This is a genomic window from Streptomyces sp. 7N604, assembly GCF_052245475.1.
Classification (GTDB): domain Bacteria; phylum Actinomycetota; class Actinomycetes; order Streptomycetales; family Streptomycetaceae; genus Streptomyces.
Genome location: NZ_JBQQBX010000036.1, coordinates 1 through 92,332 on the forward strand (window position 1 = coordinate 1; position 92,332 = coordinate 92,332).

The following is a 92,332-nucleotide window of genomic DNA, read 5'->3' on the forward strand; positions in this document are numbered from 1 at the left end:
TTCGGTGGTCATTGCGTTAGGGAAACGCCCGGTTACATTCCGAACCCGGAAGCTAAGCCTTTCAGCGCCGATGGTACTGCAGGGGGGACCCTGTGGGAGAGTAGGACGCCGCCGAACAAACATTGAGCCTCAACCCCCGGACATGGTCCGGGGGTTGAGGCATTTTTGCGTTCAGCTATGCAATACGGTCCAGGTCCGCCGCTGTGACCAGTCCCTCGAGTGGCTCGCCCCGTACGAAACGCTCGGTCTCCGCGACCGCGTACGCGCCGAGTCGCCGTACCTCGTTGCCCTGGGCGCCCGCGACGTGCGGGGTGACCAGGGCATTGCGCAGCGACAGCAACGGGTGGTCGGCCGACAGGGGTTCGGGCCAGGTGACGTCCAGATAGGCATTCAGCCGGCCTGCGGCGCACTCGCGCGTCAGAGCGTCCGTGTCGATGAGCGCGCCACGCGCGGTGTTGACCACGGTGGCCCCGTCGGGCAGGAGCGCGAGCCGACGGGCGTCCAGCAGGTGCCGGGTCTCCGGGAGCTCGGGCGCGTGGAGGCTGAGGACGCTGCTGCGGCGGCACAGGTCGTCCAGCGGTGCGAGCTCGGTGCCGAGGGCCGCGGCCTGCTGCTCCGTAATGTACGGATCGGCGAGGAGGACGCGGTAGTCGGCGTCGGACGCGGTGAGGCGGGCGATGACGCGGCGGCCTGTGCGGGAGGCCCCGACGATGCCGACCGTACGGCCGTCGGTGCCCTCGCGCTCGGCGAAGTGCGGCCAGCCGTCGGCGTATTGGGCCGCGCCCTGCAGGGCCTGCTTGGCGGCCAGCACGATGGTGGCGTACGTGAATTCGGCGACCGGGCCCGCGTTGGCGTCGGCGGCCGAGGAGACGGTGATGCCGTGCTGCCAGACCGCCGGGGTGATGTGCCCCTTCACCGAGCCCGCCGCGTGGATGACCGCGCGCAGACGGGGCGCCGCGTCGAGGATCTCCTCCGTCAGCGGCGGGCAGCCCCAGCCCGTGATGAGGATCTCGGCGTCGGCGAGTGCTGTCGCCGCAGCGCCGCCGGGGGAGCCGGAGCGAGCGGCTGCGCAGGCGCCTCCGTCGGCGCCGGAGAGGCCCGTCAGCGCCTCGGGCTCGATGTCAGGTGCCAGGTCGACGGTCTCGGACAGCCGGTCCCGCAGTTGCTCGGGGAGTACGGCCTCCGCGGCTTCGCGGGTCATGCAGATCACCGCGCTCGGACGGTCGGCCACGGCACACCCTTCCTTCCCTGAAGGCGCCGGGAACGGCTCGTACGTGCAGTAAGCGTTTACCCGAACCTGCCGGGTCGGCATCGTCCACTGTTCCCAGAGAGCTCCAGATCACATTGCGCGCCGTACGGGGACCGGTGCGAGCATCGAGACATGGGGTACGAGATACGGACCGTCCGCGCCGATGACTGGGCCGAGCTGAGGAAACTGCGGCTGGCCGCGCTGAGCGACCCCGTTGCGCGCGTCGCGTTCGTCGACACGTACGAGAAGAGCAGCGCGCAGTCCGAGGACTTCTGGCGCGGACGGGCCACGCCGATCGCCGAGGGCGGGGCCGCCACGAATGTGATCGCGGCCGACGAGGACGACGGCATGTGGGTCGCGATGCTCGCATTGCTCGACGAGACGGGCCAGTGCGCACCGGCTGCCGGCACGCCCGGGGTGATCGGCGAGGATGGGGCAACTCCGCCGCAGATTCATGTGGTGAGCGTGTACGTACGCCCTGAGCACCGCGGTACGGGCGTGGCCGAGCAGCTGTTCCGTACGGCCATCGACTGGACCTGGGGGAACACCAAGGCGGAGCGCATCCGCCTGTGGGTGCACGGCGACAACCCCCGTGCCGAGGCCTTCTACCGCAGGCTCGGCTTCGCCAGGACCGGCGAGACGATGGCCTTTCCGCCGGTGCCGGAGGAGACGGAGTACGAGATGGTGCTGGCGCGGTCGTGAGATGGGCGAGCTGGTGCGCCGGCGGCTTTGGGCCCGGCGGGCCCGGCGGCCCGGCGAGGCCCGCGCGCTTCAGCTCCAGGCGTCCCCGGCCAGGCTGCGGTGCGGCCAGCGCGCCCGCGCCTGCTCCTCGGAGCGGAGAATCGCGAGCGTCAGGAGGCCCTGGGCGGCGCCTCCTGCGAGCAGCTCGGGGAGTTGGGGGAGCGGCGCCACTGCGGCGACGTCGTCGAGGACGAGCGTGAGTGGTGGGTCGAGCCGGCCGGCGGATGACCGTGCGGCCATGCGGCGGCCGTGCTCGACCACGCTCGAGACGAGTGCGGTCAGCAGGGGCATCGCACCCGGGTGGGTCCGGGGATCCTCGATCGCTTCACCCACCACGTAAAGCGTTCCCCCCTCGGCGACGAAAGATTCCAGGGCCAGGGCGTCGGCGCGGGCCGGGTTGCAGGCGTTCCTGATGTGGATCGAGGAGAGCGCCGAGAGGGCGCGGGCGGTCAGCTGCTGGGCGACTTCGCGGCGCTCGGGGTGGGCGGTGAGGGTGCTCTCGAGCTCGCCCGCCGATCCGTGGGCGGCCTTGGGGTGCGTACGGAGGATGCGTACGGCGTCGTGCGCGGCGCTGCCGGACGCCCAGCGGTGCACCTGGCGGAACGGCTGCCCCCCGACGGCGGCGGCGTGCAGCCAGCAGCGCAGCAGCGTCTCCGCGGCGTCAGCCATCGCCGAGTCGAGGGCGTGCGCGGGCCGTACGGGGGCGAGCAGGGCGGCGGCGCGGGCAGCGGCGGCGTCGCGGGACTCGCAGCCGGCGGACGGGGACCAGCGGAGGCGGGCGGGGGTGTCGATGAGGTGGCTCGGGTCGTAGACGTGGACGGGGCCGAGCTTGGCTCGGGCGTCCTTGGTCTCGGCCCAGAGGGCGGGGTCGGACGTCGTGACGAGTACGGGGCCTTCGGCGGAACGGATCGCTTGCAGCGCGAGTTCCCTGCGGGGCGCGCTTCCCGTCCCGGTGAAGTGAACCCTGGCGGGGGGCTGCTGCCCGGGCCCGGCGGGCCGCCCCACGGCCACGGGTGCGGCGTCGGCTTCGCCGACGGACGCGTACGCGTGTGGATGGCGCGTGGCGCCGCCGTCGGTCGGTGCCGGTCCGCCTGAGGCGATGCCCGCGGTGGGGAAGGCCGTGCCTGCGCTCGGGTAGCCCGTGGCTGCGTCGGGCGACTCGCCGTGGGCCGTGAATCCGGGATGCTGGTCGGCCGATGGCGCGGGGCCGTCGACGTGGGCCGGGTCGGCGCCGGGGTGGGGGTGTGCGTTCCTCTGTCCGTTTCTCGGCGGGGAGGCCTCGGAGGGGGCTCCGTGGGCGGCGAGCGCGGAGGGCGTGGAGTGCGCAGGGAACGGCGCAGGGGATGCTTCTACGGGGCCCTGTGCCGCCTCTAGGGCACCGGACGGGCGCGAGGGCGCCGGGGCGGCCTCCGTGCTGCCCTCCGGGCGGGCCGTCCCCGCCTCAGAGGCGCCGTCGTGCCGCGCAGCCTCCGCCTCCGGGGCGCCGTCGTGCACGGCCGTCCCTGCCCCCTTGGCGTCTTCGTGCCGAGCCGCACCCCTCTCCCCCGCGCCCCTCAGCCCCGCCGCGCGCCACCGCGTCACCGCGCCGATCGCGAAGACCGCGAGGACGAAGAGCACCATCAGTTCGCCGATGAAGATGCCCCAGAACAACCCGTATCCCGACAGCTGGCTCGCCGGGGTCCCGGGCCAGGCCGAGGCCAAGTCGTGGGGTTGGGCGGCCAGGTGGCGCATGGCCACCGGGGTGTGGGTGAAGTGGACACCCTTCGGCCACGCGCCGTGGGCGAGGAGACCCGCCAGGCCCGTAGCCGTCCACACGAGCAGTGTCAGACCGAGCAGGAAGGCGAGTACGCCGACGAGCAGGCCGTCCGGGATGCCGCGCTCCGAGCCTCCCGGCCCTTCCGCCCCTCCCTGCCCGCGCGGTCTCGCTCCGGGTGCCGTCATGATGCCGCCATCTCGTCACGCCACCGTGGACTCGTCCGCGAGCTGTTCCCGTCGCTGCTGCTCCATCGCCTCCGCCGCGCGCGCCTCCGCTTCCGCCTCCGCCGCGCGCTCGACGGCCAGCGCCTCCTCGTCCGCGGAGGTCACCGGACGGTTCGCGCCCGGCCGGTGCACGCCCGGCCGGTTGGCCACCGGCTGCACGCCCGCCCCGCTTTCCTCCGCCTCCAGCGCGGCCGACTCCGTCATCGCCCGGTCGGTGTAGACGAGGGGTCGCTCGGCCTCCGTCACCAGGTGCTTGACGACCTGGACGTTTCCGTTCACGTCCCACACCGCGATACCGGGTGTCAGCGTCGGAATGATCTCGACCGCCCAGCGCGGGAGGCCAAGCACCCGCCCCGTCGCCCGTGCCTCATCGGCCTTCTGCGCGTAAATCGTCCGCGTCGACGCCATCTTCAGGATCGCCGCCGCCTCCCTCGCCGCCGCGCCGTCCACCACATCGCTCAAGTGGTGAACGACCGCCACGAAGCTCAGGCCCAGCCGCCGCCCGAACTTCAGCAGCCGCTGGAACAGCTGTGCCACGAAGGGCGAGTTGATGATGTGCCAGGCCTCCTCGACGAGGAAGATCCGCTTCTTCCTGTCCGGCCTGATCCAGGTGTGCTCCAGCCACACTCCCACGATCGCCATCAGGATCGGCATCGCGATCGAGTTGCGGTCGATGTGGGACAGGTCGAAGACGATCAGCGGGGCGTCCAGGTCGATGCCGACCGTCGTCGGCCCGTCGAACATGCCCCGCAGGTCACCGTCCACCAGCCGGTCCAGCACCAGCGCGACGTCCAGGCCCCAGGCCCGTACGTCGTCCAGGTCCACGTTCATCGCCTCCGCCGACTCCGGCTCCGGGTGGCGGAGTTGCTCGACGATGTCGGTGAGGACCGGCTGCCGGTCGGTGATCGTCTCGTTGACGTACGCATGCGCGACCTTGAGCGCGAAGCCGGCGCGCTCGTCGAGCCCGTGCCCCATCGCGACCTCGATGATCGTACGGAGCAGGGCCAGCTGGCCGGTCGTCGTGATCGAGGGGTCCAGCGGGTTGAGCCGGATCCCGCCGTCCAGGGCGGCCATCGGGTCGAGCCGGATCGGCGTTATGCCGAGCTCCTGGGCGATGAGGTTCCACTCGCCCACGCCGTCCTCGCCCTGCGCGTCCAGCACTACCACCTGCCGGTCGCGGAAGCGCAACTGCCGTAGGACGTACGTCTTCTCGAGCGCGGACTTGCCGTTGCCGGACTCGCCGAGGACCAGCCAGTGGGGGGCCGGGAGCTGCTGGCCGTAGAGCCGGAACGGGTCGTAGATGTAGCCCTTGCCGCTGTAGACCTCGCGCCCGATGATCACGCCGGAGTCGCCGAGGCCCGGTGCGGCCGTGGGCAGGTAGACGGCCTGCGCCTGGCCCGTGGACGTACGGACCGGCAGCCGGGTCGTCTCCACCTTCCCGAAGAGGAAGCTGGTGAACGCCTCGGTGACGGCGGTCAGCGGATCAGGCACAGCGGGGCTCCTACCGTTGAGTTCCCGTCGGGACAGCGTCGGATTGGCGTCGCATCAGCGTCGGATGCCGGTCGCGAACGGCAGCGTGTTCACGAACGCCCGGTGGTGTTCGCGGTCGCACCACTCCAGCTTCAGATACGACTTGCCCGCCGAGGCGCGGATCGTCCGCTTGTCACGCGCCAGGGCCTCGGGCGAGCGCGACGACACCGTGATGTACCCGACCAGGTTCACCCCGGCCGCGCCGCTCGCCAGGTCCTCCCCGCGCTGGTCAAGACGCCCGTGGTGCGCGATGTCGCGCGGGTCCACGGTCCGGTTCATCTTGGCCGCGCGGCTGGCCTCCGCCTCGTCGTTCGTCTTCTCCGTCAGCATCCGCTCGATGGCCACCTCGGTGGGCTCCAGGTCCATGCAGACCGCGACCGTACGGATCACGTCGGGTGTGTGGACGAGCAGCGGGGCGAGGAAGTTGACCCCGACCGGGGTCATCGGCCACTCCTTCACCCAGGCCGTGGCATGGCACCACGGGGCGCGGGTGGTCGACTCGCGCGTCTTCGCCTGCAGATACGTCGGCTCCATCGCGTCGAGCTCGGCTGGCCAGGCATTGCGCTGCGTCATCGCCTGGATGTGGTCGATGGGGTGGTCCGGGTCGTACATCGAGTGGATGAGGGAGGCGAGCCGCCCCTGCCCGAGGGGCTGCCTGACCCGGATGTCGGCCTCGGTGAGCCGCGCGCAGATGTCGGTCAGCTCGCGCGCCATGACCACGGCCAGGCCCGCGTCCTTGTCGAGCTTGCCGCGCCCCTGCCGGGTGGCGCGGGCCATCGCGTCCGCCTCCGCGGCCAGTTCGCGCGTGAAGTGCATGCAGGCGACCAGGTACGCGCGGTGCTGCTCGGAGGAGGTCGACACCATGGACTGGAGCTGGTCGTACGAGTCCTGGAGCCAGCCCGGTGCCCTCGGGTCGCCGCGCCGCTCCACGTCCTTCGCGTGCGCGTCGGGGTCGGCGGGCAGCGTACGGGCCAGCATCTGCAGCCGCGTCACGAAGCCGTCGCCGTTGGCCACATGCTTCAGCAGCGTCCCGAACCGGTCGACCAGCGCCTCCTGGTCCTCGCTGTCGCGCAGCCCGACGCCGGGGCCCTCGATCTCGATCGCAGCGGTGACCGTGCGCCGGTCGGCGTGCAGCAGTACGGCGATCTCGTCGGGCCCGAAGGGCGCCGCGAGCCAGCCGATCCGCCCGATGCCGGGCGGCGGGCCGACCTCGATCTCCCGCCCGTCGATGCGCGTGCCGGCCTCGGGCGCGGCGGAGCGGTAGGCGGCGCCCCGCTTGACGGTCCGCTTGTAGGTGCGGTTGATCTCGAACCACTTGTAGAACGTGCGGTGCTTGTACGGCACGTAGACGGCCGCCAGCGCCAGCATCGGGAAGCCCGTGAGCGTGCCGATGCGCAGCGGCAGGACAGGGATGAGCAGCCCGCCCATCATGCCGAGGAACGCGCCCACGATGATCAGCGCGATCTCGCCGGTCTCCCGGTTCTTGCCGATGACCGCGTTCGGCCGGGCCCGGCCGATGAGGTACGTGCGGCGGGGGGCGATCGGGTGGGACATGGGATGGGACATCTGGTGGGACTGCGTCGTCAACGCCCTTCACCTCCGGTGCGGTTGTCGGTGCGGGCTCGGCTGTCCGTACGGGGCGTGGGTACCGCGCCGCTGCGGCCGCCGGGGTGGGCGCCAGGACTCGCGGCGGGCCTGGGAGCGGCCGCCGGGCCGCGGCTGCTGTGCGCCGCCACGCCGCCGGTCACGGGGTTGGCGGGCTGCGGCGCCGAACGGGCGGAGCCGTCGTCCGCGCCGCCTCCGCCTCCGCTGCCGCGGCTGCTGTGGGTCTTGATGCCCTGCTTGACGAGCGCGGCGGGCGACGAGATGACGGCGGCGGCCGCGGCTCCGTCGGTGGCCGCCTTGCGACTGCTGCGGGCGCCGGCGATCTCGTCGCCGAAGCCGGGGACGAAGCGGTAGATCATCGCGCTGGCGAAGATGGCGAGCAGGATGATCGCGAGCCCGGAGACGACGGCGGAGAAGGAGTCCGGACCGTCCTCGGACGCGGACAGCGCCCCGGCGATACCGAGGACGATGATGATCACCGGCTTGACGAGGATCACAGCGATCATGATCCCCGCCCAGCGGCGCACATGCCCCCACATGTTCTTGTCGACCAGCCCCGCGTACACGACGGTCCCGAGCAGCGCCCCGACGTAGAGCAGCGCGGCTCGGATCACCAGCTCCATCCACAGCACGCCCGCGGCGAGGACGGAGACGAGGCTGACGACGATCAGCATGATCGGCCCGCCCCCGATGTCCTCGCCCTTCTTGAGGGCTTCGGAGAACGACCCGAAGAAGGCGTCGGTGCTGGCGGATGTGCCCGCCGCGATCACTTCCGTGATGCCGTCGGTCGCCGAGACGACCGTGTAGAGGATCAGCGGGGTGAATGCCGATGCGAGAACCGTCAGCCAGAGGAACCCGATGGCCTCGGTGATGGCTTCGGTGAACGGGACACCGCGGATGGCTCGCTTGGCGACGGCCAGCAGCCAGAGGAGGAGCGTGAGGACGGTGGACGCGGCGAAGACGACGGCGTACTGGCGGAGGAAGGCGGTGTTGGTGAAGTCGACGTTGGCTGTGCTGTCGACGGCCTTGGACAGCTTCCCGACGATCCACGCGGCTGCGTCGGCGCAGCCGCGGGCGAGGGAGGAGAGGGGGTCGAGGGGGTTGTTGTCGTTGAGGCCGTCGGCGTCGGGGCTGCGCGGAGCGCGGTCACCTTGCTCGCAGTAGTCCCTGGCAGGGCCTTGGATCAGAGCGCAGGGGTCGTTGCTCTCGTTCGGACTCGGAGTCGGCGTCGGAGCGGCGAACGCACGACTGCTCGCCAAGAGCAGGCTGGTCTGCACGCCCGCGGCGACGGACGCCAGAGCGACCAGCCGACGGCGACGGCTACCGGGCATAAGTGAACCCTCCATACCCCTCGACCGCCTCCGCGATCTCATCGGCGCCGGATGCCGTGGTGTCGCTGCGGACGGGGGCCGGGCCGCTCTTCTGCGAGTGCGACTCGACCTTCCAGTCGTTGCCCGTCCACGCGAGATTGAAGGTGATGGTGAACCAGTCGTCGGATACGGGCTTGGTGGAGCCCTCGCCTGCCAGCCCGAAGAGGCTCGTTGACCAGACCTCGACGGACGCGGATTCTTCCGAGTACTTCGTCACCTTGGTGCCGACGGGGATCGTCCTGTTCACGAAGGTCATGCCCTTGGGAGCGGAGCCGTCGGCGTTGAGACCCACGCTCTTTGCCAGGTCCCGGCCGTACGCCTTGTCCATGTCCCGCTGCATCGCATCGCGTCCTGACGGTGTCGCGATCGCGGCAACGATCTCGTGTCTCCGCTCCGTGCTGAACATCCCGTCACCCCCCAGCGCCACCGCGTAGTTCGCCGCCGCGCTCTGCGCCCCCTGCTCCGTCCGTGGGAAGCCCGACGCGATCCCCGCGTCCGAGCCCGAGACCGGTCTCTCGCCCGTCGGGGCCGTCGGCTGCGCCTTCGACCCTTTGCTGCTCGAACCTGCGCCGGAGGCGTCCCCGTCACCGCTGTTGTCGCGGTTCGCGAACGCGATGGCGGCGATCAGCAGAACCACAACACCCACGACGGTGATCATGCTCTTCGAGGGCCGGGCCGCGCCCCGAGCGCGCCGCACGTCCCCGTACGCCTCGCCGTCGGGCAAGCGGGTACGGGTCTGACGGCCGCGCGGGGCCGAGCCGGTGCCCATGTGCTCGCGCTCGTCGTAATCATGGCCGCCGATGCTCATACCGCGCCCGTCCCCTGCCCCTCTGCTGCTCAACCACAGTCGATCGTCCGTGCATTGTCTCCTTAAGACGACGTTAGCGGTGCGACCGGCCGTGCGGGCGAACTGCGAACCGGGGATTGCATTATGAGACACCTCGCCTGTAGCGCCGGTGTCGCAGTGGACGTTCGGAAGCGGTTACGCCCTCCGCCGGCACGCGGGGGATGGCGCCGTGCGGCCGGCCGGCGGCCCGCGTTGATCAACGACCGTCGGTGAGGGCCAGGTTCCCGGCCTTGATACGGCTGAGGAGCGCCCGTATGGCCGGACGGGACGCCGTGAGTATCGCAGCGGGCTCGTCGCTCTCCCGGAGGTGGAGCGTGCCGTCGGGAGCGGCGGCGAGCTCAACGCAGTTGGTGTTGGGGTCGCCGCTGCTGAAGGATGACTTCTGCCAGATCAGTTCCGCCATGGAGTTCCCTCTCTCACAGTACGTACAGCAGATGCTGCAAGAGGCTAAGCGAATCTCGCGTCTCGTAGGACGTTCGTTCGGACTCCGGAACCACTGGGGGCAGCGCCAGTGTTGCGAGGCGGTCGAAGATGTCCGCGTACCGAGTGAGGTGTTCCGGGTCGTCCAGGAAGACCGAACCGGCGTCGTGCTCCAGGTAGATCGTGCTGAGTGCGGGATCTGCCGCACCGAAGATGACGAACGGAGTTCCGACTGCGGGAAGTGTCCCGGACTTGAACGGCACGATCTGGACAGTGATGTGGGGCAACCGAGCCACGTCGATGAGGTGAACAATCTGGCGGCGCATGATCGCGGTGTCGACGAAGTGCATCTGGAACGCCGCTTCATGAATGATCGCGTGGTAGGTCGGGGCAGAGCCGTGGGTCAGCACCTCCTGCCGCTGGAGCCGGAACTCCAGCCCGCGGTCTACAAACTTGGCCGTACTGTTTGGGAAGGCAGCTGTGATGAGGGCCTTGAGATACTCCGGGGTCTGAAGCAGACCCGGCAGGTGCAGGGGCTCGAAACCGCTGAGATGGGTGGCCATTGACTCCATCTCGGCCAGATCACGCGCACCGGCAGTGGTGTCCCGCCTGTGCTGGTGCCACCAACCGCGAGGGGCCTCGCTCCAAGTGACCAGAGCCTCGGTGAAGGTTTTGGATTCACAGCCGTAGGCAGTCAGGAGCGCTCGCAGCTTGTCCTCGGGGATCGCTGTGCGTCCCGACTCGATGTGGCCGAGGTGGGCGCCGCTCAAGCCCGCGTACGCACCCGCCTCGGCTGCTGTCATGCGCGTAGCGTCACGCAGTCGGCGCAGCTCAATGCCTAGTCGGCGCTGTCTCTGTGTCGGGCTGGTGCGAAGTCCCATGGTGCTCTCCTAGCAGCCGCGACGCACAGGCTGTGACGGGAACGGCTGTGGCTCACTCGATAGTGGCAAGTGGCCCTCTTTGTACGTGAATTAGAAACCTGAGCGCCTATCTTCAGAACCACACCAACCCCGGGTCGGCGTAAGCCGGAAGCGCACCGTGCCCTCCCCTCGTCGGGAGCCGACGGCATCGCCACCGCTGCGGGCCGGGGCTTTCATAGACCCGTACCGCCCGGAGTAGGCCATGTGCCCAAGCCCCGTCCCTGTCCCCGACTTCTCGCTCACCTTCCCGCCGGACCCCGCGTGGGTCCGTACCTGCCGGGAGACCGTGCGTACGTCCACGCTGACCCTCAAGCAGCCCACCGCCCTCACCGAACTCGCCGTCCTGCTCACATCCGAGAGCGTCACCAACGCGATCAACGCCTGTACCGGCTCCGGCTGCCCGTATCCCATCACCCTCTACGGCGAGTGGCTGGCCACAGGCCCCCTCCGTATCCACGTCAGGGATGCCGCACCGGGCGTACCCGCAGCTCACAGCCTCACCGAGCACTCCGAACACGGCCGCGGGATGTACCTCATCGCGGAGCTCGCAAGCCGACACGGGATCTGCCTGGACGGGCCGGGGCCCGGCAAGTCCTTCTGGTTCCAGCTGGAGGAGGGCGTCCTGTGACAGGGGGCGCGACGTGGTGGTCGTGGCGGCGGAACGTCGTACGGCTGGGGCCGGGCCGGTTACGCGCTGCCGCAGAGCTGCTCAGGAAAGCCACCGGGCTGCGCGTGGAGGTCCTGCCGGCCGCCCCGTCCCGGTGCGGCAAGCACGTGGGCATCGTGCGAGTGCTTGGGGCCGCGATCGGGTCGCGGCTGCCCGCGGGGCTGATCGCCGCAGAGGGCGTCTCCGTCCGTATGCCGGACGACCCGGACGATTACGTGACGCCCGACCTCACCGTCTGCCCCTCCCGTTTCCTCGACTCGGACGAGAGCCTGATCCATCCCCAGGATGTGGAACTCGCGGTCGAGCTGGTCGCACAGCCCGCCGACGCGCAGGAAATCACCGCCAGGATCGGCCAGTACGCCACCGCCGCGGTACGAACCCTGCTGCTCATCGACCCCGGCGAGGGCGTATGGGCCCAATACACGCGGCCCCGAGCCACCACGTACCAGCAGGCCCTGCACGGCGACTACGGCGACCAGATCCCGCTTCCCGACCCCTTCGGCTTTCCCGTCGCCACCAGCCCGCTCCCGCGCTACGGAGCCCCCGCCGGCCGCCGCGCGGTCCCGAGAGCCGGTCGGGCGCATCCAACAGGCCGGGTGCGGGTGCGACGGTTATCCACAGGGGTCGCGGGTTTGTGGAAGACCCGCTGTGCTTGAGGCATGAACGGCAACCGCGTTGGGTGCCAGCAGCGGCTGGGGAAGGGCGTCTGGGTCGGCGGGGATGGCTCACCGGAGTCGGGCAAGTTCTACGGTTCTACGGGCTCTCCGGCCCGTCGTCGACGAAGTGGTCGAACTCGTCGTTCTGTACGCCCAGAACGAATGCCTTCCACTTGGCCACTGTCGTCGTCACGATGTTGTCCGGGTCGTCGGTGCTCCGGATGTGGACGAGATCGCCATCCCCGGTCGCGACCTCGATGGACTCGCCTTCCGGGCTGTCCGAGGCCCGGACCCACTCGAGACCGTTCCCATCGCCCATGAGGCCACCCTACGGCGCATGGCCGGGGGCCGGTCCCGGGGGCTAGACCGCCATCCCGTAGACGATGGTGAACAGCGTGCCGAGCGAGCCGATGATGAAGACGCCGGTCAGGCCCGCGACGATGAGGCCCTTGCCCTGTTCCGCGCTGAACGTGTCGCGCAGCGCCGTGGCCCCGATGCGCTGCTTGGCCGCGCCCCAGACGGCGAGGCCGAGGCAGAGCAGGATCGCGACCGCCATCACGACCTCGATCATGACGCGCGCCTCGTTCCCGAGGCTCCCGAACGGCCCCCAGTCCGGGGCGATGCCGCCGATGATGGTGTTGATGTCGCCCTTTTCGGCTGCCAGGAACATGTTCTAACTCACCGGCCCCTGTTGACTAGTTGTACGTGCCCCTGCCACAGGGCACGGGTCGGCCTCCATCTTCCTCTAGCTTCACCGACGATGGCGCCTGGGGGGTCGACTTGGCGGCAAAATTTGGCGGAATCCGTGCCATCACTGGGCTCGGTCCGTGCCCCTGGCTGGGGCCGGCTGGGCGCAGGGCGGCCCCGGTGCGCGCCCGGGACGTCGTCGTGTCAGCCCTCCCGCCTATAGTGACCTCCCGTATCGGGTGTATTGCATCGCGTAATGGTCGGCTGTGGGCGACAGGGGGAGGGCCAAAGGGATGACCGACACCAGGCAGGAGCTGCGGCCTCCTGCATGCATCCGTACGCGGGAGGGCAGTGCCCAGTACGGTGGAATCACCGCAGGGCAGGAGCCGGGACACGTCGCCGACTCCGCCCGGGCCGCTCCCGAGCCACCGACGCCGCAGGGAAGAAGGGGACGAGCCGTGAACATGCCCGCCATGCGTCCCCGCCCCGGCAATCTGCGCGATGTCGCCCAGCAAGTCGAAGAGTCGACCGGGCTGCGTGTCGAGGTCTTGGGAGGAAGCCTCGTGATGTCCCCTACCCCGCGCGGCAAGCACGCGGGTGTCATTTACCAGCTGGAGGAGGCGATCAGGCCCGCCCTGCCCGCGACTCTGGTGGCGGCCGAGGTGGCCTCGATCGAGATGCCCGACGACCCCGATGATTACTCGACGCCCGACCTCACTGTGTGTCCGGCGGACTTTCTGGGGTCCGATGACTGGCTCATCGATCCCCGTGACGTCGAGCTCGCTGTCGAGGTGATCTCCAAGTCCGAGAAAGCCAGGGGGATTGCCGACAAGAAGGACTGGTACGCCCTCGCGGGAGTCAAGTCCCTTCTGGTTGTTGATCCTCGCCATGGCACGTGGGCGCTCCACACGCGGCCCAAAGAGGGCGTGTACCGGGGGGCGTTGCACGGCGAATACGGGGAGGAGATCCCGCTTCCGGCGCCGCTCTCCTTCGATGTCGCGACCGACCGCTTCCCGCTCTATGGGCCGAATCGCAACGCGACGGCTGCGGCGCCGGACAGCTGAACGTCGTCTGCCCGGCAGGCGGCAGATCAGCCGCCAACTGCGGGCAGATTCAGCGACTCCGACTGATCGTCGCCCCGAACCACGCTTCTCGACGGCCCGTCCATACTCATCTCGGGTATTCGTGAGGGGATTCCGAGTCGAGCAACTGCTGCAAATCCAGTACGAGGATCAGCGAGTAGCGTCCCAGGGAAGCAAGATTCCTGAAGATGTGTCGCGCAAGGTCTTCTTGCCGCGCCATATCCGAATCGAAGTCTCGGACGGTGAACAGCGAATCGTACCGCTCGAAGTGGATGCCGTAGGCTTCCTCATACTCGTGCGAGAACTCGACCTCGACTGCCGCGTGGCCGAGGTTCACGGCGTAATCGATGAATTCGGAGTCCACCGGCTTCAGGTTCACGCCGCACGCGGACGAGATGTCGGCGACGAGCTGCTCCCGGGGGTGACCAGGGTGGATGAAGACGTAGTGATATTCGCTCACGGATACCTCTAGGGCCAATGGATGTGGAAGCCGTCGCCGATGATCCTGATGGAGTTCATCCTGCCAGCTGGATTGTTCCGCAGGAACTTCCCCATCCCCTCGCGCGCTCCGCTCTCGCTGAGGCCGCTGCCTCGCGCGTCGATGATGGCATCTCGCGCCTGCTTCTTTGCCGTGTTGAGTGTGTTCTTGATGGCATTGGGTGCAGCACCGGGCTGGAGGGTCTTGAACTCGGTGGGTACGCCGTCCACGAGGGCATCAGGGGTCCTCTGCCCCTCAACGGTAGACTCCTTGAGTGCCTTGACGTTCTTGCCTTCCGCCTGAAGGGATTCGGCTATCTTGCGTTCCTTGGGACTGAACGCCTTCTCGGACTCGTCGATAGCTCCCTTCCCTTGTCCAGGACTCCCTTCCTGAGGCTTGGCCTCGGTCGGCCGCTCTCTTTCTCCACCGTGGACGCCGCCGTCAGCTCCGGCGGCCATGAGGACGATGCCGGCCGTGCCGAGGGCGGCCGCATTGACCACCGCCTCGGTGGTGATGGCGCCCGCCACCACCCCGCCGCCCGCCAAGGCGAGGCCGCCAGGCGGGATGAGGGCGAACAGGGCAAGCAGGAGCAGGACGAAGCCGAGGTAGAGGAGGAACTCATCCAGCGCGGCCAGGAGATGGGCCTGCTTGGTGAGGACCTCTTCGTCTGCGGGCGTGCCCTTCAGGCGGAGGGTCAGCAGCAGAGTTCCCGTCGTGGCCGAGCCCAGGGCGGTCCAGAGGCGGAAGCGGATCGTCGCCAGTGTCTCGCCGACCGGAAGGGCCGCAGTGGTGCGCCAGGCGCGCAGCAGGACGTACAACTGCCAGGCGATCCAGGCCAGTCCCGCGATCCCGAGACCGACCATGAGGGTGGGGCCGCTGCCGGTGGAGAAGAACTCCTGGATCCCCTTGGTGGACGGGAAGGAGCCCAGGCCCAGGAAGACAACGGATGGGAGCGCGAGCAGCAGCGGGATGAGCATGAGCCAGCGGCGGGCTCGGCCGCGGGCGGCGCGGGCGGCCTTGAGTTGGGCGCGTATTCGGGCCGAGTTCCAGGCGTCCGCGTGGTTGCTCGCGTTCATCCGCGCCGCGATCGCCGCCACCGCATGGTGCAGCGGTTCCAGCTGGTTCGGTGGGGTCCGGGCCGCGGCGGCGTAGAACAGGGAGCGGCGGAGCTGGGCGAAGCGCACAGCGATCAGGGCCGTCCACGGAATGCACCAGCTGCCGAAGCCCGCCAGCGCCGTCAGACCCGCCTTCCCGGCCTGCTCGTCGCTCAGCAGCACCCCGGGAACGGCCGTCTTCGCGCGGTGGAGTTGGAGGAAGTCCACGGCCATTGCGGCCAGCATGCAGATCAGCGGGGCCGCTCCCACCAGGTCGTCGCCCACTCCCGACAACCACTGTGCCCAGCCGGGCGGGTCCGCCTTCGGGCGCCCGGTGTAGTTGGTCAGGGTGTGGTGGCCGATCGCGAACGCCAGCGGCGCCACGGCCGCAAGCTTCGCCCAACCGCGGCCGCGCAGCAGCAGCCCCGCACCCAGCGCACCCACAGCGCCCCACGCCAAGTGGAGGTTGGTGCTCAGAGTGCCGCCGGGATGCCCAAGTTCGACCACCCCGATAGAGGCCGGAAGCCAGGTGGAGAGCACCTGGCCCCAGTCGGGGATATAGCCCGCGACCAGGCTGATGCCGCCCGGCAGCATCCAGCCCCCGCCCGGGTAAGGGGTCGCCCGCTCGGCATCCAGAGCGTGCTGCAGCAAGACCTCCAGCAGCCCGAACCCGGCGCCAAGACCTGCGCCGAGCACCACGTAGTCCGCCAGCCCCAACTGGTAGCGGATCTTCAGATTCCAGCCGACCAGCAACAGCGGCACGATCTTCGCCAGTTCCTCGACCACCGGAGCGACCGTGTAGCTCGAGGCCTGCACCACGTCCGCGAGCGGGTCACCGCTCCACGCCGCCATGCCCCGCGTGTAGCCCCACTCCACCAGCACCGTGGCGACACCGCTGCCGTAGACGCCGAGCACGATGGTCAACAGCACCGTGGACAGCCGCACCGACCGCGCCGGCCACGCCAGCACCGCCAACTGCAGAACCCCGTAGACCGCCGCGGTCACCATGATGAACGCCACGCCAAGTCCCCCCGCTGGCCTACGTTTACGGTGCGCTTACGCTACTGCACGGTTTTGTCGCTTCCGAAACCCAGTTTGAACGGCTCCCCCGACCTCGAGCCCGACCCCGGCCCCCACACCGGCCCTGGACCTCTCCCCATCGTTCGCCGGTGCGTCGACGTGATTTCGGCCAAACCGTCGGGCACCCCGAGACCAAACACCCCCCGATGGGAGAGGGTTGGAGGGTGCGGAAATTCTGGGTTGCCGGTGGAGTCGGCATCGGGCTGTGTCTCTGCTTTCTCGCGCTCCTCGTCGTCGGCACGTACACCGCCGCGGCGGGCATCGCCAGCGGTACGGGCCGGGGGGCCGGGCTGGCCAAGGGGGCGGTGCCGGCCGCGTACCAGCCGCTCGTGCAGAAGTGGGGCACTCTCTGCGACTCCATCAGCCCCGCACTGCTCGCGGCGCAGCTGTACCAGGAGAGCGGCTGGAACCCGAGGGCCCAGAGCCACGCCGAGGCCCAGGGGATCGCGCAGTTCATCCCCGGCACCTGGGCGACCCACGGCATCGACGGGGACGGGGACGGTGACCGGGACGTCTGGGACCCGGCGGACGCCATCCCGTCCGCGGCCTCGTACGACTGTGAGCTCGCGCGGTACGTGAAGGACGTCCCCGGCGACCGCACGGCCAACATGCTGGCCGCCTACAACGCGGGCGCGTACCGCGTGATCCGCGCCGGCGGTGTCCCGGCGATCCGCGAGACGCAGAACTACGTCAAGATCATCACGACCCTCGCCAAGAGCTTCGAGGCGCCGACGGGCAGGGTCCCGGCGTCGCGGCAGGCCGCGGGGGCGATCTACTACGCGCAGAAGAAGCTCGGCACGCCGTACTTGTGGGGCGGCGACGGCACGGCGGCGGACGGCGGACGGTTCGACTGCTCGGGCCTGACGAAGGCGGCGTACGAGACGGTGGGGATCGAGCTGCCGCGAGTCGCCAACGATCAGTACAACGCCGGGTCCCACCCGGCCAGGGACGAGCTGATGCCGGGCGATCTGGTCTTCTTCTCGGACGACCTGACCGACTCGCGGGCGATCCGGCACGTCGGCCTCTACGTCGGCGGCGGCTACATGATCAATGCGCCGTACACGGGCGCCGTGATCCGTTTCGACAAGATCGATACGCCGGACTACTTCGGCGCGACCCGGGTCACCGAGGACGGTGCGGAGGCGCTGCCAACCGCCGACGCCTCCTAGCGCGAGTCGCCGCCACGCGGCCCTGAGCTGCGACGATGAGTCACTCTTGGATAACGTCCTGGTGATCGTTCGGTGGAGAGCGGAACGCCGCGGGAAGCGTCGGCGTTCCCTGGACTGGGGACGCAGCACCTCAACCGCCCGGGGGTCAGCAGCAGGCACGTACGAACACAGAGACAAGGGGCCGCGGCAGATGGCTGGAGTCGAGTCGACCGGGTCGAACCCCGACGTTTCCCTGCTCTACGACATCAACGGGTTCGCCGCCGACGCGCCACGCTGGTTCGACCGGGTCATGGAGTGGACGGGCGAGTACGGGATCATGGCCGGGCTGGTGCTGCTCATGGTCTGGTGCTGGTGGGCCGTCAGAGAGCGGGAGGATGCGCCGACCACCGTCGCCGGGCTGATCTGGGCGCCGCTCGCGGCCGGTCTCGCCCTGCTCGTCAACGTTCCGATCCGCGGCTTCGTCGAGCGCCCCAGACCCTTCGTCGACCACAGGGGGCTCGAGGTCCTCGTCGCCGGAAAGACCGATTTCTCCTTTGTCAGCGACCACGCGACGATGGCGATGGCCCTCGGCGTCGGAGTCTTCGTCGCCAACCGGAAGTTCGGGCTCGCCGGGATCGCGCTCGCCCTGCTGGAGGGCTTCTGCCGCGTCTATATGGGCGTGCACTACCCGACGGACGTCATCGGCGGATTCGCGCTCGGCACGGCGGTCGCCCTGCTGCTCGCCCCGGCGGCGATGGCGCTCCTCACGCCACTGACGCACGCCGTCGTGGACTCGCGGCGCGGGGGGTGGCTCGTACGGGGCGCGGGCGGCGTACCGGGCATGGGCGTACGGGACCCGCAGGCGCGGGAAGTCGCGGCTGCGGGCGGCGCTGACGGAGGGTCGGGCACTGGGGCGGCGGGGGCACCTCCGGCGGAGCGAGAGGGAGGCTCGGGCGGTTCGCCGGGCTCGGGCGGTTCGCCGGGCTCGGGCGAGCCGGGCGGCTCCGGCGGCTCCGGCGGCGACAAGGACCTCGCCGCTTAGGGCGTGTCCGGTGGATCGTGGCGCCCGCGGGCGGAGGTCGCTGCGGGCCCCTGCGGGGAAAGGCCCGCCGGGCCGCGACGCCCCTCACAGAGCCTGCGGGAAGTCGAAGACGCGCTCCGGGTCGTACTGCCGCTTCAGGCGCGTGAGACGGTGCGCGGCAGGCCCGTAGTACGCGCGCCGCCAGTCCTTCAGGGCCGGGTCCGTGTAGTTCTGGTAGGCCGCGCCGGAGGCGTGGCGGCGCATCGCCCGGTGCAGGTCGTTCAGCCACGCGGTCGCCGCCGAGCCGCTCCGCCCCGCCCGCCAGGCCGCCAAGTACTGGGCCAGCACGCGCGAGCGGCGGTGCACGAACGCCGTCGCCGTCGGCGCGACCCGGTTGATCGCCCCGCCCAGCGCCGTAAGCACGATCGTGCCGGAACCGGACCCGAGCTCGGGCCCAGCCCCAGCCTCAGGGCCCGGGCCGCTGCCGCCCGCCCTGCCGTAGCGCTCGACCCGGTCGATGAGGATCCGGATGCCCTCGGGGCCGAGCGGGCGGTCGTAGAAGTCCGAGCGCGAGGCGTACGTCTTGCGGACGAGGGAGCCCACTGGGCGGCGGCCCGGGGTGCTGCCGGGCAGATGGCACTGGTCGGCGGTGTACGACGCGCAGCCCGCGTACGCGTCCATCGCCTCCGGGTACGTGCTGCCGCGCAGCGAGACGGACGACGCGGAGGCGCCGACCCGGTCGGCCAGCCGGTCCACGGCGTTCTGCAGATCCCGGTACGCGCCGAGCGAGAAGGCGGAGACCGCGACCCGGGGCGACCCGCCCGCGACCGCCGCGAGGTGTACGGCCGACCAGATCTCGTCCGGCTGCTCCGGACCCCACTCCTGCCAGGCGCGGACGACGTCGGCGGCCTTGCCCCACGGCCAGTTCAGGCGCGCGGCGACGACGGCAGGCGGCCGGTGCGTACGGAAGCGGAGCTCGGTGACGACGCCGAAGTTGCCGTTGCCCGCGCCCCGCAGGGCCCAGAAGAGGTCGCGGTGGTCGGCCGCGTCGCAGCGCAGGGTGCGGCCGTCCGCCGTGACGAGGGTGGCGGCGAGCAGGCTGTCGCAGGTGAGCCCGTACGCGCGGGACACGACGCCATGGCCGCCGCCCAGGGTGAGCCCTGAAATGCCGACGGTGGGGCAGGTGCCGCCGGGGACGGTGACGCCGCGGGCGCCGAGGCGGGTGTAGATGTCGATGAGCTTGGCGCCGGCGCCGATGACGGCCTCCGCGCGGCCGGTGACGGCGACGCGGTCGAGCCGGGAGACGTCGATGACCAGGCGCCCGGTGCCGCTGGACCAACCGGCGTAGGAGTGGCCGCCGTTGCGGATGGCGACGGGGACGGCGTGGCGGCGGGCGAAGGCCAGGCACTCGGCGATGTCGGCGGTGCCGGAGACGTACGCGACGGCGGCGGGGCGCAGGTGGTCGAAGCGGGTGTTGTAGAGCCTGCGGGCGGAGGTGTAGTCGACGTCGCCGGGCCTGACGAGGCCGCCGCCGAGGCCGCGGGCGAGGGCGGACCAGTCGCCGGCGCGGGGGGCGTCGGCGGGCGTGCCGTGGCGGCCGGGGCGGTCGGAGCGCGGGCCGCGGGTGCGGCTGTGGTCGCGGTTGCCGTCGCGGGCACGGGAAGAGGCGGCCGCCTGGCCGGAGTCGCCGCTGCATCCGGCGAGCCAGGCCGCGGTGGCCGCGAATCCGGTCCCCGCCTGCAGAAGCGTGCGCCTGTCCATCCGAACCTCCAAACGACATCTGACGCACGGCCAGACCATGCTCGATGGACGTAGGTTCCCCCGCTCAGGGCGGCGATTTGCGGCACATCCGCAAGAACGGAATTCGTGTCATCACAGCTCGCGCGCGCAGGCCCAAAGCGGTTGAAGGACAGGCCAGTTCGGAATTGGCCCTCGCCCTGAGCCGAGCGTGGCACGGCCGGGCTCACCGGCTGACCGCATGCCCGGTGATCACGGTCGGCCCGGTTTCCTGTGGTGACGAGCTCGGCCTCACCCTCTCGTACGAGTCATACGAGGTGAGCGTGACCGGCAGGGGTCGGGGTCCGGCTCGGCAAGGGGGGCCGCGGTCGGGCGCCGTCCCCTCAGCGCTCCAGGTGCGCCGCCGCGTCCTCCCGCGCCTTGGCGCGGGCGCGGCGGGCCGGGCCGGTCCAGCCGCAGTTGCAGCGGGCGATACAGAAGGCACCCTGCTCGACAGTGCGCGTGCAGTGGCCCTCGCCGGGCTCGCTCGGTACTTCGGAGGCTTTCGGACGCACCAGTCCACCGTACCGGCCGTGACGGGCACCCCCGCCCGGTCGTTAAGCGGAACGAGCTTCGGGCCGGGGTCGCTCCGGCTGGTCTTTCAGGGGGTTCGCGGGCGATGGCGATGGTGGTGCAGCGGCACGGACGGAAAGGCGGCGCCGTTGCCGCCGCCGTGGGCAGCCTGGCAGTGGGCCTGCTGGCCACCGGCTGTTCCGGGATGGGGGCCGCGGCCGACGAGCGCGGCAGCGTCGACGACGCGACCGCCGCGGCCGTCGTGCACCGGGCCGCAGACGTCCTGGAACGCTTCGGCAGCTCCCGGGCGCGTACGTCCATGGAGACGGCGACCGGCGGCACCCGGGTCACCATCCGTGGCCAGGGCGCGTTCGACTACACCAGACGGATCGGCCGGCTCGTCGTCGTGCTGCCGAAGGACGCCGCGGGCGCGCCGGAGCACCAGCCGGTGACCGAACTCCTCGCCCCCGGCGCCCTGTATATGAAGGACCGCGGCGCGGGCGTGCCGCCCGACAAGTGGGTGCGGGTGGACACGACCGGCCTCGCCGACGGGAACCTGGTCACGGGCGGGGCGACCGACCCGCTGTCCGCGGCGGAACTGCTGCGCGGGGCGCGGGACGTGAGGTACGCGGGCGAGGCGAAGGCCCCGGAGGACGGGGTGACCGTCCGGCACTACCGGGGGACGACGGACATCGGGCGCGCTGCCCGGGCCGCCTCGCCGCACGCGCGCGGGGCACTCACGGCCGCCGCGAAGGGCTTCTCGAAGGACGCCGTACCGTTCGATGCGTATCTCGACGAGCAGGGGCGCCTGCGGAAGGTCCGCCATCGCTTCACCTTCTCCAACGGCAGCGACGCGACGGCGACCGAGGTCGTGTCGACGACCGTGCTGTACGGGTTCGGGAGCGGCGTGAACGTCGACCTGCCGCCGGAGCGCGACATCTACGCAGGCAAGATCGCCGTCCCGGAGTCATAGCGGACAGCCGGGACAACGGGCCCCAACGGGCCCGTGGAAATGGTCCGTCCGTGCCATGCGCGCACTGTGGCCGGTTCCCTACGCTGGGCTCTACACGCACAGCGGTATTCAACGCAAGAGGCAGCACGTAAGGAAACGCAGTCAGGCGCTGCAGACGGCGCTCGCGACGAGGAGGTGACGCACGTGCCTGTGCCCAGCGGCTCCGCGGTCCAGGACCACGTGGCCCTCGCAGAGATCGAGCTGTGCGGCGAGTTGATGATCGCGGCGTCGGCCGCGGACGGGGAACGGCTCAGCCCGGCCCGTATCGACGAAGTGCTCAGGGTCACGGCGGACCGCGCCGAGGAGCACGGCTAGGTGGACGCCCGGGGCGCCGGGGACTCGGGGAACATCGAGGGCGGCTGACTGGCTGGAAATCGCCGCATCAGGTGCGCAGCAGGCGGGCGATCGCGGCTGTGGCCTCCGCCACCTTCGCGTCGATCTCCTCGCCGCCCTCGACGGCCCCCTGAGCGGAGCTCTCCATGGCTGCACTCGCGACGCAGTGCCGCAGGTGCTCCTCCAGCAGCTGCAGGGCGAAGGACTGCAGTGCCTTCGTACTGGCCGAAACCTGCGTGAGTATGTCGATGCAGTAGACGTCCTCGTCGACCATCCGCTGGAGGCCGCGGATCTGGCCCTCGATCCGGCGCAGCCGCTTGAGGTGCTGGTCCTTGTCCTTGGTGTAGCCGTGCGGCCCGGTGCCCGTGGCGGGCCCGGAATCCGGGTTGTGGCAGGTCGCGGCCTCAGTGGTCGTCATGGGGTCCTCCGTCGTCCGCGGGCCGTGTGAGCCGTGCAACCGGGGTGAGCCGTGAAAAAGGAGTTACGCGCGTTTAGATACCCCTAGCGGGTATATCGTACCGAATTTCACGGTGCGTCCGGGGCCTGTGCCGGAGCACCCTGTCCGATGGGCGACACTGAAGGACAGCCGGTTAGCCGTGGCCGGATGATGCGCCTAGCATCACCCTGACCGAATCCGATGCATACCGAGGAACCCACGTGCGCTTTCGTCTGACCCCCAGGGAGACGAGCTTCTACGACATGTTCGCCGCGTCCGCGGACAACATCGTCACAGGCTCCAAGCTCCTCATGGAACTGCTCGGAGCGGACGCCTCTGCCCGGGCCGAGATTGCCGACCGGATGCGGGCAGCGGAGCACGCGGGGGACGACGCCACTCACGCGATCTTCCACCAGCTCAACTCCTCCTTCATCACGCCGTTCGACCGCGAGGACATCTACTCCCTGGCCTCGTCCCTGGACGACATCATGGACTTCATGGAGGAGGCCGTCGACCTGGTCGTCCTCTACAAGGTCGAGGAGCTGCCGAAGGGCGTGGACCAGCTGATCGAGGTCCTGGCGCGGGCGGCGGAGCTGACCGCCGAGGCCATGCCGCACCTGCGGACGATGGAGAACCTCACCGAGTACTGGATCGAGGTCAACCGGCTCGAGAACCAGGCCGACCAGATCCACCGCAAGCTCCTCGCGCACCTCTTCAACGGCAAGTACGACGCCATGGAGGTGCTCAAGCTCAAGCAGATCGTGGATGTGCTCGAGGAGGCGGCGGACGCCTTCGAGCACGTCGCGAACACGGTCGAGACCATCGCGGTCAAGGAGTCCTGAGCCCCGGCCATGGACACCTTCGCGCTTGTCGTGACCATCGGGGTCGCGCTCTTCTTCACGTACACCAACGGCTTCCACGACTCCGCGAACGCCATCGCGACCTCGGTCTCCACGCGGGCGCTGACCCCGCGGGCCGCGCTCGTCATGGCCGCGGTCATGAACCTCGCCGGCGCCTTCCTGGGCAGCGGGGTCGCCAAAACGGTCAGTGAAGGGCTGATCGAGACGCCGACCGGCCGGTCGGGGATGGGGATCCTGTTCGCCGCCCTCGTGGGGGCGATCGTCTGGAACCTGGTCACCTGGTACTTCGGCCTGCCGTCGTCTTCCAGCCACGCGCTCTTCGGCGGCATGGTAGGCGCGGCGCTCGCGGGCGGCACGGAGGTCATCTGGACGGGCGTGCTCGAGAAGGTCGTCATCCCGATGTTCGTCTCGCCCGTCGTGGGCCTGGGCCTCGGCTACCTGGTCATGCTCGCGATCATGTGGATCTTCCGCAGCGCCAACCCGCACAAGGCCAAGCGCGGCTTCCGCATAGCCCAGACCGTCTCGGCGGCGGGCATGGCGCTCGGCCATGGTCTGCAGGATGCCCAGAAGACGATGGGCATCGTGGTGATGGCCCTGGTCATCGCGGATGTGGAGGGTGCGGGCGACCCGATCCCGGTGTGGGTGAAGATCGCGTGTGCGGTGATGCTGTCGCTCGGGACGTACGCGGGCGGGTGGCGGATCATGCGGACGCTGGGGCGGCGGATCATCGAGCTGGACCCCCCGCAGGGGTTCGCCGCCGAGACGACGGCGGCGTCGGTGATGTACACGGCGTCGTTCATGTTCGGCGCGCCGATCTCGACGACGCATGTCATCACGTCGGCGATCATGGGCGTCGGCGCGACGAAGCGGGTGAACGCGGTGCGGTGGGGTGTCGCGAAGAACATCGTCGCGGGCTGGTTCATCACGATGCCCGCGGCGGCGGCGGTCGCCGCCCTGAGCTACTGGATCGTCAACCTGGCCTTCGGCTAACGACCTCTCCCCCACCCTCCCGCCCTTGCCAGGGGACTCCGCTCCCCGGCCCCGCACCACGTCGCGCTTCGCGCAACCGGCGCGAGGACACCCGCCGCGACGGCGGGCAACCCGGCGGTGGGGACCGGCGGTGCCGAGCCGCGAAAAACATTCTCAGCCCGTGGGTATCCGCCGCGACGCAGGAATCCAGCCGCGACGGCAGCCGCGACCAACCCCCGCCCGCCGCAGGCAAAGCGTGGACCCGCCCCCGGGAGCCAGGGGCGGGCCCTTCGTCTTGCGGTGGCACCGCCATGCAGCACCGCAGGACGCCTTTGCCACGCGGCGCGAAAGCCGCATGATGTCTCGCGTCAGCCGTGCCGGGCAGGGCCCGTCCCTTCGCGGAGCGGCCCGCCCGGCGAGGGCATGGTCAGCCGAAGCGGCCGGAGATGTAGTCCTCCGTCGCCTGCACGGACGGGTTGGAGAAGATCCGCTCGGTCTCGTCGATCTCGATGAGCTTGCCGGGCTGGCCCACCGCGGACAGGTTGAAGAAGGCCGTACGGTCCGAGACGCGCGCCGCCTGCTGCATGTTGTGCGTCACGATGACGATCGTGAAGCGCTCCTTCAGGTCGCCGATCAGGTCCTCGATGGCGAGGGTCGAGATCGGGTCGAGCGCGGAGCACGGCTCGTCCATGAGCAGGACCTGCGGCTCGACCGCTATCGCGCGGGCGATGCACAGCCGCTGCTGCTGGCCGCCGGAGAGGCCGGAGCCGGGCTTGTTCAGCCGGTCCTTGACCTCGTTCCAGAGGTTGGCGCCCTTCAGCGACTTCTCGACGATGCTGTCGAGCTCGCGCTTCTTGTACGAGCCGTTGAGCCGCAGACCCGCCGCCACGTTGTCGTAGATCGACATCGTCGGGAACGGGTTCGGCCGCTGGAAGACCATGCCGACCGTGCGGCGCACGGCGACGGGGTCGACGCCGGAGCCGTAGAGGTTCTCGTCGTCCAGCATCACCTTGCCCTCGACTCGGCCGCCGGGGGTGACCTCGTGCATCCGGTTCAGGGTGCGGAGGAAGGTGGACTTGCCGCAGCCGGACGGGCCGATGAAGGCCGTCACGGAGCGGGGCTCGACGGTCATCGAGATGTCCTCGATGGCCTTGTGATTGCCGTAGTACGCGGTGAGGCCGCTGACGTCGATGCGCTTGGCCATGTGAATCACTTCTCTTCTACGTGGCCGCGGTCAGCGACCGGTCTTCGGGGCCTTCCAGCGGGCGATGCCGCGGGCCACCAGGTTGAGGATCATGACGAACGCGATGAGGACGAGCGCCGCCGCCCATGCACGGTCGAAGGACTGCTCGGTGCCGAGCTTGTACTGCTCGTAGACGTACAGCGGGAGCGACGACTGCGCCCCGTTGAACGGATCGTTGTTGATGAACACGTTGCCGAACACCAGGAGCAGGACCGGGGCGGTCTCACCGGCGATGCGCGCCACGGCGAGCATGACACCCGTGGTGATACCGCCGATCGCGGTCGGCAGGACCACCTTGAGAATGGTGCGCCACTTCGGCACGCCCAGGGCGAGGGAGGCCTCACGCAGCTCGTTCGGGACGAGCTTGAGCATCTCCTCGGTGGAGCGCACGACGATCGGCATCATCAGGATCGCCAGGGCCAGGGCGCCGGCGAAGCCGGAGAAGCCCATCTGGAAGGTCAGCACCCAGGTGGACAGGATGAACAGACCCGCGACGATCGACGGGATGCCCGTCATGACGTCGACGAAGAAGGTGACGGCCTTGGCCAGCTTCCCGCGCCCGTACTCGACCAGGTAGATCGCCGTGAACAGGCCGATCGGGGCGGCGATCAGGGTCGCGATCCCGACCTGCTCCAGGGTGCCGATGATGGCGTGGTAGACGCCGCCGCCCAGGTCGGTGCTGCCGAGCCCGGCCATGGAGTGGCTGAGGAAGGCACTGTCCAGGACCTTCGCGCCGCGCGCGATGGTGACCCAGGAGAGCGAGACCAGCGGGACGATGGCCAGGATGAAGCAGACCCAGACGAGGCTGGTGGCCACGCGGTCCTTGGCCTGCCGCTTGCCCTCGACGCTGCTGGTGATCACGTACGAGCCGAGGACGAACAGCAGCGCGGAGATCAGGCCCCACTGGACCTTGCTGTGCCAGCCGGCCCCGATGCCGATGCCGACGCCCGCGGCGATCGAGCCCATGGCGATGGCGAACGGGGCCCAGCGCGGCATGCGCCGGTGAGCGAGGCTGGCCGGGCTCGGGGCGCCGGCGACCGGGGGCTTGTCGATGACGGCGTTGCTCATGCGTTGGCCCCCGAGTACTCCTTGCGGCGGGCGATGATCAGGCGGGCCGCGCCGTTGACCAGCAGCGTGATGACGAAGAGCACCAGACCGGAGGCGATCAGCGCGTCACGGCCGTACTCGTTCGCCTCGCTGAACTTCGCGGCGATGTTCTGGGCGAACGTGCCGCCGCCCGGGTCCAGCAGATGGCCGGAGAAGAGGAAGCTCGGGGAGAGCACGGTGGCCACGGCCATCGTCTCGCCGAGCGCCCGGCCGAGGCCGAGCATCGAGGCGCTGATGATGCCGGAGCGGCCGAAGGGCAGCACCGACATGCGGATGACCTCCCAGCGCGTGGCGCCGAGGGCCAGGGCCGCCTCCTCGTGCATCTTCGGCACCTGGAGGAAGACCTCGCGGGTGACGTTGGTGATGATCGGCAGGATCATCACGGCGAGCAGGATGCCGACGGTGAAGAGCGAGCGGGCCGGGCCCGCGCCCTCCTTGTCGAAGATGTACGTCCAGCCCAGGAACTCGTTCAGCCAGCTGTTCAGGCCGCCGAGGTACGGAACGAGGACGAGCGCGCCCCAGAGGCCGTAGATGATGCTGGGGACGGCGGCGAGCAGGTCGATGACGTACGCCAGCGGCGTGGCCAGCCTGCGCGGCGCGTAGTGGGAGACGAACAGCGCGATGCCGACCGCGATGGGGACGGCGATGACCATGGCGATGATCGAGCTCACGACCGTGCCGTGGGCCAGGATCGCGATGCCGAACTCCGGCGGGCTCCCCGCCGGGTTCCACTCGAAGGCGGTGAGGAAGTTCGCCTGGTCCTTCGAGATGGCCAGATATGCGCGGTAGGTGAGGAAAACCGCGATGGCCGCCATGATCACCAGCAGCAGGATGCCGGACCCGCGGGAGAGGCTGAGGAAGACCTTGTCTCCGGGGCGGTTCGCCTTGCCCTTGGGGACGGACGGTGATGGTGGTGGCGGTGCGGTTGCGGTGGAGGTTGTATCCATGATTGCTCCGGTCTGATGGGGTCTTGTCCCCTTGTGAGGGGCCCCTGGCGGCGGTGCACCGGATGGTGGTGACCTCGGACGGACGGCCCCGCCCTGCTATGGCTGGGCGGGGCCGGACGCCGGGGTCAGGAGAGAGTCGGGATGGTCTCGCGGACCTTGGCGGCGATCTCGGCGGGGAGCGGCGCGTAGCCCTCCTCGGTCAGGATCTTCTGGCCGTCCTCGCTGGAGGTGTAGGTGAAGAAGGACTTCACCGCATCGAGGGTTTCTGCCTTGTTGCCCTTGTCGCAGGCGATCTCGTAGGTGACCAGGATGATCGGGTAGGCACCCTCGGCCTTGGTCTTGTAGTCGAGCTCGAGGGCGAGGTCCTTGTCCTTGCCGACGACCTTGGCGGCCGCGATGGCCTTGGAGGCGTTCTCGGAGGTGGCCTCGACGGGCTGGGCAGCGCCGGTGTCGACCTTCACGGTGCTGATGTCCTGCGAGGTGGCGTACGACAGCTCGAAGTAGCCGATGGAGCCGTCGGTCTGCTTGACCTGCGAGGCGACACCCGAGGAGCCGTTGGCGGACTGGCCGCCCTTGGCCGGCCAGGACTTCTCGTCCTCGTACTTCCAGTCACTCGCGGCGGAACCGCCCAGGTACTTGCCCAGGTTCTGGGTCGTACCGGACTCGTCGGAGCGGTGGAAGGCCTGGATCTCGGTGGCCGGCAGCTTGGCGTCCGGGTTCAGCTTCTTGATCGCCGGGTCGTTCCACTTCTTGATCTTCGAGTCGAAGATCTTGGCGATCGTCGGGGCGTCGAGGACCAGGTCGTCCACGCCGGCGACGTTGTAGCCGATGGCGATCGGACCGCCGAGCATCGGGAGGTTGATGCCCTGGCCGCCCTTGCAGATCTTCTTGGACTCGGTGACCTCCTCCGGCTTCAGCGCGGAGTCGGAGCCCGCGAAGGCGGTCGAGCCCTGGAGGAACTCGGTGATGCCACCGCCGGAGCCGATGTCCTTGTAGTTGATCTGCGTTTCCTTGCAGGCCGAGGTGTAGTTCTGGATCCAGGCGTCAATGGCGTTCTTCTGTGCCGAGGAGCCGGAGGCCAGCAGCTGCCCCTCGCCGTCACACTTGATGTTGCCGGCGGCCGCCGTGTCGGCCTTGCCGCCTTCCTTGGTGTTGTCGTCCGAGCCGCAGGCGGTGAGGACGAGTGCACCGGACACTGCGACCGCGCCGACGGTCAGGGCGCGGAGACCGCGGCCGTTCTTACGCTGAAGCTTCACCTTCGAAGGTTCCTTCCTGGGCCCGCCGGCGGACGGCGAAGCAGACGAGGGTTTGTTTCTGCTATCCACCGGCGGCGTGCGCCCACCGGTACGGCTGAAATTAGGCAGATCAGGTGAAGCGATCGACGGGTGCAAGTGAACGCAAGGTGAACCTCGACCGTCGGTGCGGCGACACGGCGTGTCCGAAAGCAGCTGTATGCCTCTTCTGGATTATGGAGAGGCATGGCACCATCCGCGCCTGGATAGGAACTAGCCAGTAACCAGTGACCAGGTGGGGCGACGTGGGAGGCGGCCGGTGAATCGGCAGGGGGGCAGGGGCGTGAGCAGGGGGATACGGGTCATGACGGCGACGGCGCTGGTATGCGCCGTGAGTGCGCTGATCGTGCCAGGAGCGGCAGGAGTGGCGTACGCGGCACCCCTCGAGCCGAGGCCGAAGCCCGGAGCGGACCGGAGCCTGGAGGAGGTCCGCAAGGAGATCGACGGGCTGTACCGGAAGGCCGAGGCCGCCACGGACGCGTACAACGCGGCCCGCAGCGCCTCCGAGAAGCAGTCACGGCAGATCGTCCGGATCGCCAAGGACATCGTCGAGGCGCAGAAGAGGATGGACCGCCTGAAGAACCAGGCGGGCGCCCTGGCCCGCGCCCAGTACCGGGCCGGCAGCCTCCCCGACGAGGCGCAGCTCCTGCTGAAGAACGAGCCCGAGGACTTCTTCCGCGGCGCCGACCTGGCCCGCAAGGGCCAGCAGGCCACCAAGGGTCTGATGACCGCCCTGGCCCGCACCCAGCGCGACCTGGACGGTTACGCGAGGTCGGCGAACGAGCAGTGGCGGAAGCTCGAGGAGAACCGCAAGAAGAAGGCCGCCGCGAAGAAGGAGATCAAGGACCGGCTCGCGGACGCGAAGAAGGTGGAGAGCCGGCTCGCGAAGGAGGAGCTGGAGCGGCTGCGCGAGCTGGAGGACGAGGCCGCCCGCAAGGCGCAGGCCAGGTGGCTCGGCTCCGGAGTGCTGGACGAGATCGGCGGCAGGGCCTCGAAACAGGGCAAGAAGGCCATCGCGTTCGCGACGAAGCAGATCGGCAAGGACTACGTGTGGGGGGCCGAGGGCCCGGACACGTACGACTGCTCGGGGCTGACCTCACAGGCGTGGCTGGCCGCGGGCCGGGCCATTCCGCGGACCTCGCAGGAGCAGTGGAGGCAGCTGCCCCGGGTGGACATCGAGGACATGCGTCCCGGCGACCTGATCATCTATCACGACGACGCGAGCCATGTGGGGATGTACGTCGGGGATGGCGCGATCGTGCACGCTCCTCGGCCGGGGCGGCAGGTGACTCTCGCGGGTGCGGGGTCGATGCGGATCCTGGGAGTCGTACGTCCCGACAAGTAGCGCCCGTTGGCGCCGTGAGAGGTCATCGGGGCAGCCGCGAGGGTACGTGACGGGCTGTCAATGCGCTTGCTGCAAGCCCTTCCACACCTCCGCGAAGGCGTCGTAGGCCTCCTGCCCGAAGAGTACGAAACGCGCCTCCGTGACTGTCCTGGTGTCCGTGTCGCGGACGGTGGTGAGGGCGATGCGCGCGGCGTCGCGGAGCGGCCAGCGGTAGACGCCCGTCGAGATGGCGGGGAATGCGACCGTGCGTGCGCCCAGCTCGTCGGCGACGCGCAGGGACTCGCGGTAGCAGGAGGCGAGCGTGGCGGAGCGGTCCTCGGTGTCCGACCAGACCGGGCCCACGGTGTGGATCACCCAGCCGGCGGGCAGCCGTCCGGCCGTCGTGGCCACCGCCTGGCCCGCCGGGAGTCCGCCGCCGTACTGCGCTGCGCGCAGCGCCCTGCACTCCTCCAGGATCTCGGGCCCGCCCCTGCGGTGAATGGCGCCGTCGACGCCGCCCCCGCCGAGCAGCGAGGAGTTCGCGGCGTTCACCACGGCATCGACCGACTGGTCCGTGATGTCGCCCAAGGTCAGCGTGATGTTCGTCATTCCCCGATTGTCTCGCTTCCGGCCAAAAGCCCAGTACGGAGCGGCATATGACTCTGGCGGTTCGCCGTACGCCATTCCACTCCGGTGCGCCGGACCGCTATGGTCGCCTGTCAGCGGCCTGCCGCCAGGCGGTCGCTGTGCCCTCGGGGGGAGGGAAGGAAGCAGATCAATGCCCGTACCAGTACCGCAGCAGGGGGAGGCCCTGGCTGCGGGAGGTGCTTCGGCTGATGTCCCGGCGCGTGCCGGGACTGCGCGGCCGGTGGTGCCGCAGCAAGCCGGTCCGGTGGACGGCACCGCGCCGGACGGCACATCCATAGCCGGGCCCGGGCCCGCGCCCGCCGGTGAGGCGGCGAACGGCCCCGGGCTGACGCTGCTGGTGATCGAGGACCACCCGGCCATCCCTCTCAACCTCCCGCAGATGCTGGACTCCGAGGGCAAGCGGGTCCGCGTCCGCACGGCCCGCAACCTCACCGAGGCGGAGCGCCTGCTCACCGACGACGTGCACTGCATCCTGCTCGACCTCGCCCTGGAGGTCCCCGGCAAGGAGGGGACGGGCGAGGGTGACGAGCTCGACACGCTCCGGCATGTGCTGCGGCTGGCGCCCAGCCACGCCGTGCTCGCGCTGACCGCCGAGGCGGACGCGGAGCGGGGCGCCGAGGCCGTACGGGTCGGGGCCCAGGACTACCTCTTCCGCAACGAGCTGGACGGCCAGCTGCTGAACCGGGCCATCCGCTATGCCGTCGAGCGCAAGCGCGCCGACGTGGCGCACCGCCAGCTAACAGAATCGGTTCTGCGCAGCCAGGAGAACTCCCGGCTGGAACGCGGTCTGCTGCCCAGGCCGCTGCTGGACGGCTCCGAGCTGCGGTTCGCCGCCCGCTACCGTCCCGGCCGGAGCCGGGCGCTGCTGGGCGGCGACTTCTACGACACGGTGCGCACGCCGGACGGCACGGTGCACGCGATGATCGGCGACGTGTGCGGGCACGGCCCCGACGAGGCCGCCCTCGGCGTCGAGCTGCGGATCGCCTGGCGTGCGCTGACCTTCGCCGGGCTGTGCGGCGACCAGCTGCTCGGCACGCTGCAGAAGGTGCTGGAGAACGAGCGCTCCGACGAGGAGATCTTCGCCACGCTGTGCACCGTCGACATCGCGCCGGACGGCGGGCGGGCCGGGCTGTGCCTGGCCGGTCACCCCGCGCCGCTGGTGATGCGACCGGGGCACGGGCCGCAGCTGCTGCCGTACGAGGACGGGGGCCCGGCGCTCGGGCTGCTGCCGCGCGCCCGCTGGCCGCGGCTCCAGGTGGAGCTGGGCCGCGACTGGAGCCTGATGATGTACACCGACGGCCTGATCGAGGGCCGGATCGGGAAGGGCACCCAGCGGCTGGGCCAGGAGGGCATGGTCGAGATGGTCGGTCGGCAGCTGGCCGCGGGACTGCGCGGCGAGGGGTTGCTGGACGCGGCTCTGGCGGAGGCGCGCTCGCTCAACGGCGGGGAGCTGAACGACGACGTGGCGGTGCTGCTGCTCGACCGCGGGCAGGGGTGAACGGGCAGGGATGAGGCGGTGTAGCGGGGCCGTACGCACCGGCCCGGCCGCCTGAGCCGCTGCTAACGACCGCCGTTGAAGGGGCCGTAGGGACCGTCGGAGCTGCTGCCGCGGCGCCGGCCGCCCCGGCCGCCGCCGGAGATCGCCTTGACCGCGGGCCGGACGTCGACCACGTAGACGATGGCCGCGATCAGCCCGATGATCACGAGGAAGAACAGCCCGACCGGGATCAGGTTCACCACGACCGCGAGGCCGAGGATGATCAGCCAGAACGGCTTGGTCTGCTTGTCCGCGGCGCGGTAGGCGTCCTCGCGCCGGAATGCGGCATCGCCGAAGGCGAAGACCGTGAAGAGCAGAATGCCCAGGTAGACCCAGCTCAGTAGGTCGTGAAACCCCTGCACCAACACGCCGTACACCACCTAGAGAGTCTGTGAGCCGACCGGGCGAGCGTTGTCCCGCCCGCGCCCACCGTACCCGTGGGGGCACCTCCCATGCACGAAGTGCTATGGGGGAGGGCCGGGCACGCTTCCGCGTGCCCGGCCCGTCCGTAGGGTCCCGATGCCACCGGGTCACTCGCCCGGCTTGGTGGCCGGCTTCTTGGCGGCGGTGGCCTTGCGGGCCGGGGCCTTCTTCGCCGCGGCGGGCTTGGGTGCCTCGGCCTTGGCCGGCTCGGCCTTCTTCGCCGGCGCCTGGGCCGCGGCGGGCTCCGGCTCGGGCTCGACGGCGACCGCGATCTCGGCGATCTCCTCGGCGGTCTCGCCGCGCCAGGTCTTCACGGCGCGCTGCCCGCGCTCGGCCAGCTCGTCGTAGGTCTCACGGGCCTTGACCGCGTACTCCGCCGCCTTGCCGACGCCCTGGAGCGCGAAGTCCTGGGCCTGCTCGCGGAGCTTCTTCAGGTCGGTGTCGAGGGTGCCGATGACCTCGGTCACCTTCGTCTGGACGGCGGCCTGGGCGTCCTTGGCCTGCTTGGTCACCCGCTCCTGTACGACCTTGGGGTCGGTGGACCGCACGGCGGCGATGCGCTCGGGAGCCTCGGCGCGGAACTTCTCGATCAGCGCCGGCACCTCCTTGAGCTTCTCGGCCGCGAGGTCGGTCGCGCCGGCCGCGGCGTAGAGGGGAGTGGGGTTGGTCAGGGTCTTGCGCAGGTCTTCGGTGATGGCCATGGTGATGGGCTCTCCCGGATCATTTCGAGGGTTGGCTGGCTTCGTGGTCCGGCTTGTCGCGCTTGTCGGCATCCGGCTGTGCGCTGTCCGGCTTGTCGGTGTCCGGCACGAGCCCGTTCTCCTTGCGGAAGGACTCGTAGATCTGCAGCAGCACCTGCTTCTGCCGCTCGTTGATCGTCGGGTCGGTGAGTATCGCGCTCTGCACCTCGACTCCCTCCCGGTCCCGCTCGTCGAGGATCCCGGCCTGCACGTACAGCGTCTCGGCGGAGATGCGCAGGGCCTTGGCCAGCTGCTGCAGGATCTCCGCGCTCGGCTTCCGCAGACCGCGCTCGATCTGGCTGAGATACGGGTTGGACACTCCGGCGGCGTCCGCGAGCTGGCGCAGGGACAGCTGCGCACTGCGCCGCTGCTCCCGCAGGAACTCGCCCAGATTGCCGACGTTGAGTGAAGCCATGCCTCGATCCTGCCTCCGCTTGCTAACTTTTGCAAGCACCCGCTTGCAAAAGTGTCGTAACCAACATGTTGCGGGGGCGTGAGGCGCTGCGGCGTCGTGGCGACCTCAGCGTCACCGAGGTCTGCTTCGCGGTCGGCGGCTCGTCGCTGGGCACCCTCAGCAGTCGCTTCACCGAGCGGGTCGGCGTGCCGCCCAGCGTCTGTCGGCGCCCCGCGGCGCGCGCGACGGCGGGGATGCCGTCCTGCGTCGCGAAACACGTGACCAGACCGATCAGAAATCGAGAAGCGCCGGTCACCGAGCCGCGGCTAGCGTGACCGCCATGGACATCACCAGTCACGCGAGCTCCCTCCCGCACGAGGACCCGGGTGCATCCCTGGCCTTCTAGCGCGACCGCCCGGAGGGGTGGTCCCGGTGGTCCTCCTTCCTTGGGGGAGGCGGCCGCCTGGTGGCCACCGTCACCGACCCCGATGGCAACGTCCGCGGGCTGCTTCAGGACCGGTGAGTGCCGCCCCCCGCTCCCGCGCGAGGTGAACGAGCTGCCCGATCGCGAGCTGATGCGCGACGGACGTTGGCTGTGGTCCGACGCCTCAGGGGGCACGCCGCGTGGCGGGGGCCCAGAGGCTCCACGGGCCGAAGCGAAGGAGAACCAGACGTACGCTCGAAGCCGGTCGGATCGGGCCAGGCGACGCCGACGGAGACCGCGAAGGCGGCCCCGCGTAACAGATGGAGACACGATGAGCATGGCCACGAGGGCGGACGACACACAGTCGCCTGCGCTGCACGTTGCCGACAGCCACGATCTGATCCGTGTGCACGGCGCGCGCGTGAACAATCTCAAGGACGTCAGCATCGAGATCCCGAAGCGGCGGCTGACCGTGTTCACCGGCGTCTCCGGCTCCGGCAAGAGCTCGCTGGTGTTCGACACGATCGCCGCGGAGTCGCAGCGGATGATCAACGAGACCTACAGCGCCTTCGTGCAGGGGTTCATGCCGACCCGTGCGCGGCCCGAGGTCGACGTACTCGAAGGGCTGACGACCGCGATCATCGTCGACCAGCAGCGGTTGGGTGCCGACCCCCGCTCCACGGTCGGCACCGCCACCGACGCCAACGCGATGCTGCGCATCCTCTTCAGCCGGCTCGGGCAGCCGCACATCGGCTCGCCCAACGCGTTCTCCTTCAACGTCCCCTCGGTCCGAGCGAGCGGTGCGATCACGATCGAACGCGGTGACCGCAAGACCGTGAAAGCGACCTACACCCGCACCGGCGGCATGTGTACGCGCTGCGAAGGCCGGGGCACGGTCTCCGACATCGACCTCACCCAGCTCTTCGACGACTCCAAGTCGCTCGCCGAGGGCGCGATCACCATCCCCGGCTACAAGGTGGACAGCTGGTGGACAGTGGGGATCTTCATCGAGTCGGGCTTCCTCGACCCGAACAAGCCGATCCGCAAGTACACCAAGAAGGAGCTGCAGGACTTCCTCCACAAGGAGCCGACCAAGGTGAAGGTCAACGGCGTCAACCTCACCTACGAGGGGCTGATCCCGAAGATCCAGAAGTCGATGCTCTCCAAGGACCGGGAGGCACTGCAGCCGCATATCCGGGCGTTCGTGGACCGGGCGGTCACCTTCACCGCTTGCCCCGAGTGCGACGGCACCCGGCTCAGCGAGGCGGCCCGGTCGTCGCGGATCGGCGGGATCAACATCGCGGATGCGTGCGCGATGCAGATCAGCGACCTGGCCGAATGGGTCCGCGGCCTCGACGAGCCGTCGGTGACGCCGCTGCTCTCCGCGCTGCAGCAGACTCTCGACTCGTTCGTGGAGATCGGCCTTGGCTACCTCTCGCTGGAGCGGCCGTCGGGCACGCTGTCGGGCGGCGAGGCGCAGCGCGTCAAGATGATCCGCCACCTCGGCTCCTCGCTCACCGATGTCACCTACGTCTTCGACGAGCCCACGATCGGCCTGCACCCCCATGACATCCAGCGGATGAACGACCTGCTGCTGCGGCTGCGGGACAAGGGCAACACGGTGCTCGTCGTGGAGCACAAGCCGCAGACGATCGCGATCGCCGACCACGTCGTCGACCTCGGCCCCGGCGCCGGTACGGGCGGGGGCACCGTCTGCTTCGAGGGCACTGTCGAGGGGCTGCGGGCCGGCGGCACCGTCACCGGCCGCCATCTCGACGACCGGGCCGCCCTCAAGGAGACGGTGCGGACGCCCACCGGCCGGCTTCCGATCCGTGGCGCCACGTCCCACAACCTGCGGGATGTCGACGTCGACATCCCGCTCGGGGTGCTGTGCGTCGTCACCGGCGTCGCCGGCTCCGGCAAGAGCTCGCTGATCCACGGCTCGATCCCGCCCGGCGCGGGTGTGGTGTCGGTCGACCAGGGGGCGATCCGCGGCTCGCGACGGAGCAACCCGGCGACGTACACCGGACTGCTCGACCCGATCCGCAAGGCGTTCGCGAAGGCCAACGGCGTGAAGCCGGCGCTGTTCAGCGCCAACTCCGAGGGCGCCTGCCCCAACTGCAACGGGGCCGGGGTCATCTACACCGACCTGGCGATGATGGCCGGCGTCGCCAGCACCTGCGAGGAGTGCGAGGGGAAGCGGTTCCAGGCATCGGTGCTGGACCACCACCTCGGCGGCCGCGACATCAGCGAGGTGCTCGCGATGTCGGTGACCGAGGCCGAGGAGTTCTTCGGCGCCGGCCAGGCGCGCACGCCGGCCGCGCACCGCATCCTCGACCGGCTCGCCGACGTCGGGCTCGGCTACCTCAGCCTCGGCCAGCCGCTCACCACGCTGTCCGGCGGCGAGCGGCAGCGGCTCAAGCTGGCCACCCACATGGCCGAGAAGGGCGGCGTCTACGTCCTCGACGAGCCGACCACCGGCCTCCACCTCGCCGACGTCGAGCAACTGCTCGGTCTGCTCGACCGGCTCGTCGACTCCGGCAAGTCGGTCATCGTCATCGAGCACCACCAGGCGGTCATGGCGCACGCCGACTGGATCATCGACCTCGGCCCCGGCGCCGGCCACGACGGCGGCCGGATCGTCTTCGAGGGCACCCCCGCCGACCTCGTAGCCGCCCGCTCCACCCTCACCGGCGAGCACCTCGCGGCCTACGTCGGCACCTGACCGAGCGGCTCCGGGTGCAGCGGATCACCGCTGCGGACGCCGCACGTCACCTCCATCAGATGCGCGAAACGCTGTTCCCTCAGCGGGCGCTTCTCCGGCCTCGTTCGGCGTACTTCCGCGTCACCGTCCACCGGTTCGCCCAACCGTCGGACAGGTCGAGGCCGCGACGAACTGCCGCTGGCCGCCGTCCCGGTGGGCCGCGAACACCAGGCGCCGGCTCACCGCGTTGGCCACTTCGACGCCGTGGTCGCGGCGGATCAGGTGCAGGCCGAGGTCCAGTGCGGCCGCGCTGCCCGCGGCGGTCAGCACGTCGCCGTCGTCCACGAACAGGACGTCCGGTTCGAGCCGGACCTCGGGGTAGCGGGCGGCGAACGACTCCGCCCAGCGCCAGTGCGTGGTGGCCCGTCGCCCGTCGAGGGCGACGAGTTCTTCCTGGTCATCGATGGCGAACTGGACATCGCCCCGCGCGACGGCGGGGCGGCGGGACCCGCTGAACGTGTCGTGACGCTGGCGCGCGGCGCGGTGTTCGTCGTCCCGCGCGGGACCGAGCACAAGCCGTCGTCCGCAACGGGTGCATCGATCCTGCTGTTCGAGCCAACTGGCACACCGACGGTCGGGGACCGGAATGACCCGATCCCCGACCACGTCGACGCCACTACGGGGCACGCACTCGGCCCGAAGAGCTAGAACTGCAAGTGGTATTGGTTGAATCCGGTGCCCAGGCTCACGCGGGCGGAGAGGGTGGTCCGCCGGCGCCTTGCCCGTGCCCGGGTAGAGGTAGAGCGTCCCGTCCGAGGCCCTGGCGAGGACGTCCGTCCGGCCGTCGCCGTTCACGTCACCCGTGGGGTGTTCTTCCGCCGCTTCCGGAGCGTCACCGCACAGACGCCCGGCAGGTGCCGGGAGTTCACGATCGGGCCCGCGCCGAGCCCCCCGTACGAGCGCTCCGCCCACCCCTCGGAACACCCTGGGAGCGGGCGCGGGCGGCTGCATAGGATCCGCACATGACGGCAGATCCGAGCGCTCGCGCAGCCCCGCCGGGCTACGCGATGTCGACCTGCCCGGCCCCGTACCCGGGCCTGGTGCGAGACCCGTGATGCATCCCCACGTCCCCGGACTGCTGGTCCTCACCCCCCAGTACACCGCCACCGGCGCGCTGCTCGCCCAGGTCGCGGAGGACCGGGGAATGGCCGTCGAGCAGCTGCCGCCGCACCGCACGGTCCCGGAGCGGCTGCGCGGGGTGCGGCCCGTGCACCTCTACGGCGGGCCGCTGTTCGCCGCCGCCGTGGCTCCGCAGCTCGGGGTGTCCCTCCTCGAGCCCTCCCCGCACTGGCTGACCGGCCTGCCGTACCGTTTCACCGGCCGTACGGTCCGTGAGCTCCCGCTCTCCTCCGCCCGCGAGTTGCGGCACCCCTTCTTCGCCAAGCCGCCGGTGGACAAGACGTTCGCGGCTGATGTCTACCCGTCCGGGACGCGCCTCCCCGCGGACCTCCCGGGCGCCACCCCGGTGCAGGTGAGCGAGATCGTCGACTTCGCCGCGGAGTTCCGGCTCTTCGTCCTGGACGGCGACATCCGCACCGGCAGCCGCTACGCCACGTACGGCCGTCTCGACCCGGCCCCTATTGCGTCCTGCCCGGAGGGCGAGGACGTCCTGGACTTCGCCCGCGACCTGCTGGCCTCGTGCGGGCACACGCTGCCGCGCGCCTGCGTCCTGGACGTCGGTCGGATCACGGCCTCGAGCGGGGGCGGGGAGGGCCGGTGGGCGGTGGTGGAGGCCAAGATGGCGTGGTTCAGCCACCTTTACGCGTCGGATGCGGAGCGCGCCCTGGATGTGGTGCTGGAGGCGACCGTGCCGGTGCTGCCGCCTTCGGCGGCACTCGTCGATCCGGCGGGTCCGGTGGGTCCGGTGAATCCGGTGGGCTGACCGCGCGGCCGGGTGCGAGACCAGGTCCCGAAGATCTTCGCGACCTCCGGTACACCGGGCGGGTGCGGCATGCCGAGGGCTGTCTCCGCCCGGGCGAGGACGGGCCCGATTCGCTCGGCGACCGCGTCGCAGTCCGCAGGGGAGGGATCGTCGCCGAGCGTCAGCGCGGCGCGGATGACGTCCGTGTACACGGACTGGACTCGCTTGTAGTCCCGGTAGACGGGTAGGTCGCGCTCCCAGCCGGCGAGGCACTCCGGGCGACTGGTCTCGACGGCCCGCCGCCAGCAGGCGATGGCCTCCTCTTCCTGCTCGGCGGGGTAGTTCATCAGGTGGAGATGGGTGGCCAGGTCGTACACCGGATCGCCGATCATCGCCAGCTCCCAGTCGATGGTCCACAGCTGGTCATGGGTGTCGATGATGAAGTTCTCGCGGTGCAAGTCCCCATGGATCAGGCAGAACGGACGCTCGGCGAGGCCGGCCGCTCTCTTGGACAGTCTCTTCAGGCTGCCCTTCGGGACACCGAGCGCCGAAAAGAGCCCGCCGTACTGCTTGCCGTGGCCGCGGACCACCCGGTGCTCGGTGAAGTGGATCAGCCTGCGCAGGAATCCGGTGGTGTCGCGGTCCGTGGGCCGGTCCCGCTCCCTGCAGTTGCGCTCGACCTCCACGTCGCCGGGTTTGATGGCGACCAGCTGCGCGAAGAGGCTGCCCAGTTGTTTCAGGAACTCGCCCGGGATTTCCCTGCCGGCTGGGTACTGCGTCCCGAGCGTCTCGCCTTCGATGAAGCCGAGGATCGGAAAGTCCTGGCTCTCGTCGACGACGGGAATGCGGTCGACCCGGTCGGCGAGGGCGACGAGCAGCGTGTTCTCGTCCTCGAAACAGCGACGGTCGAACCACAGGAGACCAGGGCGGGGCTCACGGAGCTTTGCGCGCTCGAAGTCGCCCTTCAACGGACTGACCGGGGGAAGGGGGACTGCGTATGTCTCGTGGTGGTAGCCCGGGAAAGGGCCTTCCACTTCCTCGTCCGCCGTCACCCAGGTGGCGTTCCGCGGGGCGCGAGGAGATGGCGCCGTGCCTGTCATCGATAGGGGCTCTCGGGGGTGGCAGGGGCTGGGGATACTGATGGGTCCGGACAGCCTAGACCTGTTACGGAGATCAGTTGGGCATTTGACGAGCAGAAGGCGTACGGGCGTTGGTCAGTGCCGGTGCGGGGTCTCGGCCCTGGCGGCCTCCAGTACGTACTCGAGCGAGTCGACGACCAGCGAGGCGCCCTCGGCGTAGAGGTCATCCGCGCGGAGCTCGTCGTGGGCGTATCCGAGGAACGGTGCGCTGGCGCGCCGTGCCGCCCTGGCGTCCGCCAGGGTGTCGCCGATCATCAGGGACTCGTGCGGGGGGTACCCCAGGGAGTCGAGGGCCCGCTCGAGGCAGTAAGGGTCGGGCTTGAGGAGCGCCGGGTCGGCGGTACGGCCGTATATGTGTGGGCCAAAGCAGCTTGTCAGGTCGCGGAGGCCCAGGTACCGAGCGGCAGCGGTGGCCGAGTTGTTGGTGGTGACGGCCAACTTCCGTTCGATCGCCACGAGCGTCCTTATCAGTGGGTCGGCATACGGGGTCGGCCGTGCGCTGACCGTGGCGTGCTCCTCCTCCTCGGTGAGCTTCCGTTCCAGCTCCATGACCAACTCGCTGCCCGGGTGGGCCTTGCCTACAACTTTGAGTAGGTCCTGAGGGTCCCTGCTCGTATCCTTCAAGCCTTTCAGGAGCACGGCGTGCCCCTGCTCCGCGAGCCAGTGCTTGATCCGCTGGGCGATGCCGGCCGAGGGGTGTCCTGCGAAGAGTCGGCAAATGGGCCCATCGAAGTCGAAGAGCACGCATCGGGCATCACCGATCAGCTTCCTGAGCCGAAGGGTGTCGTCCAGAGTCAGTTCCGATCGTGTTGCGTCCGGAGTCATTCAGTGAGTGTCAGGTCTGAAGTAATGGTTTCCCAGAGGGCGTTGAACCACATTTGCGTCTGCTCCACAAATGTGGTGTCCCGTGTTCCCTCGTCGCCCTTGAGGAATGGGAACACCATCGACTGCGTGCCGAATGCGTCGAACATCTCGACGCGCTCGTGCTCGATCTCCTCCAGACGCTGCATGATCATGTAGTAACCGAAGAGCACCTCCTCGTTGTTGAGTATGTACATCTTCACGGGCGGGGTGAACGGCAGCGCACGGAAGGTCACGTGCACGTCGATCTCGTAGGGCGGTTCGCGCAGCGAGCCCAGGAAGTTGGCCAGCACCTGCCCCTGGAGGTTGCGCTGTCTGAGCCAGCGCCTGTGCAGCCTGTCGTCGCCGCTGTGGTCCTCGACCGGGGTGGGGAAGGCGAGATTGATCTCGCGGCTGGGCAGCAGCACGCGTACGTCCACCCTCTCCGGCTTGACCAGACCCGCGTGGATCTGCCGGATGGCCTCGATGAGGGCCATGGAGAGAGTTTCGGCGGTCAGGCAGAGGGCGTCGATCTGCACATGCGGGACGGCGAACGCCTCGGCCATGCGCGGGGCGAGGGCGACCGTGGCCAGCTGGGGCTGTCCCGCGGGGCCGTTCCGGCCGGAGTGCGGCTCGGCGACGGTGGCCGGGCTGCCCCTGGAGACGTTGGTCAGCAGCTTCTCGTCCTGGAGAACCCGCAGGGCCAGGCGGATCACGCTGCGTTCCACGCCGAACTCGTCTGCCAACTTCGCCTGAGTTGGCATACGGCTGCCCGGGCGCAGTTCACCGGAGCGAATCCGCGCCCGCAGCGCCTCAGCCACTTGCAGGTGGGGCAGGCGCTGACCATTGAGGCCCGTGCTCTCTTGGCTCACATGCAAACGTTACAACTATCCGGCCATCTAGCGGCAGTTGTTGGTCACTTGTTTCTGGTACGAGCCAACAGGGCACAAACTACTGGGAGTTGGTCGCCAACTTCGATGGAGATGGCGGGACTTCTTGAAAGTTGGTCATCTCGAGCCGATCGCCACTGCTGCCCGTCCGACGGTGCACGGGCGTACCTCAGCAGGCCCCGTCCACTCCGTGCAGCCGCCGGGCCGCACCTCCAGCCCCAGGGGGGATCACCATGCACGAAACCCAGCTCGCGCCCGTCGTCGCCCTCCTTCTCGCCGTCGTCGTCATCGGATTCGAGCAGATCGTGCAGTGGCGCTTCGGCGCCATGGGCATCATCGGGCTCACGATGCTGGGCGTCGGGGTGAAGGCGAAGAACGTCACGTGCAGCTGCATCGGGGCCGTCGTGCTCGCGATGCTGCTGGTTCAGTAACCAAAGGTTGCCTCGTGGGCCAGGTTGTCCCAGAGCGAGTCGAACCAGCTCTGAGCCTGGTCCACGAAGGTCGACTCCTGTGTCGTCTCCGTGTCGCTCCCGCTGAAAGGGAAGAGCGCCGCTCCCAGACCCATGACGTCGAAGATCTCCAGCTTCTCCGTCTGCTCGGGGACGGCCGCGGCTCTCACACCCACCGGCCGCTTGACCACGCGGTACATACCGAAGAGCGCATGGCGACGGTTGATGATGTAGAGCTTCGCGATCGTGGTCAGGGGCATGATCCTGATCTCGACCGACACGTCCTCCACCAACTCGCGGCTGCGCAGCTCGAGGATCGCGTCGCGCAGTGCCCCGGCGTGCCCTGCAACTGGGCAATGACTGTACGTAATTGGGCTGACGGGGGACCGATATCCCCGGGCGGACCCACGCGGCCGATGCCGAATTGTGAAGCACCGGAACGGGCAAGCTCGTTGCCGCCCTCCCCAGAGGCGCTCTAGCCTCCCTTACTCAGTGGGAGTGGTCGTGCGCGCTCGGTAGGTGGGGAAGACGGGGGAACGGGGGGCGGGATGACTGTGCACAACCTCGATGCGGTGGTCGAGCGCCTGGTTCCACCGATGCTGCATATGCCGCTCGGCGGCGGAGACTGGCAGGCCTCGGCATTCCACGACGGCGATCCCGTCGTCGAGATCATCGGCGGCCGGGCGACCGGGAAGTCCGCACTGCTGAAGGTTCTGCGTACGGGATACCGCACTCTCGTCCCCACCGCCTTCGTCGAGCTCGCCGGGAGCCCGTATTCCGCCGACAGCCCGGAGGACCGGGAGCGGCTCGATGCGGTGAACGCGTCGCCGGTCACCAACATTCTCTTCACGCTCTCGCACGAGCTGGCGAACATCCCCGCCAAGTACAAGCCCAGACTGCGCTTCTCCCGGCTCTCGCCGGCCCTGATGGTGATCGCGGCCTGGCGCCCCGACGCCCAGGGGGGTCCTCAAGGCCAAGGGCAAGGGCAGGGGCCGGGGCCGGTGGTGCCGCCTGCCGAGCTCGTGGAAGCCGAGAGCGAGCTGCGCGAGCTGCTGGACCAGCACCCCGCACCCGCCGCCGCGCGCGACGCGGCCATCCACCGCTGGGGAAAGGCGGTGAACGGCGTCGTCGGCGGCCTGCTGCCGCAGGTGCCCGGCCTGGCGGGCGTTCTCGATGCCGCACTGGAGACGCTGCTGGGCCGCAGGGGCAGCACCCCGCTGGACTGGTGGCGCGACCGGCTGGGGCGTGACGACCCGGTGAAGGGCCTCTTCGGGCTCGTACGGCAGTTCCGGCGCCGCGGCGCCGGCCGTACGGAGGTGGAGTCCCATCTGATCGGCGCGCTGCTCGCGGACATCGACGATGCGTACGGCACCTGGGCACGCCAGACCACGCACCCGCCGCTCATCCTGCTCGACGACGTGGACGACGACCTCGGCAAGCGCTTCCTGGCCCCCTTCGTCGAGCAGTACGCCCAGCTCAAGCAGCGGCGGCGGTGGGTGGGCCGCCCGCTGCGCCCCGTGGTGATCGCCACCTCCCGGGGGCGCGGCACCGACGCAGGGCACGGCAGCGAGCTGACGCCCGCCACCCGGACGGAGCCCTGGACGAAGCCGGAGCTCCGCCCTCCCGCCACCTGGCTGTTACGGCTCAGGATCCCCTCCCTCACGGCGGACGAGATCCGGCCCATGCTGGACGGCCACGACTATCCGGCCGCCCTGCCCGAGATCATCGCCCGGCTCAGTGGCGGCCGTACGGGCAATGCCCTGCTGCTGGCGGAGGCGTCCAGGCAACGGCTGTGCGCCCACGGCCCGTTCGACTGTCTGGACCTCCTCGACCTCCCGCTGGCCGCGCCGGATGGCCTGGCAGGGGAGGCGGAGGAGGCCGGGCACGAGCGTCCCGTGGCCGAACTGCTGCTGGAGCAGCTGCTGCCGGACGCGACCGTACGGAATCAGCTGCTCGATCTGGCGCCCGCGCTCGACGAGGACGCAGCCGCGTCCCTCGCGCACCGGCTGCCGTCGCGGCCGGACGGCTGGTCCGCGGCGCTGCATGTGCGGCACCTGGTGGACAACGCCCTGTCGCGGAAGCTCTGGAACCATCACCCGTGGCCCACATCCGACGGCGCCACACCGCTGATCACCGATCGGGGGATGCGCGCCGTACTGCTGCATGTGCTGCGGGAGGACGGGGACGGACAGCGGTGGTCCCTGGGGCACCGGCGCCTTGCCAACCACTACAACGGCCGTGATCTGCCCGCCGATTCGGTCGGGCACAGTCCGCACCATCTGCACCACGCCCTGGCCCTGGGCCAGCTGGACACCCTCGTCGTACGCGCCCTGCATCACCACTATCTGGAGGCCGAGCCGCGCGCATGGCTGCGCACGGTGAACTTCCTCGCCGCCGCGCCCCGCCCGCGCGGCGGCTTCCCTCCGTACCAACCCCACCGGGCCCATTCCGCGGCGCCCGGCGAACCGCCGCCGTGCCCCGGCTGCACGGACGGGGACCCGCGGGGCGTGCACAGCGCGATCCGCCAGGTGCTCGGCGTGACGTGGCGGCTGTCCGACCCCTCGGCCGAGCGGCCGTCGGGATATCGGGACCCCGCTCTCCGACGGCTGGAGACGGGCCTGATGACGCTCAATTCGGATTACGAGGAGCGTTCCCGCCGGGATGCCCGGCGCAGCGATGTGCACAACGCGTACGTCGACGCCCTCGCCACAGGCGGCTGGATCGACGCGCTTCTGGCGGGAACGCAGGCCCCTGAACTCCCGGTCACCTGAGGAGGGTGTCGATGGCCCGTCTGCTGGGCAACCTGTGGCACTGGCACAGAGCCAAGCCGCCGCTCGTCCGCCTGCTGCACTACGCCCTTGCGGTGGTCCTCCTCGGCCCGCCCGCCGGCTATCTCATTTCCATTCCGTTCGACACCTCCTGCGCGACAGGTGTCGAACGGCGCGGCGGTGACAGCGAATGCACCGGTGTCACGGACGGCAGTTACCCCTTCTTCGACGAACTCGAGCCGGTCTCCGACCGGATCAAGGACGAGAACGACCGGGTCGAGGACGGCGACACGGCGTACGCGACCATCGCTCTGATGATTCCGTTGCCGCACGAGAACAACGACGTCGAGAAGGAACGGGCCCTGCGGGAGGTTCAGGGCGCGTATCTCGCTCAGTGGCGGGCGAATCACGTGGAGAAGGACAGCCTCCCGATCCGTCTGGTGCTCGCCAACCCCGGCCACGACAACGAGCGCGGAAAGGAAGTCGCGGACCAGCTCGGGGACATGGCCTCCGGGGGCGAGAGGCTGCGCGGCGTCTTCGGGTTCAACCGGAGTGTCAACTCGACTCTGGACACCATCACCTACCTGACGCAGACGAAGGGGATCCCCGTCGTCGGCGGGCCCATCACGTCCGAGGCCATCGACCCCGGCAAGCTGCCGGGCCTCGCGAAAGTCATCCCGCCCGACCGGGACCAGGCCGAGGCCCTCACCAGATATCTGGACGTGACACCGCAGGAGACCTTCCTCGTCGAGGACATCAAGTCGGACGACCTCTACGCCAAATCGGTACGCGAAGCCTTCCGCGCGGAGACGACGGAGAGCAAGGGAGCGAAAACGCCGTACGCGCCGGAGCAGTTCGATTCGTCGAATGTGCTCCCCAACGACTTCAAGCAGATGGTGAACAACCTCTGCGACTCCCAGGCCACAACGGTCTACTTCTCCGGACGCGTACCCGAACTGGCGCAGTTCATAAAGGCCCTGGGCAACCGCGGCTGCACGCACCATCACTACACCGTGGTCACCCTCTCCGGCGGCTCCCTGCTCGCCCTCGATCCGGTGTTGCGGTCGTCCTGGCAGGGCTTCAAGCGCGGCGCGGGAATCGACGTGAAATACGCGACGGTGACCCACGAGGACGCATGGACGACCAATGCCCCGCCCAGCACCGGCGGATCGGCCGAGGACTTCCACGCGCTCAGCGATTTCATCAACGATCCCAAGGAGCACGAGAAGGTCGGCGACATGGGCCGTACGGACCTTGCGGACGGCCATACGATCACGACGCACGACGCCGCCCTGACCATGATCGAGGGCATCCGGAACCGCCAGGTGGCGGGGGACCGGATCCCCGACCTCGCCGACGTACGCGAGGCGTGGCGCCGTCTGCACGGCGACTCCAAGGTCAGAGGCGCGAGTGGCTGGATCTGCCTGGACAACGACGGCAACGCCTACAACAAGGCGGTCGCCATCGTCCGCCTCGACCCGGATCCCCCGCACATCACCTTCGAGAAACTCGCCTGGCCCACGGGCGAGCCCCCCACAGACGAGTGCAAGGCCCAGGTCGACTGATCCCTGGACGGCGTTCCTACCTCCGGAACGCCGTCACCTCAGAAGACGTCCGGGCACCAGGGGCGGCGGGACGTCCGCAGCAGGGTGTCCGCCAGGACCGCCGCGCCGCCGCGCTCCTCCGTCACCCGGCCCAGCGACGCCAGCCGGACCGCCGACTCGTCGCCCAGGTACAGGGCCGCCAAGTCGCCGATCGCCAGGGTGAGATCGGCCGGGCCGGTCGTCGGGGTGCAGGAGGAGCCCTCCGGCGAGGCGTCCAGCCGGAAGCGCCCGCCCGCAAGCCCCGCCGTGTCGTGGACATCCAGCACCAGGGAGCCCGGGACCGGGTAGGTCCTGGCCTCCAGGGCGCGGGGCACGTCCAGGATGCGCACCCAGAGGAGGTCCGCGTGCGTCGTGATACGCGCGGCCCGCGGGTCGGGGAGGAGAAGGGGAAGGAGGTCGTCCGGAGCCCGGTAGCCCGACTCGACCGTGGTGATCCAGTCGACCGAGAGCAGGAAGTGCCACAGCGCCCGCTCCGCCTCCGGAGTCACCGCGATCATGCCGAGGACGCTCGCCCGGCAGTGCGCCCGCTTGGCCTCCCACCGGTCGTCCGCCGTGTAGGCCAGGAGGCCGTCGATCCGGCCGCCGCCCTCCGGGGAGCGGTGGACCGCGTAGTACGGCTCCGTCCACGGCTGGGAGGGGATGCGGATGTCGCCGGTGGCGCGCCGCCACCAGCGCTCGTTGCGGCTGACCACCCCGTGCTGCGCCGCGCGCAGCCGCTCGTGCAGCTCCGGGCCCAGCTTCCGTACGTCCGCGCCGTCGACCAGGTCCACCCGGCCGCCGTCGCAGGGGCCCGACCAGCGCGTGTCGAGGCCCGCCCGCGCCACGTCGACCTCCCACTCGGTGATCCAGGTGGCCGGGCCGAAGCCGTACCGTCCGTAGATCGGGTACTCCGCGGCGATCAGCGTGGAGACGACGTCGCCGCGCTCCTTCGCCTGCGCCAGGTCCGTGTCGATCATCCGGCTGAGCAGGCCGCGCCGCCGGTGCGTGGGCGAGACCGTTACGTCGCTGACCGCGTTGGCGGGCAGCGAGGCGCCGCCCACCACCGTGAGCAGCTGCGGGAAGCTGCGGTACGTGCCGACGCAGTACCCCGCGTCGAACGCCCCCTGCGCCCGGTCCAGGTCGGCTGCCGCGCGCCGCGCCTCGACCTCCTCGGCGGAGATATCCGGCTCCCGCAGGAAGCCGGTCGCCAGGGCGCGCAGCCAGTCGGGCAGTTCGGCGTCGCTGATGGTACGGACCTCGAGGCTCATGCCCGCCACGCTAAGCGAGGGCGCGGCCGCGGGGCGCTCGATTTTCCGTCGCCGGTAGCGGTGCCCTGCTTTATGCCAGCAGGTCGTCCACCTGGGCCTCGCCGGCCCGGTAACGGCGGGCGATCTCCGCGCTGCAACCGTCCGCCGTCTGCTGCAGCTGCTGCCGCCGCCGCGAGACCTGCTGCTCGCAGCGCACCAGCCGCCCCATCGCGCCGAGCAACTCCTCGTCCGTACGCGAGTCCAGGTCCGACAGCTGCACCTCGGCGAGCATGTCCTCGGCGAGCTGCCGGTACTTCTCACTGTGCGGGGTCCCCAGCGTCACGTGCCGCGCCGACCTGCCGCGGGAGGGGCCGTCCGCCAGGATCTCGTGCAGCCGGTCCACCACCGGCGACTCCGGTGCGGTCCGCCGTCCCTGCTCGGCCCTGAGGATGTCGATCCGGCCCTGCAGGAGCCGCCGTACATAACTGAGGTCGGCCTCCTCCTGCTGCGACTCGCGGCGCAGCGCCCGGAGTTCGGGCAGCCGCAGCGTCCGCAGGTCGGGCTGCGGGGCGTCGGCAGGCGCCCCCGGAGCCGTACGCTGCGTCGGCGGGCGGCTGGTCGTGGCCGCGCGTCCGGTGCCTGGTGTAGTCATCCCTCATCCGTCCCCTCGTTCGGTGCTGCGTCAGGTTGCCGACGTACGCACCGCGTGGATGCATCGTGCCACTATCGGCCGTGCACGTGCATCGGCACCGCTCTCGACAGAACCCGGACGGACGCAGGGCATCATGGTCCGTATGCGTGCTGTGGTGCAGAGGGTGAACGGGGCGAGCGTCGTCGTCGACGGGGAGACGGTGGGCGAGATCGTCGGTCAGGGCCTGTGCGTGCTGGTCGGAGTCACCCACGAGGACACCCGGGAGAAGGCCGCGGCGCTGGCCCGCAAGCTCTGGTCGGTACGCATTCTGGAGGGCGAGAAGTCCTGCTCGGACCTGGACGCACCCCTGCTGGTGATCTCCCAGTTCACTCTCTACGGTGACGCCCGCAAGGGCCGCAGGCCCACCTGGAACGCGGCTGCTCCGGGCGAGATCGCCGAGCCGCTCGTCGACGAGGTCGTGGCGCAGCTGCGGGCGCTCGGCGCGCACGTGGAAACGGGCCGGTTCGGAGCGGCCATGAAGGTCTCGCTCACGAACGACGGCCCGTTCACGGTGCTCATCGAGGTCTGAGGGCCTTACCTCACTTCACCGAGCCCGCCATCACCCCCTGTACGAAGTGCCGCTGGAACGCGAAGAACACGGCCACCGGCACGATCAGCGACAGGAAGGCCCCGGGCGCCAGCACCCCGATGTTGCTGCCGAACTGCCGCATCTGCGACTGCAGGGCCACGGTCAGCGGCTGCGAGGTGCTGTCGGCGAAGATCAGGGCCACCAGCATGTCGTTCCACACCCACAGGAACTGGAAGATGGCCAGGGACGCGATCGCAGGGCGCCCCAGGGGCAGTACCAGCCGGGCGAAGATCCGCCACTCCCCGCCGCCGTCCATCCGGGCGGCCTCCAGCATCTCGCGGGGGATCTCCGCGAAGTAGTTGCGGAGCAGGAAGATGGCGAACGGCAGCCCGTACGCGACGTGGAAGAGGATCACTCCGGGGATCGTGCCGAAGAGGCCGAGCGCCCCGAACATCTTCGCCACCGGCAGCAGCCCGACCTGGACGGGCACCACGAGCATGCCCACCACGACCAGGAAGATCCAGTCGCGGCCGGGGAACTCCAGCCATGCGAAGGCGTATCCGGCCAGGGCCGCGACGACGACCACCGTGGCCGTCGCGGGCACCGAGATCAACACCGTGTTCCAGAAGGCGTCGACCATTCCGGAGTCCTCGAGCAGGCCCGAGTAGCTCTCGAAGGAGAGGCTGCCGGACCCGGTCAGGGCGGTCCACCAGCCGGTGGCGGCGTTGTCCTCCTCCGACCGCAGCGAGGCGATGAAGAGCCCGAAGGCCGGGGTGAGCCACAGCAGTCCGACGATCGCGAGGAAGACCTGCACCAGGCCGCGGCCCGCCCGCCGCGCCAGCCAGGTGGCGGGGCTCCGCCTCGGCGCGGCCGTCCCGGCGGGACGCGTCGGCGTGGTCCGGGGAGGGGCGTCGGCGGTCATGACTGGCTCCTGCGGAAGCGACGGATGTTGAAGATCATGGCCGGGACCACCAGGAGCAGCAGGAGGACGCCCAGGGCGCTGCCGAGGCCCTGGTTGTTGCCGCCGCCGAAGGAGACCAGCCACATTTGCAGGGCCAGCACGTTGGCGTCCTGCTGCACCGGGCCCGGGGCGATGATGTAGACGAGGTCGAAGACCTTCATCACATTGATCACCAGGGTCACGAAGACCACGCCGAGTACGGGGGCGAGCAGCGGCACGGTGATCCTGCGGAAGATCTGCCACTCGTTCGCGCCGTCCATCCGCGCCGCCTCCAGGACGTCCCGGGGCATGGCCGCGAGCCCGGCGCCGATCAGCACCATCGCGAACCCGGTCCAGATCCACAGATACGCGCCGATGATCGCCGGAGTGATGAGGGCCGGGCCGAGCCACTCGATGCCCCCGTACGGCTCGGCGAAGTTCTCCGCCGGGAGCCGTACGGCGTACTCGCCCGCCTTCAGACCCGTGAAGCGGTACGAGCCGTCGGCCGCCGTGGTCGCCTTGCCCGCGACCCGGTCCCCCTGGACCGCTTCGACGACCATGTGCGGGAGGCCGTGCTCGGCCGGGTCGACCCGGCCGGGCTTGCCGCCGCCGCCCAGAGTGAAGTCGACCCAGACCACGCCGCGCAGCTCGCCGCCGGCCGCCGGGGCGGCCGAGGCCTTGCGGGCGGGCTTCGCCTCCTTCGGCAGCTCCTTGGGCGGCACGCCGACCAGGCCGAGGTTCACGGTGTTGCCGGGGGAGGCCTTGTCCTTCGTCGTGTACGAGCCGTCGGAGCCCTTGGTCAGGAACGTGCTGTCCTTGGGACGGGCGGTCGGATAGCCGGTGCTCTTGTCGAAGGTGTCGTGCACGCCGACCGCGACCGCGTTGAGCACGCCCCGCTGGGGGTCCTGCTCGTAGACGACGCGGAAGATGATGCCGGCGGCGAGGAAGGAGATCGCCATCGGCATGAACAGCACCAGCTTGAACGCGGTGGCCCAGCGGATCTTCTCGGTGAGCACGGCCAGCACCAGGCCGAGTCCGGTCAGCAGCGCGGGGGCGACCACGACCCAGACGGTGCTGTTGCGGATCGCCTTGAGCGTCGCCGGGTCGCGGAACATCTCCGCGTAGTTCTCGGCGCCGACGAACTGCGTGCCCGAGGCGTCGAAGAAGCTGCGGCCGACGGTGAACAGGATCGGGTACGCGACCAGGGCGCCGAGCAGCAGCAGCGCGGGCAGCAGGAAGATCAGGGCGACGAGCCGCCGTCGGCGCGCGGCGCGCCGGCGTAGGTCGGGCACGGAGCCCGGCAGGGCGCCGCCCCCCTTACGGGGCGGCGCCTTGCGTGCGGCACCGGGTGGCCCGGTGCCCTTCACAGGGGTGGCTGACATGAGTTACGGGTCCTCAGTCCTGGGTGTCCTTGTACGCCTTGGCGGCGGCGGCCTCGAGCTTGCGAGCGGTGCCCTCGGGGTCGGACGGGTCGCGCAGGAAGTCCTGGAGCAGCTTCCACTCGCCCGCGCCCTTGGTTCCGCCGAAGGCGGCCGGGGCCAGGTCGGACAGGTCGAACCGCACCGAGTCGCCCGCCTTCACCAGCGCCTGCGCGCTCTTCCGGCTGGCGTCGTCCTGGTAGGCGTCCGGATTCAGGCTCTCGTTGGGGGAGGTGAAGCCGCCTGCCTTGGCCCACACCTCGGCCGCCTCGGGCGTCGCCATGAACTCGACGAGCTTCTGGGCGGCCTCGCGGTTCTTCCCGGCCTTGAGGACGGCCGCCGCGTCACCGCCGCCGACCACCGGTGTCTTCCCGCCCTTGACCGCCGGGAAGGGGAAGAACTTCGCGTCCTCGCCGACCTTCTTCTTGAACTCGCCGGAGACGATGCCGCCGACGAAGTCGCCCTCGTAGACCATCCCGGCCTTCGGGTCGTTGCCGAAGACCTGCTCGACGGACTCGGGGAAGTCGGTGCGCAGCGCGCCGGAGCTGCCCCCGGCCACCAGGTTCTTGTCCTTGAACAGCTCGCCGAGCGTGGTCAGGGCCTTCACCACGGTGGGGTGGGTCCACGGGATCTTGCGCTCGGCCAGCTTGTCGTAGTTCTCGGGCCCGGCCTGGGAGAGGTAGACGTTCTCGAACCAGTCGGTGAGGGTCCAGCCGTCCTCGCCCGCGACGGAGAAGGCGGGCAGACCGGAGTCGGAGACGGTCTTGCCGGCCTTCAGCATCGCGTCGTAGGTCTTCGGCGGCTCGACCCCGGCCTGCGTGAAGGCGTCCGGGCTGTACCAGACCGTCGACTTGTTGGAGGCCTTGAAGTAGAGGCCGTAGTACTTGCCGTTGACGGTGCCGTAGTCCCGCCACACGGGTGCGAAGTGGATCCCGGCCTTCTCGTAGACGTTGGCGGAGAGGGGCTGGAGCCAGCCCTTGCCCGCGAACTCCTTGAGGACGCCGGGCTGCGGCACCATCACCACGTCGGGGGCATTGCCGCCCTCGATCTTGCTGCCGATGACAGTGGAGACGTTGTCGCCGGTGGAGATGAAGTTGACCTTGGCGCCGGTCTTCTCGGAGAAGGCGTCCAGCACCTTCTTGAAGTTCTTCTGCTCGACGCCGGTCCACACTCCGGCGACCGTGACGGACTGGCCCTTCAGCTCCTGCTTGCCGGAGCTCCCGCTGCCGCTTCCGCCGCAGGCGGTGGCGGTCAGGGCGAGGCCGAGGGCCGCAGCGCCGGTCGCGGCTATGCGTCGTCTCGTGGCGTGGCTCATGAGGTGATTCCCTTCGAGGAGTCGGCGGAGTTCGTGGAGTCCGTCGAGTTGGCGGGGTTGGCCGGGTTGCCGGGGGTCTTGGGGGTGTCCGGGGTGGGGGCGGGGTCGCTGATCCACCAGGCGGCGGTGGAGGCGGGGAGGATCCCCGGCGGGCAGTCGCCGCTCGCGAGCAGCGGGGCACCGGCGGCCGGCGCCGGTACGGGGCCGAGGCCGAAGTTGACCGCGCAGACCAGCCCGTCGCCGCGTACGAACGCGAGGACCTGCGGGTCGGTCTCGAGCCAGCGCAGGGTCCCTTCGCCCAGCTGCGGCAGGCTGCGGCGCAGCGCGAGACCGTCGCGGTAGAGGTGCCAGAAGGAGCGGGTGTCGGTCAGCGCCCGGTCGGTGGCGTGCTGCGCGAACCACTCGGGCTGCGGCAGCCACGGCCGGGCCGCGCTGCCGGCCGCGGTGAAGCCGAACGGCGAGGCCTGCCCCGACCAGGGCAGCGGCACCCGGCAGCCGTCGCGTATCCGGAGGCGGCTGCCGGTCCTGCGGAAGATCGGGTCGGTGAGCACCTCGTCGGGCAGGTCGTCCACCTCGGGCAGACCCAGCTCCTCGCCCTGGTAGACGTACGCGGCGCCGGGCAGCGCGAGCATCAGCAGGGCGGCGGCTCGGGCCCGCGCGGTACCGACCTCGGTGGACTCGCCCGCGTAGCGGGTGACGGTCCTGACCTGGTCGTGGTTGTTGAGCACCCAGGTAACGGTGGAGCCGGTACCCGCGATGTCGGTGAGCGCCTCGGAGATGGCCTTCCGGAAGGCGTCGACGTCCCACTGGGCGCTGAGCAGGTCGAAGAAGAACGCCTGGTGCAGCTCGTCCGGGCGGACGTACTCGGCGTGTTCGCGGGGCGTCGGCACGGACACCTCGCCGACCAGCAGCCGGTCGAGCCCGTCGCGTGCCGTGTACTCCTCGCACACCGCACGCCAGTCGCGCCACACCTGGTGAACCTCGGGCTGGTTCCAGGCCAGCGGGTTGACCGAGTCGCGGGCGCGCTCGTCGGCCTCAGGGTCGGGCGAGTCGGGGAGCGACGGGTGCTTGAACAGGCCCGCGGCCACGTCGATCCGGAAGCCATCGACCCCGCGGTCGAGCCAGAAGCGCAGCACCTCGTCGAAGGAGTCGCCCACGGCCGGCTCGCGCCAGTTGAGGTCGGGCTGCTCCGGGGTGAACAGGTGGAGGTACCACTGGCCGGGCTCGCCGTCCGCCTCGGTCACCCTGGACCAGGCGGGGCCGCCGAACATGGCCCGCCAGTTGTTGGGCGGCAGTTCGCCGTGCGCGCCGCGCCCGTCGGCGAAGTGGAAGCGGGCGCGGGCCGCGCTGCCCGGGCCGTCCTCGAGCGCCGCGCGGAACCACGGGTGCTCGCTGGAGCAGTGGTTGGGGACGATGTCGATGAGGATCTTCAGGCCGAGCCGGTGGGCGTCCGCCACGAGGTTGTCGAACTCGGCGAGGTCGCCGAAGACCGGGTCGACGCCGCAGTAGTCGGCGACGTCGTAGCCGTGGTCGTGGTGCGGGGACGGGTAGAACGGGCTGAGCCAGATGCCGTCCACGCCCAGCTTCTTGAGATACGGCAGTCCCGCCCGGACGCCGGCCAGGTCGCCGATGCCGTCCCCGGTGCTGTCGAGGAAGCTGCGGACGTAGACCTGGTAGATCACCGCATCCCGCCACCAGTGCTGGGGGGAGGCGGCCGTGCCTGTGTGCATTCCCGTTGACCCGTCTGTCCGACTCGGTGCGCCTCGCGATCCTCCGCCCGGCGCGTGATGCATGCATGTTAAGTAGCCGTATCGAACAGGTGTCAATGAGTGCGCAGGAAAATACCTGGCAATGCAAGGAGAGTTGTCCAGATTTGCACGGACTTTTGAAGAGGCGCCTGTAGATAACAGGTAACTAAACGGCCCTGAAGTCGGCCCTGGGATCGAGCCTCAGCCGCGGCGGACGATCGCCCCGAGCTCCCGCGCCAGCCGGGCAACCGCGTGGTCCGGGGTCTCCCGCTGCGCCATCGCGTCGTGCACGACGGCCTGGACCGCCAGGTTCACCTGCTCGTACCGCGGGCTCTTGGGGCGCGGCCTCGCGTCGAGCACGCTCTGCCGGAGCGTGGGCAGATACGGGTAGCGGCGCACCAGCGCCGGGTCGGTGTACAGATCGGCCCACACGGGCGGCAGCGCACCCTCGGTGAGCACCTGCCGCTGGACCCTCTCGCTCGTCAGATAGCCCAGCAGGTCCGCGGCGGACTCCTTGTGCCGGGAGTGCGCGTTGACCGCGAGGTTCGAGCCGCCGAGCACGCCCACGGCGCGTCGCTGCGGCCCCGGCAGCGGGACCACGCCGAACTTCCCCGCCACCTTCGAGTCCCCGCGGCTCGCCAGCCTGTGGACGTACGGCCAGTTGCGCAGGAAGAGCAGATCGCCGTTCTGGAAGGCCCGGCGGGACTCCTCCTCCTTGTAGGCGAGCGCCTTCTCGGGGATCCACCCCTCCCGCACGCCGTCGGTCAGGAACGCCAGCCCCTTGCGGGCGGCCTCGGAGTCCACGGTCACCCGGGCGCCCTCGTTCGCGAGGACCGAGCCGCCGGCCGACTGCACGGCCTCGATGGCGTTCACCGTGAGCCTCTCGTACGGCAGGAACTGCCCGGCGTAGCCGTCCAGGCCGTACTCCGGGGCCACGGTCTTCGCCAGCCGCTCCAGCTCGGCCCAGGTGCGCGGCGGCCGCTCGCCCGCCTTGTGCAGCACGTCCTTGCGGTAGTAGAGCAGGCCCGCGTTGGTGACGTACGGCAGCGCGTGCAGCCGCCCGCCGAAGGTGGCGGTCTCCACCACGGGCGGCAGGAAGCGCTTGATGGGGAAGCGGTCGGCGTCCAGCGGGGCGATCCAGCCCGCCGCCGCGAACTCGGAGGTCCAGGCGACGTCGATGTTGAGCACGTCGAAGCGGTCGCTGCCGGAGCGCAGGCTGGTGGTCATCTGGGCGCGGACCTCGTCCGCGGCCTCCGGCAGTTCGACCAGGGTGACCTTCTCGGCGGGGTGCGTACGGTTCCAGTCGTCGAGGACACCGCGCAGATAGCTGGTCAGGTCCCCGCCGGTCACCAGCGTCATGGGGCCGCGGCCGTCGCCGTCCGCCACCTCACCGGCCCTGGCGCCCGTACCCGCATAGCCCACGAGGATCAGCGCTGTTGCCAGGAGCCCCCTACCCGCGGCACGTGTCCACCGCATAGGTTCCTCCTTGGCACACCGGCGCCGGCCGCCCTGCCGACTTCCGCGCCCCTGTATACCTGTTAGGCATGCGCGATACTAGACGTCGCGGACATATCCGAGGGCGATCCGGCTCACAGCCCGGAGCTGTCGGCTAACGAGTAGGTAACGGCGGGGAGGGAGGAGGGCGAGCGTGCGTCTGTCCCTCCTCGCGCTTCTCGCCAAGGGCCCGGCCCACGGCTACGAGCTGAAGCTGGCCCTTGAGAAGCTCCTGGGCGCCGCGTACCCTCAGCCCAACGTCGGGCAGATCTACGTGACCTTGGGCAGGCTGGAGAAATCCGGGCTGATCGAGGGCGAGGACGTCACCCAGTCGAGCCGGCCGAACAAGCGCATCTACCAGCTCACCGACGCGGGGCGTGAGGCGGTGGCCGCGTGGTTCGACGAGCCGACGGAAGAGCCGCGGGTGCGGGACGAGTTCTTCATGAAGCTCGCCATCGCCCCGGAAACGGGCATGGCCGACCAGATCGCCCTGATCAACAAGCAGCGTCGCCACTACCTCAACACCATGCGTGATCTGTCGAAGCTGGCCGCGACCGAGGACCGGGACAACCGGGTCGCGCAGCTGCTCATCGAGGGCGCGATGCTGCATCTGCAGGCGGACCTCGACTGGTTGGAGCGCTGTCAGGAGGAGCTGGAATGAGCCGCGAGCGCAGCCAGAGCCAGGGAGCCGCAGAAGCGGCTCCCATCGTCAGAGCCGAGGGCCTGGTCAAGACGCACCGGTCCGACGGCGCCCCCGTCAAGGCCGTACGCGGGGTGGACCTGTCCGTCGAGCACGGCGAGTTCGTGGCCGTCACCGGCCCTTCCGGCGCCGGAAAGTCCACCCTGCTCCATCTGCTCGGCGGCCTGCACCGGCCGGACAGCGGGCGTATCTGGCTCGAGGGCGCGCGGGTCGACACCTACAGCGAGGCCCGCTGGGCGCTGCTGCGCCGCCGCCGTATCGGCATCGTCTTCCAGTTCTTCAACCTGGTCTCCCACCTGACCGTGGCCGACAACGTCGAGCTGCCCGCGCTGCTCGCGGGCAGCTCCCCGCGGCAGGCCAGGGAGAGCCGCGCCGAGCTCCTCGCCGACCTCGGCCTCGACGGCAAGGAGAACAGCACGCCGGGTGAGCTGTCCGGCGGCGAGCAGCAGCGCGTCGCGCTCGCCCGCGCGCTGGTCAACCAGCCAGGCCTGCTGCTCGCCGACGAGCCCGCGGGCAGCCTCGACAGCAAGGGCACCCGTGAGGTGCTGCGGCTGCTGTCCCGCTACCACGAGCGCGGCCAGACCATCGTGCTGGTCACCCACGATGCCCGGATGGCGAGCGCCGCGGACCGGGTGATCAGCCTCTTCGACGGGCGGATCGCCGACGACGCGAAGCTCGGCGGCAGTGACGGCGACGGTGACGGCAAGCGCGGCGGCAAGCGGCGCCCTGGCGGCGTCTCCGGCATGCTCGAGCTGAAGGGCTGACCAGGATGCGGGCCGTCGCTGTGCGCTGGGCACGTCTGCGTGCCGCCGCGGTGCGCGGGGTGACCGGACCGCAGCGGCTTGCCCTGGGTGCCACCGCGCGCTGGGTGCGCGCCGACCTCCGGGCGCACCGCGGCGAATCGCTGTTCCTGGTCCTCGCCACGGCCGGGATCATCGTCTCGCTGCTGCTCGCGGGCGCCTTTCTGGCGTACGCGGCGAACCCCTGGCAGCGGGTGTTCACCCAGTCCTCCGGCGCCCACGTCTGGATCCAGACCAAGGGCACGGCCGACCCCGCGGCCGACCCCGCGGCGCTCGCCGGTCTCGACGGGGTCGATGCCGCGTCCGGGCCGTTCAGCACCGCGGGCGCCACCGCGGAGCTCAGCGGCGCCAGGGCCACGGTGCAGCTGCGCGCCGCCGAGGCCGATCCGCCCGACGTGGCGCGCCCGTTGGTGACCGCCGGCCGCTGGCTCGGTGCGGGAGCGGGCGAGGGTACGGGATCGGGCGCGGGCGCGGAGAGCGGGATCGTGCTGGAGGGCTCGCTCGCCCGCGCGCTGTGGGCCGAGCCCGGCGACTCGCTCAAGGTCCGCGGCTCCGGCGGGGCCGTTCAGACCCTCCGCGTGACCGGCATCGCGGACACCGCCGAGCCGCACTACAGCCCGGGAGAGACCCCCGGCACGGCCTGGGTGCTCCCGTCCGCCCTGCACCGCGTAGAGCCCGACGAATCCCGCCTCGGCCAGACGATCGGGCTGCGGCTCACCGAACCCGACGACACCGACTTCGCCGTCCAGCAGGCCGTCACCAAGCTCGGCGCCGACCAGATCGCGAAGGTCTCCACCTGGCAGGGGGCGCGGGCCGACGCCGAGGGCGGGGACCGCCTTCTCGGGCTGCTGCTCGGCCTGTTCGGGCTCGGAGCGCTGCTGGCCGCGGCCCTCGCCGTGGCCGGGGCGATCAGCACCAGGATCCGCGGCCATCTGCGGGACATATCGATCCTCAAGGCCATCGGGTTCACCCCCGCCCAGCTCGTCCGCACCTTCCTCGTCGAGCACGCGGCCCTCGCCCTGCTCGGCGTGGCCTGCGGGGCGGTCCTCACCGAGGTGCTGGGACCGCGGATGCCCGGCCGGGTCGGCGAGGCGATGCGGCTGTGGCAGGCGCTGCCCGCCCACACCTGGATCCCGCTGGCGATCCCGTTCGGCGCGCTGCTGCTCATCACCTGTACGACGGGACTGGCCGCCTGGCGGGCCGGCCGCGTCCCGCCCGTGCCCGTCGCCCAGGCCGCGATGCCCGCGGGGCGCCGGAGCATGCCCGGAACGGTGCGGCGGGCCCTCGGCCTGCGCCTCCCGCCGGCCCTGGTGCTCGGCTGGCGCGGCGCCTTCCACTCGCGGGCGCGCGGCCTCGCCGCCGCCGCCCGGCTCGCCGTTCCGCTGCTGCTGATCACCGTGGTCCTCGGGGCCTGGACCACCCTGGACCGCTTCGAGGCCCACCCGGAACAGGTCGGACTCCCCGCCGCGCTCACCGTCCGCGGCGACGATCTCGACGGCGGCACGGTACGGCGGATGCTGGCCGACCGCCCGGAGGTGACCGCGGCCTACCCGGGTGCGGAGGTCGAGGCGCTGGTCCCCGGCCAGACCGGCACGATCACACTGCGCGGCCTGGGCACGGCCCGCGACCCGTACCCCTTCACCGTCGCCGAGGGGCGCGCCGCCCACGGGCCCGACGAGGCGGTCGCCGGGCAGGGGCTCCTCGACCTGCTCGGTGTGGAGGTCGGCGACTGGGTGCGCATGACGGTCGAGGGCAGCCCGCAGGTGCTGCACATCGTCGGGCGCAGCATCGAGCCCGAGGACGGCGGCCGGGTGATCTCCACGGCCGTCGACACCCTGCGGGAGGGGGACGCCACGCTGCGGCCCGGCTTCTACCACGTCGTGCTCGACCGGGACGCCGACCCCGCCGCGGTCGGCGCCCGCCTGTCGGCATCCGCGGCGGCGCAGGCGCAGGGCGGGCAGCTGGACGTACGGGAGATCCCCAACCCGGTGGACGAACTGTCGGCCGTACGCGGTGTGCTGGCCGGGCTCGTCACCGTCCTCGCGCTGATCGGCCTCGCCGAGCTCTCGACGACGATCGGCGCGGGCGTGCGCGACCGCCGCCGGGATCTGCTCGCGCTCAAGGCCATTGGGCTGACCCCGCGCCAGATCATCGCGGTGATCGTGGCCGGGACGGGCTTCACCGCGCTGGCCGCGGCGGTGGCCGGGACGGCGACGGGCGTCCTGGCGGCCGGCTGGCTGATCGACCTGCAGGGCAGCTCGAGCGGCATCGGCGCGGGTATCGCCCAGCAGCCCCCGCTCGCGGCCCTCCTGCTGGTCGGCGCGGCGGCGGTGGCGGGCGCGGTGGCCGTCTCGGTCCTGCCGGCATCCCGTGCCGTACGCCAACGCCTTGCGGACACCCTGAGCGACACACTCTGACCGCCCCCGGACACCGCGGCTTCCGCCGCCCGCCGCGGGCTCCGGGCACTCTGCCGGGCAGGTGGCCGGGCCCCAGGTTCGGCGAAGTCGCGGGCGCGGGCCGCGTCAACCGAAGACGTGCGTCCCGGGCGCCCTGCCGGGCTGTTGAGCAGCGCGGAGGCGGTCAGGCTTCCGGTTCGGGGAAGTCGCGGGAGCGGGCCGCGTCGTTGTCCGCCGTGGCCCGGTGCTCGGTCGGTCCGGCGAGGGCGGGGCCGTGGCCACCGGCCCTGGGGCTTCTGCCGTGTTGTGCCGTGGGGCGGCGTCGGTCGGAGACGTGCGTACCGGTGCCCTGCCGGGCTGTTGAGCAGCGCGGAGGCGGTCAGGCTTCCGGTTCGGAGAAGTCGCGGGCGCGGGCCGCGTCGGTTGTCCGCCGTGGCCCGGTGCTCCGTCGGTCCCGCGAGGGCGGGGCCATGGCCACAGGGCGCCGGGCCTTCGTCGCGGAGTCGCACCGGCCGTGAGGCCTACGGCTCGACGACGACTTCCTGCGCCGCAGCCGTTGCGTCCACGATCAGCTCCGCGTCCACCGGCACATTCCGCTTCACCAGTGCCAGCGCGATCGGCCCCAGCTCGTAGTGGCGCGCCGACGTCGTGACGAAGCCGAGCTGGCGCCCCTCCTCGCCGTCCGCCGCCAGCCGCACCGGCGCCCCGTGCCCCGGCAGCTTCACCTCGCTGCCGTCCAGGTGCAGGAAGACCAGCCGACGTGGCGGTTTCCCCAGGTTGTGGACGCGCGCCACGGTCTCCTGGCCCCGGTAGCAGCCTTTGTCCAGGTGGACGGCCGTGTCCAGCCAGCCCACCTCGTGCGGGATCGTCCGGTGGTCGGTCTCCAGGCCGAAGCGCGGCCGGTGCGCCTCCACGCGCAGCGCCTCCAGCGCCATGACGCCGATCGCCGGTCCGTTCGCCTCGGCGAATTTCTCCAGGGAGGCGCGCGGCAGGAAGAGGTCCCGGCCGTGCGCGGTCTCCCGTACGACGACACCGTCGGGCGTCTCGGCGATCGACCCCGCGGGGAGGTGGACGACCCCGTAGTCGCCCGTCGCGTCCTTCACCTCGACCCGGTAGAAGAACTTCATGCCTTCCAGGTAGGCGATCAGGTCGCCCTGCGTGCCCGGCTCGACGTGCGCCCACGTCGTCTCGCCGTCGTCCACCAGGTAGAGCGCATGCTCGATGTGACCGTGCGCGGACAGCACCAGCGCCTCGGTGGCCTGGCCCGGCGGCAGTTCTGTGACGTGCTGGGTGAGCAGCAGATGCAGCCAGCTCAGCCGTTCCGGGCCGCTGATCGTGACGACGCCGCGGTGCGAGAGGTCCACGAACCCGGTGCCGCCGGCGAGCGCGCGCTGCTCGCGGAACAGATCGCCGTAGTGCGCGGCGACGCCTTCATCGGGGGCCTCGGCGGGAACCGCGCCGGGCAGCGACAGCAGGAGGCTCTTCATAGCTATTAGCCTACGGTCCGGTAGGCGGGCCGGTAGTGGGCCCACCACCTGACGTGGCCTTCTTCACCGTGCAGTCCCGGCACCTGCCGAAGATGGCGAAGTGCTTCAGATCGGTGTCGAAGCCGAAGGACTCCCGCAGCTGGTCGGTGAAGCCCGAGGCCACCGACGCGTCGGCCTCGATCACGTCCGAGCAGTCCCGGCACACCAGGTGCAGGTGGTGGTGCCGGTCCGCCAGGTGGTACGTGGGGGCCCCGTGCCCGAGGTGGGCATGGCTGACCAGGCCGAGCTCCTCCAGCAGCTCCAGCGTCCGGTACACCGTGGAGATGTTCACGCCACCCGCGGTGCGCCGCACCTCGGTGAGGATGGCGTCCGGAGTCGCGTGCTCCAGCTTGTCCACGGCCTCCAGTACGAGCTGGCGCTGCGGGGTCAGCCGGTACCCGCGCCTTCTGAGATCGCTCTGCCAGTCGGTGGTCACCACACGGTCAGTGTAGGAGGGGGGCCGCCCGCAGCGGCCTCGCCGACGGCGATCAAGTGTCGGCGCACCCTGCCGACCACGCGGCCGCCTCCTTGAAGAAGGCGATCTACTTGAAGAAGGCGATGCCGTCATCCGGCAGGTCCTTGAGGTCCTTGGCCCACTCGCGGGGGTCGACGACCTTCTTCAGATGCGCCGACATGTACGGGCGCAGCTCCACCTCGGGGGAGGATTTCTCGCCGACCCACATCAGGTCGCCCTTCACGTAGCCGTAGAGCCGCTTCCCGCCGGAGTACGGCCCCGAGGCGGCGGTACGGGCCACGGCGTCGGTGGCCAGGTCGATCTGCGGCTTCTTGTCGGCCAGCTCGCCGTACCAGACCTCGGCGACGCCCTGGTCCCGGACCATCACGACCTCGACCTTGCGGTCCTTGTCGACCCGCCAGTAGCCGGTCTCCGTCTCCAGCGGGCGGACCTTCCGGCCATCGCTGTCCAGGACCCAGGTGTGCGAGACGTACTCGAGGAAGTCCCGGCCGTCGTGACTGAAGATCACTTCCTGGCCGAAGTTGCACTTCTCGTCCCCGGGGAAGTCGAAGACACCCGCCCCTTCCCAGTGGCCGAGAAGGAAGGCGAGGGGGACGAGGTCCGGGTTGAGGTCGGACGGGATCTCGATCATGAGCTCAGGCGATCTGTGGGGAGAGTGGGGACCGTGCGTGCGATCAGCGCTGGCCCTGGAACAGCTTCTTCACGGTCAGCCCGGCGAACGCGACCACGCCGACGGCGACGAGGACCAGCATGGCGGTGAAGAATGCATCAAGCACGAGCGCGCTCCTCGGACGGAGTGAGGGTTGTCCGGCTTACGGACTGACGGACCTCGACCGAGTCTAGTCTGCGGCGCAGGGGCCGGTGCGGCCGGGCCCGCAGCCCGCCCCAGGAGCGCGCCATGATCTGCCGTAGGCGCTCTAGAGTTGGGGCATGGCGAAGAAGCTCGTGATCAAGGTGACGGCCGGGACGGATGCGCCGGAACGGTGCTCGCAGGCCTTCACGGTGGCGGCGGTCGCCGTGGCCAGCGGGGTCGAGGTCTCGCTCTGGCTGACCGGCGAGTCCGCGTGGTTCGCGCTGCCGGGTCGGGCGGCCGAGTTCGAGCTGCCGCACGCCGCGCCGCTGCCCGAGCTGCTCGAGTCGGTTCTCGCGGGGGGCCTGGTCACGCTGTGCACGCAGTGCGCGGCGCGCCGGGAGATCACGGAGAAGGACGTGATCGACGGGGTGCGGGTCGCGGGGGCGCAGGTGTTCGTGAGCGAGGCCGTGGCGGACGGCGCGCAGGCTCTCGTCTACTGAGCCCGACCCCGTAGGCCCGTAGGCCCGTGACCCTAGTGGCGGCGCTTGCCGTCCAGCTCGTCCCACCAGAGGTCGGACTGCGGGTCTCCCGAGGGGTCGTCCCACCAGCGGTCGTCCGGGCCGCGGCGGTTCGCGACGATCGCCGCGACGGGCGGGATGACCATCGCCGTGATGCACATTCCGACGGCGGCGGGCACCGACCAGAGGCGCACGACTCCCCAGGCCAGGACGAAGAGTCCCAGGCACAACCCCATGAGGACGAAGTACCGCCGACGCCGCACCGCGTACATACGTCCAGCGTACGGCCCGCGCCCGCGGCATGATCCGCGGTTCGGTCCGCAGCGCGGTGGCAGCAGACAGCGCGGAGGGCCGCACCCGCAGAGCTTGTCCAGCCCTGGGGTGCGGCCCTCCGGCCGTACGAAGCGCGTACGCGCGCGTGCCGTCGTCAGACGGCGATGGCGACCTCGGCCGCGGCGCCCTGCTGGGCGACGACGGTGCGGTCGACCGTCCCGCCCGGCACGAGGGCGCGCAGCGTCCACGTGCCCGGGGCGGCGAAGAAGCGGAACTGTCCGGTCGCCGAGGTCGGAACCTCGGCGGTGAACTCGCCGCCGCCGTCGAGGAGGCGGACGTAACCCGAGACGGGCTCGCCGTCGCGGGTCACGGAACCCTGGATGATCGTCTCGCGGGCCACGTCAACACCTGCCAGTTCCGGGCCGCCGGCCTTTGCTCCACACATGTGCGTCCTTGTCTCTCAGGAGGGGGTTCGGGGTCAGTCGTTCAGCCGTCGGCTCAGGCGTTGGCGCCGAGCTCGATCGGCACGCCGACGAGGGAGCCGTACTCGGTCCACGAGCCGTCGTAGTTCTTGACGTTCTCGACGCCGAGCAGCTCGTGCAGCACGAACCAGGTGAGCGCGGAGCGCTCGCCGATCCTGCAGTACGCGATGGTGTCCTTCGACAGGTCCACCTGCTCCTCGGCGTACAGCTCCTTGAGCTCGTCGTCCGACTTGAAGGTGCCGTCGTCGTTGGCGTTCTTCGACCACGGGATGTTGCGGGCGCTCGGCACGTGGCCGGGGCGCTGCGACTGCTCCTGCGGCAGGTGCGCCGGGGCGAGCAGCTTGCCGCTGAACTCGTCGGGCGAGCGCACGTCGACCAGGTTCTGGCTGCCGATCGCGGTCAGGACGTCGTCGCGGAAGGCGCGGATCGCGGTGTTCTGGGCCTTGGCCTTGTACTCGGTGGCCGGGCGGGACGGGACGGCCTCGACCAGGTCGCGGGAGTCGAGCTCCCACTTCTTGCGGCCGCCGTCGAGGAGCTTCACGCTCTCGTGGCCGTAGAGCTTGAAGTACCAGTAGGCGTAGGAGGCGAACCAGTTGTTGTTGCCGCCGTAGAGGACCACTGTGTCGTCGTTGGCGATGCCCCTCTCCGACAGCAGCTTCTCGAAGCCCTCCTGGTCGATGAAGTCACGCCGCACCGGGTCCTGGAGGTCCTTCTTCCAGTCGATGCGGACGGCGTTCTTGATGTGGTTCTTGTCGTAGGCCGAGGTGTCCTCGTCGACCTCGACAATGACCACCTTCGGGTCGTCGATGTGGGCCTCGACCCAGTCGGCGTCCACGAGGACGTCACTGCGGCTCATGTTCTTCTCCTCCGGGGCAGTTGCGGATGCGCGAGCGGTTGCGGCTGCGCGGTCGCGCGTGGCTGTACGGGGTGCGCGACGACGCGCGGCCGCTTCGATGGAGCGGGAGGGGCCCCAAGGGGCCTGCGGAAAGCGGGAGTCGGGACTCCTGCTCAGAGAGTGCGACAGAGCATGGCGGCGACACGGCACAGGTCGACTGCCCGCCGCTTCGTGAGATCCGCCTGTCGCTTCATGCCCCGATCGTAAGGAGCGCGCACTGCCCTGTCACCGGCGTGTCAAATATTGAGATGCATATGTCCGCGATGCGGGACCGGTTGACCGCGGGGCCGCGGCGGGAGGCGGGCGCTGTACAGCCGATGGGCACTCCTTCTGCCCTGCGGACGGCGGCGTCTCACGATCTGACTACCCGGCTACCGCGCCAACGGCTACCCGGATCCCGGCTACCCGGCCAGGGAGACGTCCGTACCCGTGCCGGAGAACTCAAGGCCGCCCTGGGTCGCCGTGATCTTGTCGAGCTTGATGCTGCTGGGCAGGCCGTCGATCTTCAGGTCGTAGTCGAGCACCTGGCGCACCTTGGCGTCCAGCCCGGGGACCGGCAGCCGCGGCAGGCCGTCGGCGCGCAGCCGCACCGTGTCGCCGCCGGAGAGGACGACCGTGCTGTACGTGGTGATGGTGCGGCCCTCGAGGAGGTCGGCGAAGGGGCCGGGCACGCCGATGCCCGCGCCCTCCAGCAGGTCGGTGAGCGGGCCCGTGACCTTGACCTGGCCCTTGCCCGCCCTGTCGGCACCGGCGTAGCCCACCTTCGCGCCCTTGGGAGCGGCCTCCGTCAGATCCGCGTAGGAGATGCGTGCCGAGCCGGTCACGCGGTCCGCGGTCGCGGACGAGAAGCTGCCGTCGATCCGTACGTCCCGCAACTCGGCCTCGACCTCGGCCACCTGGACCGAGTGGCCGCCCGCGCTGGCCGTGACCCCGGTGAGGCCCACGTCCACCTCGTCGAGTTGCTTGCTCGCGACCTGGGTGAGGAACGGGAAGCCCTTGATCGAGACCTCAGGACTGCTGGTGAGCGCCTGACTGCTGCGGATCTTCTCTGCCGCCTCGTCCTCGGCGAGGGCGACGGCCAGGCGGTCGGCCGCCACGAACAGGCCCCCCAGGACGACGGCGATGATCAGAACTATTCGCAGTGCGCGCATCGAGCTGTTTCCCCACCCTCTTGATCAGACCCCGTTGTCTCGCGAGCCTAACGGCACTTCATGGCGAACGACGGTTGCACTCGAAAGAGTGAAGGGTGTGGCGGCCTGAGGCCCCCTCCCGGCTGCGGACGATATGCGGCTCCGCCACGTGGGGCTCCCGCGTGGGGCTCCGCCGCCTGGGGGCTTCGCCCCAGACCCGGAGTCCAGGGCGGAGCCCGCTGTGGGGTCCTGCGGGGAATGCCCCCGGACTCGCCTCAGCCGATGGCCCGGGCCAGCACGTAGACGGCGGGCGCGGCCGTGGCGAGCGGGAGCGCGACCCCGGCCGTCATGTGGACGAAGCGGGACGGGTAGTCGTAGCTCGCCACGCGGAGCCCGATCAGCGCGCAGCCGCCCGCAGCCGCGCCGAGCAGCGCGCCGGACGCGCCGACGCCCGTCGCCCCGCCCGCCGCGATGCCCGCGCCCACGGCCGCGATCAGCGCGGCGGCGGAAGAGACGTAGGGCGGCAGGCGCAACGCGCGCGTGACGGTCGCGACGGCGACCGCGGCGGCACCGATCACCACCGCGTCGGAGGAGACGGCGGAGGCGGCGAGGTGGCCCGCCGCGAGCACGGTGAGCGCGGTGGACGCGACGCCTGCCGTCAGCGCGTACAGCCGCTCGTCCGGCGAACTGTGGCTGCGCAGCTGGAGGATGAGCACCAGCAGGCACCAGACGCCGAGCGTTCCCAGGGCCACGGTCGGGGCGTGCTCGCGGGCGGTCGCGAGCAGGGCGATGTCGGTGGTGACGCCGCCCGCGAAGGCCAGGGCGATGCCCTGGCGGGCGGGCCACATGCCGTTGAGCCGGTACCAGCCCGCGGCCGTCAGCGCCTGTAGCAGGACGACGGGCACGGCGAGCGCGGGGCGGGCCGGCGGGCCGGTCAGCAGCGCGGCGAGCGCCAGCAGCGCCGACAGGCCCGCAGTGAGCAGCGCGGGCTGCATTCCGGGCGGAATGATCGGCGACCGCCCCTCCGCGCGGGCCAGCTGCGCGGGCGTGAGGGCGCCGCGGGTGACGGCGGCGGGGGCGACGGTCGCGGCGCCGCCGGCGGCCCGGCCACCGGGGGCCACGCCCGCGTGGGCGCCCCCCTCCGGGTGCGCCCGGCCCCCGGCGGGGAAGGCGTCGGCCGCCTGGTGCTGGGACGGCGGCAGCGCGCCGCTCTGCTCCGGGGGCAGCGGGCCCGGGCCCTGGGCGCGCGCGGGCGGGAAGTGGGCGGCGCCCGCCGCGCCCGCGGGATCGTACGGCGCGTGGTGGACGGTGCCGGTGTCCTCGTGGGTGGGGCCGTGCCAGGTCAGGGTCTGCGGGTCCTCATAGGGGTGGCCGGACGAGGCGGCGGGCGGCTGCCAGTCCGGCTGCCGCGCGTACGGGTCGCCCGGCTCGTACGGCGCGTACTGGTGGCGCGGCTCGTACGGCGGCTGGTTCGGGTCCCCCGGGTGCCCGTTGTGCGGGCGTCCGTCGTAGGAATGCGGGTCGCGGGGGCGGGAGTCGTACGGATCGTGCTGCCCGTACGGTCCGTGCGGATTCTGCGGCTGGTCGTTCATGGCTTCGCGCTCATCCTCCTGCGAACGGCGGGAGCACCTCGACCGTGCCGCCCTCGGCCAGTGTCACGGTGTCGTGGCTGCGGGTCCCGACCGGGTCCCCGTCGACCAGGAAGGAGCAGCGCAGCAGCACGCGGGCGAACTCCGGCCGCGCGCCGTGCCGTTGCCGCGCCGCCTCCAGGGCCTCGGCGAGCGTCGCCGCCTCGTACGGCTCCTCCGCCGTCTGTGCGGCGGCCTTGGCCGCGGCCCAGTAACGGATCGTGCCGCGGGGCCTGCGGCCCTCGCCGGCTTCGCCGTCCGCGGCCGCGGCGGCGTTCCCGTGCGGTGTGGCCTGCGCTGCGGCCATGGGGGCTCCTGTTCTCGGTTCCGTCGTCCCGGCCCGTCGTCGTCCGTCCGGTTCCGCGACGGCGCTCTCGCGGTGCGCCGCACTCCATGATGGCGGGTGCCACCGACAACCCGTACGAGGACGGGCCGCCGGAGTCGAGCCGAACAGCGGGGCTCTACCGGGCCGCCACCAGCCACTCGGCGACCCGGTGCAGCAGAGTCGGATCCGCCGCGTTCTCCGCGTGTCCGAGGTCCGCCTCGATCCACAGCTCGGCCGCGCCGTCGGGCGCCGCGTCCGCCAGCGAATGCGGGTGGTCGAGCGGGAAGTACGGGTCCCGGTCGCCGTGCACGATCAGCAGCGGGACCGGCGGGATCAGCGGCACTGCCTCGACGGGGGACAGCGGCACCGGGTCCCAGTCCTTCGGGTGGATACGGGTGCGCAGCCCGAACCGGCCGACGAGCCGGCCCAGGCGCCGCTGCACGACCCAGTGCAGCCGCCGCATCGGCGCGGTGCCGCGGTAGTACCAGCGGGCGGGGGCGCTGATCGCCACGACGGCGTCGGTGTGCGTGCCGGCACGCGCGTGTGCGGCGAGGGCAGCGCGCCCCGGTGGAAGTGAATCCGTGCGCCCCCTGTGCTCCGGATGCCCCTGTGCACCGCTTGACGATCCTCCGTACGGCCGAACCGCCGCTGCCGCCGACCCGTAGAGAGCCGCGTGCCGGATGACCACGGAGCCGCCCATGGAGAAGCCGACCGTCGCCACGCGCGCGTGCCCCAGCGACCGCGCCCACCGCACCACGGCCGCCACGTCGAGCACCTCGCGGTCGCCGACGGTGGACCGTCCGCCGGAGCGCCCGTGGCCCCGGAAGGAGAACGTGATCACGGCCGCGTGCTGGGCGAACGTCCGCGCCGCCCGCTGCAGCGCGGGCCGGTGCAGCGAGCCGCTGAAGCCGTGCGCGATCACGATGGCCAGGTCGCCGCGCGGCGTTGTGCCGTCGCCATCGCCGCCGTCGCCGTCCGTCGCGCCGGCGGCCGGCCCGGCGGCACCTCCCGGAGCGCCCGGAGTGCCCGGGGTGCCCGGAGTCCCCGGGGCGCCCGCCCAGGGCTCGTACGCGGCCTCGATCCGTACGCCGTCCTCCGTCAGCAGCCAGGTCCGCCGACGCACCTGACGAACACCCGAAGTGATGGAGGAAACACAAGGCAGTACGAATTCGGCCTCTGGTCCGGAGCTCATGTGGGCTATTCTTGCTCGGAAGAGGATCCGGGCAGCGTAGCCCCCGGGTCCTTTCGTGCTTCACGGCGCCTTGTGCGCGGATGAGCGCGGGCGTGCTCCAGGGCGCGGAGCCGCCGCACGACGGTACAGAGCAGTGCCACATACGTCCTCGCATGGGACCGAGGAGGAACCGACGTAATGGGCAAGCGAAGCATTCCGGATCGTACGATCCGGGCACACGGGTACGACCCCGCGACCGAAGGGGGCCGCCGATGAGCTCACTCCTGCTTCTCACGAACGCCCTGCAGCCCTCCACCGAGGTGCTGCCGGCTCTCGGCCTGCTGCTGCACAGCGTGCGCGTGGCCCCTGCAGAGGGCCCGGCTCTGGTGGACACCCCCGGCGCCGATGTGATCCTCATCGACGGGCGGCGCGACCTCCCGCAGGTGCGGTCCCTGTGCCAGCTTCTTCGCTCCACGGGCCCCGGCTGCCCGCTGATCCTCGTCGTGACGGAGGGCGGGCTCGCCGCCGTCACCGCGGACTGGGGCATCGACGACGTCCTGCTCGACACGGCGGGCCCGGCCGAGGTCGAGGCCCGGCTGCGGCTCGCGATGGGCAGGCAGCAGATCTCGGCGGACGACAGCCCGATGGAGATCCGCAACGGTGACCTGTCGGTCGACGAGGCCACGTACAGCGCCAAACTCAAGGGCCGGGTCCTCGACCTGACCTTCAAGGAGTTCGAGCTCCTGAAGTACCTCGCGCAGCACCCGGGGCGGGTCTTCACGCGCGCGCAGCTGCTCCAGGAGGTGTGGGGCTACGACTACTTCGGCGGTACGCGGACGGTGGACGTCCACGTGCGGCGGCTGCGGGCGAAGCTCGGGCCCGAGCACGAGTCGCTGATCGGGACCGTACGGAACGTCGGCTACCGCTTCGTCACGCCGGAGAAGGTCGACCGGGCGGCGCGTGCCGCGGCGGCCGAGGAGGCCAAGGCGGAGGCGGCGGCGCAGGACGCGGCGGCTGCGGCTTCGGCGGAGCGTGCTGCCGGTACCGCGGACGACGACCCCGAGGTGGCGTCCGAGGGCGCGCTCGAGGGTGTCCAAGCCATTGCAGTACGCCCTGCGAAGGGCTGAGTCATCCCGCGTAGACTGCCCGCCGTGGCCAAGGTGACGCGTGACGATGTGGCAAGACTGGCGGGGACCTCGACCGCGGTTGTCAGCTACGTCATCAACAACGGACCCCGGCCGGTCGCTCCGGCCACCCGCGAGCGGGTACTCGCAGCGATCAAGGAGCTGGGGTACCGGCCGGACAGGGTCGCCCAGGCCATGGCCTCACGCCGTACCGACCTCATAGGAATGATCGTCCCGGACGCGCGGCAGCCGTTCTTCGCGGAGATGGCACACGCGGTGGAACAGGCAGCCGCCGACCGCGGAAAGATGGTCCTGGTCGGGAACTCCGACTACCTGGACGAGCGCGAGGTCCACTATCTGCGGGCCTTCCTCGGCATGCGGGTGGCCGGGCTCATCCTGGTCAGCCAGGGGCCCAGCGAGCACGCGGCCGCAGAGATCGACGCCTGGGACGCGCGCGTGGTGCTGCTGCACCGGCGGCCGGACGCGATCGACGACGTGGCCGTGGTGACGGACGACGTGGGGGGCGCGCAGCTCGCCACCCGGCACCTGCTGGAGCACGGACACGCGTACGTGGCCTGCCTCGGCGGCGTCGAGTCCACCCCGGTCATCGGCGACCCGGTGACCGATCACGTCGAGGGCTGGCGGCGCGCGATGCGCGAGGCGGGGCGGCCGACGGAGGGCCGCCTCTTCCACGCCCAGTACAACCGCTACGACGCGTACCAGGTGGCGCTCGGCCTGCTGGGCGGGCCCGACCGGCCCCCGGCGATCGTGTGCGCGACGGACGACCAGGCGATCGGCGTGCTGCGGGCGGCGCGGGAGCTGCGGATCGACGTACCGGGGGAGCTGGCGGTCGCCGGCTTCGACGACGTGAAGGAAGCGGCCCTGACGGACCCGCCGCTCACGACCATCGCCTCGGACCGCGAGGCGATGGCGCGGGCGGCGGTGGACCTGGTCCTGGACGACGGCCTGCGGGTCGCCGGCGCGCGGCGCGAGCGGCTGAAGCAGTTCCCGTCGGCGCTGGTGGTACGGAAGTCCTGCGGCTGCGCCTGACCTCGCCGGTCCGGCCGCCCCGCTTCGCGGGAGCCAAGCACCGGCGGGGGCAGTCGCGCCCGCCGCACGTCGCGAGGCCGCGTCTGGGCCACTTGCGTCGCGCGCCCGCGGTGGGGCGGTCGCGGTCTTTCGGGGCGGGGCTGCGGTGAGGGTGTTTATGCCGGGCATACGCGCTTCTGCCGGGGTTCTCACGGCGTACTCAGCGAGTTCTCATGTTGCGTGCTCATCGTCGAGGGCATGACCGACAACGATGTGATTCGCAGTCCATACGGCCCGGGCCCGGCTCCGTACGGTGCCTCGCATCCCGCGCCGCCGGTTCATGAGCCTCAGGTGCCCGGCACCGCGCCGGGCGGGCATCGGCGTGCGCGGAGGCCCGTGGCGCTGATCGCCGCGGTGGCCATCGTCGCGGCCGCGGTCGGCGGCGGTTCGGCGCTGCTCGCCGAGAACCTCACCGGGCGGTCGGCCGGCAACGGAAGCCCGGTCAACGGTACGGCCACGTCGAGGTCGGTTTCGACGGGCGGCACCGTCACCGGTGTCGCCGCCGCTGTCGGCCCGAGCGTCGTCGAGATCACCGCGACCTCGCAGACCGGTCGGTCCACCGGCTCCGGCGTCATCACGACCTCGGACGGCGAGATCCTGACCAACAACCACGTCATTTCCGGCGCCTCCTCCATCAAGATCACCTTCAGCAACGGCAAGACCGCTACCGCCGAAGTCGTAGGCACGAACCCCGACTTCGACATGGCGCTGGTCAAGGCACAGGACGTCAGCGGGCTGAGGGCCGCCGTGCTCGGCGACTCCGACAAGGTGAAGGTCGGTGACGAGGTCGTCGCCATCGGGTCGCCCGAGGGTCTGTCCGGGACCGTGACCAGCGGAATCATCTCCGCCCTCGACCGCGACGTGACCGTCCAGAAGGAGGACGGTCAGGGGAGCCAGGGGCAGGGTCAGGGGCCCGGCGGCGACGGGCAGTGGCCGTTCGAGTTCGGCGGCGGGCAGTACAACGGCGAGGTGGGCGGGTCCACCACCACGTACAAGGCGCTGCAGACCGACGCCTCGCTCAACCCGGGCAACTCCGGCGGCGCCCTGGTCAACATGCGCGGCGAGATCATCGGCATCAACTCGGCGATGTACTCGCCGACGTCGGCCGCCGGTGCGCAGTCCCGCGACGCGGGCAGCGTCGGCCTCGGCTTCGCGATTCCGATCAACAAGGTCAAGCGGATTCTCGACGACCTGCGCGACGGCGGGAGCGGAAGCGGGAGCGGTGGCGGCAGCTGAGCCGTCGGCTGGCCGTTGGCCGACGGCCGGCCGGTCCGCCTCGGCGTTTCTGTTCCTCTCCGCGGGCTGCGGGGCTCCGTCGCTCGGTCGCGGCTTCGTGCGGCCGGGAGTGGTGAGCTGGGGCGTTGTTCGCGGCCGCGCCTGGCCGGGGGTCCGGCGGCTCCGCGCAGGTGCGCGGGTCGGTGCGGTGCCATCGCAGGCGTGACCGGGATGTCCCGCACGCGCCGCGCGCCCGCCCTGCAACCCGCGCGTCCCGCGCCGGGGTTGCGCCAGTGGCGGCCTGCGCCGCCCGCATGCCCCGTGCCTCGCGGCGGCTGCGCCGCGCGGGCGCTCGGCGTGCGAGGCTGGCAGCGTCCGCATCCCGCACAGCCCCCGCACCACCCCGTACCGCCCGCGCCGGCCACAGAGTTCCGCCCCGGCCACAGGCCTCGCCCCGCCCGTGCCGCGGCACCGCGCGCCGAGCCGCTCGTAGAAGACAACCCGAGGTAGCAGCCCCCATGAGTCCCGCCGAAGGCGACCATCGCGACCATCGCGACGTCCGCGATCACCGCATCCTGATCGTCGACGACGAGCCCGCCGTGCGCGAGGCGCTGCAGCGGAGCCTCGCGTTCGAGGGGTACGGCACGGCGCTCGCCCTCGACGGTCTCGACGCGCTCGAGAAGGTCGGCGCGTACGAGCCCGATCTCGTCGTGCTCGACGTGCTGATGCCGCGCATGGACGGGCTCACCGCCGCGCGCAGGCTGCGCGCATCCGGCGCGACCGTGCCCATCCTGATGCTGACCGCGCGTGACACGGTCGGCGACCGCGTCACCGGCCTGGACGCCGGAGCGGACGACTACCTGGTCAAGCCGTTCGAGCTGGACGAGCTGCTGGCCCGGATCCGCGCGCTGCTGCGGCGCAGCTCGTACGCCTCGGCGGCCGGGGTGCCCGAGCCGGAGGGGCGGGTGCTGGCGTTCGGCGACCTGCGGATGGACCTCGCCACGCGCGAGGTCACGCGGGGCGGGCGGACGGTCGAGCTGACGCGCACGGAGTTCACGCTGCTGGAGATGTTCCTCTCCCACCCGCGGCAGGTGCTGACCCGCGAGCAGATCCTCAAGGCCGTATGGGGCTTCGACTTCGAGCCGAGCTCCAACTCCCTCGACGTCTACGTGATGTATCTGCGCCGCAAAACCGAGGCGGGCGGGGAGCCGCGGCTGGTGCACACGGTGCGCGGCGTCGGTTACGTGCTGCGCGGCGGAGCCGGCGCGGTCGGCGGGGACGTCGCCGAGAGCGGGACCGGCGGGCCCGGCGGCACTGGCGGCACTGGCGGGGACGGCGGGCCCCGCCGGGACGGCGGGGCCGCGTGATCCGCCGCTTCAGCCGGCTGCCGCTCCGCTCACGGCTCGCTCTGCTCACTACGGTCGCGGTCGCCGTGGCCGTGGCGGTGTGCGCCATGGTGTGCTGGTTCCTGGTCCAGCGGGCGCTGATCAATTCGCTCGACGACTCCCTCGGGGAGAGCCGCAGCAGCTTCCCCGACCGCGATGTCATCTCGCTGCTCAACTCCGGTCGGTGCCGGGCGACTCCGCCCCCCGAGGCCCAGCAGGGTCTCGGCGACCCCTTCAGGGCGACGATCCAGGTCGTGACGAGCGACGGCGCCGGTTGCGTCGTCCTGGGCGCGCAGTCGCTGAATGTGACGGACGCCGACACGGCCGTGGCGAACGGCAGTTCCCCCGAGGCCGTGCACGACGCCAAGGGCTCGAACGGCGCCGAGTACCGGGTGCTGACCACCCCGCTGCGCGGCACCGACGCCGCCGTGTCCGTCGCCCGCCCCCTGGCCGAGGTCAACGACACCCTCAATACGCTCGCCCTCGTCCTCACCTTCGTCGCCGGGGCAGGCGTGATCGGTGCGGCGAGTGCCGGGCTGTGGATCGCGCGGGCCGGGCTCAGGCCGGTGGACCGGCTCACGGACGCGGTCGAGCACGTGGCGCGTACGGAGGACCTGGCGGTCCGTATCCCGGCTGAGGGCGAGGACGAGATCGCCCGGCTCTCGCGGTCGTTCAACTCGATGACCGCCGCACTCGCGTCGTCCCGGGACCGGCAGCAGCAGCTGATCGCCGACGCGGGACACGAGCTGCGCACTCCGCTCACCTCGCTGCGTACCAACATCGAACTGCTGGTGCGCAGCGAGGAGACCGGCCGTGCGCTCCCGGCCGAGGACCGGCGCGCGCTGCTGGACTCGGTGAAGGCGCAGGTCGTCGAGCTGGCTGCGCTCATCGGCGATCTGCAGGAACTGTCCAGGCCGGACGCGGCGGCCGGGAGCGGGCCCGCGGACATCGTTGCGCTGCACGAGATCGCCGGGCGGGCCGTACGGCGGGTCCGGCTGCGCGGCTCCGGTCTGAAGATCACGGCCGATATCGACCCCTGGTACGTCCGGGGCGAGCCCGCGGCCCTCGAGCGGGCCGTGGTCAACCTCCTCGACAATGCTGTGAAATTCTCCGGGGGTTACGCGGGTTACGCGGGTTACGGGGGTCGTCCCCCGGGAGACAGCAGTAGCCCTTCAGGTGGTTTGGTCGAGGTCGCCCTCAAGAGCGGGGAGTTGACCGTACGGGACCATGGGCCCGGCATCTCGGACGACGAACTGCCGTATGTCTTCGAGCGCTTCTGGCGTGCGCCCTCGGCGCGCAGCCTGCCGGGCTCCGGCCTCGGCCTGTCGATCGTGGCCCGTACGGTCCAGCAGGCGGGCGGCGAGGTGGGCCTCCGCTCGGCGGTAGGCGGCGGCACGGTGGCCGCCGTACGGCTGCCGGGGGCGGCGACACCGCCCCCGGCGTGCTGATCCTCGGCTGCCCGCCGCGGCTGGACGAGCCCGGCGCCGCCGTGCCGTCTCCCGGCCAGGCTCATGGCGACCGGTCGGCTCGGCTCCCCCCGACTACCGCTGGTAGGTGGCCCCAGCCGGTCCGCCGGTAGGGCTAACGGTCGCCGAACGGGAGGTCCATGCCGGACAGGTCGACGCGGATGCCGTCCTCCTCGACCGAGATGTCCCGCAGCCGCACGTACCCCGGCATGTCCGGCAGCTCGAAGGCCAGCGAGAGCCGCTCCGACAGCTGAGGCTGTGTCAGCTTCATCAGCCCTGCGACCAGCGCCGGGTCGATGCCGACCTTCTTCAGCAGCCAGGGGTGCTCGGCGACGACATCGACGAGGTTGAGCCCCATCACCTTCTCCACGAAGCGCGGCGCCCCGGTCACCTCGTGCAGCCGCTGGTCGCTGCGCAGCGTCTCCCCCAGGACCGGCGGCGGCACACCGAGCCGTTGCGCCAGCGACGGCACCGACAGCAGCGCCTTCGCCTGCGCCATGTCGCGCCTGACCCGCTCCGCCGCCTTGCGGGTGAGCTGCAGCCCGGCGCGCTTGCCCGGCCGGTACGTGGCCACGTCCGCCACGTCGAGCCGCATTCCCGCGATGTCGGTCTCGATGCCCCGGCCGCCCACCCGCCGGATGTGCGCCTCGGCCCGCATCCGCAACTCGTGCCCCGCCACCGGCAGCTTCCCGACCGCGAGCACCGAGTTGTGGCCCATATCGGTGAACTTCACCTGTGAGGAGCCGAGCTCCCGGTTCAGGTCGTCGAACGACAGCAGCACATCGCCCCGCATCCGCCCGATGAGCGCGCCGCGGATGGAGGCGGGCAGGCTGCCGGAGAGCCGTACGTCCTCGGCGGTCGCCTCCACCTTCGCGAGCGAGACCCGGTCGGCCGCGACATCCGGAATGGCGACATCCACGCGGTCCAGCCGCTTGTCCGCCATCTGGGTCAGGAACGGGAAGCCGTGGATGGTGACTTCGGGTTCGGCGGCGAGGTGGAGCGAGTCCTTGAGCTTCGCCTGGGCGCGCTGCTCGGCGTAGAGCACGGCCCAGCGGTCGGCGACCGTCAGGAGCGCGGCCGCGACGAGGACCGCGACGACTGCCTTCGCGGCGACCGGAAGGGCGGCGAATCTGCCGCGGCGGCGGCGCGAACGGCGGTGGTCGGGCGGCGCCCACTCGTCCCCGGCCTCGTCGTCGTCCTCCCGGAGCCCGAGGCCGAGCGGGTCATCGTCCGAGTGGCCGTAACCCGCGTCATCCGCAGAGTCCGCGTAGTCCTCTTCGGGCTCGGCGAGCGCGGCCAGATCCTCGTACGGGTTGCGCGGCGCCGGGGGCCGGACGCGGGGGACCTCAAGGGTCTCGGAGAGGCGCGGGGCATAGCCGCCAGCGGCCGAATTCTGTTGTGAGGGTATGCGTGTGGGGGGTCGCATCGGGATATCCGATCACGTAAGTCGCCCTCGAACGCAAGTTTTGACGTCGTTACTCGGCCAGTGCGTCCGATTTCACACGGCCCCCGTCGAACCTAGACTCGCAGGCACTGTCGGCAGGCTGTCCCGGAAGCCTGTCCCGGCCCCGACGACGAGGTCCTCATGACGACGCCGACACGCGGCCACCGCGCGGTTCCGCACACCGCGGACATCCGTATCGAGGCGTGGGCCCCGACGCGCGACGAGTGCATCGCGGAGGCGGTGCTCGGCCTGGTGGAGTCCTTCGCGGACGTCTCCGGGGTGCGGCCCGACAACTTCGTGACGGTCTCCGTCCCCGAAGGGCCCGCCGAGGACATGCTGCTCGCCGTCCTCGACGAGGTGATCTACCGGCTCGACGTGCACGGTGACGTACCGGTCGACATCGAGGCCGGCGAGGTCGAAGCGGGCGGGGCGGAGCCGGGCGACGAGGAGCCGCAGGCCACGGACGGCACGCTGGACCTGCGGCTTGCCGTGGCCGGAACCGAGTCCGTCGAGGCCGTCGGTGCGCAGCCGAAGGCGGTGTCGCTGCACGGGCTGCACTTCGCGAGCGACCACGTGCGGTGGTCGTGCGTGGTGACGGTGGACGTCTGAAACCGGTTCAGCACCCGCTTCAGCACCCGCTCCTGCATCCAGCTCAGCACCCGGCTCAGTGGCTCAGCCCTTGACCACGCCCAGCGGGGTCAGCCGGGCGACCCTCCGGCACAGGCCCGCCGCCTCGCTCGTCTCGACCACCGCGCGGACGTCCTTGTACGCCTCGGGCGTCTCCTCCGCCAGGCCCTTCCAGGTGCTGGCGCGCACCGCGATCCCCTGCCTCTCCAGCCGGTCCCGCAGCTGCTTCCCCGGGATCGTCTTGACCGCCGCGTGTCTGCTGAGCACCCGCCCCGCCCCATGGCAGGTGGAGTAGAAGGCCTGCCCGCCGGTCACCCCGGTCAGCACGTACGAGGCCGTGCCCATGGTCCCGGGTATCAGCACGGGCTGGCCGAAGGGGCGCAGGTCGGGCGGCAGATCCGGGTGGGCGGGGGGCAGCGCGCGCGTGGCGCCCTTGCGGTGCACGCACAGCCGCCGCTCCGAACCCTCGACGGCGTGGGTCTCCACCTTCGCGAGGTTGTGGGAGACGTCGTAGACCAGCTCGAGGTGCGCGGCGGTGACCTTGGCGAAGACGTGGCGGGCGGCGTCGGCGAGCAGCTGCCGGTTGGCTCGGCCGTAGTTGGCCGCCGCGGCCATCGCTCCCAGGTACGCCCGGCCCCGCGGCGAGTCGACGGGTGCGCATGCCAGCTGCCGGTCGGGCACCTCGATCCCGTAGCGCGGCATGTCCGCTTCCATGGCTCGTACGTGGTCGGTGCAGATCTGGTGGCCGAGTCCGCGCGAGCCGCAGTGGATCATTACGCACACCTGGCCCAGGTGCAGTCCGAAGGCCTTCGCGGCCGCGTCGTCGTAGATCTCGGCGACCTGCTGCACCTCCAGGAAGTGGTTGCCCGAGCCCAGGCTGCCGACCTGGCCGAGACCACGGTCCATGGCCCGTTCGCTGACCTGCCCGGGGTCGGCGTCGGAGACCGCGCCGGAGTCCTCGCAGCGGTCCAGGTCGCGGCGCTCGCCGTGGCCCGCCTCCACCGCGTACCGGGAGCCCCCGGCCAGCACCTTCTCCAGCTGGCCGCGCCCCGAGAGGTGCCAGACCGCGCCGCGCCGCATGCCGCGCGGGGTCGCGTGGTCCAGGCCGTCCATCAGGCGGTCCAGTGCGGCGTGCGCCAGGTCGCGGGCGGTGAGCTCGGCGGCCAGCAGCCGCACCCCGCAGGAGATGTCGAAGCCGACGCCGCCGGGCGAGACGACCCCGCCCTGCTCGATGTCGGTCGCGGCGACCCCGCCGATGGGGAAGCCGTAGCCCCAGTGCACGTCCGGCATCGCGTACGAGGCCGTGACGATACCGGGCAGCGTGGCGACGTTGGCGACCTGCTGCAGCGCCTCGCCGCCGCCCTCGGGGAGGAGGTCGCGGGAGGCGAACACGATGCCGGGGACCCTCATGGGGCCCTGGCGGTCGATCCGGAAGCGGTGCGGGGTTTCCTCGACGATGTCCATGGCGACGTCCGTCCATGGGATTCGCTGGCACTCGGTGCTTGACGAGGTTCCCGTGAAGGCGCGACCCATGCGTGTCCGCCGCCTGCGGCGCATCGGGCGCTGGGTGCCCAGGGCGCCGCAGGCGGACGGTCGGCTACTTCACTACTTCAGGACCGTGATGCGGTCCGCCTTCGGCGGGGACAGGGGTTCGGCCGCCGAGGAGTGGGCGGCGAAGTACGCCGTCAGCGCCTCCAGGTCGGACTTGCCGACCAGCTTGTTCCCGCCCTCCTTGAGGACCGGGAAGCCGTCGCCGCCGCCCGACAGGAACTCGTTCATCGCGACGCGGTACGTCTTCGCCTGGTCGATCGGCTCACCGTTCAGCTTCACCGAGTCCGTCACCACCCTGGCAGCGCCCGACTTCGTCAGATCCAGCGTGTACGTGAAGCCCTCAGAGACCTGAAGGATCTTCGGCGAGGCCTCGTTCGGGCCGCTGACCTGCTGCTGGAGGGCGGTGATCAGCTGCGCGCCGGTGAGGTCGACCGCGGTCATCATGTTGGTGAACGGCTGCACCGTGAAGCCCTCGCCGTACGTCACGACGCCGTCGCCCTCGCCGCCCGACGCCTTGTGCACGAGGTCGGACCGGATCCCGCCCGGGTTCATGAGGGCGATCTGCGCGCCGCCCTTGTCGGCCGGGGCCATGGCCTCCAGCTGCGCGTCCGCGATCAGGTCGCCGAGCGGCGACTCGGGGGTCGCGGCGCCGCGGCCGGGGATGTCGGCGGAGATGTAGCCGATGGGCCGGTTCGCGACCGGCGCGGCCAGCTTGTTCCAGCGCTGGACGAGGGCCGTCATGTCCGCGGCCTTGGGCTGGTCGCGGCGTACGACGCGGTTGGCGGACGCGACGCTCGTGCGCACGATGTCGCGGGTGCGGCGGTCGTAGGTGAGCGTCGTGTCGGTGTAGAGCTTGCCGTACGAGGACGCCGACGTGACCATGCGCGGCTGCCCCGCCGGGTCCGGGACGGTGCACACGTACGCCTGATGGGTGTGGCCGGTGACCAGCGCGTCGACCTTCGGCGTGATGCCCTTGGCGATGTCGGTGATCGGGCCCGAGACGCCGTCGCCGGGGCCGGGGCTGTCGCAGTCGTAGTTGTACGCGGTGGAGGCGGGCGCCCCGCCCTCGTGGATGAGGGCGACGATCGACTTCACACCGAGCCGGTCCAGCTTCTTGGCGTACGTGTTGACGGTCTCGATCTCGTCGTGGAACTTCAGGCCTTTGACGCCTTCGGCGGAGACGATGTCCGGGGTGCCCTCCAGGGTCACGCCGATGAACCCGATCTTCACGCCGTGCCGCTCCCAGACCGTGTACGGCCTGAGGATCGGCTTGCCGGTCTTCTCGTCGGTGACGTTGGCGGCGAGGTAGGGGAAGTCGGCGCCCTCGAAGACCTTGCCGTCCTCGTAGCAGCCGTCCTTGGGGTGGCAGCCGCCCTTCTGCATGCGCTCGAGTTCCCTGCGGCCCTCGTCGAACTCGTGGTTGCCGACGCCGCTGACGTCGAGGTCGAGCTTGTTCATCGCCTCGATGGTCGGCTCGTCGTGGAAGAGGCCGGAGAGCAGCGGGCTCGCGCCGATCATGTCGCCCGCGGCGGCGGTGACGCTGTAGCGGTGGTCCTCGCGGGCGGTGCGCAGCGCGGTGGCGAGGTATTCGACGCCGCCCGCGTCGATCTTCTCCGTACTGCCGTCCGGGTGCTGTTCCGTCACCTGCCCCGAGGAGCCGGCCGGGGGTTCGAGGTTGCCGTGGAAGTCGTTGAAGGAGAGCAACTGCACGTCGACGGTGCGGCCGTGGCCGGAGGCGTGGGCGTCGCCGGGCCGGGCGCCGCTCTCGGCCCCGGCCGGAATCGCGGCCGACAGCACACCGGCCGCGGCAGCGAGCACGGCCGCACCGGTGGTCAACCGGCGTACGGCACAGCGCCGTTGAGGTGTCGCTGGCATGAGTTCCCCTTCGTGGACAGCGAGATGAGTGGAGGTATGGGTCTTTGGGTGGTCTCCAAGTGGGGGCAGCCTACGGTCAACGCGCGTAGCGTGTCAGGAGTGTTGAAGTAACGAGCGCGTTGCGGCGGGGTGGCGCGGGGCGCTGCCGGCGCCCCGCGCCGGGCGCCGGGCGGCCGCAGGCGCGGAACCCCGCCCTCATCCGGATGGTCCACGTCGCGGGCACCGAGTCGTAGGCTCAGGGCATGAGCTACGTGGTGGACGGTACGGGCGCCGCGCGCAGGGTCGAGATCCTCGACGAGTTGGCGCCCGAGGCGGTGCGGGACGTGCTGGAGCTGCTGGCGCGGGCGGCCCGGGTCGACGGGCAGCAGGCGGTGTCCGAGCAGGGCCGGCTGCAGCTGCGCGGCGGCCCCCGCGAGGGCGTACGCCACCTGCTGCTGCACGAGGACGACGGGGAGGGCGGCCGCGTGCTCGCCGGTTACGCGCAGCTGGAGGAGACCGACCCGGTCGAGGCGCCGGCGGCCGAGCTGGTCGTGGACCCCGAGCACCGCGGCCGCGGGCACGGGCGGGCGCTCGGCAGCGCGCTGCTCGAGGCGTCGGGCAAGCGGCTGCGGCTGTGGGCGCACGGCGGTCACCCGGCGGCGCGGCACCTGGCGCAGGTGCTCGGCCTCTCGCTGTTCCGGGAGCTGCGGCAGATGCGGCGGCCGCTCGCGGGTCTCGCGCTCGCGGAGCCGGTGCTGCCGGAGGGTGTGACCGTACGGACCTTCCGTCCGGGGGAGGACGACGCGGCGTGGCTGGCCGCCAACGCCGCCGCCTTCGCCCACCACCCCGAGCAGGGGTCGCTCACGCAGCGGGACCTGGACGACCGCAAGGCGGAGCCGTGGTTCGACCCGCGGGGGTTCTTCCTCGCGGTGCGGGAGGAGCCGGGGCGGGGGGAGCCGGGGCGGGAGGCGGAGGGCGAGCGGATCGCCGGCTTCCACTGGACGAAGGTCCATGCGGCGGAGCAGCTGGGCGAGGTGTACGTCCTGGGCGTCGTCCCCGGCGCCCAGGGCGGCGGCCTCGGCAAGGCCCTCACCGCGATCGGCCTCCGGCACCTGGCGGCGGAGGGCCTGCCGACCGCGATGCTCTACGTGGACGCGGACAATGTTCCGGCGGTGACGGTCTACGACCGGCTGGGCTTCACGACGCACGAGACGGACCTGATGTACCGCACCGAAACCTAACGGCCTCCGGCCCGGGCTGTACGGGCGATCCGTTCGCCCCCGCGGCGGAAATCCTTTCCCGCCGCGGGGGCGGGAAGCCCCGCGGCGTGGTTCGGCGGGTGCCGTGCGGTCTCGGCTATGGCGATCCACTGGGGGCGGCTCGGCGCCGCCGGTCTGCGCCGTGGTGGCCGTTCGCCGTTGCGGCGGAAATTTTTGCCTGCCGTGGGGCGGGAAGTTCCGTGGTGTGGTTCGGCGGGGTGTCGTGCGGCCTCGGCCCGGGTGCTGTGGCGATTCGCCTGGGGCCGGCTCGGCATCGCCGGTGCCACCCGCCGCGGAATCCTTTCCCGCCGCAGCGGTGAGAAGTCCCGCGGTGTTGTCCGGCGGTGCCAAGCGGCCTCGGCCCGGGTGCCATGGCGATCCGCCTGGGGTCGGCTCGGCGCCGCCGGTCTGCGTCGTGGTGGCCGTTCGCCGTTGCGGCGGAAATTCTTGCCTGGCGCGGGGGCGGGAAGTTCTGCAGTGTGGTTCGGCGGGGTGTCGTGCGGTCTCGGCGCGGGTGCTGTGGCGATTTCGCCTGGGGGCGGCTTGGTGCCGCCGGTCTGCGCTGTGTGGTGGCCGTTCGCCGTTGCGGCGGGAAGGAGATTTGGCCGCAGGGCCGTCGCTGCCGCGGCGGGAAGGGATTTCCGCCGCAGGGTCGTTCGCCGGCGCTGCGGGAAAGAATTCCCCGCAGCGGCGGGGAAAGAATTCCGCCGCCGTGGCGAGGGGCCCGCCATCCGCGCGCAGTGGCGCGATTGCCTGTCCGCCATGTTCGCGTTACCGGTGATTCAGACTCGCTTGCGAGCATCACTGAATGCAGCACGCTGTGCCGACCGACCCCACGCCACGGCTACGAGCCGCCCCTCCCCCCATTTCAGATGCGCCCTTCCGGGCCGCAGCGCGGAACAATGAGGACATGAACGACTCCAGCGCTCCGGCACCGGTCCAGCACGTGCAGCCCTCGGTCGGGTCCATCGCCGCGCACCGCCCCGCCACCGTGGCCGCGGTCGCCTCCGATCTCGAGCCCGACCTCGACGCCGATCTGGACGGGTACGACGACCACGGTCAGGACGGTGAGCTGCCGCAGGGCCGCTTCCTGGACCGCGAGCGCAGCTGGCTGGCCTTCAATGAGCGGGTGCTGGAGCTCGCCGAGGACCCGGCGACCCCGCTCCTGGAGCGGGCCAATTTCCTGGCGATCTTCGCGAGCAACCTCGACGAGTTCTTCATGGTCCGGGTCGCGGGCCTGAAGCGCCGCATCGCGACCGGTGTGGCCACCCGCTCCGCCTCCGGCCTGCAGCCCCGTGAGGTCCTGGACCTGATCTGGACCCGCTCGCGCGAGCTCATGGCCCGGCACGCGGCCTGCTTCCAGCAGGACGTGCTGCCCGCGCTCGCCGACGAGGGCATTCACCTCATCCGCTGGCCGGACCTGACGGAGAAGGAGCAGGCTCGCCTGTTCACCCTCTTCCGCCAGCAGATCTTCCCCGTGCTGACCCCCCTTGCGGTGGACCCGGCGCACCCCTTCCCGTACATCTCGGGCCTCTCCCTCAACCTCGCCGTCGTGGTCAGGAACCCGGTCAGCGGCCACGAGCACTTCGCGCGGGTGAAGGTGCCGCCGCTGCTGTCCCGTTTCCTCGAGGCGTCGCCGCAGCGGTACGTACCGCTGGAGGACGTGATCGCGGCACACCTGGAGGAGCTGTTCCCGGGGATGGAGGTGCTCGCCCACCACATGTTCCGGGTCACCCGCAATGAGGACCTGGAGGTGGAGGAGGACGACGCGGAGAACCTCCTCAAGGCCCTGGAGAAGGAGCTCATGCGGCGGCGCTTCGGGCCGCCGGTCCGCCTCGAGGTCGAGGAGTCCATGGCCCCCAAGGTCCTGGACCGCCTGGTCCGGGAGCTGAAGATCACCGAGGCCGAGGTGCACCCGCTGCCCGGCCCGCTCGACCTCACCGGCCTCTTCGGCCTCGTGAAGCTCGACCGCCCCGAGCTGAAGTATCCGAAGTTCGTGGCGGGCACCCACCGCGACCTCGCCGAGGTCGAGTCCGCGCAGGCCCCCGACATCTTCGCGGCGCTGCGAGAGCGGGACGTGCTGCTGCACCACCCGTACGACTCGTTCTCGACCTCCGTCCAGGCCTTCCTCGAGCAGGCCGCGGACGACCCCGACGTGCTCGCGATCAAGCAGACGCTCTACCGGACCTCCGGTGACTCGCCGATCGTGAACGCCCTGATAGACGCCGCGGAGTCCGGCAAGCAGGTGCTGGTCCTCGTCGAGATCAAGGCGCGCTTCGACGAGCAGGCCAACATCAAGTGGGCGCGGAAGCTGGAGGAGGCAGGCTGCCATGTCGTCTACGGCCTGGTGGGGCTGAAGACGCACTGCAAGCTGTCGCTCGTCGTGCGGCAGGAGGGCGAGACCCTGCGCCGCTACAGCCACGTCGGGACCGGCAACTACCACCCGAAGACCGCCCGGCTGTACGAGGACCTGGGGCTGCTGACCGCCGATCCGCAGGTCGGGGCCGACCTCTCCGACCTGTTCAACCGGCTGTCCGGCTACTCGCGCCGCGAGACCTACCGCCGCCTGCTCGTCGCGCCGAGATCGCTGCGCGACGGCCTGATCCAGCGGATCAACAAGGAGGCGGCGAACCACCGCTCCGGGCGCGACGCGTACATCCGTGTCAAGGTCAACTCGATGGTCGACGAGGCCGTCATCGACGCCCTCTACCGGGCCGCGCAGGCAGGCGTGCCCGTGGACGTGTGGGTGCGCGGCATCTGCGCGCTGCGCCCGGGCGTCGCGGGCCTGTCCGAGAACATACGGGTACGGAGCGTGCTCGGGCGCTTCCTCGAGCACTCGCGGGTTTTCGCCTTCGGGAACGGCGGCGAACCCGAAGTCTGGCTCGGCAGCGCCGACATGATGCACCGGAACCTGGACCGTCGTATCGAGGCGCTGGTGCGGGTGAGCGACCCCGCCCACCGGGCGGCCCTCAGCCGGCTCCTCGAGACCGGTATGTCGGACAACACCGCCTCCTGGCATCTCGGCCCGGACGGCGACTGGACGCGGCACGCCGTGGATGCGGACGGACAGGCGCTGCGGAACGTGCAGGAAATGCTCATCGACGCCCGGAGGCGCCGGCGTGGCCCAGCGACATCTTGACCCTGCGGGCGGCTACGGGGACGGGGGCGGCTCGCCCTGGCCAGAGCCCGCGGCCCGGCTGGGACCGGACCGCCGGTCTACGCGCGAGGCGCCTGAGCCGCAGGAGCCACGTGAGCCGTACGAGTCCCGGGCCGGGGGCGGCGACGGAGCCGGTGCGGGGGCCGACGGGGGAGTCGGCGCCGCGGCCGGTGCACCGGACCGTGGCGGCCGCGTACTCGTGGAACGCCCTCCCGCCGCCCTCACCGCGGGGGACGTGCTCGCGGGATATCTGCATGCGCAGGCCGCGGACTTCCTGCGCAGCCTGCGGCTGCACCGCGAGAGCGGCGACGCGGAGGAGGCCGTCGAGGCGGACCGCCAACTGCGCCGCTCCGCGCGGCGGATCAGCGGCGCGCTGCACACCTTCCGGCCGCTGACCGACCCGGCGTGGGCGGACCCGCTCCGCGCCGAACTGGCCTGGCTGTCGGGCGTGCTCGCCCGCGAGCACGCGTACTCCGCCCGCCTGACCCGCCTCCGTTCCGCCCTGCACCGCCTCTCGGGCGCGGAGTCGGCCCCGCGCACGGACGCGGTCCTGTACGACCTCTTCGACGGCGGGGCACAGCCCGCGGGGGCGGGGACCGCGCCGTCCGGCGCGGCCACGAGGGCGGACGGACAGGGGCAGGGCCGCCGCCGCCCCCACGACCACACGCCTCGCCTCGCCCAGCCGGGCACGCGGCCTGCGGAGAGCACGTCGGAGGCCCGGCCGGAGCCCGGCGATCAGGAGCACACGCCTGGCGGTGGCCACGTCCCGGCCCGGGGCGCGGAGCAGGCCGCGGAGGGGGATCCCGCGGAGCCCGGGTCGGGTGTGGCGGCGGGGCCGGGAGAGTCCCGGCGGGGCGACGGCCAGGCAGCCGCGCAGCCCGAGTCGGGCACCGACCGCGCGAACAGCGTCTCCGACGTGGACGGCAGCGTTGCGCAGCCCCAAGCCGCAGCGGGGCACCGTACGCCGGGCGACTCCGGCCGCAGGGCCGCCCGCGGCCGCGTGTCCGCGCAGCGGATCAACCGCGGCACGCGCGCCCAGGCCTCCGTGCCCACGACCCCCGGCGAGGCCGAAGGGCTGCCGGGTGACGACGACGCCGGGCGCCCGGACCGGGGCTCGCCGCGGAACCCCGCTGACGGCGAGCCCGCCGCGCAGCGTGCTGCTTCCGGGGCGCGCGCCGCGTCCCGCGGCCGCGGCCCGGCCGATGAGGCCGTGGAGCCCGCGAGCGCGGACCGCGGCTCGCCGGGGAAACCGGCCGACAGTCCGTCCGCCGGGCGGCGCGGGGCTTCCGGCGCCCGTGCGCGGGTCTCGCTGTCCGGTGCCGACCGCCAGGGCGAGAGCGCCTCGGGCGCGGAATCCGCGCCGCCGCGGAGCGGCGCGACGCCCGCGCCCGGCACGCTCACCGTCGGGGCCGCGCGCGCCGGGGCGCTGCTGGAGCGGCAGTTGACGCTCGCGCGGACGCGTGCGCACTCCGCCGCGCTGCAGGCGCTCGGCTCCTCCCGCTTCCACGCGGTCGCCGACGCCGTCGCCGTCCTGGCCTCCGAGGCACCGCTCGACGCAGCGGCCGCCGATGGACCGGCGGACAAGGTGCTCGGACCGCTGGTCGACGTGGTGCACCGGCGGCTGGTGGAAGCGGTGGAGGCGCTGCCGCTCCACCGGGCCGGGCACCCGTACAACGCGGAGGCTCTCGCCCACGGCCTCGCCGCCACCGCCGCGGCCGACGCGCCGCCCGCCACCGAGCAGCAGGACGCCCCCTGGCATCAGGTGCGGCTGCTGGTGCGGCTGCGCCGGTACGCGCAGGAGGTGCTGGACTCGGCGGGCGGCGCGGCGGAGGCCGGTGCCGACGACGAGTCCGCGGTGCTGAGCGTGCGGCTGCGGAGCGCGGCCCAGGCCCTCGACCGGCACCGCGACGCCGCGGAGGCCGCGGCCGCTGCCGCCGCCGCGGCCCGTACGCCGAGGATCGCCCCGGCGACGGCGTACGCGCTCGGCGTGCTCCACGCGGACCAGCGGTACGACGTCGAGGCGGCCCGGTACGCCTTCGGCCGGCTCTGGGAGCGGCTGGCGGTGAACGCCTGATGGCGGACGGGACGAGGGCCGGGACCAGGACGGTGCGGGCGGCGGGGTGCGTCCTGTGGCGGCGCACCCCGCGCGAGGGGCAGCACACCGAGCCGGTCGAGATCGCGCTGGTGCACCGGCCGAAGTACGACGACTGGTCGCACCCGAAGGGCAAGCTCAAGCGCGGCGAGGACCCGCTGCGGGGCGCGCTGCGCGAGGTGTACGAGGAGACGGGCTACGACTGCGAGCCCGGCGCGCGCCTGCCCACCGCGCACTATCTGGCGAACGGGCGGCCCAAAGAGGTGTCGTACTGGGCCGCCGAGGCCACGGGCGGCGCCTTCGTGCCGAACCGCGAGGTGGACTGGCTGGTCTGGCTGCCGCCGTCCGCGGCCCGGCTGCGCCTCACCCACGAGCGCGACCGGGCCCTCGTGGACGACCTCCTCCACGCTCTGCACCTCCACGCGTCCTGACCGTCCGCCGCGGAACGGCCGATCGCCGCGGAACGGCCGATCGTGGCTGGCGACACCCATTCTGAGCAGGCATTCCCCTCTTCATGAGCCAGGGCTTGTCAACTTTTCTCCTCCGAGCTATATAAGTGTCGTAAGGGCATCGCAGACCAGTGCCGCGAGGAAGGAGATGACCCGTGATGCTCATGCGTACCGACCCGTTCCGTGAGTTCGACCGCCTCACCCAGCAGCTGCTCGGTACCGCCGCCCGGCCCGCGACCATGCCCATGGACGCCTACCGCTCGGGCGACGAGTTCGTGGTCCAGTTCGACCTCCCGGGCGTCGACCCCGAGACGATCGACCTCGACGTCGAGCGCAACGTTCTTTCCGTCCGCGCCGAGCGCCGCTCGCCGGCACCCGAAGGTGCCGAGCTGATCGCAGCAGAGCGCCCTGCGGGTTCGTTCAGCCGGCAGCTCTTCCTCGGCGAGAGCCTCGACACCGAGCGGATCGACGCCTCGTACGACGCCGGTGTGCTGACGGTCCGCATCCCGGTCGCCGAGCAGGCGAAGCCGCGGAAGATCCAGATCGCCGGCGGCAGCGCGCCGAAGCAGATCAGCAGCTGACCGGCCTGCGGCCGGCTGCCGGAAGCAGGTGACCGGCAGCCGGCCGCAGCCGACCCGCAGCGCCGACTGGGAGAGCGCGAGCGCTGAACAGGGCTGAGCCAGGAGAACAGGGAGGGAGCCAACCCATGCGGTGGAGCGACTTCGTGGACACCGTGCGCGAGCGCGGGCAGTACCCCACCAGGAAGGAGGCCGAGCGGATCGCCCGCATCGTGCTGTCCGCCCTCGGTGGCCATGTGACCGGGCCTGAGCAGGTGAAACTGGCCCGACGCCTGCCGCCCGAGGCGGCCACGGTCCTGGTCGGCCAGATCCCCGCCGTGAAGCCGCTGACCGCGGCGGAGTTCGTCGACAACGTCGCCGCCAGGATCCCGGGCGCCACCGCGGCAACCGCCCGGTGGGACGTCGGCTCGGTGCTGAGCGTGGTGGCGGACCTGGCGGGCGACGATCTCCTGGAGCGCATGATCCACCGGCTCCCGCCCGGGTACGCCCTGCTGTTCGGCCGCGTGCAGCTCATGCCCGCGCGTGATCTCGCGGTTCAGGGCGAGGCCGAGCTCGTCTGAGCCCGGCCTCCCCGGGGCCGTTCCGGCGGCTCAGCGCCGCCGGAGCGCCTTGTCGGAGAGCGCGGGCGGCAGGTAGTAGCTGTCGTCCCGGTTGAGGTCCGTGCCCGGCGGCACGATCTCGTCGATCCGGTCCAGCACGTCCTGGCTCAGTTCGGTGTCCGCGGCCTCCAGCAGGTCCTCGAGGTGCGCGGACGTCCGCGGGCCGATGATCACGGACGTGACCGCCGGGTGTGCCCGTACGAACGCGACCGCCAGGTGCGGGAGCTTCAGCCCCGCCTCGGCCGCCAGCTTCGTCAGCTGCCCCACGGCCTCCAGCTTGGCGGCGTTGCCCGGCAGCGACGGGTCGAACTTGTGCTGCTCGAGGGCGGCCCGCCCGCTCCCCGGCGCCAGGTCGACGTCCGCCGCCTTCGTGTACTTGCCGGAGAGCCAGCCCGCGCTCAGCGGGCCCCAGGTCAGCACGCCGAGCCCGTACCGCTGGGCGGTCGGCAGCACCGCGGCCTCCACGCCGCGGGCGAGGATCGAGTACGGCGGCTGCTCCGTGCGGAAGCGGACGTGGCCGCGCCGCTCCGCGGCCCACTGCGCCTCGACGATCTGCTCCGCCGGGAAGGTGGAGTGGCCGATGGCGCGGATCTTGCCCGCCCGTACGAGGTCGGAGAGCGCGGACAGGGTCTCGTCGATGTCCGTGGTGGGGTCGGGACGGTGGATCTGGTAGAGGTCGATGTGGTCGGTGCCCAGGCGGCGCAGGCTGTCCTCGACGGCGCGGGTGATCCAGCGCCGGGAGTTCCCGCCCCGGTTGGGGTCGTCGCCCATCGAGCCGTGGCCCTTCGTGGCGAGCACGACGTCGTCGCGGCGGCCCTTGACGGCCTTGCCGACGATCTCCTCCGACTCGCCCTGGCTGTAGACGTCGGCGGTGTCCACGAAATTGATGCCCGCATCCAGGGCGCGGTGGATGATCCGTTCCGACTCGTCGTGATCGGGGTTGCCCCAGGCGCCGAACATCATCGCGCCCAGCGCGTATTCGCTGACCGAGATGCCGGTGCCACCGAGGATCCTGCGCTTCATGGGGGTCTCGCCTTTCGTACGCCGGTACGCGGGTGCGCGCTCTTCATGAACCACACTCCGGCGCCGGGGTGGCACGCACCAGGCCCGGTTCAACCGGGGTCTGCCAGGGCCACCTTGAGCGGCTCGAGCGGGCGGCGGGTCCCTCCGGGGAGCCTGCCGGGGGTCGCCCGTTCCCGGTACGTGGCGGGTCCCGTCCAGGACAATGGAACGATGGTGGACCCGGAACCGGAGATCGGCTCGTTTCTGAAGGCCCGGCGCGCCGCGCTCGCCCCCGCCGAGCTGGGGCTGCCGGACGGCCCCTCGCGCCGCCGGGTGCGCGGTCTGCGCCGCGAGGAAGTCGCCCAGCTCGCGGGGATAAGCGTCGACTACTACACGCGGATCGAGCAGGGCCGCAGCCGCAACATCTCGGACTCGGTGCTGGACGCGATCGCGCGGGCGCTGCGGATGACGCCGGCCGAGCACACGTATCTGCGCAACATCACGCTGCCGCGGCGGGGCGGTGCGCATGGCACCCAACGGGTCCGCCCGGAGATCCGGCAACTGCTGGACGCGATGGACGGCACCGTCCCGGCCATGATCTACGGCCGCGGCATGGAGATCCTGGCCTGGAACCGGCTGGCCGGGCGGGTCTCCTTCGACATCGACGCGGTCCCGGAGGGCGAGCGGAACGGGGCCCTGCTGATCTTCCTGCACCCCGCCGCCAAGGAGCTGTACCCGGACTGGGAACAGGGCGCGCAGGAGACCGTGGCCTCGCTGCGCGCGGAGGTCGGCCGGTATCCCGACGATCCGGGGCTGCGCGCCGTCATCGCCGAGCTGCAGGAGCGGAGCGCGGACTTCCGGCGCCACTGGGACGCACAGGCGGTCCAGGAGCGCCTCAACGGCATCAAGCGGATCATGAACCCGCTGGTCGGCGAGCTGGTGATCTCGTACGAGACCTTCCGGCTCCCGGGGGATCCGGAGCAGGCGCTGTGCACGTACACGGCGGAGCCGGGCTCACCGACGGCCGAGGCGCTGCGCGAGCTGGCGCGGCTGACGGATACGGCGCTGGCGGCGCGGGCCGGTTAGGAGCTGCGGCCGAGCGCCGGTCGCGCACGTGTCGCTGTCGCGCACAGGTCAGGCGACCGCGGTCGGGGCGGCGCGGCGCAGTTCCTCCAGGGCGGCTGCGACGGCGGGGTGATCCCGGCCGCCCCTGCGGGTGCAGGTGAAGCTCTCAGCCGCCGCGCGGCGCCAGGGCTTCCCAGCGGACGGTGACCTCCCCCTGGCGCCAGCGATTCGGCCCGCCGTCCAGCGGCCAGTCGGCCGCGAGGTCGCGGACGGCCCGGACCCAGCGCTGCCGCGCGCCGAGCGGAGCGAGCGGCGCGGCGGCCGCCCACGCCCGGTCGAAGTCCCGCAGAAACGCATGCACGGGCTCACCGGCCACGTTCCGGTGGATGAGTGCCTTCGGCAGCCGTTCGGCCAGGTCCGAGGGTTGTACGAGCGACCCGAGCCGGGTCGCGAAGGTGACCGTACGCGGCCCCTCGGGTCCGAGCGCGACCCATACGTGCCGCCGCCCGATCTCGTCGCACGTCCCCTCGACGAGCAGCCCGCCGGACGCGAGCCGCCCGCACAGCCGCTCCCATACGGCCCGGACCTCGGTCTCGTCGTACTGGCGCAGCACGTTGGCGGCCCGGATCAGCACGGGGCGGTGGCCGCCGGGGAGGGGGACCTCGAAGCCGCCGTGCGCGAAGACGAGGCCGTCACGCTCGTAGGGGCGGGCCGCCTGGACGCGGGCCGGGTCGATCTCGATCCCGACCACGCGCGCGTCGGGGCGTACGGTCCGCAGCCGCGCGAGCAGCTCCACGGCGGTCCAGGGCGCGGCCCCATACCCGAGATCGACGGCGACCGCCTCCCGACCGCGCCTCACGGCGCCGCCGTGCACGGCGGCGATCCACCGGTCCATCCGCCGCAGCCGATTGGGATTGGTCGTCCCACGGGTCACCGTCCCAACGGGGCGCTGATGCGGAATGCGGACGGCCATACCCAAGAGCGTAAGGGCCCCCCAACCCCCTCCGCCCAGCCGGTTGTGGGGAGTCCTTTTCC

84 protein-coding genes, 1 rRNA gene and 4 pseudogenes are annotated in these 92,332 nt (G+C 71.2%); 38 read left to right on the forward strand and 51 right to left on the reverse strand.

Going from position 1 to position 92,332, the window contains the following annotated elements:
- A 5S ribosomal RNA gene (rrf, locus tag ACTWP8_RS31625) occupies window positions 1-117 on the forward strand.
- A gap of 58 nt (window positions 118-175) precedes the next feature.
- Here rrf and ACTWP8_RS31630 read toward each other — a convergent pair.
- On the reverse strand, window positions 176-1,231 hold the full coding sequence (locus ACTWP8_RS31630; RefSeq protein WP_443325516.1) for a hydroxyacid dehydrogenase: 1,056 nt from the start codon (window positions 1,229-1,231) through the stop codon (window positions 176-178).
- A gap of 150 nt (window positions 1,232-1,381) precedes the next feature.
- Between ACTWP8_RS31630 and ACTWP8_RS31635 the strand changes: the two genes are divergently transcribed.
- Entirely contained in the window at window positions 1,382-1,951 is a 570-nt protein-coding gene (locus ACTWP8_RS31635; protein ID WP_443325517.1) for a GNAT family N-acetyltransferase, read from the forward strand.
- A gap of 69 nt (window positions 1,952-2,020) precedes the next feature.
- Here ACTWP8_RS31635 and ACTWP8_RS31640 read toward each other — a convergent pair whose 3' ends face one another.
- From ACTWP8_RS31640 to ACTWP8_RS31670, 7 genes are all read right to left on the reverse strand, one after another.
- On the reverse strand, window positions 2,021-3,931 hold the full coding sequence (locus ACTWP8_RS31640; protein ID WP_443325518.1) for a hypothetical protein: 1,911 nt from the start codon (window positions 3,929-3,931) through the stop codon (window positions 2,021-2,023).
- A gap of 15 nt (window positions 3,932-3,946) precedes the next feature.
- On the reverse strand, window positions 3,947-5,461 hold the full coding sequence (locus ACTWP8_RS31645) for an ATP-binding protein (protein WP_443325519.1): 1,515 nt from the start codon (window positions 5,459-5,461) through the stop codon (window positions 3,947-3,949).
- Between the two features lie 54 nt (window positions 5,462-5,515).
- The gene (locus ACTWP8_RS31650) at window positions 5,516-7,054 is read right to left on the reverse strand and encodes an SCO6880 family protein (protein WP_443318240.1); all 1,539 of its coding nucleotides are present in this window, start codon (window positions 7,052-7,054) and stop codon (window positions 5,516-5,518) included.
- 29 nt (window positions 7,055-7,083) lie between these two features.
- Window positions 7,084-8,436: a hypothetical protein gene (locus ACTWP8_RS31655; RefSeq protein WP_443325520.1), complete on the reverse strand. Its 1,353-nt coding sequence runs from the start codon at window positions 8,434-8,436 to the stop codon at window positions 7,084-7,086.
- Window positions 8,426-9,283: a hypothetical protein gene (locus ACTWP8_RS31660; RefSeq protein WP_443325521.1), complete on the reverse strand. Its 858-nt coding sequence runs from the start codon at window positions 9,281-9,283 to the stop codon at window positions 8,426-8,428. The genes ACTWP8_RS31655 and ACTWP8_RS31660 overlap by 11 nt, the downstream gene beginning before the upstream one ends.
- A gap of 235 nt (window positions 9,284-9,518) precedes the next feature.
- The gene (locus tag ACTWP8_RS31665; RefSeq protein ID WP_443325522.1) at window positions 9,519-9,725 is read right to left on the reverse strand and encodes a DUF397 domain-containing protein; all 207 of its coding nucleotides are present in this window, start codon (window positions 9,723-9,725) and stop codon (window positions 9,519-9,521) included.
- Window positions 9,726-9,738: 13 nt separating this feature from the next.
- Entirely contained in the window at window positions 9,739-10,623 is an 885-nt protein-coding gene (locus ACTWP8_RS31670) for a helix-turn-helix domain-containing protein (protein ID WP_443325523.1), read from the reverse strand.
- 241 nt (window positions 10,624-10,864) lie between these two features.
- Between ACTWP8_RS31670 and ACTWP8_RS31675 the strand changes: the two genes are divergently transcribed.
- On the forward strand, window positions 10,865-11,290 hold the full coding sequence (locus ACTWP8_RS31675) for an ATP-binding protein (protein ID WP_443325524.1): 426 nt from the start codon (window positions 10,865-10,867) through the stop codon (window positions 11,288-11,290).
- Window positions 11,287-11,985, forward strand: coding sequence for a Uma2 family endonuclease (locus tag ACTWP8_RS31680; RefSeq protein ID WP_443325525.1), 699 nt, complete (start codon window positions 11,287-11,289; stop codon window positions 11,983-11,985). The genes ACTWP8_RS31675 and ACTWP8_RS31680 overlap by 4 nt, the downstream gene beginning before the upstream one ends.
- Before the next feature lie 97 nt (window positions 11,986-12,082).
- On the opposite strand, the gene ACTWP8_RS31685 is transcribed toward ACTWP8_RS31680, so the two are convergent.
- The gene (locus tag ACTWP8_RS31685) at window positions 12,083-12,304 is read right to left on the reverse strand and encodes a DUF397 domain-containing protein (protein ID WP_443325526.1); all 222 of its coding nucleotides are present in this window, start codon (window positions 12,302-12,304) and stop codon (window positions 12,083-12,085) included.
- Window positions 12,305-12,346: 42 nt separating this feature from the next.
- Complete coding sequence (locus tag ACTWP8_RS31690) at window positions 12,347-12,655, reverse strand: hypothetical protein (RefSeq protein ID WP_443318219.1); 309 nt, start codon at window positions 12,653-12,655, stop codon at window positions 12,347-12,349.
- Window positions 12,656-13,136: 481 nt separating this feature from the next.
- Here ACTWP8_RS31690 and ACTWP8_RS31695 point away from each other — a divergent pair, with 481 nt between their 5' ends.
- Window positions 13,137-13,736 (forward strand): Uma2 family endonuclease, encoded by a 600-nt coding sequence (locus tag ACTWP8_RS31695; RefSeq protein WP_443325582.1) that lies wholly within the window; start codon window positions 13,137-13,139, stop codon window positions 13,734-13,736.
- Between the two features lie 106 nt (window positions 13,737-13,842).
- On the opposite strand, the gene ACTWP8_RS31700 is transcribed toward ACTWP8_RS31695, so the two are convergent.
- Together ACTWP8_RS31700 and ACTWP8_RS31705 are read right to left on the reverse strand one after the other, a co-directional pair.
- Entirely contained in the window at window positions 13,843-14,214 is a 372-nt protein-coding gene (locus ACTWP8_RS31700; RefSeq protein WP_443318216.1) for a hypothetical protein, read from the reverse strand.
- A gap of 8 nt (window positions 14,215-14,222) precedes the next feature.
- A complete protein-coding gene (locus tag ACTWP8_RS31705; RefSeq protein ID WP_443325527.1) occupies window positions 14,223-16,346 on the reverse strand; it encodes a CdiA C-terminal domain-containing protein in 2,124 nt (707 codons plus the stop codon).
- A 224-nt stretch (window positions 16,347-16,570) separates the two neighbouring features.
- On the opposite strand from ACTWP8_RS31705, the gene ACTWP8_RS31710 reads away from it, so the two are divergent.
- Window positions 16,571-17,575 (forward strand): C40 family peptidase, encoded by a 1,005-nt coding sequence (locus ACTWP8_RS31710; RefSeq protein ID WP_443325528.1) that lies wholly within the window; start codon window positions 16,571-16,573, stop codon window positions 17,573-17,575.
- A 190-nt stretch (window positions 17,576-17,765) separates the two neighbouring features.
- Window positions 17,766-18,596: a phosphatase PAP2 family protein gene (locus tag ACTWP8_RS31715; protein WP_443325529.1), complete on the forward strand. Its 831-nt coding sequence runs from the start codon at window positions 17,766-17,768 to the stop codon at window positions 18,594-18,596.
- An 84-nt stretch (window positions 18,597-18,680) separates the two neighbouring features.
- Here ACTWP8_RS31715 and ACTWP8_RS31720 read toward each other — a convergent pair whose 3' ends face one another.
- Window positions 18,681-20,336 (reverse strand): FAD-binding oxidoreductase, encoded by a 1,656-nt coding sequence (locus ACTWP8_RS31720; protein WP_443325530.1) that lies wholly within the window; start codon window positions 20,334-20,336, stop codon window positions 18,681-18,683.
- A gap of 359 nt (window positions 20,337-20,695) precedes the next feature.
- On the reverse strand, window positions 20,696-20,866 hold the full coding sequence (locus tag ACTWP8_RS31725; RefSeq protein WP_443325531.1) for a hypothetical protein: 171 nt from the start codon (window positions 20,864-20,866) through the stop codon (window positions 20,696-20,698).
- Window positions 20,867-20,976: 110 nt separating this feature from the next.
- Between ACTWP8_RS31725 and ACTWP8_RS31730 the strand changes: the two genes are divergently transcribed.
- The gene (locus ACTWP8_RS31730) at window positions 20,977-21,837 is read left to right on the forward strand and encodes a hypothetical protein (protein ID WP_443325583.1); all 861 of its coding nucleotides are present in this window, start codon (window positions 20,977-20,979) and stop codon (window positions 21,835-21,837) included.
- A 183-nt stretch (window positions 21,838-22,020) separates the two neighbouring features.
- Window positions 22,021-22,191 (forward strand): hypothetical protein, encoded by a 171-nt coding sequence (locus ACTWP8_RS31735; protein ID WP_443318210.1) that lies wholly within the window; start codon window positions 22,021-22,023, stop codon window positions 22,189-22,191.
- Between the two features lie 67 nt (window positions 22,192-22,258).
- On the opposite strand, the gene ACTWP8_RS31740 is transcribed toward ACTWP8_RS31735, so the two are convergent.
- Window positions 22,259-22,627 (reverse strand): metal-sensitive transcriptional regulator, encoded by a 369-nt coding sequence (locus ACTWP8_RS31740; protein WP_443318209.1) that lies wholly within the window; start codon window positions 22,625-22,627, stop codon window positions 22,259-22,261.
- A gap of 239 nt (window positions 22,628-22,866) precedes the next feature.
- On the opposite strand from ACTWP8_RS31740, the gene ACTWP8_RS31745 reads away from it, so the two are divergent.
- Window positions 22,867-23,487, forward strand: a complete 621-nt coding sequence (locus ACTWP8_RS31745; protein WP_443325532.1) for a DUF47 domain-containing protein — start codon at window positions 22,867-22,869, stop codon at window positions 23,485-23,487.
- Between the two features lie 9 nt (window positions 23,488-23,496).
- Window positions 23,497-24,495 carry an inorganic phosphate transporter gene (locus tag ACTWP8_RS31750; RefSeq protein ID WP_443325533.1) on the forward strand — a complete coding sequence of 333 codons (999 nt, stop codon included), beginning with the start codon at window positions 23,497-23,499 and terminating at the stop codon, window positions 24,493-24,495.
- Between the two features lie 406 nt (window positions 24,496-24,901).
- Here ACTWP8_RS31750 and pstB read toward each other — a convergent pair whose 3' ends face one another.
- The 4 genes from pstB to pstS all read right to left on the reverse strand — a co-directional run bounded on the left by pstB (window position 24,902) and on the right by pstS (window position 29,027).
- Window positions 24,902-25,678 (reverse strand): phosphate ABC transporter ATP-binding protein PstB, encoded by a 777-nt coding sequence (gene pstB, locus ACTWP8_RS31755; RefSeq protein WP_443318206.1) that lies wholly within the window; start codon window positions 25,676-25,678, stop codon window positions 24,902-24,904.
- A 30-nt stretch (window positions 25,679-25,708) separates the two neighbouring features.
- The gene (pstA, locus tag ACTWP8_RS31760) at window positions 25,709-26,785 is read right to left on the reverse strand and encodes a phosphate ABC transporter permease PstA (protein WP_443325534.1); all 1,077 of its coding nucleotides are present in this window, start codon (window positions 26,783-26,785) and stop codon (window positions 25,709-25,711) included.
- The gene (pstC, locus tag ACTWP8_RS31765) at window positions 26,782-27,771 is read right to left on the reverse strand and encodes a phosphate ABC transporter permease subunit PstC (protein ID WP_443325535.1); all 990 of its coding nucleotides are present in this window, start codon (window positions 27,769-27,771) and stop codon (window positions 26,782-26,784) included. Before pstC ends, pstA begins: the two co-directional genes overlap by 4 nt.
- 125 nt (window positions 27,772-27,896) lie before the next feature.
- Window positions 27,897-29,027, reverse strand: coding sequence for a phosphate ABC transporter substrate-binding protein PstS (gene pstS / locus ACTWP8_RS31770; protein ID WP_443325536.1), 1,131 nt, complete (start codon window positions 29,025-29,027; stop codon window positions 27,897-27,899).
- 340 nt (window positions 29,028-29,367) lie between these two features.
- Here pstS and ACTWP8_RS31775 point away from each other — a divergent pair, with 340 nt between their 5' ends.
- Window positions 29,368-30,408 carry an NlpC/P60 family protein gene (locus ACTWP8_RS31775; protein WP_443325537.1) on the forward strand — a complete coding sequence of 347 codons (1,041 nt, stop codon included), beginning with the start codon at window positions 29,368-29,370 and terminating at the stop codon, window positions 30,406-30,408.
- A gap of 57 nt (window positions 30,409-30,465) precedes the next feature.
- On the opposite strand, the gene ACTWP8_RS31780 is transcribed toward ACTWP8_RS31775, so the two are convergent.
- Complete coding sequence (locus tag ACTWP8_RS31780) at window positions 30,466-30,996, reverse strand: O-acetyl-ADP-ribose deacetylase (RefSeq protein WP_443325538.1); 531 nt, start codon at window positions 30,994-30,996, stop codon at window positions 30,466-30,468.
- 169 nt (window positions 30,997-31,165) lie between these two features.
- On the opposite strand from ACTWP8_RS31780, the gene ACTWP8_RS31785 reads away from it, so the two are divergent.
- On the forward strand, window positions 31,166-32,533 hold the full coding sequence (locus tag ACTWP8_RS31785; RefSeq protein ID WP_443325539.1) for a PP2C family protein-serine/threonine phosphatase: 1,368 nt from the start codon (window positions 31,166-31,168) through the stop codon (window positions 32,531-32,533).
- Window positions 32,534-32,595: 62 nt separating this feature from the next.
- Here ACTWP8_RS31785 and ACTWP8_RS31790 read toward each other — a convergent pair whose 3' ends face one another.
- The 3 genes from ACTWP8_RS31790 to ACTWP8_RS31800 all read right to left on the reverse strand — a co-directional run bounded on the left by ACTWP8_RS31790 (window position 32,596) and on the right by ACTWP8_RS31800 (window position 34,150).
- The gene (locus tag ACTWP8_RS31790; protein WP_443325584.1) at window positions 32,596-32,940 is read right to left on the reverse strand and encodes a DUF2516 family protein; all 345 of its coding nucleotides are present in this window, start codon (window positions 32,938-32,940) and stop codon (window positions 32,596-32,598) included.
- A 162-nt stretch (window positions 32,941-33,102) separates the two neighbouring features.
- A complete protein-coding gene (locus ACTWP8_RS31795; RefSeq protein WP_443325540.1) occupies window positions 33,103-33,696 on the reverse strand; it encodes a hypothetical protein in 594 nt (197 codons plus the stop codon).
- A gap of 19 nt (window positions 33,697-33,715) precedes the next feature.
- The gene (locus tag ACTWP8_RS31800; RefSeq protein ID WP_443318199.1) at window positions 33,716-34,150 is read right to left on the reverse strand and encodes a helix-turn-helix domain-containing protein; all 435 of its coding nucleotides are present in this window, start codon (window positions 34,148-34,150) and stop codon (window positions 33,716-33,718) included.
- Between the two features lie 83 nt (window positions 34,151-34,233).
- On the opposite strand from ACTWP8_RS31800, the pseudogene ACTWP8_RS31805 reads away from it, so the two are divergent.
- Window positions 34,234-34,464, forward strand: a pseudogene (locus ACTWP8_RS31805) (AraC family transcriptional regulator); the annotation flags it as partial.
- Window positions 34,465-34,884: 420 nt separating this feature from the next.
- Window positions 34,885-37,278 carry an ATP-binding cassette domain-containing protein gene (locus tag ACTWP8_RS31810; RefSeq protein WP_443325541.1) on the forward strand — a complete coding sequence of 798 codons (2,394 nt, stop codon included), beginning with the start codon at window positions 34,885-34,887 and terminating at the stop codon, window positions 37,276-37,278.
- A gap of 165 nt (window positions 37,279-37,443) precedes the next feature.
- Here the strand turns inward: ACTWP8_RS31810 and ACTWP8_RS31815 are convergent.
- A pseudogene (locus tag ACTWP8_RS31815) lies at window positions 37,444-37,707 on the reverse strand (AraC family transcriptional regulator); the annotation flags it as partial.
- On the opposite strand from ACTWP8_RS31815, the pseudogene ACTWP8_RS31820 reads away from it, so the two are divergent.
- Window positions 37,699-37,965 (forward strand): annotated as a pseudogene (locus ACTWP8_RS31820) (cupin domain-containing protein); the annotation flags it as partial. The pseudogenes ACTWP8_RS31815 and ACTWP8_RS31820 sit on opposite strands and share 9 nt — an antisense overlap.
- Before the next feature lie 406 nt (window positions 37,966-38,371).
- On the forward strand, window positions 38,372-39,199 hold the full coding sequence (locus ACTWP8_RS31825) for an ATP-grasp domain-containing protein (protein WP_443325585.1): 828 nt from the start codon (window positions 38,372-38,374) through the stop codon (window positions 39,197-39,199).
- 290 nt (window positions 39,200-39,489) lie between these two features.
- Here ACTWP8_RS31825 and ACTWP8_RS31830 read toward each other — a convergent pair.
- The 3 genes and pseudogenes from ACTWP8_RS31830 to ACTWP8_RS31840 all read right to left on the reverse strand — a co-directional run.
- Window positions 39,490-40,278 (reverse strand): annotated as a pseudogene (locus tag ACTWP8_RS31830) (phosphotransferase); the annotation flags it as partial.
- A gap of 114 nt (window positions 40,279-40,392) precedes the next feature.
- Window positions 40,393-41,142 (reverse strand): HAD family hydrolase, encoded by a 750-nt coding sequence (locus ACTWP8_RS31835; RefSeq protein ID WP_443325542.1) that lies wholly within the window; start codon window positions 41,140-41,142, stop codon window positions 40,393-40,395.
- Window positions 41,139-42,029: a winged helix-turn-helix domain-containing protein gene (locus ACTWP8_RS31840; RefSeq protein WP_443325543.1), complete on the reverse strand. Its 891-nt coding sequence runs from the start codon at window positions 42,027-42,029 to the stop codon at window positions 41,139-41,141. Before ACTWP8_RS31840 ends, ACTWP8_RS31835 begins: the two co-directional genes overlap by 4 nt.
- 251 nt (window positions 42,030-42,280) lie before the next feature.
- On the opposite strand from ACTWP8_RS31840, the gene ACTWP8_RS31845 reads away from it, so the two are divergent.
- Window positions 42,281-42,478, forward strand: a complete 198-nt coding sequence (locus ACTWP8_RS31845; protein ID WP_443325544.1) for a hypothetical protein — start codon at window positions 42,281-42,283, stop codon at window positions 42,476-42,478.
- On the opposite strand, the gene ACTWP8_RS31850 is transcribed toward ACTWP8_RS31845, so the two are convergent.
- Window positions 42,472-42,777, reverse strand: coding sequence for a hypothetical protein (locus ACTWP8_RS31850; protein ID WP_443325545.1), 306 nt, complete (start codon window positions 42,775-42,777; stop codon window positions 42,472-42,474). The genes ACTWP8_RS31845 and ACTWP8_RS31850 overlap by 7 nt on opposite strands.
- Window positions 42,778-43,044: 267 nt before the next feature.
- Between ACTWP8_RS31850 and ACTWP8_RS31855 the strand changes: the two genes are divergently transcribed.
- Window positions 43,045-45,267: a hypothetical protein gene (locus ACTWP8_RS31855; RefSeq protein ID WP_443325546.1), complete on the forward strand. Its 2,223-nt coding sequence runs from the start codon at window positions 43,045-43,047 to the stop codon at window positions 45,265-45,267.
- 11 nt (window positions 45,268-45,278) lie between these two features.
- Window positions 45,279-46,829 carry a hypothetical protein gene (locus tag ACTWP8_RS31860; protein ID WP_443325547.1) on the forward strand — a complete coding sequence of 517 codons (1,551 nt, stop codon included), beginning with the start codon at window positions 45,279-45,281 and terminating at the stop codon, window positions 46,827-46,829.
- A gap of 38 nt (window positions 46,830-46,867) precedes the next feature.
- Here ACTWP8_RS31860 and ACTWP8_RS31865 read toward each other — a convergent pair whose 3' ends face one another.
- Entirely contained in the window at window positions 46,868-48,115 is a 1,248-nt protein-coding gene (locus ACTWP8_RS31865; protein ID WP_443325548.1) for a GNAT family N-acetyltransferase, read from the reverse strand.
- Between the two features lie 70 nt (window positions 48,116-48,185).
- Window positions 48,186-48,746, reverse strand: a complete 561-nt coding sequence (locus ACTWP8_RS31870; protein WP_443325549.1) for an RsiG family protein — start codon at window positions 48,744-48,746, stop codon at window positions 48,186-48,188.
- 142 nt (window positions 48,747-48,888) lie between these two features.
- Between ACTWP8_RS31870 and dtd the strand changes: the two genes are divergently transcribed.
- Window positions 48,889-49,314, forward strand: coding sequence for a D-aminoacyl-tRNA deacylase (dtd, locus tag ACTWP8_RS31875; protein ID WP_443318186.1), 426 nt, complete (start codon window positions 48,889-48,891; stop codon window positions 49,312-49,314).
- A gap of 10 nt (window positions 49,315-49,324) precedes the next feature.
- Here dtd and ACTWP8_RS31880 read toward each other — a convergent pair whose 3' ends face one another.
- From ACTWP8_RS31880 to ACTWP8_RS31900, 5 genes are all read right to left on the reverse strand, one after another.
- A complete protein-coding gene (locus ACTWP8_RS31880) occupies window positions 49,325-50,236 on the reverse strand; it encodes a carbohydrate ABC transporter permease (RefSeq protein WP_443325550.1) in 912 nt (303 codons plus the stop codon).
- Window positions 50,233-51,636: an ABC transporter permease subunit gene (locus ACTWP8_RS31885; protein ID WP_443325551.1), complete on the reverse strand. Its 1,404-nt coding sequence runs from the start codon at window positions 51,634-51,636 to the stop codon at window positions 50,233-50,235. Before ACTWP8_RS31885 ends, ACTWP8_RS31880 begins: the two co-directional genes overlap by 4 nt.
- 13 nt (window positions 51,637-51,649) lie before the next feature.
- Window positions 51,650-52,987 carry an ABC transporter substrate-binding protein gene (locus tag ACTWP8_RS31890; RefSeq protein WP_443325552.1) on the reverse strand — a complete coding sequence of 446 codons (1,338 nt, stop codon included), beginning with the start codon at window positions 52,985-52,987 and terminating at the stop codon, window positions 51,650-51,652.
- The gene (locus ACTWP8_RS31895; protein WP_443325553.1) at window positions 52,984-54,717 is read right to left on the reverse strand and encodes a glycoside hydrolase family 13 protein; all 1,734 of its coding nucleotides are present in this window, start codon (window positions 54,715-54,717) and stop codon (window positions 52,984-52,986) included. Before ACTWP8_RS31895 ends, ACTWP8_RS31890 begins: the two co-directional genes overlap by 4 nt.
- A gap of 219 nt (window positions 54,718-54,936) precedes the next feature.
- Complete coding sequence (locus ACTWP8_RS31900; protein ID WP_443325554.1) at window positions 54,937-56,211, reverse strand: ABC transporter substrate-binding protein; 1,275 nt, start codon at window positions 56,209-56,211, stop codon at window positions 54,937-54,939.
- A 172-nt stretch (window positions 56,212-56,383) separates the two neighbouring features.
- Between ACTWP8_RS31900 and ACTWP8_RS31905 the strand changes: the two genes are divergently transcribed.
- The 3 genes from ACTWP8_RS31905 (at window position 56,384) to ACTWP8_RS31915 (ending at window position 60,146) form a co-directional block, all read left to right on the forward strand.
- Window positions 56,384-56,890, forward strand: a complete 507-nt coding sequence (locus ACTWP8_RS31905) for a PadR family transcriptional regulator (RefSeq protein WP_443318180.1) — start codon at window positions 56,384-56,386, stop codon at window positions 56,888-56,890.
- The gene (locus ACTWP8_RS31910) at window positions 56,887-57,693 is read left to right on the forward strand and encodes an ABC transporter ATP-binding protein (RefSeq protein WP_443325555.1); all 807 of its coding nucleotides are present in this window, start codon (window positions 56,887-56,889) and stop codon (window positions 57,691-57,693) included. The genes ACTWP8_RS31905 and ACTWP8_RS31910 overlap by 4 nt, the downstream gene beginning before the upstream one ends.
- 83 nt (window positions 57,694-57,776) lie before the next feature.
- Window positions 57,777-60,146, forward strand: a complete 2,370-nt coding sequence (locus tag ACTWP8_RS31915; protein ID WP_443325586.1) for an FtsX-like permease family protein — start codon at window positions 57,777-57,779, stop codon at window positions 60,144-60,146.
- Window positions 60,147-60,646: 500 nt separating this feature from the next.
- Here ACTWP8_RS31915 and ygfZ read toward each other — a convergent pair whose 3' ends face one another.
- From ygfZ to ACTWP8_RS31930, 3 genes are all read right to left on the reverse strand, one after another.
- The gene (ygfZ, locus tag ACTWP8_RS31920) at window positions 60,647-61,612 is read right to left on the reverse strand and encodes a CAF17-like 4Fe-4S cluster assembly/insertion protein YgfZ (RefSeq protein WP_443325556.1); all 966 of its coding nucleotides are present in this window, start codon (window positions 61,610-61,612) and stop codon (window positions 60,647-60,649) included.
- Window positions 61,613-61,622: 10 nt separating this feature from the next.
- Complete coding sequence (locus tag ACTWP8_RS31925) at window positions 61,623-62,090, reverse strand: Fur family transcriptional regulator (RefSeq protein WP_443325557.1); 468 nt, start codon at window positions 62,088-62,090, stop codon at window positions 61,623-61,625.
- Window positions 62,091-62,193: 103 nt separating this feature from the next.
- Window positions 62,194-62,757: an FABP family protein gene (locus ACTWP8_RS31930; RefSeq protein WP_443325558.1), complete on the reverse strand. Its 564-nt coding sequence runs from the start codon at window positions 62,755-62,757 to the stop codon at window positions 62,194-62,196.
- 299 nt (window positions 62,758-63,056) lie between these two features.
- On the opposite strand from ACTWP8_RS31930, the gene ACTWP8_RS31935 reads away from it, so the two are divergent.
- Window positions 63,057-63,419, forward strand: coding sequence for a DsrE family protein (locus ACTWP8_RS31935; RefSeq protein WP_443325559.1), 363 nt, complete (start codon window positions 63,057-63,059; stop codon window positions 63,417-63,419).
- Between the two features lie 32 nt (window positions 63,420-63,451).
- On the opposite strand, the gene ACTWP8_RS31940 is transcribed toward ACTWP8_RS31935, so the two are convergent.
- From ACTWP8_RS31940 to ACTWP8_RS31975, 8 genes are all read right to left on the reverse strand, one after another.
- Window positions 63,452-63,709 (reverse strand): DUF3099 domain-containing protein, encoded by a 258-nt coding sequence (locus tag ACTWP8_RS31940; protein WP_443325560.1) that lies wholly within the window; start codon window positions 63,707-63,709, stop codon window positions 63,452-63,454.
- A gap of 155 nt (window positions 63,710-63,864) precedes the next feature.
- Window positions 63,865-64,155: a DUF1416 domain-containing protein gene (locus ACTWP8_RS31945; RefSeq protein ID WP_443318173.1), complete on the reverse strand. Its 291-nt coding sequence runs from the start codon at window positions 64,153-64,155 to the stop codon at window positions 63,865-63,867.
- Window positions 64,156-64,208: 53 nt separating this feature from the next.
- Entirely contained in the window at window positions 64,209-65,048 is an 840-nt protein-coding gene (locus tag ACTWP8_RS31950; RefSeq protein ID WP_443325561.1) for a sulfurtransferase, read from the reverse strand.
- Window positions 65,049-65,200: 152 nt separating this feature from the next.
- The gene (locus ACTWP8_RS31955; protein ID WP_443064656.1) at window positions 65,201-65,281 is read right to left on the reverse strand and encodes a putative leader peptide; all 81 of its coding nucleotides are present in this window, start codon (window positions 65,279-65,281) and stop codon (window positions 65,201-65,203) included.
- A 207-nt stretch (window positions 65,282-65,488) separates the two neighbouring features.
- Window positions 65,489-66,238, reverse strand: coding sequence for an LmeA family phospholipid-binding protein (locus ACTWP8_RS31960; protein WP_443325562.1), 750 nt, complete (start codon window positions 66,236-66,238; stop codon window positions 65,489-65,491).
- A gap of 254 nt (window positions 66,239-66,492) precedes the next feature.
- The gene (locus ACTWP8_RS31965) at window positions 66,493-67,809 is read right to left on the reverse strand and encodes a hypothetical protein (protein WP_443325563.1); all 1,317 of its coding nucleotides are present in this window, start codon (window positions 67,807-67,809) and stop codon (window positions 66,493-66,495) included.
- A 10-nt stretch (window positions 67,810-67,819) separates the two neighbouring features.
- Window positions 67,820-68,065, reverse strand: coding sequence for a MoaD/ThiS family protein (locus tag ACTWP8_RS31970; protein WP_443325587.1), 246 nt, complete (start codon window positions 68,063-68,065; stop codon window positions 67,820-67,822).
- Between the two features lie 241 nt (window positions 68,066-68,306).
- Window positions 68,307-69,362 (reverse strand): alpha/beta hydrolase, encoded by a 1,056-nt coding sequence (locus ACTWP8_RS31975; RefSeq protein ID WP_443325564.1) that lies wholly within the window; start codon window positions 69,360-69,362, stop codon window positions 68,307-68,309.
- 251 nt (window positions 69,363-69,613) lie between these two features.
- Here ACTWP8_RS31975 and ACTWP8_RS31980 point away from each other — a divergent pair, with 251 nt between their 5' ends.
- The 5 genes from ACTWP8_RS31980 to ACTWP8_RS32000 all read left to right on the forward strand — a co-directional run bounded on the left by ACTWP8_RS31980 (window position 69,614) and on the right by ACTWP8_RS32000 (window position 75,602).
- Entirely contained in the window at window positions 69,614-70,468 is an 855-nt protein-coding gene (locus tag ACTWP8_RS31980) for a response regulator transcription factor (protein ID WP_443325565.1), read from the forward strand.
- 24 nt (window positions 70,469-70,492) lie between these two features.
- Window positions 70,493-71,515 carry a LacI family DNA-binding transcriptional regulator gene (locus ACTWP8_RS31985; RefSeq protein ID WP_443325566.1) on the forward strand — a complete coding sequence of 341 codons (1,023 nt, stop codon included), beginning with the start codon at window positions 70,493-70,495 and terminating at the stop codon, window positions 71,513-71,515.
- A gap of 237 nt (window positions 71,516-71,752) precedes the next feature.
- Window positions 71,753-72,790: a S1C family serine protease gene (locus ACTWP8_RS31990; protein WP_443325567.1), complete on the forward strand. Its 1,038-nt coding sequence runs from the start codon at window positions 71,753-71,755 to the stop codon at window positions 72,788-72,790.
- A 497-nt stretch (window positions 72,791-73,287) separates the two neighbouring features.
- Window positions 73,288-74,136, forward strand: a complete 849-nt coding sequence (locus ACTWP8_RS31995; protein ID WP_443325568.1) for a response regulator transcription factor — start codon at window positions 73,288-73,290, stop codon at window positions 74,134-74,136.
- Window positions 74,133-75,602 carry a sensor histidine kinase gene (locus ACTWP8_RS32000; protein ID WP_443325569.1) on the forward strand — a complete coding sequence of 490 codons (1,470 nt, stop codon included), beginning with the start codon at window positions 74,133-74,135 and terminating at the stop codon, window positions 75,600-75,602. Before ACTWP8_RS31995 ends, ACTWP8_RS32000 begins: the two co-directional genes overlap by 4 nt.
- A 133-nt stretch (window positions 75,603-75,735) precedes the next feature.
- Here the strand turns inward: ACTWP8_RS32000 and ACTWP8_RS32005 are convergent, their stop codons facing one another.
- A complete protein-coding gene (locus ACTWP8_RS32005) occupies window positions 75,736-77,046 on the reverse strand; it encodes an LmeA family phospholipid-binding protein (RefSeq protein WP_443325570.1) in 1,311 nt (436 codons plus the stop codon).
- A gap of 159 nt (window positions 77,047-77,205) precedes the next feature.
- On the opposite strand from ACTWP8_RS32005, the gene ACTWP8_RS32010 reads away from it, so the two are divergent.
- Window positions 77,206-77,673 (forward strand): archease, encoded by a 468-nt coding sequence (locus tag ACTWP8_RS32010; RefSeq protein ID WP_443325571.1) that lies wholly within the window; start codon window positions 77,206-77,208, stop codon window positions 77,671-77,673.
- Between the two features lie 63 nt (window positions 77,674-77,736).
- On the opposite strand, the gene ACTWP8_RS32015 is transcribed toward ACTWP8_RS32010, so the two are convergent.
- Both ACTWP8_RS32015 and ACTWP8_RS32020 read right to left on the reverse strand, forming a co-directional pair.
- Window positions 77,737-79,155, reverse strand: coding sequence for an RtcB family protein (locus tag ACTWP8_RS32015; protein WP_443325572.1), 1,419 nt, complete (start codon window positions 79,153-79,155; stop codon window positions 77,737-77,739).
- Window positions 79,156-79,296: 141 nt separating this feature from the next.
- Window positions 79,297-81,117 carry a bifunctional metallophosphatase/5'-nucleotidase gene (locus ACTWP8_RS32020; protein ID WP_443325573.1) on the reverse strand — a complete coding sequence of 607 codons (1,821 nt, stop codon included), beginning with the start codon at window positions 81,115-81,117 and terminating at the stop codon, window positions 79,297-79,299.
- Window positions 81,118-81,359: 242 nt separating this feature from the next.
- Between ACTWP8_RS32020 and mshD the strand changes: the two genes are divergently transcribed.
- The 6 genes from mshD to ACTWP8_RS32050 all read left to right on the forward strand — a co-directional run bounded on the left by mshD (window position 81,360) and on the right by ACTWP8_RS32050 (window position 89,191).
- On the forward strand, window positions 81,360-82,337 hold the full coding sequence (mshD, locus tag ACTWP8_RS32025; protein WP_443325574.1) for a mycothiol synthase: 978 nt from the start codon (window positions 81,360-81,362) through the stop codon (window positions 82,335-82,337).
- 826 nt (window positions 82,338-83,163) lie between these two features.
- Complete coding sequence (locus ACTWP8_RS32030) at window positions 83,164-85,494, forward strand: RNA degradosome polyphosphate kinase (RefSeq protein ID WP_443325575.1); 2,331 nt, start codon at window positions 83,164-83,166, stop codon at window positions 85,492-85,494.
- Complete coding sequence (locus tag ACTWP8_RS32035; RefSeq protein WP_443325576.1) at window positions 85,475-87,586, forward strand: CHAD domain-containing protein; 2,112 nt, start codon at window positions 85,475-85,477, stop codon at window positions 87,584-87,586. Before ACTWP8_RS32030 ends, ACTWP8_RS32035 begins: the two co-directional genes overlap by 20 nt.
- A complete protein-coding gene (locus tag ACTWP8_RS32040) occupies window positions 87,586-88,035 on the forward strand; it encodes an NUDIX hydrolase (RefSeq protein WP_443318157.1) in 450 nt (149 codons plus the stop codon). The genes ACTWP8_RS32035 and ACTWP8_RS32040 overlap by 1 nt, the downstream gene beginning before the upstream one ends.
- A gap of 176 nt (window positions 88,036-88,211) precedes the next feature.
- Window positions 88,212-88,634 (forward strand): Hsp20/alpha crystallin family protein, encoded by a 423-nt coding sequence (locus ACTWP8_RS32045; RefSeq protein ID WP_443325577.1) that lies wholly within the window; start codon window positions 88,212-88,214, stop codon window positions 88,632-88,634.
- Window positions 88,635-88,759: 125 nt separating this feature from the next.
- A complete protein-coding gene (locus tag ACTWP8_RS32050; RefSeq protein WP_443325578.1) occupies window positions 88,760-89,191 on the forward strand; it encodes a DUF2267 domain-containing protein in 432 nt (143 codons plus the stop codon).
- A 30-nt stretch (window positions 89,192-89,221) separates the two neighbouring features.
- Here ACTWP8_RS32050 and ACTWP8_RS32055 read toward each other — a convergent pair whose 3' ends face one another.
- On the reverse strand, window positions 89,222-90,253 hold the full coding sequence (locus tag ACTWP8_RS32055) for an aldo/keto reductase (protein WP_443325579.1): 1,032 nt from the start codon (window positions 90,251-90,253) through the stop codon (window positions 89,222-89,224).
- A gap of 210 nt (window positions 90,254-90,463) precedes the next feature.
- Here ACTWP8_RS32055 and ACTWP8_RS32060 point away from each other — a divergent pair, with 210 nt between their 5' ends.
- Complete coding sequence (locus tag ACTWP8_RS32060; protein WP_443325580.1) at window positions 90,464-91,318, forward strand: helix-turn-helix domain-containing protein; 855 nt, start codon at window positions 90,464-90,466, stop codon at window positions 91,316-91,318.
- 145 nt (window positions 91,319-91,463) lie between these two features.
- Here the strand turns inward: ACTWP8_RS32060 and ACTWP8_RS32065 are convergent, their stop codons facing one another.
- Window positions 91,464-92,270, reverse strand: coding sequence for a class I SAM-dependent methyltransferase (locus ACTWP8_RS32065; protein WP_443325581.1), 807 nt, complete (start codon window positions 92,268-92,270; stop codon window positions 91,464-91,466).
- Window positions 92,271-92,332: the final 62 nt, after the last annotated feature.

Bases quoted from the DNA above. Each gene is read 5' to 3' on its own strand.
- ACTWP8_RS31635 (WP_443325517.1), top strand. From the start codon at position 1,382: ATGGGGTACGAGATACGGACCGTCCGCGCCGATGACTGGGCCGAGCTG.
- ACTWP8_RS31640 (WP_443325518.1), bottom strand. From the start codon at position 3,931: ATGACGGCACCCGGAGCGAGACCGCGCGGGCAGGGAGGGGCGGAAGGG.
- ACTWP8_RS31650 (WP_443318240.1), bottom strand. From the start codon at position 7,054: ATGTCCCACCCGATCGCCCCCCGCCGCACGTACCTCATCGGCCGGGCC.
- ACTWP8_RS31655 (WP_443325520.1), bottom strand. From the start codon at position 8,436: ATGCCCGGTAGCCGTCGCCGTCGGCTGGTCGCTCTGGCGTCCGTCGCC.
- ACTWP8_RS31660 (WP_443325521.1), bottom strand. From the start codon at position 9,283: ATGAGCATCGGCGGCCATGATTACGACGAGCGCGAGCACATGGGCACC.
- ACTWP8_RS31665 (WP_443325522.1), bottom strand. From the start codon at position 9,725: ATGGCGGAACTGATCTGGCAGAAGTCATCCTTCAGCAGCGGCGACCCC.
- ACTWP8_RS31670 (WP_443325523.1), bottom strand. From the start codon at position 10,623: ATGGGACTTCGCACCAGCCCGACACAGAGACAGCGCCGACTAGGCATT.
- ACTWP8_RS31675 (WP_443325524.1), top strand. From the start codon at position 10,865: ATGTGCCCAAGCCCCGTCCCTGTCCCCGACTTCTCGCTCACCTTCCCG.
- ACTWP8_RS31685 (WP_443325526.1), bottom strand. From the start codon at position 12,304: ATGGGCGATGGGAACGGTCTCGAGTGGGTCCGGGCCTCGGACAGCCCG.
- ACTWP8_RS31690 (WP_443318219.1), bottom strand. From the start codon at position 12,655: ATGTTCCTGGCAGCCGAAAAGGGCGACATCAACACCATCATCGGCGGC.
- ACTWP8_RS31695 (WP_443325582.1), top strand. From the start codon at position 13,137: ATGCCCGCCATGCGTCCCCGCCCCGGCAATCTGCGCGATGTCGCCCAG.
- ACTWP8_RS31715 (WP_443325529.1), top strand. From the start codon at position 17,766: ATGGCTGGAGTCGAGTCGACCGGGTCGAACCCCGACGTTTCCCTGCTC.
- ACTWP8_RS31720 (WP_443325530.1), bottom strand. From the start codon at position 20,336: ATGGACAGGCGCACGCTTCTGCAGGCGGGGACCGGATTCGCGGCCACC.
- ACTWP8_RS31730 (WP_443325583.1), top strand. From the start codon at position 20,977: ATGGTGGTGCAGCGGCACGGACGGAAAGGCGGCGCCGTTGCCGCCGCC.
- ACTWP8_RS31740 (WP_443318209.1), bottom strand. From the start codon at position 22,627: ATGACGACCACTGAGGCCGCGACCTGCCACAACCCGGATTCCGGGCCC.
- ACTWP8_RS31750 (WP_443325533.1), top strand. From the start codon at position 23,497: ATGGACACCTTCGCGCTTGTCGTGACCATCGGGGTCGCGCTCTTCTTC.
- pstB (WP_443318206.1), bottom strand. From the start codon at position 25,678: ATGGCCAAGCGCATCGACGTCAGCGGCCTCACCGCGTACTACGGCAAT.
- pstA (WP_443325534.1), bottom strand. From the start codon at position 26,785: ATGAGCAACGCCGTCATCGACAAGCCCCCGGTCGCCGGCGCCCCGAGC.
- pstC (WP_443325535.1), bottom strand. From the start codon at position 27,771: ATGGATACAACCTCCACCGCAACCGCACCGCCACCACCATCACCGTCC.
- ACTWP8_RS31775 (WP_443325537.1), top strand. From the start codon at position 29,368: ATGACGGCGACGGCGCTGGTATGCGCCGTGAGTGCGCTGATCGTGCCA.
- ACTWP8_RS31780 (WP_443325538.1), bottom strand. From the start codon at position 30,996: ATGACGAACATCACGCTGACCTTGGGCGACATCACGGACCAGTCGGTC.
- ACTWP8_RS31785 (WP_443325539.1), top strand. From the start codon at position 31,166: ATGCCCGTACCAGTACCGCAGCAGGGGGAGGCCCTGGCTGCGGGAGGT.
- ACTWP8_RS31795 (WP_443325540.1), bottom strand. From the start codon at position 33,696: ATGGCCATCACCGAAGACCTGCGCAAGACCCTGACCAACCCCACTCCC.
- ACTWP8_RS31800 (WP_443318199.1), bottom strand. From the start codon at position 34,150: ATGGCTTCACTCAACGTCGGCAATCTGGGCGAGTTCCTGCGGGAGCAG.
- ACTWP8_RS31810 (WP_443325541.1), top strand. From the start codon at position 34,885: ATGAGCATGGCCACGAGGGCGGACGACACACAGTCGCCTGCGCTGCAC.
- ACTWP8_RS31825 (WP_443325585.1), top strand. From the start codon at position 38,372: ATGCATCCCCACGTCCCCGGACTGCTGGTCCTCACCCCCCAGTACACC.
- ACTWP8_RS31835 (WP_443325542.1), bottom strand. From the start codon at position 41,142: ATGACTCCGGACGCAACACGATCGGAACTGACTCTGGACGACACCCTT.
- ACTWP8_RS31845 (WP_443325544.1), top strand. From the start codon at position 42,281: ATGCACGAAACCCAGCTCGCGCCCGTCGTCGCCCTCCTTCTCGCCGTC.
- ACTWP8_RS31855 (WP_443325546.1), top strand. From the start codon at position 43,045: ATGACTGTGCACAACCTCGATGCGGTGGTCGAGCGCCTGGTTCCACCG.
- ACTWP8_RS31860 (WP_443325547.1), top strand. From the start codon at position 45,279: ATGGCCCGTCTGCTGGGCAACCTGTGGCACTGGCACAGAGCCAAGCCG.
- ACTWP8_RS31865 (WP_443325548.1), bottom strand. From the start codon at position 48,115: ATGAGCCTCGAGGTCCGTACCATCAGCGACGCCGAACTGCCCGACTGG.
- ACTWP8_RS31870 (WP_443325549.1), bottom strand. From the start codon at position 48,746: ATGACTACACCAGGCACCGGACGCGCGGCCACGACCAGCCGCCCGCCG.
- dtd (WP_443318186.1), top strand. From the start codon at position 48,889: ATGCGTGCTGTGGTGCAGAGGGTGAACGGGGCGAGCGTCGTCGTCGAC.
- ACTWP8_RS31880 (WP_443325550.1), bottom strand. From the start codon at position 50,236: ATGACCGCCGACGCCCCTCCCCGGACCACGCCGACGCGTCCCGCCGGG.
- ACTWP8_RS31885 (WP_443325551.1), bottom strand. From the start codon at position 51,636: ATGTCAGCCACCCCTGTGAAGGGCACCGGGCCACCCGGTGCCGCACGC.
- ACTWP8_RS31890 (WP_443325552.1), bottom strand. From the start codon at position 52,987: ATGAGCCACGCCACGAGACGACGCATAGCCGCGACCGGCGCTGCGGCC.
- ACTWP8_RS31895 (WP_443325553.1), bottom strand. From the start codon at position 54,717: ATGCACACAGGCACGGCCGCCTCCCCCCAGCACTGGTGGCGGGATGCG.
- ACTWP8_RS31900 (WP_443325554.1), bottom strand. From the start codon at position 56,211: ATGCGGTGGACACGTGCCGCGGGTAGGGGGCTCCTGGCAACAGCGCTG.
- ACTWP8_RS31910 (WP_443325555.1), top strand. From the start codon at position 56,887: ATGAGCCGCGAGCGCAGCCAGAGCCAGGGAGCCGCAGAAGCGGCTCCC.
- ygfZ (WP_443325556.1), bottom strand. From the start codon at position 61,612: ATGAAGAGCCTCCTGCTGTCGCTGCCCGGCGCGGTTCCCGCCGAGGCC.
- ACTWP8_RS31930 (WP_443325558.1), bottom strand. From the start codon at position 62,757: ATGATCGAGATCCCGTCCGACCTCAACCCGGACCTCGTCCCCCTCGCC.
- ACTWP8_RS31935 (WP_443325559.1), top strand. From the start codon at position 63,057: ATGGCGAAGAAGCTCGTGATCAAGGTGACGGCCGGGACGGATGCGCCG.
- ACTWP8_RS31940 (WP_443325560.1), bottom strand. From the start codon at position 63,709: ATGTACGCGGTGCGGCGTCGGCGGTACTTCGTCCTCATGGGGTTGTGC.
- ACTWP8_RS31945 (WP_443318173.1), bottom strand. From the start codon at position 64,155: ATGTGTGGAGCAAAGGCCGGCGGCCCGGAACTGGCAGGTGTTGACGTG.
- ACTWP8_RS31950 (WP_443325561.1), bottom strand. From the start codon at position 65,048: ATGAGCCGCAGTGACGTCCTCGTGGACGCCGACTGGGTCGAGGCCCAC.
- ACTWP8_RS31955 (WP_443064656.1), bottom strand. From the start codon at position 65,281: ATGAAGCGACAGGCGGATCTCACGAAGCGGCGGGCAGTCGACCTGTGC.
- ACTWP8_RS31960 (WP_443325562.1), bottom strand. From the start codon at position 66,238: ATGCGCGCACTGCGAATAGTTCTGATCATCGCCGTCGTCCTGGGGGGC.
- ACTWP8_RS31965 (WP_443325563.1), bottom strand. From the start codon at position 67,809: ATGAACGACCAGCCGCAGAATCCGCACGGACCGTACGGGCAGCACGAT.
- ACTWP8_RS31975 (WP_443325564.1), bottom strand. From the start codon at position 69,362: ATGAGCTCCGGACCAGAGGCCGAATTCGTACTGCCTTGTGTTTCCTCC.
- ACTWP8_RS31980 (WP_443325565.1), top strand. From the start codon at position 69,614: ATGAGCTCACTCCTGCTTCTCACGAACGCCCTGCAGCCCTCCACCGAG.
- ACTWP8_RS31990 (WP_443325567.1), top strand. From the start codon at position 71,753: ATGACCGACAACGATGTGATTCGCAGTCCATACGGCCCGGGCCCGGCT.
- ACTWP8_RS31995 (WP_443325568.1), top strand. From the start codon at position 73,288: ATGAGTCCCGCCGAAGGCGACCATCGCGACCATCGCGACGTCCGCGAT.
- ACTWP8_RS32005 (WP_443325570.1), bottom strand. From the start codon at position 77,046: ATGCGACCCCCCACACGCATACCCTCACAACAGAATTCGGCCGCTGGC.
- ACTWP8_RS32010 (WP_443325571.1), top strand. From the start codon at position 77,206: ATGACGACGCCGACACGCGGCCACCGCGCGGTTCCGCACACCGCGGAC.
- ACTWP8_RS32015 (WP_443325572.1), bottom strand. From the start codon at position 79,155: ATGGACATCGTCGAGGAAACCCCGCACCGCTTCCGGATCGACCGCCAG.
- ACTWP8_RS32020 (WP_443325573.1), bottom strand. From the start codon at position 81,117: ATGCCAGCGACACCTCAACGGCGCTGTGCCGTACGCCGGTTGACCACC.
- mshD (WP_443325574.1), top strand. From the start codon at position 81,360: ATGAGCTACGTGGTGGACGGTACGGGCGCCGCGCGCAGGGTCGAGATC.
- ACTWP8_RS32030 (WP_443325575.1), top strand. From the start codon at position 83,164: ATGCAGCACGCTGTGCCGACCGACCCCACGCCACGGCTACGAGCCGCC.
- ACTWP8_RS32040 (WP_443318157.1), top strand. From the start codon at position 87,586: ATGGCGGACGGGACGAGGGCCGGGACCAGGACGGTGCGGGCGGCGGGG.
- ACTWP8_RS32045 (WP_443325577.1), top strand. From the start codon at position 88,212: ATGCTCATGCGTACCGACCCGTTCCGTGAGTTCGACCGCCTCACCCAG.
- ACTWP8_RS32050 (WP_443325578.1), top strand. From the start codon at position 88,760: ATGCGGTGGAGCGACTTCGTGGACACCGTGCGCGAGCGCGGGCAGTAC.
- ACTWP8_RS32055 (WP_443325579.1), bottom strand. From the start codon at position 90,253: ATGAAGCGCAGGATCCTCGGTGGCACCGGCATCTCGGTCAGCGAATAC.
- ACTWP8_RS32060 (WP_443325580.1), top strand. From the start codon at position 90,464: ATGGTGGACCCGGAACCGGAGATCGGCTCGTTTCTGAAGGCCCGGCGC.
- ACTWP8_RS32065 (WP_443325581.1), bottom strand. From the start codon at position 92,270: ATGGCCGTCCGCATTCCGCATCAGCGCCCCGTTGGGACGGTGACCCGT.